Here is a 115,343-nt window from a genome sequence, read left to right as displayed (position 1 = left end):
TTTCCGGAGCTGAGGGAACTGGCACCACAACCAGCTCCTTAACCGTTAAAGCACATGATCGATCTGGATTTGCATTTGCAAACTCTCGCGTTCCCGGAGCTTATAATGCAGACGGAACTCCTAAAAGCAATGCTGTAATTCTATACATTACACAACAAACCAAAAACACCGTTTCTTTAAACGTAACTGGTGCATCTGCAAATCCTTGCGTGGGTTTGCAAACTATTTTGGATGGTTATAAAAAAGGTAAAGACACGCGACCTTTGATTATTCGTTTGATTGGTCAAATCACTGATTTAACCTATATGCTGGGTGGTGATCTAGTTATTGAAAACAACAATAACGCATTAAGCTACATTACTTTAGAAGGAATTGGAAACGATGCCACAGCTTACGGATGGGGAATTAGAGCAAAAAATGCATCTAATATTGAAATCCGAAATATCGGAGTTATGAATGTAGACAGCTCTGAAGGTGATAATATCGGATTACAGCAGGACAATGATTATGTTTGGGTTCATAATTGCGATTTCTTTTATGGAAAACCCGGAGGTGATGCAGATCAAATAAAAGGTGACGGAGCTTTGGACTGTAAAAAATCTACTTACGTAACTTTTTCATACAACCACTTTTGGGATAACGGAAAAAGTAATCTTTTGGGTTTAAGCGAAGGAACTACTGAAGGCTTGTATATAACCTATCACCACAACTGGTACGATCATTCAGATTCTCGTCACCCAAGAATTCGTTATTATTCTGCTCATGTTTATAACAATTATTACGATGGAAATTCTAAATATGGTGTAGGATCAACTTTGGGTTCCTCTGTGTTTGTAGAAGGGAACTTCTTCAGAAATTGCAAATATCCAATGCTGACTTCAATGCAGGGAACTGATGTTTATAATGGTGCACAAGGAACTTTCTCAAGCGAAGACGGCGGTACAATTAAAGCATTTAACAATACGATGAGCGGACAAACCCGTTTTGTTGGATACAATGCTTCAACTAATCCGGTAGAATTTGATGCTTATATTGCATCGACAAGAAATGAAACAATAAGCAGCACTATTACATCAAAAAAAGGAGCTAAAACATATAATAATTTCGATACGAATTCGAGTGTAATGTATGCTTACACACCAGAAACTCCTGAAAATGCAAAAACAACAGTAATGCAATATGCAGGTCGTGTTTCCGGCGGCGATTTTCAATGGACATTCAACAATGCTGTTGATGATACTGCCGATGGTGTAAACATTGGTTTAAGAGATGCATTAAATGCTTACCAGACCAGTTTAGTTGCGGTACAAGGCGGCACAAATCCGCCGGCTGGAAATCAAACTTTGACATCAACTTCTAATAACAACCAAACCGTAACAAGCGGTACGGCTATAGGAACTATTGTTTTTACCTGGGGAGGAGACGCAACTGATGCGGCAGTAACAGGATTACCAGCTTCTGGATTATCTTTCGTAAAAAATACTACTGCAAAAACAATTACAATTACAGGAACTCCAACAGCAACGGTTACCTACTCTATCGCTACATCTGGGACAGCGGGATCTCCTGCAACAGGAAGCGGAACAATTACTGTTAACGCAGCAGGAACGCAAACTTTAACTTCAACCAATAATAACAGTCAGACTGTAGCCAGCGGAACGGCGATAAATTCAATTGTTTTTACTTGGGGAGGAACTGCCACAGATGCAACAGTAACAGGATTACCAGCTTCTGGAATTAGTTTTGTAAAAAATGCTTCGGCTAAAACAATTACAATCAGCGGAACACCAACGGCAACCGTTTCTTATTCTATTGCTACCATTGGAACCGGAACTACAGCGACAGGTTCAGGAACTATTACAGTAACAACAGGCAATCCGTCAGGAAATGAAATACATAATTTTACAACTTCAGGAAAAGACAGTGATTTCTATACTATAACTGGAAATCTTTCGACTACAAAAGGAACTGTTACTTATAATGGTTTAACGTTAACGCAATGCCTGAAAATCGAATCATCGACAACTATTACTTTTACCACTTCTCAGGCGAGCACTTTAACGCTGGTTTTTGTTGAAGCTGCTGCAACGATTAAAGTTGATAACGTAGATAGAGTTGCCTCTAACGGAATTGTAACGGTTACGCTGGCATCAGGAAGTCATACGATTACGAAAAAAGATACTGCCAATTTATTTTACATGAGCACAGTTTACAATACGGGAACGCTTAGAGTTGCTCAAGCTGAAACTTTAATTGGGACAGAAAATTCTAAACCGTTTTTATATCCAAACCCTGTATCTGACGCATTATATTTATCGGATCAAAACCAAAAAGTAGAAAAGATTCTGATTTATAATGTTTTGGGAATTTTGGTAAAAACATCTCAAAAAGGAAATGAAACTATCGATTTAAACAATTTAGCTTCAGGAACTTATTTAGCAAAGATTTTTACTTCGGATGGTTCAATAAACCAGACTATTGTAAAAAAATAAACATTTAGAATATTTTCTAAAAATAAAGGCTTCCAAAATCTGGAAGCCTTTTATTCTTATCTTAAAATATGCTTTTACAAATCAAACTTAATTCCTTGAGCCAAAGGAAGATTTGTGGTATAATTAATGGTATTAGTCTGGCGTCTCATATAGATTTTCCAGGCATCAGAACCAGATTCACGTCCGCCGCCTGTTTCTTTTTCACCACCAAAAGCACCGCCAATTTCAGCTCCTGAAGTTCCGATGTTTACGTTGGCAATTCCGCAGTCAGAACCTACTACAGATAAGAATCTTTCGGCCTCACGCAAATTATTTGTCATAATTGCCGAAGACAATCCTTGTGCTACTCCATTTTGAAGTTCGATCGCATTATCAACATCTCCAGAATATTTAATTAAATACAAAACCGGAGCAAAAGTTTCGTGTTGTACAATAGCAAAAGAATTTTCGGCCTCAGCAATTGCAGGTTTTACATAACAGCCGCTTTCATAACCTTCGCCAGAAAGGACACCGCCTTCAACCAAAATTTTTCCGCCTTCGGCAACCACTCTGTTTAAAGCAACAGCATATTGTTCAACAGCATGCGTATCGATAAGCGGTCCAACGTGATTGTTTTCGTCAAGCGGATTTCCAATTCGTAATTGTTTATAAGCTGCAACAATTGCCTCTTTTACTTTATCATAAATACTTTCGTGAATAATTAATCTTCTTGTTGAAGTACAACGTTGTCCTGCCGTTCCAACCGCTCCAAAAACAGCTCCAATAACGGTCATTTTAATATCGGCATCCGGCGTTACAATAATTGCGTTGTTTCCTCCAAGTTCTAATAACGATTTTCCTAATCTTCCGGCAACAGTTTGTGCCACAATTTTTCCCATTCTTGTAGAACCTGTTGCAGAAATTAACGGAATACGAGTGTCTTTTGTCATCAACTCTCCTATTTGATAATCACCGTTTATCAAACAAGAAATTCCTTCCGGAAGATTATTTTCTTTGATAACCTGAGCAATTATATTTTGACAGGCAATACCGCAAAGAGGTGTTTTTTCAGAAGGTTTCCAAACGCAGACATCTCCGGAAATCCAAGCCAAAGCCGTGTTCCATGACCAAACTGCAACCGGAAAATTAAAAGCCGAAATAATCCCGACAACTCCTAAGGAATGATACTGTTCGTACATTCTATGTCCCGGTCTTTCTGAATGCATGGTTAATCCGTGTAACTGACGGGATAATCCAACTGCAAAATCACAGATATCGATCATTTCCTGAACTTCGCCATAACCTTCCTGCAATGATTTTCCCATTTCATAAGAAACCAATTTACCCAAAGCTTCTTTGTTTTGACGTAACTTTTCTCCAAACTGACGCACAATTTCGCCGCGTTGCGGCGCTGGAATTAATCTAAAAGTTTTGAATGCTTCTGTTGCTGAACGCATTACTTTTTCGTAATCTTCAAGAGTTGAAGTTTTTACCGATGCAATTAATTTTCCGTCCACAGGAGAAAAACTATCTAAAATTTCACCCGATGAAAAATTTTCTGTTCCAGTTGAAGTTCCTTCATTAACCAGTTTAATTCCCAGTTTTTCCAAAGCTTCATTCATGCCAAATTGTGATGCTATTGTTGTCATTGTAACTTTTTTAGTTAAAATTGTTATATTTTTATGTAAAGATATTCTTTTAGAATTAATTTCAAATTGAATTGAATTATTAAAAACAAAGTAAATTTAGCGTTATTATATAAGTATTAACGCAAACCGACGGTGATTTATTCGTAAAATTTGATGAAATTTGCACTTCTAATAATGAATAATATGACCAATTTTAGTCGGCTTTTGCTTTGTTTTGTATTGATTTCCTTTAATGCGTTTTCTCAAAAAGAACAAAAATCTTCGTTTCAAATCGTTCCTCTTGGAGTAAAAGGCGGTATCGACGAAAAAAATCTTTCGGCTTATTTAATAGCGCCTTCTTATACAAAAGATTTTATTTGTTTAGATGCCGGAACTATTAATGCCGGAATTGAAAAAGCGATTGACAATAAAGTTTTTAAAGTTTCAACCAGCGAGGTTTTACGAAAATATATAAAAGGATATTTGATTTCGCATGCCCATTTAGATCACGTTTCGGGCTTAATCATTAACTCTCCCGCTGATTCTTCTAAAACGGTTTATGCTACTGAAAAATGCATGGAAATGATGGAAAATCATTATTTTAACGATCAAATCTGGGCGAATTTTGGAGATAAAGGAGTTGGTTTTCCACTGAAAAAATATCATTTTCAGACTTTAAATTTAGGTGAAGAAATACCGCTTTCAAACACCACAATGACAGTGAAGGCTTTTCCTTTAAGCCACGTAAATCCGTTTGAGAGTACTGCTTTTTTAATTAAAAATGACAACAATTATGCTTTATATTTAGGAGATACTGGACCAGATTCTGTTGAAAAGAGTGATAAATTAAAAGCTTTATGGACAGCAGTTGCGCCTTTAGTTCAGGGTAAACAACTGAAAGGGATTTTTATTGAAGTTTCGTTTCCAAACGAGCAGCCGGATAAATTTTTATTCGGGCATTTAACTCCGAACCACTTAATGGCTGAGCTTCACACTTTAGAAGAATTAGCTGGGAAAGGTTCTTTAAATAATTTCAAAATTATTATTACGCATTTAAAACCTCCCGCTAAGAGTATTGCAAAAATTAAAGAACAGCTAAAAAATCAAAATGATTTAGGATTGAAGATTATTTATCCTGAACAAGGGAAAAGACTTGAGTTGTAATTTATCTAGGCCACAGATTACGCGGATTAAACGGATTTTTATATTACAAAATTTATTCAAGTCTAAAATGTAAAACAAACTTATTTGTAAGTTAATTTTTATATTTTAGCAGATAAATTTTGTTTTATGAAAATTATTTGGTCAAAAAAAGCGCAATACACCTTTTATAATATTCGGAATTACTTAGATCAATTTTGGTCGAAGTCAATAGCCCAAAAATTCATCAAAGATGTTTTACAAATCATCGACTTATTAGGAAAAAACACCTTACTTGGAAAATACAATTCAAGCTTGGAATGTAGAGAAATAGTAATTTCAAGACACGTTACTTTATATTATCAAATAGGAAAAGATTTTATAGAACTAATCACTTTTCACAACAATCGCCAAAAACCATTAAATATAATAGATTTGTAATATTATATTAGTTTTTTACTTTCTAGTTCGGCTAACATTTCCTCATGTGTTATAAAATCACCGTTCTTTAGATCAAGTTTTCCCTGCTCAATATTAGCTTTCAATTCCAACATAAAATTTTCTTCTGGTGAAAGTATTTTTGCAATAGACAATACTTCATCTGGTGTAAATGATTGATTTTTCAATTTTCGATAAAACGTTGGACTTGGAATACCAACTTTTTCGATAATATAGTTTTTTTTATACGGCGATTTTTCCATTAATATCTCAATGTTATCTACTATATTCTTATATGCAATTATCTCTTGTATCATAAGTGATGTATTTTTATATCATTTATGATACAAAAATACATCAAAAACGATTATGAATATCCATTTTACTTACAAAATATTAAAAAATAACCCGACAGATTTTAAAAACCTGTCGGGTTTAATTTTGTACTCAATAAAGAAATCATTTCTTAGCCGTAAATCTAGGATCAGTTTCCATTACGGTGCCGCAATTATCGCAGGTTCTTAATTCTTCTGAATTGTAAAAATGTTCGAAATGAGGCAAAAAGTCTTTTTCTATATTATGCAATTCAAAAAACACTTCATATAATTTATGATTGCAATTGTCACAATGCCAAAGAAGTCCATCGGTATATCCTTTTCCGGCGCGTTTGCGCTCAATTACCAATCCAATTGAACCTTCGGAACGAACAGGAGAATGCGGAATTTTAGCAGGATGCAAATACATATCTCCGGCATTTAATTCCATTTCCTTTCGCTCGCCGTCTTCCTGAATTACTACTTTTATGCTTCCTTCTAATTGATAGAAAAGTTCTTCGGTTTCATTATAATGATAATCTTTTCGGGCATTGGGTCCGGCAACAATCATTACGATATAATCGCCTGAATCAACATATAGATTTTTATTTCCAACAGGTGGTTTTAATAATTGTCGGTTATCTTCAATCCATTTAGTTAGATTGAATGGTTTTGCTATAGCCATTTTTTTGGAATTTATGAAAAGCTAAGGTAGTGAAATTGTAGAGACGCACCGCAGTGCGTCTTACAGGTTTTGATAATAGAAACGTAGACGCACTGCGGTGCGTCTCTACAATTTTTCCTTAATTAAATAAACATAAACCGGAAAATGATCGCTGAAACCTGCTTCTGCCAAAGTATTTCGAAGCGGATATCCTTTGTATTTTCCAGAAGTCTGAATAAGATAAGGTTTATTGAAAATGCCTGCCTTCCAGAATTTAAAACTCGAAAAATCAGGTTCTATAAAAGATTTTGTCATAATAATTTGGTCAAAAATATCCCAGGAATCACGAAAAGCCAGTGTTCCCATTCCTTTTTCGGCCATTTCTTCAAACGGATTGTAAACTCCAAATTCTGGAACTTCTGTCTTTTTTGCCTTTGCTCCCAAAGCGATTTTTACACTTTTATTAAAAGGTCCATCGTTTAAATCACCCATTGTTATAACTTTTGCCATTGGATTTATCTGCTGTAACGAATCTATTATTTTTCGGTTTAATAGGCCTGCCGCTTCACGAAACGGACTGCTGGCTTTTTCTCCTCCGGATCTCGAAGGCCAGTGATTGACAATGATATGAATTTCTTCATCATCCAAAAAACCCGTTATTAAAAGCTGATCTCTGGTAAAAATTCGATTTTTTGTATCTATCTTGGTTTCAACATCACCTAAATCTTCATTATTATTTTCCTGAAGAACGGATTTCTTTTTGTAGATCAATAACGGAATATTAGAATACGAAGTAGGTCTGAAATATTTCTTTTGATATAAAAGCGCCACATCAATCCCACGCTGATCGGGTGAATCAAAATGAATAATTCCGTAATCGTAACCGGCTATTTTTTCTTGTTTTATTAAATCTTCGAGAACACCTCTGTTTTCTATTTCGGAACAACCTAATAAAGTTGGTGCATTTGAGTTTTCTGGTTTTCCTATTTCAGAAATTACTCTGGATAGATTCTTTAGTTTTTGTTCATATTTTTCTTTTGTCCAATGCTGCTTCCCTGTTGGCGTCCATTCGTTGTCATTGGTGCTTTCATCATCATAAATATCAAAGAGATTTTCGAAATTGTAAAATGCCGCAGTATGAATATTATATTGCTTAGATTGTCCGTTTGAAAGAGAAATTGTAAAAAAGGCGAGTAAACAAAACTGAAATTTAATAATTTGCATAACTTTAAAAATTTAAGCGCCTAATTTAAATAAATTGTAAGAATTTTCAATATTTTTGTTTAGGCGATTATTTATATTACAACTCTATTATTTTAAAATTAAGCACAAGAAACCATGAAAAGCTTCCTTATTACCAATTATTTTAATTACGCTAAACTGGCATTTCTTATTTTTGCTTTCCAATCATTCACCTGTCAATCACAACAAATCATGATAACACCACCTTATTTACAAAAAGGAGATACTGTAGCTCTTGTGGCAACAGCCAGAAAAAATATCGACGACAATTTAAAACCAACCATAGATTTACTAAAAAGCTGGGGCTTAGAAGCCGTTGTAGGAAGCTCAATTGGGTTGGACTATAACCAATTAGCCGGAACAGATGAACAACGTGCTGCCGATTTTCAGAAGCAATTAGACAATCCAAACATAAAAGCGATTTGGTGCGTTCGAGGTGGTTACGGAACGGTTAGAATGCTCGATTTACTTGATTTTACAAAGTTTAAACAGCACCCTAAATGGGTTGTTGGGTTTAGTGATGTAACGGTTTTGCACAATCATTTAAATACAATGGGTTATAAATCAATTCATGGTATTATGCCCGTTACGGTACCGCGCGCAACTCCTGCGGCCGTAAGTTCTATGAAATCAAGTTTGTTTGGCGAACCTCTTTACTACTCTATTGGTCCGGATAAAATGAATCGTTTTGGTCAGGCAACTGGCGAATTAGTGGGCGGAAATCTTTCTATTTTATATAGTTTATTAGGATCTCCATCTGCAATTGACTGTAAAGACAAGATTTTATTTATTGAAGATCTAGACGAATATCTGTATCATATCGATCGTATGATGATGAATTTAAGACGTAACGGCTGTATTGAAAACCTAAAAGGAATCATTATTGGCGGTATGACTAAAATGAAAGACAATGAAGTTCCTTGGGGGAAAAATGCATTAGAAATCATTGATGATGTTACCAAAAAATATAATATTCCGGTTATTTTTAATTTTCCTGCAGGGCATGTTCAGGATAATCGCGCTTTAATTATGGGAAGCACCATTTCTATAGACGTGAATGCATCCGGAAGTACTGTTACTTTCCAGAAATAATATAAATTATCCTATTTCTTAAGTTTAAGAAAAAATACCACATTATAAAATCTCGCAAAGTCGCTAAGACGCAAAGTAATTATTTAAAAACTTTGCGTCTTAGCGACTTTGCGTGAAATAAGCTCTCTATATCATAAAATAAAGCCTCACGCTCAGAATAAAAACTGAGACTGAAAACTAAAAAATGGCAGAACACAACGAACTCGGAAAAAAAGGAGAAGAACTCGCTGTAGAATATCTTCAGCAAAATGGCTATAAGATTCTCGATCGAAACTGGACTTTTCAAAAGGCCGAAATAGATATTATTGCCCAAAAAGAAAATATTCTGGCAGTCGTAGAAGTTAAAACAAGATCGAGTTTAGATTTTGGTTCTCCTGAAGAATTTGTAAAACAAAAAAAAATAAACCTGCTCATAAAAGCAGTAAATGCCTACATAAACTATAGGGAAAAGGATTTTGGAGAAGATTTAAATGTTCGATTTGACATCGTTGCGATCCATAAAAACGGGGAAACATTTGCAATTGAACATCTTACCGACGCTTTTTATCACTTTTAACATATTTTTTTATTGTTATAATTGTAACAAATTGTTTTTTTATTTATCTTTGCTAAGATTTATAACATCAAATTAACTAAACCAACCCAATTAAGTTACAAAAAAAAAGAAAAAAAACTATGAAAACCGTTTCTTCAATCGTCGAAAATTACATCAAAACGAAACCCTTTCTCTTAAACGCTTTATCTCTCGGGATTATCAACTTAACTTCTCTCTCTCGGAACATTATGACCGAACTGGAAAGTGAGTTTGGTAAAGAAGTTAAACAAGGTGCTGTAGTAATGTCTCTTAAACGTTTGACTGAGGAATTAGATTTTAAACTGAACCACAAAATCAACAAAGTAATTAAAAACATTGGTGAGATTACAGTAAGATCTGAATTGACAGATTACACGTTTGCTGCTTCGGAAACTGTTTTAAACAAACAAGCCGATTTAATCTCTGATATTAATGCTTTATCTGATATTTTCTACACTTCATCTCGTGGGGTAAATGAAACTAATATTGTGGTAAGCAGCAGTGTGAATCATTTAGTTGAAAAACACTTTATGAGAGAAAAACTAATTCAGAAATTAGATAATTTAGCGTCAATTACCGTAAAATTACCAAAAGAAAACATCGTTGTTCCAGGAATTTATTACTTCATTTTCCAACGTTTAGCTTGGGAAGGAATTATTATAAATGAGGTAATTTCTACTTCAAATGAATTTACAATTCTTGTTGGTGAAGATCAGGTTGATATTGCTTTTAAAGTAATCAAAGACTTGAAAAACTAATTAGAGAATTATCAATACTGAATCTTTAATGATTCAAAATATACAATCCTTTTGTCTTATTCAGGAAAAGACAAAAGGATTTTTTTTACCATTTTCTATTCCTAAGTTTTCAAACAATTAGTTTTAGAATAAGAATATTCTCAGAAAAGCAACTTCAAGGTAGTTAATTTTTAAAATTTTAGCCAAAAAGTTATCAACTTGATAAAAAGCATTTTAACACCGTATTTGCTGAGATTCCTGCCAAAATAGATTTTAAAAATCACAAATAAGTTCCTTTTACCATTTTTTGCTGCGAATAATATTTTTATATATTTGCTAACCACTCAATGCATTAGAGTATCGATTTTTGATAGTATCGTAATATAATTAGATTTAAGTACAAACTAATTAATTTAATGTTGGAAGCCAAAGATTATAGCGACAAATTATTGGTAAGCGAACTCATAAATGGCAGCGAAAAAGCATTTCGTTCCCTTTTTGATTTGTATTATCAGGATATTTATGGCTACAGCATTAGTTTATTAAAATCGAAAGAGGCTGCCGAAGAAAATGTTCAGGATGTTTTTATGAAAGTCTGGCAGCATCGCAAAAATTTAAATTTAGAGCAGTCGTTTAAAGCATACATTTTTACAATTGCACGAAATCAGGCTTTTAATTTATTGAATAAAGCTGCAAATGATCTGGCGTTGAGAGAAGCCGTTTTTTATGAAAGTCAGACATCGCATGAATACGGAGATTACTCCATTCGTGAAGAAGACTGCAAGAAACTCCGAAAACAGGCGATGAAGCAATTACCGCCAAAACGGAAACAAATTTTTAAAATGTCACGAAAGAAAGGCATGAGTTACGAAGAAATTAGTCAGGAACTCGGCATCTCTATAAATACTGTCAGGAACCAAATGAGCAAGGCATTAGAATCGATGCGAGTCTTTTTTCAAGTTCATGATGAGATTATCTAACCAAAACCAATTTAACCAATTAAATCACTCTTTCGGGGTGATTTTTTTTTGCTTTTTAATTAAGCTTAACCGCAAAGTCCGCAAAGGATGTACGCTAAGATCGCAAAGTTTGTCATTTCGAGCGAAGGGAGAAATCACACTCGTAACTCTACAAAGATTGGCGATTTTGTTTGCGGAGTTTCTTGTGTGATTTCTCCCTTCGCTCGAAATGACAGAAAAAATGCACTTGTCAAAAAATTTTTTTTTTCAAAACGTCAACAAAATCAATATTTTACAAAGTTTACCAATCTATTCAAATGTTAAAATTTAAAAAATTACAACGTTTGAGTAGTACTCAAATCCATTTCAACTGTATTATATAAAAACCCCACCAAAAACAATTCGTAATGAATTCAAATTCTGAAATAAAAAGCCTCTTACAAAAGTTTGTTTTAAACCAATGTACACCCGAAGAAACAAACGAGGTAATTGCTTATTATAAAAAAAATCAGCTTACAGACGATTTTCCAACGGTAGAAGACATTCAAAATCTTCTTGACGAAATGCCTAAAATGGATAAAAAAACCGCAGACGATATTTTCATGAATATCTTATCGGCTTCAAAAGAAGAAGAATCTGTAATTGAACTTCCGACAAGAAAATCGAATTTTAGAAAATACATTTCAATTGCGGCCTCAATAGTAGTCCTGCTCGGAATTGGTTTTTTCTACAAACAAAACATATCACATCAAACTGTTGAAAAAGAATTCGATTTTAAAAGTTCTGATATTGTCCTTCAGTTAGAAAATGGCGAAACTCAAATTTTGTCTGAACATACCTCAGCGCAGGTAAAAGATGCAAAAGGGAATATCGTAGGAAATCAAAATGGCGATAAAATCGTCTACGAAAACAGTTCTGATCCGGAGAAATTGGTTTACAACACGATTAAAATTCCGTACGGAAAAAAATTCCGTCTTCAATTGTCTGACGGAACCTTTGTTCACTTAAACTCAGGAACTACTTTAAAATATCCTGTAAAATTTATTGCTGGCGAAAACAGACAGGTTTTTCTGGATGGAGAAGCTTTTTTTGATGTAGCAAAAGACAAAAAACATCCTTTTATAGTAAATGCCGATGAATTGAACGTACGTGTTTTAGGAACTCATTTCAATGTTTCAAACTATCCTGAAGATGCTTCTACAGATGTTGTTTTGGTTGAAGGATCTGTTGGGATGTATGAATCGAAAACAGAATTTGATGCTGCCAAAAACACGATTTTAAAACCTGGGTTTAAAGGAAGTTTCAATAAAGAAAATGCTAAAATTTCGACCAAAGCAGTCATTACAGACATCTATACTTCATGGGTAAATGGCGGACTGACTTTTAGAAACATGACTTTCAAAAATATTATTACAAAGCTCGAAAGGCGCTATAATGTTACCATTGTAAACAAAAACGAAAAACTGGCAAACGAAAAATTCAATGCAAGTTTTGGCGATGAATCTATTGATAAAGTGATGAGTTACTTCAACGACATTCACGGTATTAATTACACGATAAAAAATGATCAAATACTAATTAAATAACCACTAAAACCAATTAAAAAATATGATGAACTAAAATTACGGGAATAAAAAAATCGGAAAGAGCTGCGAACAATTTCCGATTAACTAAGTGATTGAATATAACGAATTAACTACAATCAATTAACAAAATTATGAAAAAAAAATCTAAGAATATTGGGTTCCTATACTCATTATTCCAAAATGACCTAAAATTGAAACTAACTACACTACTTATTTTGGTCGCCATGTTTAATATTAGAGGGAATACTTATGCCCAAAAAACAAAAGTTACCCTTGAATTAAACAATTCAACAATCGAGAAGGTTATTGAGACCATTGAACAAAAAACTGATTTCAGGTTTATTTACAAACTGAATGATATCGACTTAGACCGCACCGTTTCGATCTCGGTAAAAGACCAGCCGATTTATGTTGTTTTAGACAAAATTTTTAAAGGAACGCTGACAGAATTCAAAATAAGAGACACACAAATTATCCTTAAAAAAACCGAGCTGAAAACGCAGGTTATCCAATTTCAAAAACAAACGGTTTCCGGTATTATTACAGACGAAAACGGCCTTCCTCTGCCCGGAGCTTCGGTTCTGGAAGAAGGAACTAAAAACGGAATAGTTACGGATTTTGACGGAAAATACAAACTTACCGTAGAAAGTGCTCAGGCTGTAATTATTGTTTCTTTTGTTGGATATAAAGAGAAAAAAGTAACGGCTAATCAAACGGTAATAAACGTTCAGCTTTTTCCAGACGCTACAGATTTGCAGGAAATTGTAGTAGTGGGTTATGGAACTGCTGCAAAAAAAGACGTCACAGGAGCTGTTTCTTCTATTGCTGCAAAAGACATGAATCAAGGAGCAATTGTAAATCCTCTACAATTAATTTCGGGTAAAGCTGCAGGTGTTAATATTACTCAAATTGGGAGCGAACCGGGTTCAGGACCTAGTGTTCGTATTCGCGGTGTTTCTTCTTTAATTGGAGGAAATGATCCGCTGGTTGTTGTAGATGGAATTCAGGGAAACATGGATTTATTAAATCAGGTTCCGCCCAGCGAAATTGAAAATATAGATGTTTTAAAAGATGCTTCGGCTACGGCTGTTTATGGTTCTAGAGGAGCACCCGGAGTAATCATTGTAACAACTAAGAAAAACAAAGCCGGAAAAAGCACCATAGAATACACAGGATCGACATCTGTTGATTTTATTCCAAAAAAATTAAACATGCTCGATGCAAACCAATGGTGGGAAACAGCTCAGAGTGTTGGCGTTCCGGCATCTTCCAATCATGGTTCAAATACAGATTGGTATGGTTTATTGACTCAAACCGGCATTACGCAGACTCATACTTTATCTTTCGGAGGAGGAACCGATAAATTTAATTACAGGGCTTCTATCACTGCTATTATGCAGGATGGAGTGGTAATTAATTCCAGCAATCAAAAATATATTGGCCGTATTCAGGCCACTCAATTAGCTCTTGACGACAAATTAAAACTAACTTTTAATTTAAATACAGGAGTAAATAATATAACAAGCAGTATTGGCAGTATAGGAACGGTGGCTTATACATCAAACCTTATTACCAATGCATTATTGGCAAGACCAACAGATCCTGTTTATAATACTGACGGAACTTACTTTACAGATCCAACTGTATTTCATTACTTAAATCCTTATGCAGCCGCACAAACGGTAACAAACGAAAGACAGGATGATAATTTATTCGGGAGTTTAAAGGCCGATTTAGATTTAGGCAAAGGTTTTACAGCAAACTGGTTTGGAAGCTGGAGAAAAACCAATAGCACAATAGGTTATTATATGCCGGCAGAATCTACAGAAGCTTATGCAATTGAACAGCATGGTTTTGCTAATATTAAAAATGACAGACAAAACGAAAAATTAACCAATCTTAGCCTTACTTATAAAAAAACGTTAGGAATCCACAGCTTTAATGCTTTGGCTTTATACGAATGGCAAAGCCAGACTTATCAGGGAAACTATACTCAGGCAAGAGGTTTTATAAGTGATGAAGCAACTTACAACGCACTTCAGTTTGGAGATCTGTCTAAGGTAAGAGCCGGCGATATCAGATCGTATAAAAACGACAGAACTTTAGTTTCCTATTTAGGAAGATTAAACTATTCTTTACTAGACCGTTATTTACTTACAGCCAGTATGAGACGAGACGGTTCATCTGTATTTGGGGCCAATAACAAATGGGGAAATTTCCCTTCAGCATCTGTGGCTTGGCAAATCAACAAAGAGCCGTTTATGGCTAATCAAAACTTATTTAGTGAGTTAAAATTACGTGTAGGTTATGGTGAAACCGGAAATCAGCAGGGACTTTATCCGCAGACTTCACTGCCATTAGTTGACAGCGCCGGAAATATTTATTTTGGAGGATCAATCATTACCAACTTTACCATTGCTCAAAACGCCAATGCCGATTTGAAATGGGAAACTAAAAAACAAACCAACATCGGTCTTGATTTTGCTCTTTTAGATAACCGATTAAGAGGTAGTGTAGATGTTTACGATTCGAGAACAGATAATCTTCTATTTGATTATACGGTACCTCAGCCTCCTTATCCATATAATAAAATCAAAGCCAATGTTGGAAGTATTTCAAACAAAGGTTTAGAAGCAGCACTTGCTTATGATGTTATTAAAACTAATAACAGCACGCTGACATTAGCAGGAAATGTTTCTTTTATGAAAAATGAAGTCCTTAATTTAAGCGGGAGCATTAACGGAATTCCTTTAAATACAAACTATGTAAACTGGGGAGCACCAAATTCATTATTAGTGCAGGGAAAACCAATTGGCTCTTTTTATATTCTGGAAAGTACCGGCACAAATGATAACGGCGTAGAAACGGTAAAAGATCGTGACGGAGATGGTAAAATTGATCAGGGTGCTACAAGTGCAGACCGACGTTATGCGGGTTCGGCACTGCCAACTTATACTTTTGCATTTAACCCATCGTACAGATATAAAAACTTCGATGCTTCTATGTTGTGGAGAGGTTCTGGAGGAAATAAAATCTACAACAATCTTAACCAAAGATTGAGTATGCTGGAAAATACAGGTAGTTCAAATGTATTAGTGAGTGCTGTTGACAAAGGAATCTTTTCTTCTCCATACGGATCTGATGCATGGCTTGAAGATGGCTCATTTATTCGTTTAGAAAACGTTACAGCAGGATATACTTTCCGCTTTACAGATAAATATGTAGACTCTATACGCCTTTCACTTACAGGAAATAATTTACTGCTGATTACAGACTATACTGGTGTTGACCCGGAATTGAATATAAGCGGAAGTGGTGATCCTAATGATAATTTTGGCGGCGATAAAGGAATTTATCCTCGTACCAGAAGCGTTGCATTTGGTTTGACTGTAAAATTTAAATAGTAAAAGAAATGAAAATTAAAAATATAGTAGCAGCAGGAAGCGTATGTTTCCTAACACTTTTCAGCTGTACAGACATCAGCGAAAATATATACGACAAATACCAGCCCGACAGTTTTTATGGAACTCCAGAAGGAGCCAATATTGCTTTGGCGAGTGTTTATGCCGAAATTCCTGGTGATTTTGAACGCAAAAATGTACCCGGTGTAGGTTATGCAGGAGCAGATAACGGCTGGTACGACATGAACTGTATGTCATCAGATGAGCAGGTAATTCCGCATAGAAATGACGGTAACTGGCAGCAGGATTTTGCCCGTTTGCATAAACACGAATGGCTTCCTTCTGAATTCATTATCAACAATACCTGGAACTGGTTATACAAATCTGTTTTCAATGCCAATTTAGCCGTTGAATTATTAGAAAAATCAAATGCCGATCCTTCAAAAATTGCCGAGGCAAAAGTACTGCGTGCTTTCTTTTATTATTTATTAATTGATGATTTTGGCAATGTTCCTTTTTTTACCAATAATAATATTACAGTTGACAAAATTCCGCAGTCAAGCCGTAAGGAAGTTTTTGACTTCATCGTTAAAGAATTAACAGAAAACGTAGAATTACTTTCTGTAACCAAAGGAGGAAACTTTTACGGAAGATTCAACAAATGGGCTGGTTATACTTTACTGGCAAAAGTGTATTTAAATGCTCAGGTTTATACCGGAGAAGCAAAATGGACAGAATGTTTGGCGGCTTGTAACAAAGTCAGCGAAGGCGGTTTTTCTCTGCATTCTGGTGAGGATAACGATGCAAGTCCATTAAAAAATAAATATTATGAATTGTTTGGAGATGTACTTCCGGATGATGAAACTATTTTACCAATTTACGCCACTCTTGATGTTGTTTCTCGTAATATTTATGCTATTCGAAGCGTATACGGTCCGCATGGTACTGCTTTATTTGGATTTTCAGGCTGGAACGGAACTATTGTTCCTAAAGATTTCTTCTTAAAATATGCAACAAATGATATTAGAAGAAGACAGTTTTTAGTTGGAGAACAAGCTGGCGGATTCAACTATACACTGGATGTTGCTTCTTTAGACAATCCAGGAGCTGCTCCTCAGGCAGGAGTTCGTAACGTTAAATTTTATCCTGCAGGAGCAAAAAGCGGCGGCGGTGCATCGAATGACTTTCCTATTTTTAGATATGCCGATGTTATTTTGATGATGGCAGAATGCCAGGCTCGTTTAGGAAATCCTGCTGCTGCAAAACCATTTGTAGATCAAATCAGAATGCGTGCCGGATTAAGTGCGCTGGATGCAAACCCAACCCTTGATGATATTTACAACGAAAGAGGATTCGAATTAAACTGGGAAGGCCACAGAAGACAAGACATGATTCGTTTTGATAAATTTTTATTAGCAAACGAATTCAGACCTGCATCTCCTGCTTACCGAAAATTGTTCCCAATTCCAACATCTGCTTTAGATGCTAATCGTGGACTTAAACAAAACCCAGGTTACTAAAAACAAAACGATCATGAAAAAATATATCAATAAATTATGCTTACTTGGAGGCTTGCTTTTTTTAGCCGCTTCCTGCGAAAGTGAAGCCGTACCAACGACGCTGAAATCAGTAAGTTTTCCTTCTGTAATTGAAGTTTCATCGACTGCAATAGTCCTTAAAGAAGATACGGCAGATCAAGCCGCTTTACTAGTATCATGGCCCAAAGTTACGTTTCCAATTTCGGCACCGGTTACTTATGCCATTCAATTGGATTTAACTACAGATATTAAAGGGAGTGAAGCCTGGCAAAAAGCCAAACGAATTGTAGTTGGAGAAGACGTTTTAAGCCAGTCATTTACTGGAGCAGAATTAAATAAAATAGCTACGGACTTAGGACTTAAAACAGATGTTTCGGGGCAATTGGTACTTCGTGTAGAAGCCACTATGGACCATAAAGTGTACTCTGCTCCTATTACCATAAATGTGACGCCTTACCTAAAAACGGTTGTTTTTGGCGAAATGTATATGCCGGGAAGCTATCAGGGAGCATGGGATGTAGGAACAGCTGCTGCATTAAAAGAGATTCAACTGGGAGTATTTCAAGGTTATATGACACTTCCTGCAGGAGCAGATCCAATTTTTAAATTTAATAAAGAAAGAAATTGGGTGCAATTCTACGGTGCAGGGGCAAGTAACAGTGACCTGAAAAATATGAGTGATACTAATTTTACACTTCCGGGAGCAGGATCGTATCAAATAAAAGTTAATATAAATACTTTAAAATGGACTTCTACTCCTTATGCATGGGGAATTGTTGGAACTTCTCAAGCAGGAGGCTGGGATAACAGCACTCCTATGAGCTACGATCATAAAACCAAAACATGGAAAGTTACGGCCAGCTTAGTTCCGGGAGCCTTAAAATTCAGGTTAAACAACAGCTGGACAATTAACTACGGTCCTGCAGATGCCTCAACAAATACAATCAATTTAGATAACGGAGGAGCTTATGATATTCCTGAAGCGGGTATTTATGAAGTAACTTTCCAAATTGATGAAACAGATCCGGTAAGTAATGGTTACCCAAAAACAGCAACTTGTACGATAATTAAAAAATAATCTAACATTGTAATAAAGCTAGATTAGTTTGAGTGATACCTGCCTTTTTTGAGCGAAAGGCAGGCTATCTTAAACTCTGGAATTATTTAAAAAATCAAAAAAACATGAAATCAAATATAAAAATCGTTTATACATTGCTGCTGGCCTTAGCCTTTATTTCCTGCAGTTCTTCTGACGACGATGCCAAAACACCAGACTCTCCGTATACACAATATGGTACCTCTTTCGACAAAATGCCAAAGAAAGAAGATGCCATCATTTATCAGGTAAACATTCGTGCTTTTAGCCAGGCCGGAACTTTAAAAGGAGTTCAGGAAAGACTGTCTCAAATTCAGGAATTGGGTGCAAATGTTATTTACCTGATGCCGGTTTACCCGGTTGGAAAACTAAAAGCTTCGGGAGAATTAGGATCGCCTTATGCGGTAAAAGATTATAAAGCCGTAAATCCGGATTTTGGAACTTTACAGGATCTTCAGACTTTAGTCGAAGAAGCGCACAAAAAAAATATGGCCGTGGTTTTAGACTGGGTTGCCAATCATACTTCGTGGGATAATGCCTGGATTACAGAACATCCAAATTGGTATCAAAAAGATGCCGATGGAAAAATTATAATTCCGCCGGGAACAAATTACAACGACGTAGCACAATTAGATTTTGGTAATACTGAAATGAGAAACGCCATGATCGATGCCATGTCATACTGGGTTTACAACGCAAATATTGATGGTTTTAGATGCGATTATGCCGATTTTGTACCGAAGACTTTTTGGTCAGATGCTATTACGAAATTGAGAAAAATCAAGAAAAACCAAAACATATTAATGCTTGCAGAAGGTACAAGAGTAAATCATTTTGAGGCTGGTTTTGATTATACTTTTGGATTCAATTTTTTCAGCACTTTAGAAAAACTTTTCAAAGAAAACCTATCTGCCACTACCATTCAGGATTCTAATGCAGCAGAATATGCAAACAATTATAATCCGGAAAACAAAATCGTAAGATATACCAGCAATCACGACGTAAACCTTACTGACGGAACTCCGCTGGAACTTTTTAAAGGTAAAAAAGGATCTTTGGCTGCTTTTGTTGTTGCGGCTTATTTAAAATCGGTTCCGATGATTTATAACGGACAGGAAATTGGCTATGCTCAAAGAATAAACTATTTCGCAAAAACACCAATTGACTGGTCGACTGCAGATACAGAAATGCTTGCTGAATACAAAAAAATCATTGCTTTTAGAAACACCAGCAGCGCCATCAAAAAAGGAAGTTTTACAGGTTACAGCAGCAATGCAGTAAGCGCATTTACTATGACAAATGATACCGAAAAAGTTTTTGTACTTTCTAATATAACCGATGCTGCCGTAAAATATCTTGTTCCGCCTTCTCTAAAAGGAAACTGGAAAGACGCTTTTACCGGAGCAGCCGTAACGGTTGGTGCCGATATTACTTTGCAGTCATTTCAATATTTAGTATTGAAAAATTAATTACACGCATTTTCTAATAAAACTAGATTTGCAAAAACCTAAATAACATGAATTTTCAATCCCAAAAATCATTGCTTCAAATTCGTTTGAGCAAAAAAACAGCGCTTTTATTTTTTGTATGCCTTAGTACATTCTGGCTTCGGGCACAAGAAATAACTTCGCCGGACAAAAATCTTTCTTTAAAATTTGAATTAAAAGAAGGCGGCATCCCTTCTTACCAATTATCATATAAACAAAAAGCAGTTCTAAAACCAAGTTCTTTGGGTTTAGAACTTCAAAATCTGCCTTCGTTTTTGGATGGTTTTACCATTACAAATACAGCACAATCTTCTGTTGATGAAAATTGGAATCCGGTTTTAGGCGAAGAAAAAACGATTCGTAATCATTATAACGAATTAGTTGTCACATTAGCTCAAGCAAAAAACAACAATAGATTTATTCGCATTCGTTTCCGTTTGTTCAACGACGGCTTGGGATTTAGATATGAATTTCCGAAACAAAATGAGCTGAATTATTTTGTAATAAAAGAAGAACGTTCTCAATTTAATTTGGCTGGAAATCATAAAATTTTCTGGATTCCGGGAGATTATGATACCAACGAATATGCGTATACAACATCAAAAATTTCAGAGATTCCTTCGCTGATGAAAAAAGCGACTATCGATATCAATTCGCAGTGGCCAATAAAAGAATTAGCAGTCCAAACGCCGTCAATGATGAAATCTGATGATGGTTTATACATCAACATTCATGAAGCAGGATTAATCAATTATCCCGCAATGTACCTTGAAGTTGATGCTGTAAACAACAAAATGATGAGTCATTTGGCGCCAGATGCTGTTGGAGCAAAAGGTTATATGCAGACTGATGCCCAATCGCCTTGGAGAACCATTGTAGTAAGTGATAAAGCAACCGATATTTTGGCTTCAAAATTAATCCTGAACCTAAATGATCCAACTAGTTACAAAGATGTTTCGTGGATTAAACCGGTAAAATACATCGGGATTTGGTGGGAATATTTTGTTGCCGGAAAAAGTACCTGGGCTTTTGGAAAAGAAACAAACGTAAAGCTAACGGATGATTTCACTAAACTTACTCCAAACGGAAAACACGGAGCCACAACAGAACGCGCGAAAGAATATATCGATTTTGCTTCTAAAAATGGTTTTGATGCAATCCTTATCGAAGGCTGGAACATTGGCTGGGAAGACTGGATTAACAACTGGAAAGAAGAAGTTTTTGATTATGTAACGGCCTATCCGGATTTTGATGTAAAAGCGGTTCATGAATATGCGGCTTCAAAAGGCGTAAAAATTATCATGCACCACGAAACTTCAGGATCTGCAACCAATTACGAACGCCGTTTAGATCGTGCTTTTCAGTTTATGAATGACAACGGTTACGATGCTGTAAAAACAGGTTATGTTGGGAAAATTATTCCGCGTGGCGAACATCACGATGGGCAATGGATGGTCAATCATTATATTAATGTTGCCAAACGTGCCGCCGATTATAAAATTATGATTGACAGCCACGAAGCGGTTCGTCCGACTGGTTTACACCGAACTTTTCCAAACTGGATTGCTCAGGAATCTGCTCGCGGAACGGAGTTTGAATCTATGGGAGGATTAGCACCGGATCACACCACAATTTTACCATTTACCCGTTTAATGGGAGGCCCAATGGATTATACTCCGGGAATTTTCCAGACCGATCTTTCGTATTACGGAACAGGAAGTACGCAACGCGTTAATACGACTTTGGTAAAACAATTGGCTTACTATGTTACAATGTACAGTCCGTTGCAAATGGCAGCTGATATTCCGGGAAATTATGAACGTTTTCCAGATGCCTTTCAGTTCATTAAAGACGTTGCTGTAGATTGGGATAACAGTTATATTCTGGAAGCTGAACCTGGAGATTACATTACCATTGCGCGTAAAGCAAAAGGCAAAAACGAGTGGTTTATTGGCGGTATTACAGATGAAAATGCAAGAACAGCAAACATTTCGTTTGAGTATTTACCAGCCGGAAAAAATTTCATCGCCACTATTTATGCAGATGCCAAAGATGCCAATTGGAACGTAAACCCGCAAAAATATACCGTTACCAAAGTGATCGTAAACTCTAAAAGCAAATTGAAGCAATATTTAGCTCCGGGCGGAGGTACTGCGATCAGCATTAAAGAAGCAAATGCTGAAGAATTAAAGGGATTGAAAAAGATTTAATTTAAGGTTCTAAGTTGCTGAGAGACTAAGTCTCTAAGTTTTTTTGCCACGAATTAGCACAAATTTTTAATCTCAAAGAGATTAAGAAAACAAGCTGAATTCGAGAAATTCGTGCAATTCGTGGCGAAAAAAACTATTGTCCTTTCATGGGCAAAAAATTAAAATTTTACTACTTGAAAACTATTAACCACAAAATGTTTGTCGAATTTAAAAACAATGCGAGTGAGAATGAATTTTAGTTAAAAATGCTGACAAGCATGCAAAAAACTATTATTATGAAAATCAATATTACCCCAAGATTATTTCATATTACCAAAGCAATAGTTTGCTTTCTATTATTATTTGCAAGCTCCGTTTATGCGCAAGATCCTCCGCAGTACGGAACTCCATTTGCAGGCGTACCCGATACGAGGGATATTAACATGTATCAAGTCCATATACGTCCGTTTAGTGCCAGCGGAAATTTAGCCGGAGTAACCGCCCGATTAGACAATATAAAAGCACTTGGCACCAATGTTATTTATTTAATGCCCATTTATCCGCACGGCACCGATTCCCGAAGTTCGGCTTCGCCTTATTGTATCAAAGATTTTAAAGCCGTTGGATCAGAATATGGTTCATTGGCTGATTTAAGAACTTTGGTCGATGGCGCTCACAGCCGCGGAATGGCCGTAATTTTAGATATTGCCATCAACGGAACTTCATGGGACAATGTCTGGACTGTTTCTCATCCTGAATATTACAAGAGAACCGGAACCACGATTCAGCAATTAGGAAACTTCTCTGATATTGCAGCGCTTGATCTTAACAGTACGGCTACACGAGCAGCTATCAAAGACGCTATGCGTTACTGGATTTTCGCTGCCAACATTGATGGATACCGCTGCGATTATGCCAACAATCCGCCTTTGGATTTTTGGTCAGAAGTGAATTCAAACCTTAGAGGAATCTCCTCTCATAATTTATTAATGTTAGCCGAAGGAGACCGCCAAGAGAACTTTCAGGTTGGTTTCGACATGAATTATGGCGACAGATGGTTTCATAGCGGTTTGTATGATATTGCCAATGGAGGACCGGTTTCTCAAAGACTTCAAGACCAGTCTACTTATGAATATGCCAAAGCAACCGGAAATCAGCAAATCGTTCGATACACAGGTAATCATGATACATACACAAATGATGATGGCGTAAGAAGACCGTTTGTCGCATTCAAAAACCACAACGGAATTGTGGCTAACTTTTTAGTTTCGGCTTATATGAAAGGGGTTCCTTTTTTAATGAGCGGACAGGAAATCGACTACGAACCAAAAACAGATTGGCCTTGGACGAACTTCAAATTTAACTGGTCGCAAAACCCAACCGCAGCGGCTGATTTTGCTAAAATTCTAAACTTTAGAACAACAAGCGCAGCCATCAGACGCGGTGATTTAACCACGTATGCAAATGATGATATCAGCATTTTCACTAAAACATTAGGTAACGAAAAAGTAATCGTAATGTCGAATTTGAGAAATGCTTCAAAATCGTATGTAATTCCGGCAGCTTTGGCAGGAACTTATGTAAATCCGTATAACAATAATGCTTCGGTAACTTTAACTACCGGCGCTACAAGAACATTTGCAGCTTATGAATATTTGGTTTTAACCAATACAAATGCACCGGTTGTAGCCGTTACAGGCGTTTCGGTTAGTCCAACAGCGGTAACGGTTGGTTTAGGATCTACGCAACAATTAAACCCAACTATCGCTCCTGCAAATGCAACAAATCAAAACGTAACCTGGACATCGAGCAATACGGCTGTAGCAACCGTAAATGCTTCTGGTTTGGTTACAGCGGTCACAGCAGGAACCGCAACGATTACGGTTAAAACAGTTGATGGAAATAAAACGGCAGCTTCGGCCATAACGGTTGCTGCGATTCCAGTTTCTTCTGTATCGGTATCTCCTACCTCAGCAAGTTTATATGCCGGAAATACGCAGCAGCTTTCGGCAACAATTTCTCCGGCAAATGCAACTAACAAAAATGTAACGTGGAGCTCAAGCAATACGGCAGTTGCAGCCGTAAATCCAAGCGGACTTGTAACAGCGGTTTCTGCAGGAACTGTAACGATTACAGCATCGACGCAAGACGGAAATAAAACGGCTTCGGCGGCAATTACCGTAAACCCAAATACTAATTTCACGGTTTATTTCTACAAGCCATCAAATTGGGGAACTGGAATTAAAATCTATTACTGGAGTGCTTTACCAACGGGAGTTTTAGCTGATGCATCCTGGCCAGGCGTAAACATGACCAATGCCGGAAATGGATGGTACAGTTATACATTCACTAATGTAACTTCAACCAACTTAATTTTTAACGACGGAACGAGCCAAACTGCTGATCTTAGCCGAAACAAAACAGGCTGGTACATGAACAATACTTGGTACGATTCTAATCCGGGAACTGGTGTTGCGGTTACGAGCGTGAGTTTGAGTCCAACCACGGCTTCACTAAATGTTGGTGCAACACAGCAATTAACTCCTACTGTTCTTCCAACTAATGCAACAAATAAATCAGTAACATACAGTTCAAATAATACAGCCGTTGCAACTGTAAATACTTCTGGTTTAATTACCGCTGTAGCGAATGGAAATGCCACAATTACAGTTACTACTGTTGACGGAAGTAAAACAAGCACTTGCGCCGTAACGGTTTCGACAACCTCAACCGGAGGTTCTTATTACACTATTAAAAACAGATGGACAGGCGCTTATTTATCTGATGCCGGAACAAATGTAGGTTATGGTGCAACGGTTGCGAACAACAATTACAAATGGCAGAAAATCGCTATTGATGCAACCTATTTTGTACTTAAAAATGTAGCCACTGGTGAATTGATTAATATTGAAGGCCAAACTGGAACGGTTCAATGCAACATTACCGATACTACTTTCTGGAGCGCACAATGGTCAAGCGATTACATCGACGGAACCTGGACTCGCTTAAGAAACAGATGGCAGACTGGAAATATTATTCATGTTGAAAACCAAACAGGTTCGGCACAATACGGAAATTCTCAAGATGGATGGTATAGTGCACAATGGCAATTAGAACCTACTACAGTAGGAACAGGAAAATCGGCTTTAAAAGTAGATGATGTTTCAGAAACCGAAAAAATAATTGGTATTTACCCAAACCCATCTATCAATAATGAATTTAATGTTTTACTGCCGGAATTAGAAAATGGAGATACTGCTTCTATTTCAGTTTCAGATATGAATGGAAAAACAGTTTTAACGGAAAAACTCTCAACTTCAGGAAAAATCGATCACCGTTTAGCTTCAGGAATTTATATTGTAAATATTATCTCTAAAGATTTTAAAGTGACTAAAAAACTGATTGTGAAATAATTTCAATTTTTTTTAAAATAGAAATGGCGTATGAGATTTTCATACGCCATTTTTTTTCGCCACGAATTCACGAATTATTTCAAAACAATGTACATAATGATTCGTGAATTTGTGGCTATTTTTTAAGTAGATAAGAAAAATTACTCCTCAAACAATTCCATTAACTCTAAAGCTCGTTTGATCGATTTTACATTTTCAAAAGTCAATAATAAACGTAATCCGTTTACGGTTTGTTTTTCTTTCATTTTGCAAAGATTACTATGCTTCTGAACAAAATTTAAAACATTTCTAAACTTAACCGATTGGTAATAATCAGACTGTTGATCTGATACGAAATAACCAATCATTTTGCCTTGCTTTAAGACTAATTTCTCGATTCCAACTTTGGTTGCGATCCATTTTATTCTAATGCTGTTTAGCAATGCTGTTGCCTGTTTTGGTAAAGGCCCGAAACGGTCAATTAGTTTTCTTTCGAATTCCTGTAAGCCGGCTTCGTCTTTTATAGCGCCCAATTCGTTGTATAAAACCAAACGTTCTGAAACATTATTAATATATTCATCTGGAAATAAAAGTTCAAAATCGGCATCGATTTGAATGTCTTTTACGTATTCTTTCGTATCGATATTATTTTCTTCCGGATATAAATCCTTGAATTCGTTTTCTTTCAATTCTTCAATGGCTTCATTCATGATTTTTTGATAAGTATCAAAACCAATTTCATTAATGAAACCGCTTTGTTCACCTCCTAATAAATCTCCTGCACCACGAATTTCAAGATCTTTCATCGCAATATTGAAACCGCTTCCTAATTCGCTGAATTGTTCCAATGCCTGAATACGCTTTCTCGCATCTTCAGTCATTGACGAATACGGCGGACAAATGAAATAACAGAATGCTTTTTTGTTGCTTCGCCCAACACGGCCTCGCATTTGATGCAAATCAGACAATCCAAAATTATTCGCATTATTAATAAAAATCGTGTTGGCATTTGGAACATCAAGACCACTTTCGATAATTGTTGTGGCTACCAAAACATCAAAATCACCGTTCATAAAACCTAACATCAATTCCTCGAGTTTTGCACCGTCCATTTGTCCGTGACCAATTCCAACTCTTGCATTTGGAACCAAACGCTGAATCATTCCTGCCACTTCCTTAATATTTTCGATTCTATTGTTGATGAAGAAAACCTGTCCGTTACGTTGAATTTCATACGAAATTGCATCACGAATTACTTCTTCATTAAAACCAACCACATTCGTTTCAATAGGATATCTGTTTGGCGGAGGCGTTGTAATTACCGATAAATCGCGTGCTGCCATTAACGAAAACTGAAGTGTTCTTGGAATCGGCGTTGCTGTTAAGGTCAACGTATCGACATTGGCAGCAATCGTTTTGAGTTTATCTTTTACGTTAACTCCAAACTTTTGTTCCTCATCCACAATCAATAAACCTAAGTCTTTAAAAACTACATTTTTGTTTACCAATTGGTGTGTTCCAATTACAATATCGAGTTTTCCTTCGGCTAAATCTTTTAAAGTCTGCGTTTTTTGTTTTGCAGTTCTAAATCGGTTCAAATAACCAATTGAAACCGGCATATCTTTTAAACGTTCCGAAAAAGTTCTATAATGCTGATACGCCAAAATAGTCGTAGGAACTAAAACAGCAACTTGTTTACTATTATCAACAGCTTTAAAAGCGGCACGAATGGCAACCTCCGTTTTTCCGAAACCTACGTCTCCACACACCAAACGATCCATTGGGCGATCGCTTTCCATATCGGCTTTTACTTCTTGTGTAGATTTGGTTTGATCCGGTGTATCTTCATAAATAAACGAACTTTCTAATTCGTTTTGCAAATAACTGTCTGGTGCAAACTGAAATCCTTTTTCTAATCTTCGCTTTGCGTACAATTGAATTAAATTGAATGCAATGTGTTTAACGCGCGCTTTGGTTTTCTGTTTTAAAACCTTCCAGGCATTCGATCCCAGTTTATATATTTTAGGCGGAGTTCCGTCTTTTCCGTTGTATTTCGAAATTTTATGAAGCGAATGAATGCTTACATACACGATATCATTATCGGCATAAACCAATTTTATGGCTTCCTGCGTTTTCCCTTCGACCTGAATTTTCTGCAAGCCGCCAAACTTTCCAATTCCGTGATCGATATGCGTTACATAATCGCCAACCGAAAGCGCGGTTAGTTCTTTAAGCGTAATATTCTGTTTTTTAGAATAGCCGTTTTTAATGTTGAATTTATGATAACGCTCAAAAATCTGATGATCTGTATAAGCCGTTATTTGATTTTCTTCGTCAATAAAACCTTGGTATAAAGGCAGTACAATGGTATGATATTGCTTGCGGATATTCTCTGAATTGGCTTCATCCAAAGATTCAAAAATATCATGAAAACGTTTGGCCTGTGTTTCATTCGAACAGAACAAATAATTCTTGTATCCGTTAAAATGATTATCGCTCAGATTATTCAATAACAAATCAAATTGTTTGTTGAAAGACGGCTGAGGCTGAATATGAAACTCGTATTTTTTAGTTGTTTTAAAAATTGGTTTAGAAGCCAATTCTACAATCGAAAAATCTAATGCTCGCTTGATAAACGAAGCCTGATTTAAAAATAATTGTTCCGGTTCGGCGTGTTTAATTTCTTTCGACAATTTCTCAAAAGCTTCTTCTGCCCTTGCAAATTGTTTGTCAAGCTGACTGAAAAGCCCATCTGTATTTTGAATAAAAAGCACCGTTTTCTCGGCAATATAATCTAAGAAACTTTCTCTATTTTCTTGAAATATCTTGTTTTCGACATTCGGGATAATGGTGATTTTTTTGTGTGTTTCGACAGACAATTGTGTCTCTACATCAAAACTTCTGATACTGTCTACTTCGTTTCCAAAAAACTCGATTCTATACGGATGATCGTTCGAAAAAGAAAAGACATCGACAATTCCGCCGCGAACCGAAAATTCTCCGGGTTCTGTAATAAAATCGACTCTTTTAAATTCGTATTCAAATAAAACTTCGTTGATAAAATCAATCGAAATTTTGTCGTTTAAAGAAACTTTTAAAGTGTTTTTATCTAATTGCTGACGTGTAACTACTTTCTCAAAAAGCGCTTCAGGATACGTAACAATTATGGCTGGCTTTTTTCTAGAATTAATTCGGTTTAAAACCTCAGCGCGAAGCAAAACATTGGCATTGTCTGTTTCATCAACCTGATAAGGACGACGAAATGAGGCCGGATAAAACAAAACATCCTGCTCGCCAATCATTTGTTCCAAATCGTTTAGGTAATAGGCAGCCTCTTCTTTATTGTCTAAAACAATCAAAAAAGGCAGTTCTGTTTTCTTAAAAACAGAGCGGATTACAAACGAAACTGCAGAGCCCAGCAAACCGCTGAGATGCATTTTTATCTGATTCCCTTCTAGTAAATTTGTGGCAATCTGCTGCGCTTTTGGCAGATTATCATACGTTGTATATAAGGCGTTTTTACTCAACTCTTGATAAATTTGGATCTATTGGTGCTGCGTTCTGAATGGCACGCGTTGTATCTAACATTTTAAGAAAATCTTCTTCTCCCTGCTCTTTTGGAACTTTACTTCTCTCTACAATTTTATCCATTTGTCTCTCCAGAGAAACTAATTCTTTGTTGATTTCTCCAATTAAAAAAGCAACTTTATCATCTGGAATCTGGCTTAAATGAATAAACAAATCCATCATTTTGATTTTGGTAATCAAAACTGAAATTCGGCTTCTAAAAGCCGGCGTGTTAAAATCGGCTGGAATGTTGTTATTCAATGCCCATGCTTTTTTTGAAATTGCAGTCGATTTTTTTTGAAATGCCCCAATTGTTTTTCTTGGTTTATCTCCAATTTCTTTCATGAAATCACGCCATTCCGTCCAGACCTTTATATTTTGTTCCGAAACCTCATTAATTGGTTCATCAATAAACGTCCACGCTTTATTTATATTGTTAAAGATTTTTTCGTTCTTTTTAACCTCTTTTGCATTTTCAGCTTTACGCTTTTCATCTTCATTTTGACAAGATTGGAGCACTAAAAGCAAAAGAAAAAACAGCGCTATTTTATATTTCATTTGATAAAATGTTAGACCGCAAAGTTACGAAGTAAATTTACAATTACGAATTCTGTTTTTTGCTAAAGATTCTATAAATCAGTTGCGTGTTTTTGACCGCAGATTTCACAGATTAAGCAGATATCTAGCGAATTTTACCGCAAAGCGCGCAAAGATTTTTATTTTGAACTAAGCTTAGAAAAGCACAAAGTTCGCAAAGCTTTGTATTCGCCTAGCTTTGCGAACTTTGTGTTTTTATAAAACGGCTTAATTATAAAAATCTTTGCGCGCTTTGCGGTAAAAAATTCACGAACTCAACAGAGAATAATCCAACAAACCAACTTTATCATTATTGAATTTATAATTTATGTTTCAAAAAATCACAAGTAATTGCGAAAACGTTATATTTGTATCTCTAAAATCATTAAAAAATGAATCCTAAAATATTGATCATTGGTGCCTGTGGACAGATTGGCACAGAACTTACTCAAAAGCTTCGTAAATTATACGGAACCGAAAATGTTATTGCTTCTGATATTCGAAAATTAAACACTGATGTGGTTAATTCGGGACCTTTTGAGGTTGTCAATGCTTTAGATTTTAACCAAATTGAACATCTTGTTGAAGTACATAAAATTACCGATGTTTATTTAATGGCGGCTCTTTTATCTGCAACTGCAGAGAAAAACCCGGCTTTTGCATGGGACTTAAATATGAATTCTCTTTTTCATGTTTTGAATCTGGCTAAGGCTAAAAAAATCCAGAAAGTTTTCTGGCCTTCAAGTATTGCGGTTTTTGGACCAACAACTCCAAAAGAAAATACGCCTCAATATACCGTGATGGAACCTTCTACCGTTTACGGAATTAGTAAACAAGCGGGTGAAAGATGGTGCGAATATTACCATAATATTTATGGAGTTGATGTTCGAAGCATTCGTTATCCGGGTTTAATAAGCTGGTCTACACCTCCGGGCGGCGGTACTACAGATTATGCAGTTGATATTTTTTATAAGGCTATTGCCGATAAAAAATACGAATGCTTTTTATCATCTGAAACCAAAATGCCTATGATGTACATGGATGATGCGATCGATGCGACAATCAATATTATGAAAGCTCCTGCTGAACAAATTAAAATACATTCGTCTTACAATTTAGCGGCGATGAGTTTTACTCCAACTGAAATTGCTGCCGAAATCAAAAAACATATTCCAGATTTTGAAATCACTTATAATCCTGATTTCCGTCAAAAAATTGCAGACAGCTGGCCGGCAAGTATCGACGATACAGAAGCTAGAAAAGATTGGGGTTGGAAACATACTTTTGATTTGGAATCAATGACAAAAGATATGCTGGAGCATTTGGGTTAAAAACCCTGCAATTACTGTTTTTGGTTTGAAATTTTATCTATTTTTGATATTGTCATTTTAATGAATATCAATCCCTTAAGATATTAACTTTCAAACCAAAAACTATATGAAAAACCTTTTTTTTCTCCCTTTTCTTCTGTTTTTTGTGCTTTTAAGCTGTAATAAAAAACAAGAAAACAGTGATTCTTCTTCTGGATCCGGTGATGAAGCTTTTCTAAAATTATCAGAAAAATATATTACCGAAACCCTAGAATTTAACCCTCAATTTGGCGTTTATTTAGGACTTCATGAATACGATGGCAAACTAGGGCATTTTAGCAAAACCGATCTTGACAAAAGACTTGCAGTTCTTAAAAAATACGATCAGGAATTTTCTGCAATCGATTCTACTTCTCTAAGCAAGAAAAATTACTACGATTGGAAAATCATCAAATCGAATGTAAAAAATGAATTGTTTTCGTTTGAAGATTTAAAAGTTTACAGCAAAAACCCTATGATTTATGCCGGAACGATTGATGTAAACATTTACATTCAGCGTAATTTTGCTCCTATCGAAAAACAAATACAATCTATTATTGCAATAGAAAAAATGGCACCGCAGTTTTTTAAAGATGCCAAAGCAAACTTGCAGGATTCTCTTGCTTTACCTCACATTCAGCTGGCTATAGATATTGCAAAAGGTTCGGCTTCGTTTTTAGGAAATGATCTTTTGGTAGCATTAAAAGACGTGAAAAATGATACTTTAATGAAGTCTTTTAACGATGCCAATAAAAAAGCAATTGCCGCCATTAACGATTTTGCTTCTTTTTTAGAAAAAGAAAAACTGCCTAAAGCAAACAATAAATACGCTATTGGACTTGAGAATTATAAAAAAATGCTGTTGTATCAGGAACAGATAAAACTATCTCCTGATGAGATTTTAGCCATTGGATTAAAAGAATTAAAAAAAGAACAGGCTTCGTTTAATGCGGCTGCAAAAATCATCAATCCAAACAAAAAACCAATCGATGTATACAATGACATGCAAAAGGAACATCCAACTGCTGCTGATTTGATTCCGCATGCACGAAAAAATATCGAAGCGATTCGTCAATATATAATCGATCACAAAATTGTAACTATACCATCTGAAGTACGCGTTAAAATTCAGGAAACTCCTGCGTATGCAAGATCTACAAGTACCGCTTCTATGGATTCTCCGGGTCCGTTTGAAACAAAAGCGACTCAGGCATTTTATTACATTACGCCTGTTGACCCAAAATGGACACCAAAACAGCAAGAAGACTGGCTGGCCCAATTTAATTATTACACCACAGATATTGTTTCTATACATGAAGCTTATCCTGGACATTATACTCAGTTTTTACATTCTAATGCTTCTAAAACTTCTAAAATACAGAAGGTATTTATGAGTTATGCTTATGTAGAAGGCTGGGCGCATTATACCGAAAAAATGATGATTGACGAAGGTTACGGAAATACCGGCGATCCAATTAAAGCTGCAAAATACCGTTTGGCACAATCTGGTGATGCTCTTTTAAGAATCTGTCGTTTGTGTGTTTCTATTAATACGCATTGCCACGGATTGAATGTTGATGATGCGACAAAATTTTTTATGAATAATTGGTATCAAGGCGATAAGCCTTCTCGTCAGGAAGCGATGCGCGGTACTTATGATCCGGGTTATTTATTTTATACGTTAGGAAAATTACAGATTTTAAAACTCCGTGAAGATTATAAAAAACAAGAGGGAAGCAATTATAGCCTGCAAAAATTTAATGATGCCATGCTTGATAACGGAATGCCTCCAATTCAAATCATGAGAGAAATTTTGCTGAAAGACGAGAAAATCTGGAAAAACATTTTGTAACCTATTTTCAGAATCAATTATCACTAAATAAAAAGTCCCGTTTAGAAATTCTAAACGGGACTTTTTATTTGTAGAAATGAAGCTTATTTTACTTCAAAAACATTATTTGCTTGTTTTACATCTGCCATTAATCCGCTTGGATCAATTGTGATTTTTTTAATCGCAGTTTTATTCTTGTCGATTGTAAAACTATAGTTTTGCTGTGCCCAAGCCCAGTCTTCCAAAACAGTTCTTTTTTCATTTGGATTTAGATTCGGTTTAATGAAATTCATCATTCTTAACGGAATGTAGAACGTTTCAGAAGTTCCGTCTGTATAATCTACTTTTAAGTCAATTGGCATTGGCATTCTTCCAATTCGCTCTAAAGTTACAGTTGTTTTTCCTGAGTTATCAGCAACGTCTTTAATTCCGTAATCAATTGTATTGGTTGTTTGCGCCCAGTCTGTTAAATACCAGTCCAGCTCAGCACCAGAAACTCTTTCGGCTGTTCTCTTGATATCATTTGGAGTTGGATGCTTGAACTTAAAGTCATTAAAATATCTTTTTAAAGTAGCATCAACATTCTCTTTTCCAATTACATATTCTAATTGTGACAAAAAGATACTTCCTTTTACATAAGAAGAAATACTGTAAGGTCTGTTTTCATCATAACGATCTCCATGAGTTGTTTGTGACTGCTCTTTTCCTGAATTAACCAATTGGTAATAAGCCGCGTAATTTCCTTTAAACGGATTTACTTCTTTTTTATCTCCTTTTAATTCGTTTAAAGCGCTGTCTTCAATATAAGTTGTAAAACCTTCGTCCATCCAAGGATGCTTCGATTCGTTTGAAGCTAAAATATGCTGGAACCAAGAGTGTCCTAATTCGTGAGTTGCTGTTCCTAAAATTCCTTCAAGAGTTCCGTTTCCTAGCATTAAAGTACACATTGCATATTCCATTCCGCCGTCGCCGCCTTGAATAAATGAATATTGTTTGTACGGATACTGTCCTACTCTATGATTGTAATAATCCATAACTTTTACCATTAATGGCTCTAACTGTTTCCAGTTTGCAGTTGTTTTTGGATTGTTTTTATAGAAGAAATGCAAATCGACATCGTTTGGTCCCTTTACAATATCATGCGTATATTCTTTATCCGCTGCCCAGGTAAAATCGTGAACATTTGGTGCAATAAAATGCCAGGTAAGTGTTTTTGCTTTTTTAGGATAAACTACTGTTACACCAGCATCTTCATAACCGTGGCCAATTGAATTTTTATCCTGTAAATATCCAGAACCTCCAATTGTGTAGTCTTTATCGATTGTAATTTTAACATCGAAATTTCCCCAAACACCATGAAATTCTCTTGCGATGTATGGATCTGCGTGCCATCCTTCAAAATCAAATTCGGCTAATTTTGGATACCATTGCGACATAGAAAGTTCAACTCCCTCAGAATTGTTTCTTCCTGAACGACGAACCTGTACCGGAACCTGACCATCAAAATCTAACGTAAAAGTTGTTTTTGAGTTTGGTAAAATTGGTTTTGCCAAAGTCACTTCAAGGATAGTTCCAGAAACTCTTGTCTGCGCTGCAATACCGTCTTGTTTGAAATCAGTTATTTTTAAATATCCAATTTCATTTGGTTTTAGGGTTTCAATTCGGCTTTGCTTTACATCTTTTCCGTCGGCACCTTTTATTTTATTGACCATTCTTCCGTCAGGATCTTTGATAAAATGCAAACGAGCATCCATTTCACTTCCCGGCTGAAATGCATTTGGAAATAAATGATAAAAAACTTTTCTCAAAGTATCAGGAGAGTTATTGGTATAAACCAACTCTTGTTTTCCTTTGTATTGATAATTTTTTACATCCATCGAAACCTCCATTTTATAATCGGCGTGCTGCTGCCAATATGGGGCACTTTGTGCAAATGTCGAGTTTATACCCAAACTCAAAAATGACAATAAGATAATTTTTCGCATGTTTATAATAATAAAAATGGAAGAGCTGCCACTCTTCCATTGGATTAGTAATATGTAATTATTTATTTTTTAGACATTTTTTCCGCTAAAATTAAAGCATTGTAAGCGTTTACCATCTTAGCTGTTTTTGATGATTCTGCAGAAGAAACCGCAACAGGTTTTTCATCTGGATTTGGATTTTCACCCAAAATTACTTTTGAAGGAAGTGCAACTCCAGAATCCATTAAAATATGTTTTACCTGAGATGCTTTTAATTTTGGATAGTAAGAACGAATCAATGCTGCTACACCTGCCGCATTTGGAGATGCCATTGAAGTTCCTTGTAAATATTTGTATTTATTATTTGGCACTGTTGCATAGATTTCTTCACCCGGAGCAAAAACGTCAACATTTATTTTTCCGAAATTTGAGAATGGTGCAACAACAGTTTCTCCATATTGTTTGTTAATGGCTCCAATAGTAATTACGTTATCTGCAAATTCTTTGATGTTGTCTTCAGAATCGTTTGGATAGTTGATATTTTTTGTTTCGTCGATATTGTAACCGTCGTTACCAGCTGCGTGAACAATTAATACATCTTTTTTAGCTGCGTATTTTATAGCTTCGTAAACCCATTTCTTTTGAGGAGAAAAACTTTTCCCAAAACTCCCGTTTATTACTTTTGCGCCATTGTCTACTGCGTAACGAATTGCCAAAGCAATATCTTTATCGTACTCATCTCCATCAGGAACTGCTCTTACAGTTAAGATTTCAACATTATTTGCAACTCCGTCTCCGCCTAAATTATTACCGCGAACCTGAGCAATAATTCCTGCAACGTGAGTTCCGTGTAGTGCTTTTTCTTTGTCCGGACCAAAAACGACATTATTTCCGTAATGGTTATCTTTAATATCGTCTGGATTATCCCCTACGATTTTTCTACCATCATAATCTTTGTTTAGGTTATAATCTATTTGATCGTAAACTTGCTCTTTATATTCTCCAAAATCAGCTTCTGGGTCAAAAGTTGGTCCAGCGTTGCCAAATATCTGTGTCATGATATTTTTACTTTGCAGCACTTTTGGATCTGTTGAAGTAATCTTGCTTAAATCTTCTAATTTATAAGTCGATTTATTCAGTTCTTTTTTAATAGTATTATGAATATCTAATAAAAAATCTACTTGTTGTTTGTCTTTTAGAGCTTTCTCGTATTTTTCAGTATACTGTGCTAAAGCTTCTTTATACTGAGCCGATCCGTCGTCTCCTTTTTTAACAATACGGGTCATTTCAAGATTTTCATGAACAGCATTTCCAAGGAAATTCCATCCGTGTACGTCATCAATAAATCCGTTTTTATCATCGTCGATTCCGTTACCCGGAATTTCTTTAGGGTTTGTCCAGATCATTCCCTGCAGATCTTCGTGCTCAATATCAACACCAGAATCAACAATTCCTACAATTACTTTCTGTCCTTTTTTACCTTGTAATAATTCAGCATAAGCCCTATCCACACTCATTCCCGGAATAGAATCTTTTATTAAATCTAAATGACTCCATCTTTTTAGTTCATTCTCGCTTACCGGCGCTTTTTTAACAACTGCTAATGGAGCAGTAATGAATTCTTTAGAAGTTGAAACTTGTGCTTGCAAAGTAGCACTGCAGCCTGCTAAAACAAGTAATGCAAAAGCAGATAATTTGAGAGGTTTTATATGACTCATGTATCTATGTATATAATGTAAAGTTAAAGATGGGTCTAAATTATGCTTTTTTGTTACAAAATACTAACTGTTAACACTGTGTTATGAAATTTTAATTAAAATTAATAAGCACAAAAACTCACACAAACACATAAAAACCAAACAATTATACTACATTCTAACAAAAGGTAAACTTATTAAAAACTAATAATTATTTTCTTAAATAAAAAAAGAACCGCTTTACGTTTTCCCGTAAGGAAATGCCATTTCTATTTTGTAAACTTACGCGACCTAACCATAAATTCATTCTATGAAAACAAAACTACTCTTCTTGCTATTATTGGCAAATTTTTCTATTCATTCACAAACTAATTTAGTCCCAAATGGAGGATTCGAAAAGTGGACAAGTAAAACAGTATTGTCTGATTGGACAACTCAAAACAATGTTAATCAAAATACTGCAGATTATTGGGAAGGATTTAACAGTGCAATGCTATCTATTACAAATAGTGCCTTGACTCCGAAAATTACAACACAAGTTCCTTTAACTGCAGGGGTTACCTATGTAGTTAAATTTAAATACAAATATTTAAGCAGTAATTATAACGGCTCTCACCCAATTGTATTAAACATTAGTAAAAACGGAAGTGCGACAACCCTTTCTAGCAGTTATTTTGCCACAAACAACAACTGGACAGCAGTTGAAACTACTTTCACACCAGATCAAAATCTATCTTATAATTTGAGTATTTCTTTAAATACTCTTGATAATATCGGGTTTAATGCCACTATAGATCATGTACAGATCTATGCTAAAGGAACCGAACAATATACCCTTATTCCAGATTTGAGTTTTGAAAAAAACTTAATTGCTCTTGGTTACGACTCTGGCTCAACAGACGGAAAAGTGCTAACACCTAATATTTCTACATTAACTTCTTTAAACATTATTGCTAATAATAATGGGGTTGGTTTAGTTAAAGATTTGACGGGAATCCAAGATTTCACAGCATTAACATTACTAAATTGTCAAGGCCAACAATTGACAACTTTAGATCTGACTAAAAATACTGCTTTAGTTACTTTAAATTGCCAAAACAACTTGCTGACAAACTTAAATATTTCTAAAAACTCCTCTTTAACTACCATTATTTGCAATAATAATAAACTAACAAATCTTGATGTTTCTGAAAAATTAGCCTTGACCAATTTACAATGTACATCTAATAAATTAATAAGTCTGGATGTTTTAAAAAATACTGCCTTAATCACGCTGCTTTGCGACAAGAACTCACTAACAAGTCTGGATATTTCAAAACTTATTGCTTTAGTCACTTTAGATTGTTCAGCGAATTTACTAACAAATCTGGATGCTTCAAAAAACATAGCTTTGACATCTTTATATTGTAAAGACAACTCCCTAACAAGTGTAAATGTAAAAAATGGAAATAATAACGCTTTTTACTGGAATTCTATTTATCATTTAAATTTTTCTGGAAATAAAGATTTGAAATGTATCACTGTAGATGACATAGTCTATTCAAATAAAAATTGGAAGGAAAACAAAGAATCTGGGGCTACTTATGCCTTAGCTTGTGATGGGCGGTACACCGCTATTCCTGATCCAAGATTTCATCTAGAACTAATAAATCTCGGACTAGATTCAGGTAATTTTTCTGGAAAAGTATTAACAGCAAACATTTCTTCCCTGAAAACTCTTGATGTATCTTCTAAAAACATCACAGATCTTACAGGAATTGAGGATTTTACTGAATTAACTTCTTTAGATTGTAGTAAAAATAAGTTGTCTTCAATAAATATTTCAAAAAATATTGCTTTAACGACATTCAATTGTTCATATAATTATACAATAGATTTTCTTGATGTTTCTAACAATATTAATTTAAAAATCCTAAGTTGCCATAGCCTAAAAATAAGAGATTTAAACCTAAAAAACAATTTAAAGCTGACTCAACTAACCTGTAGCTATAATGATTTGACTAGTTTAGAAATCCCTCATAATCCTGATTTTAATTATCTTGATTGTTCTAATAATCGATTGGTACAGATAGATGTTTCGAAGAATACTAAATTGACTTACTTTGATTGCTCCAATAATAAGTTATTGAATCTTGATGTTTCAAGTAATGGTTCTCTAACTACTTTTTATTGCAACTCTAACAATCTGTTTAACCTGAATGTAAAAAATGGTAATAACCTTAGATTGAGTAAACGTAACTTTATCGACAATCCAAATTTGACATGCATTAATGTTGACTCTTTCAGCACTTCGAGTTGGGGTCCTAGTAAAGATCCAAAAGCTTTTTACAACTCCAACTGCAGTGGTGAAAATACTCCTTATACTCTTATCCCTGATCCCGCTTTTGAGCAAAAATTGATAGATATAGGACTTGATACTGATGGTAAAAATGGAAAAGTAATTACAACCAATATAGCTTCACTAAAATCATTAGATGTGTCTTCCAGCAATATTACAAATTTAACAGGAATTGAAGACTTTACATCTTTAACGTACTTAGATTGCGGTTCAAATAAAATTTCCAATCTCAATTTATCGCAAAATACTGTTTTAACTACTTTGTTTTGTCCCAAAAATGATCTGGAAGGTTTGAGTGTTTACAAAAATACATTCTTGACTTATTTAGATTGTAACACAAATCGATTAAAAGGAATCAATGTATCTTACAATACAGCCCTAACTTATTTAAATGTAAGTAATAATTCTATTTTCAGCGATTTTCAAGAACTATATGTGGCTCTTAATACTGCCTTAACAAATTTAAATTGTTCTTATAATAAATTGACCACTTTAGACATAACTAATAATCCAGATTTAACCACTTTAAACTGTAATAACAATCTACTGAAAACTTTAAGTCTGGGCAGAAACTCGGAGTTAGTGACTTTTATTTGCAATAATAATAAACTAGAAAGTTTAAACGTGACTAATAACATGGCCTTAGAGACTTTTATTTGTAACGGTAATAAAATAGGAAATTTAGATGTAACTAAAAATGTTAAGTTAAATAAATTTGATTGTTCATCTAATAATTTATGGTATTTGAATTTGAAAAATGGGAATAACAAAAATTTTGATCTAACTTATTCTAATTTTACAAACAATCCCCTGCTTACTTGTATAAACGTAGATGACGAAAATTATTCAAATAAAAATTGGTTGGATAAAAAAGATGCCAAAACCGTTTATTCTTCAAATTGTTCTTCATTAGGTCTTGAAACTTCGGTTTTTGATAAAGCTGCTGTTTATCCAAACCCAACAAAAGATGTTTTAAACATTCAAAATGTTAGTTTAGAAAAAGCAGATATCTATAATGTATTAGGACAACTTGTAAAATCAGTTAAATTAAATTCTAGCAATACCAATAATACAATTAATTTATCTGGTTTACCAAAAGGAATTTATTATGTATACTTAATCAATCAAGACGCGGCTTCGGCTAAAAAAGTGATTGTAGAATAAATCATATTTAGTTAAACTAAAAATCCCGTTTTCATAAATATTTGAAAACGGGATTTTTTTATGTTTTAAATTATCTTTAAAGAATTTCTTCGCAGGTAAAAACCTCTTTTAATCGAACACCTTTTTCTGTATGTTCAACTGTTATAATTTGATTGTGAGCGTCGTGTTCTAAAAACAAATAGTAATTCTTGTCCGCTGCTTCGTTTAAAAATTTTGATTTCTCCGGCATTGTCAATAAAGGTCTTGTATCGTAACCCATAACATACGGCAGCGGAATATGTCCGGCTGTAGCTAATAAATCGGCACAAAAAACAATAGTTTTATCCTGGTATTGAATATGCGGAATCATTTGCTTTTCGGTGTGGCCGTCAACATAATAAATTCCAAAATTCATTTCTTCAGAAAAGCCAAAATCATTTTCAGGACGGTTTATAAAATTCAATTGTCCGCTTTCTTGCATTGGTAAAATATTCTCAGATAAAAAAGAAGCTTTTTCGCGGGCATTCGGTTTTGTAGCCCATTCCCAATGGTTTTCGTTTGTCCAAAACTTTGCATTTTTGAAAGCCGGCTCATAAAAAGTTTTATCAGAATTCCATTGAATACTTCCGCCGCAATGATCAAAATGCAAATGCGTCATGAAAACATCGGTAATATCATCTCTGTTAAAACCATATTTAGCCAGCGATTTATCGATAGAATGAGATCCCCAAAGCGAATAGTACCCAAAGAACTTTTCAGATTGCTTATCACCCATTCCGGTATCAATTAAAATCAGGCGGTTTCCATCTTCAATAAGTAAACATCTTGCAGCAATATCAATTAAATTATTGGCATCGGCAGGGTTGGTTTTATTCCAAATTGTTTTTGGCACAACACCAAACATTGCACCGCCGTCTAATTTAAAATTTCCAGATTCTATTGGGTAAAGTTTCATGAGTATAAGTTTCTAATAAGAAAACAAAGCTAGGAAATCCAATTTCGTTTTGCTACGCATTCTCAAAATATGTTTCTTATACAGATGTTAAATTACCCTCGGATTTTACGAGTTTAGCAGATTTACACAGATTTTTTTTAGTTTTAACCAAATAAAACAGAGCTAAAACCCGTTAAACCAGTAATCCCGATATCTATCGGGAGTGGGCCAAAAAATGTTTTTATTCTAAAGTAATAGAAGAACTTCCCATTATTTCTTGTTTATCGAAGAAGTTTACAAAATAAGTTCCTTTTTTAAATTCGTTTCCATCGGCATTCAAGACTCCATAAACATTCAATGGTTTTCCCTGAAAATCCACGGCAACCATAAAACTATAAACTAAAGCTTTGTCATCGTCGAATTCAATTAATCGATCTTCTCCTAAAACCGTATTTTTTTGATCTAAAACCTGAACATAAAAAACTCTTTTTCCGGTTTTGGCAATCGCATTTCCGTTAACCGAAAAACTGATTTTTAGTTTCTTTGTACTTTTGGCTTTCTCCGTTTCGAATTCTTTTCCAGATTTTTTTTCGCGGAGCGCAATCACTTTAAAATTATTCAGAGACAGTTTTGAAGCATCTTTTATAGCCGACTCTAATTTTTTTTGATTTGAAATTAAAGTGTCGTTCTCTTTTTTCTGCTGGTACATAACCACATTTTGAGTTTCAATTTCTGTGAGCAGGCTTTTGTTTTGAGATTTTAAATTTTTAATCTCTGTAATTTTGGCTGCCAATGCCGTTTTTAAATCTAAAAGCTGTTTTCTAAAAATTTGTATTTGAGTAATGGAAGGATTTTTAGAAGCCTGAATAATTTCCATTAAATTTTGAACGTTCTTCTTTTCAAATTCTAATTGTTGTGATAATGATGTTTTTTCCAGCAGCGCAACATCGTACTCTAATTTTAAAACATTTAGAGAATCGAGTATACTTTTTTGAGCATCATTTTCTTTGCTAAATCTAACGATTTCAGGTTTATTCCTAACTGTTTGAGCTTTTTCGGCACTTTCTTTTAACTCATTGCTAAACAAAAAAAATGTTGCGCCTATTCCTAAAATAAAAAATATAGCAAAAAATGCTCTTATCCTTTCATTTGTGTAGTTTTTCTTCATGATTTCTCACAATTTATCACAAAAATAGCATTAATTTAATCTACAGAACAAGTACAAATACGGTTTTTTCATCATTTAATCACAACTTAAACACCACAAAATCAATTATTTATAAATAATAGAATTTTTCTTTCAAAACATATTGTTATTGTAAAATTAAAGAGACTTCATTTTAACTTTTTTTAGTAAAATAAGTTCTATCTATTTTAACATTTGTTATAATAATGTGAACCGTTATGGAAAAAGGTTTTTAAGTCGTATCTTTGCAGACAATTTCATTTGAACGTAGAAATTGGTGTTTAAATTTTATGTAATAATTTGATTACTATTTAAATGCAGATTAAAATGATCTATTAAAAACAAATACCATAAACAATGATAAAGGTTTCTGATACAGCCAAAAAGAAAATCATCGATTTGATGACTGATGATGGTTTTGACGCCGCAATCGACTACGTAAGAGTAGGCGTAAAAAGTGGTGGATGCTCTGGTTTGTCTTATGATTTAAAGTTTGATAAAACCAAAGGCGATGATGATAAAATATTCGTGGATAATGATATACAAATAGCAGTTGAGAAAAAATCATTCCTATATTTAGCCGGAACAATTTTAGAGTTTTCTGGCGGATTAAATGGAAAAGGATTCGTTTTCAATAATCCAAACGCAAGCAGAACTTGCGGATGCGGTGAATCATTTTCACTATAATAAAAGAGAATACCAAGACTAATAAAGGTTAATTCTTTGAAATTTCTGAATTAAATCTTTGAATCTTTAAAATCAAAATGAGCAAATACACAGAAGACGATTTAAAAATCGAACTCGAAACCAAAGAATATGAATACGGATTTTATACCAATATAGAATCTGAGACTTTCCCTATTGGCTTAAACGAAGAAATTGTAAGAGCTATTTCGCTGAAAAAAGAAGAACCGGAATGGATGACCGAATGGCGCATCGAGGCTTTTCGCGCATGGAAAGAAATGATTGAACCGGAATGGGCAAACGTACATTACGAAAAACCAGATTTTCAGGCAATATCATATTATTCAGCTCCAAAACAAGTAGATCCTAACAAAACGCTGGACGATGTAGATCCAGAACTTTTAGAGATGTACAAAAAGTTAGGAATTTCTGTTGACGAACAAAAAATGATGAACAATGTCGCTATGGATATTGTTGTCGATTCTGTTTCTGTAGCAACAACTTTCAAGAAAACATTGGCCGAAAAAGGAATTATTTTCTGTCCAATTTCTGAAGCTATCAAAGAACATCCAGAATTAGTAAAAAAATATTTAGGAACTGTTGTACCTCAGAAAGATAATTTTTACGCTGCATTAAATTCAGCTGTTTTCTCTGACGGAAGTTTCTGTTATATTCCAAAAGGCGTTCGCTGCCCAATGGAACTTTCAACTTATTTCAGAATCAATCAGGCAGGAACAGGACAATTCGAGAGAACTCTTGTTATTGCTGACGCTGGAAGTTACGTTTCATACCTTGAAGGATGTACAGCTCCAAGCCGTGACGAAAATCAATTGCACGCTGCTGTGGTTGAATTAATCGCTCTTGATGATGCTGAAATTAAATATTCGACAGTTCAAAACTGGTTCCCAGGAAACAAAGAAGGAAAAGGCGGGGTTTATAACTTCGTAACCAAAAGAGGTTTATGCGAAACAAACGCTAAAATTTCTTGGACACAAGTAGAAACGGGTTCTGCTGTAACCTGGAAGTATCCTTCTTGCGTACTTAAAGGAGATAACTCGGTAGGAGAATTTTATTCTATCGCCGTTACCAATAATTACCAACAAGCTGATACTGGAACTAAAATGATCCATTTAGGAAAAAACACTAAATCGACTATTATTTCTAAAGGTATTTCGGCTGGTAAATCTCAAAACAGTTACCGTGGTTTAGTACAGATTTCGCCAAGAGCAGAGAATGCACGTAACTTTTCTCAATGTGACTCATTGTTAATGGGGAACAATTGCGGAGCGCATACCTTCCCTTATATCGAAAGTAAAAATCCATCAGCAAAAATAGAGCACGAAGCAACTACAAGTAAAATTGGAGAAGATCAGGTTTTTTATTGCAACCAAAGAGGTATTCCAACTGAAAAAGCGATCGCCTTAATTGTAAACGGTTTCAGCAAAGATGTATTAAACAAACTGCCAATGGAATTTGCCGTTGAAGCTCAAAAATTATTAGAGATTTCTTTAGAAGGTTCTGTAGGTTAAAATTTATTTCAAGTTTAAAGTTTCAAGTTGTTTGCTTGAACAAAAAAGAAAATCTTTAGCTTAAAAAATAGACAATATGGATTTAATGCTGAAAAATGTCAAGAAGAAAGATTTGCCACTTCTAAAAGCTTTGGCAAAACGTCTTGGATTCGAGATTGAGGTGCAAGAAAAACCATATAATCCCGAATTTGTAAAAGAGATTTTACAAGGACAAAAAGATATAGAGGAAGGCAGAGGTATTAAAATGAATATTGAAGATATAGACAAATTGTGGAAATAATTATTTTCACTGAAAGGGCATTACGAATAAGTAATTAATGGAAAATAAAAAAGTCATCATTTTAGGTTCTTCCAGAAAAAACGGAAATACAACAAGAATTGTAGATGAAATTTCGAAAGAATACAATATTGATGTAGTTAATTTAAGTGATTATAATATTTCGTATTATGATTACGAAAGCAAAAATATTGAAGATGATTTTTTGCCTTTGATTAAAAGAATTATCGAAAATCATGACACTTTCATTTTTGCAACGCCCATTTATTGGTATAATATGAGCGGAATTATGAAGGTCTTTTTTGATCGGTTTTCAGATTTAATCCGAATTGAAAAAGAAACCGGAAGAAAACTTAGAGGAAAAAAAATTGGCGTGATATCAAATTCACACGATAACGAAATAGAGGAAAGTTTTTACATTCCGTTTAAAAAAACTGCCGATTATTTAGGCATGGAATATTTAGGACACGCGCATTTTAATGCCAACATCCTAAACCAACAAACAAAAATAGAATTGACATTTATATAAAATAAAAAAACAATGTTATCAATAAAAAACCTTCACGCCTCAATTGGTGATAAAGAAATCCTGAAAGGAATTAATATAGAAGTTAAAGCTGGCGAAGTACATGCTATCATGGGACCAAATGGTTCTGGAAAAAGTACACTTTCTGCAGTGATTGCAGGAAACGAAAACTATGAAGTTACAGACGGAGAAGTTATTCTTGACGGAGAAGATCTTGCTGATTTAGCTCCTGAAGAAAGAGCACATAAAGGTGTTTTTCTTTCGTTTCAATATCCTGTAGAAATTCCTGGAGTTAGTGTAACTAACTTTATGAAAACTGCAATCAACGAAACTCGTAAAGCAAACGGACAAGAAGAAATGCCGGCTAACGAAATGTTGAAAGTAATTCGTGAAAAATCTGAATTATTAGAAATTGATCGTAAATTTTTATCTCGTTCTTTAAACGAAGGTTTTTCTGGAGGAGAGAAAAAAAGAAACGAGATTTTCCAAATGGCAATGTTAGAGCCAAAATTAGCTATTCTTGACGAAACCGATTCTGGTCTTGATATCGACGCATTAAGAATCGTGGCTAATGGTGTAAACAAATTAAAAAGCGACAAAAACGCTATTATTGTGATCACACACTACCAACGTTTGTTAGATTATATCGTTCCTGATTTCGTTCACGTTCTTTACAACGGAAGAATCGTAAAATCAGGCGGAAAAGAATTGGCTTACGAATTGGAAGAAAAAGGATACGACTGGATTAAAGCAGAAAACTAGTTTACAGTTACAGTTTGCAGTTTGCAAAAACTCATGACTTATAACTCATAACTTACAACTACGAAAATGGATTTAAAAGAAAAATTAGTATCGTCTTTTATGGCTTTTGAGGAGCGTGTCGATGTACATTCAGATTTACATGACATACGCACAAATGCTTTAAAAAACTTCGAAAATAAAGGTTTCCCAACCAAAAAAGAAGAAGCTTGGAAATATACATCGCTAAATGCCATCTTAAAAAATGACTTTACGGTTTTTCCTAAGCAGGAAAATGCAATCGAATTCAATCAGGTAAAAAAATACTTTTTACACGAAATTGATACTTACAAATTGGTATTTATCGATGGCGTTTTTAGTTCGCATTTGTCTTCTACAACGCATGACGGAATCGATGTTTGTTTAATGTCATCGGCATTGACCAAACCAAAATATAAAATGGTTATTGATACGTACTTTAATCAAATTGCAAGTAAAGATGACAGCTTGACTTCATTGAATACGGCTTTTGCAATTGAAGGTGCTTTTATCAATATTCCGAAGAAAAAAGTAGCCGATAAACCAATTGAGATTATGTATTTCTCAACTGGAAATGAAGCGGCTTTAATGGTTCAGCCAAGAAATTTGGTAATAGTGGGTGAAAATTCACATGTTCAAATTATTGAGCGTCACCAAAGTTTAAACGAAAATCCAGTTTTAACAAACTCTGTTACTGAGATTTTTGCTCAAAAACGTGCAATTGTTGATTATTACAAAATTCAAAACGATAATAGTGAAGCCAATTTAATTGACAACACTTACGTTTCGCAACAACAAGAAAGTCATGCTTATGTTCATACTTTCTCTTTTGGTGGAAATTTAACTCGTAACAACTTAAACTTTTATCATTTTGGTGAAAGATTGACAAGTACGCTTAACGGGATTTCGATCTTAAATGATAAACAACACGTTGATCATTATACTTTGGTAAACCACGCAACTCCAAACTGCGAAAGTTTTCAAGATTATAAAGGAATTTTCTCTGATCGTTCGACAGGAGTTTTCAACGGAAAAGTTTTGGTAGAAAAAGAAGCTCAAAAAACAAATGCTTTCCAAAAAAGCAACAACATTTTATTGAGCGACAAAGCAACAATCAACGCAAAACCACAATTAGAGATTTTTGCTGATGACGTAAAATGTTCTCATGGTTGTACAGTTGGACAATTGGATGAAACTGCAATGTTCTACATGCAGTCTCGTGGTATTCCTCAAAAAGAAGCAAAAGCTTTATTGATGTACGCATTCTCAAATGCCGTTATCGAAAGCATCAAAATACCAGAATTAAAACAAAGAATTACTAAAATCATTGCTACAAAATTAGGCGTGAATTTAGGATTTGATTTGTAGTATTGTTTAACCGCAATCCCGATAGCTATCGGGAGCAAAGATTAATGCAAAGTTCGCAAAGGTTTATTACAAAACTTTGCGAACTTTGCGCTTTTTACTTGGCGTCTTTGCGGTTAATCATCTGTAATACTTATAAAATTTCTGCATTTCCAATCAAATTTGGTCCTTCATAAATTGACCAAATTTGTCCTTTATTAAGATATTTTTCAATTGGCTGATTGAGTAAAAATCTGACTGTAACTACCTTTTCTTCTCCTGGTTCAATAGTTGTTTGATTTTCAAAAATAATATCTCCCATAAAAGCTTGATTTATTTTTCCATCTTTTCCATACTCAAAAACATGATCAGGTCTATAACCACTCATAATTCCTGTACGCCTTCCGCCTTCTGTCGCATCTTTTAATCTAATTCTAGCTTTAACAGATAATAATTCATTTGAATTTTCAAACTGTAAATCTTTATAACTCATTAGCGTATACTTATCATAAGACATTATGTCAAATATTTTTGATTTTCCAGTACTCAACCAACGTTTATAAATAAGAACTCCATTCATATATAAATAAAGCTCATCATTTTCTATTCTTTTTAAAATTGCCATTTACTATTTCTTCACACTCTCAATTATCCCTTTTAAAAACCCATTAAAATCAAATCCAGGTTCTTCTTCCTTCACTCCCATTCTCACAATAACCATATCCAAAGACGGAATAATCGCTACCATTTGTCCTTGATATCCACTGCAATAAAACATATCTCTAGGAACATCCGGGAATTTTCCTCCGGCGTTTAACCAAAATTGTGCTCCGTATTTTCCATCAGAAGTATTTGTTGGTGTTGCGGTATATTTTATCCAGCTTTCATCCAGAATCTGTTCGCCGTTCCAATTTCCTTTTCTTAGGTATAATAATCCAAATTTTGACCAGTCTCTTGGCGTTGCCCATCCGTAAGATGAACCAACAAAGGTTCCCGACATATCTTGCTCGACAATCATCGAGTTCATTCCGATTTTGTCGATTACGGCGCTATACCAAAAATTAAGATATTCTTGCTGCGTTTTAAATTGTCTTCTTAAAATGAGAGACAATAAATTGGTTGTTCCTGATGAATAATTCCAATGTGTATTAGGTTTAAATTGCGCTGGTTTATCCAATTGTACTTTTCCCATATCTTCGGCCTGAAAAAGCATTTGGGTCGCATCGCAGATAGTACTGTAATTCTCTTCCCATTCCAAACCTGAATTCATGTGGAGCAAATCATTAATCGTAATAATTTTTCGATCGTCGTTTTTCCACTCTGCAATTGGGGCTGGTTTATAGATATCGATTTTTCCTTGTTTAGCCAAAACTCCAAAAGCGGAACTTGTGATACTTTTTGTCATTGACCAGCCTAAAATTTTGCTATCTTTATTAAAACCTGTATCGTATTTTTCTCCGATTAATTTGTCTTTATATAAAACTACAACGGCACGTGTACGTTTTGCTTTTCCGCCATCTTTATCGAAAGAATCATCAATTGCTTTTTTCAATTTTGCATAATCCACATTCGCGAAAGCAGAATCTTTTGGCTCATTATTTCCGTAAGGAAAAGGAAGATTATTTTCTAGTTTCGTTCTCTTTGGAAGCAGATATGGTTTTGAAACATCAAAGTCATCATTAATCAAAATCGCACCTAGACCTTCTCTGTAAATCGCTTTTCTTTCTTTTAAACCATAAACGTTTGAAGTGGCAAACTTTCCGGCCTCATTAATTGAATTTTTAGCCAAATCGATCATATCGATGTCATTGTCTGTTTTTTCAATTAAATCAAGCGGACGGTTGTCTATAAAATGCCCTGACGCTACACTCTTGGCCGAAAAACCAGAGATTAAATCCAGTTTCGGATAAGTTGTAAATCCGAAATACAAAAAAGCAAGAACCAAAACAAGCAAAAGTACTTTGAGAAATTTTTTCATGATGATTTAGATATTTTTAATGCAATATAAATAATTTATGTTCACGATTTTAGAACTCAAATTATAAATCTGATTCGGATAATTCAGAAAACTGAATCGTTTTTTACGGAATCAGCATTTGCACCTTGTAACAATCGCACCATAAAAGGAAATTATAGAATTGCTGTATAAACAAATTTAGTTTTAGTACTTTTGTAAATAGATTTTTTCTAAATAAGACATGCTAGATATTCAAAAAATAAGAGCTGATTTTCCGATACTTTCACAAACTGTAAACGGAAAACCTTTAGTATATTTCGATAACGGTGCTACTTCGCAAAAACCACAAATCGTGATTGATGCCGAGGTAAAATACTATCAGGAAATTAATGCCAATATTCACCGCGGCGTTCACACTTTAAGCCAGTTAGCTACTGATGCTTACGAGATTTCTCGCGGCAAAGTAAAAGAACATATAAATGCAAAACATGCTCATGAAGTACTTTTTACTTCGGGAACAACATTCGGAATCAACTTGGTTACAAATGGTTTTGCTTCTATCTTAAAATCGGGTGACGAAGTAATCGTTTCTTCGTTAGAACATCATAGTAATATTGTGCCTTGGCAGATGTTATGCGAAAAAACGGGAGCAACTTTAAACGTTATTCCGATGAATGAAAACGGTGAATTAATCATCGAAGAATTTGACGCACTACTTTCAGAAAAAACAAAAGTGGTTACGGTAAATCATATTTCAAATGCACTTGGAATTATTAATCCAATAAAATATATCATCGATAAAGCTCACGCTGTTGGCGCTGCTGTTTTAATTGACGGAGCGCAGGCTGTACCGCATTTAAAACCTAATGTTCAGGAATTAGACTGCGATTTTTATGCTTTTTCAGGTCATAAAATGTGCGGTCCAACCGGAACTGGGATTTTATATGGTAAAGAAGAATGGCTGAACAAACTTCCTCCTTATCAGGGCGGAGGTGAAATGATCAAAGAAGTTACTTTCGAAAAAACAACTTACGCAGATCTTCCTCATAAATTTGAAGCCGGAACACCCAATATTGCTGGCGGCATTGTTTTAGGAACTGCTATTGATTATTTAAACAATATTGGTTTCGAAAATATACAGGAATACGAACACGAACTTTTAGAATACGCTACAAAACGTTTATCTGAAATTGAAGGTTTAAGAATCTACGGAACAGGAAAGAATAAAGCTTCGGTAATATCGTTTAATATTGATGGAATTCATCCGTATGACGTTGGTTCTATTATTGATAAGTTAGGAATTGCAGTTAGAACCGGACATCATTGCGCACAGCCAATTATGAATTTCTTCTGTATTCCGGGAACGATTCGCGCTTCTTTCTCATTTTATAATACCAAAGAAGAAATTGATCAAATGGTCGATGCCGTTAAAAAAGCACAAACAATGTTAAGCTAAAAAAACATCTATATGAGAATATTGTCTTTATTACTTTTAACTATCGTATTTGCAACGAGCTGTTCAAGCCAGAAAAAAGCAGATTTAACTTCAACGCAAATTGAATATTCTGCTATGTCAAGAGGATATTTCAAGAAAATTGTGGTTCAAAACAAAACAGTTTCTGTTACAAACGGGAGAGATCAACAACCGGTTGAAAGCAAAATTGATAATGCTAAATGGAATAAAATTACTGCCGAATTTTCTAAAATAAATTTAAACACTCTTTCGGCCTTAAAAGCGCCAACAGAAAAACGTTTTCATGATGGTGCAGCGATTGGAAATTTAAAAATAACTCAAAATCAAAAAACATACGAAACGGCAGGTTTCGATAATGGTTTCCCTCCAAAGGAAATAGAAAAACTGGTAAATTTACTGGTTGATTTTGCTAAAGAATAATTATGACAATAAAAGAAATTCAAAACGAAATAATAGACGAATTTTCGATGTTCGACGACTGGATGCAGCGTTATGAATATATTATCGAACTAGGAAAAAGTCTTCCGTTAATTAAAGAAGAATACAAAACCGACGAAAATTTAATTAAAGGATGCCAGTCAAAAGTTTGGCTGCAAGGTGAGCAAAACGATGATAAAATTGTTTTCACCGCAGACAGTGACGCTATTTTGACTAAAGGAATTATTGCTATTTTAATTCGTGCTTTCTCTAATCAAAAAGCATCGGACATTATCAATGCTGATACTGAATTTATAGACGAAATTGGATTAAAAGAACATTTATCAGCAACACGCGCAAACGGCTTGGTTTCGATGATAAAAAACATCAAAATGTACGCATTGGCATTTGATGCTAAAAACAAAAATTAAATTCTTCTGCCACGAATTTCACAAATTTCCCAAATTAAAAATTAGCGTTAATTCGTGAAATTCGTGGCAAAAAAAATAACAAAAACAAAAATGGAACAAGAAATAGACACCAACGAGTTAGGAGAATCAATCGTAAAAGTTTTAAAAGGAATTTACGATCCTGAGATTCCTGTTGATATTTATGAGTTAGGATTAATTTACGATGTAATGGTAAATACTGATTACGAAGTAAAAATCTTAATGACACTTACTTCGCCAAACTGCCCGGTTGCAGAAAGCTTACCAAGAGAAGTAGAGGAAAAAGTAAAAACTATTGAAAACATTAAAGATGTTGAAGTAGAAATTACTTTCGATCCGCCTTGGAGCAAAGATTTAATGAGCGAAGAAGCAAAATTAGAATTAGGAATGCTTTAAAAAAGTTTTCAGTTTACAGTCGCAGTTTACAGTATTTAACTATGACTAAAAACTCTTTAAAACATATACAGTTTACAGTCTCAATCACAGTTCTAACTGCGACTGCGACTGCGACTGAAAACTAAAAAGAAATGGAAGAAATTATCAATAAAGTTGCCAATAGTGCTTTAGAAGTTTTCGATTTAGAGGATTATTATCCAAAAGGGATGCGTGTGCAGATTGACATTTCGCAATGGCTTTTGGAAGGATTTTTATTGAAAGAAAAAGACTTTAGAGAGCATCTGAAAGATCACGATTGGTCACAATACCAAGATCAATATGTGGCAGTACATTGCAGTACAGATGCCATAATTCCTGCTTGGGCATTAATTTTAGTAAGTGTTCAGCTGGCACCTTTTGCAAAAAAAGTAGTAAACGGAACTATCGAAGATCTGGACTCCAGTTTATACGAAGAAATCCTGAGCAAAATAGATTATTCTGTTTACCAAAGTAAACCCGTTATTGTAAAAGGCTGTTCAAAAAAACCAGTCCCAATGCGTGCTTATATTTTAGCCGCAAACTATTTGCAGCCATTTGCCCGCAGCATTATGTATGGCGAAGCATGCTCTGCAGTACCTCTGTATAAAGAACCTAAGAAATAACTTTCAATTTTAACAGTTATCATTTAGTTTTCAATTGGATTTTAGTATATTTGATAATATACTAAATTAAACAACGATGAAAAAGCTGGCGTTATTACTATGCATTTTAGCGAACTTTGCTAATGTTGAGGCACAAAATTCAGAAAAAGAACTAGTTCAAAACACAGAAAAAGCTGTAAAAAAAATCAATGATACTATTGAGAAAGAGGGTTGGAAAGCAAAAGGTACTGTCTCTCTTTTATTAAACCAATCAAGTTTCAATAACTGGATTGCAGGAGGGGAAGATAGTTTTTCCGGAACTTTAGGAATAAACTACGACTTTAATTATAAAAAAGACGATTTAACCTGGGATAATAAAATCCTTGCTTCATACGGGCTTTTACAAACTAAAAATACAGATTTCGGCAAAAAGACCGATGACCGTTTAGAGTTTAACTCAATTGTTGGGAAAAGAGCTTTTGGCGAATGGTACTACTCTTTCTTTCTAAACTTTAGAACTCAGTTTACAACGGGTTATATTTATGGTCAGGATGCTAATGGTAAAGAAATTAGAACTGAGCAGACTAAATTTATGTCTCCTGGATATCTTACTACTGGACCTGGTATTTACTGGTCTAAAGATGAGAACTTAAAAATAAACTTTGCTCCTCTAACTTCAAAATTCACTTTTGTAGACAACGCTTATACAAGTGGAATTGATAGATTTACTGGTCTGCCTTATGTAGATGGTGCTTATTTTGGAGTTGATGAAGGCAAAACTATGCGATATGAGCTGGGTTTTTATGCTTCTGTTTATTATAAATTGCCCATCATGACCAACGTAACGGCAGAAAATACATTAAATTTATATTCTAATTATTTAGAAGATCCTCAAAATGTAGACATCAATTACTCTTTGAACATTGTCATGAAAGTCAACAAGTTCTTGTCAGCAAATTTAGCCTTCCAGGCGATTTATGATGATAACGCTTTTAGAGGTCTTCAAACTAGAGAAGTATTTGGTTTAGGGGTTAATTTTGGATTTTAATTTAAAAATAGAAACCGCTTAATTTTACCGCACAGAATGCTAAGGTTATATTGAATATCTCAAAAACACAAAGTTCGCAAAGCTATATAGATTTAGCTATGCGAACTTTGTGTTTTAATAAAACCCTAGAATATAAAAATCTTAGAGCTCTTTGCGGTAAATTAACTTAGTCCTGATCCTCTTCTTTTTCAATCGCATCTTTATAATCCGGATACAAAAATTTATTATATGGAAATCTGGTGATGTGAATCTGACGAACTGCTTCGTAAACCATTTCTCTAAACTCTTCGAAATTTTCTTTTTTTGTTGCCGAAATAAATAAAGCTTTATCTTCTCCAACATTACTCATCCAGGTTTGTTTCCATTCCTCCAGCGTATAATGTTTTCTAGTTTTTTCGGTGATCAAATCATCTTCGTCAATTGTTAGATGTCTGTAAGCATCGATTTTATTAAAAACCATAATCGTTGGTTTATCGTTACTTTTAATTTCTAATAAAGTCTGATTTACAGATTCAATATGATCTTCAAAATCAGGATGCGAAATATCAACAACATGCAAAAGCAAGTCGGCTTCGCGAACCTCATCAAGCGTACTTTTAAAAGAATCAACCAGTTGTGTTGGCAGTTTTCGAATAAATCCAACCGTGTCTGAAAGTAAAAACGGCAGATTTTTAATCACTACTTTTCGAACTGTTGTGTCTAATGTTGCGAACAATTTATTCTCAACAAAAACATCACTTTTACCAATCGCATTCATTAAAGTCGATTTTCCAACGTTTGTATAACCAACCAAAGCAACACGAACCATTGCTCCGCGATTGCTGCGCTGAATACTCATTTGTCTATCGATCGTTTTAATTTTTTCTTTCAACAACGAAATTCGGTCACGCACGATACGTCTGTCCGTTTCAATCTCTGTTTCACCAGGACCACGCATACCAATACCCCCTTTTTGACGCTCAAGGTGTGTCCATAAACCAGAAAGTCTTGGTAATAAATATTGGCATTGCGCCAATTCTACCTGTGTTCTTGCATACGAAGTTTCGGCTCTTTGCGCAAAGATATCCAGAATTAAATTTGTTCTGTCAAGGATTTTGCAGTCTATAATTCTTGAAATATTTTTTTGCTGCGATGGAGATAATTCATCGTCAAAAATTAAAGTAGATATATTATTCTCCTTTACAAAAAGATTGATTTCATCTATTTTTCCTGTACCTACAAAAGTCTTCGGATTTGGGCGTTCCATTTTTTGCGAAAAGCGTTTAATAACTTCGCCGCCAGCGGTAAAAGTTAAAAACTCTAATTCGTCTAAATATTCGTTAAGTTTTTCCTCACTTTGATTTTGAGTTACAATACCCACAATGGCCGTTTTCTCAAAATTTATAACTTCTTTCTCTAACATATCTTAAAATAAGCTACAAATTTAATCATTTGTAATCTACTACAATTACAGAATTGCGATTTTAAATTCTATTTAAAAAATAAGCCATTTACAATCTTATTCAAAAGATTTGTAAATGGCTTACAATTTTATCTCAAAAACGACTATTCGTAAATAAACGTTTTCTCTGTTTTAACGATTCCGTTTTCCTCAATCTGCGAGCAAGAAATCGGGAAGTTTAATTTGTTGTATTTGTATTTTCTGCTTACAGCAACTAAAACTGTTGATGACGGACTAAAATTCATTTCGTTGTTATACGAAATAGATTCAAAAGCAAATTCGTCTTCATGATACGAAATCATGGGTACAATTACTTTATAATTATCTCCAAAAAGACTTTGAACAATTAACTGGTCTACCGATTTTTTATCATCATAAGTAAATGATTTTGAGATTTTATCTCCAACTAATCCTTTATGTCTAGAAACGTTATCGTTTACATAAACATATTCCAGTTTGCCTATAATTGCTTTGTTTCTATCGCGAGAAGTACGTCTTACAATAATTCCGTTTTCTACAAGGTATTCAATATCATCAACTAAGTTCTGGTGATTGGTACTCTTTTTTGTCGTTACTTTTATCCTTGCGCCTTCGTAAACAAACGAAACCACTTTGGTAATGTAATTTGGGCCTTCCTGATATTTTTTTACAAATTTGGTAATATTGTTATCAGCATCATAAGTATAATTTACCACTTCTTTCCAGTCGCTTCCTACTTTGTCTTTTACGGTCATATCTAATAATCCGTTTTTATTGTAGAAAAAGTGCTGTACAACATCTGAAGTTGTAATGGTTTGAAGTTTACCATCTTTAAAGACCATCGTTTTATTGACAATTTCTCCGTCTTTAGAATTTTGGTAATTTGTTTTTACAATATTGATCTGCTTTAATCTAACATTGTCCTGACTATGCATCAAGAATGGAAACACCATCATTACGATGGCAATAAAGTAGGTTTTCATGGTATTTTTGTATTGATTTGGGATGACCAAAATACAAAATTCTGTCAGAAATTAACAATTTAAACCTTAAAAAAGAAACTTTATTAAAATATACATTTACAAATCAGTCGTTTATCTTAATTCAATTTTTTTTATTCTTTTACTTCTCGCCAAAAATCTTAATATCATCGACCATAAAGGCACCGTTAAGTGTTTTATCTTTTCCGGAACCAACATATCTAAACGCAATATTTATGTTTCCAGAATAGGCCGATAAATCGATCCCGCCGGAACTCATAAATTCACGTGAAGGATTTAAAAGCGTAGGAACTTTTGCTTCTAATCTTGTCCATTTTGCTTTGTTCACGCTTGAACCGTCAAAATTGGTTGAGACATATACTTCGAGTGTATTTAAAGGCGAATCGACTTTTAAATCGTGTTGAGCACTTCTAAAAGAAAGTACTGCATTTTTATATCCAGCCAAATTAATTTTAGGCGAAACCAGCCAGGCAATATTTTCTGCTGCTGTTGTGCTCGTAGTGTTAAATTCGGCGTAACCATTACCTGCGTAAACCATGCTTTTCCATAATTTTGATGCTTTTTCGACAATATTACTCCAGCCCGGAAGTGCAAAATTGACATTGTTTTTAACCGACTGAAAATCTTCTGCAAAAAAAGGTACATTTCTTTTTCCGTTCATTGCGATATCATTTTCAGAACGAACCATTAATTGATAATCTGTACCAAACTTTGTTAGAATTCCTCTCACTTTTCCGCTTCCTTCCGGCACAAAATGATCTGCAAATTTTGCATAACTGCTTGTTCTAAAAATAATTTGATTTCCGGTTTTATCACGCAGATTCCAGTTTGTTGATCCTCCTACGTTGTTAGTTTCTTCAAAATAATGACGCCCAATTGCAGCTTCTGTAAATTCTACATCATTGAGTTCAATTAGAGTATTTAATTTGCGATCATCTAATGCTTCTTCAATAGAAAGTGATTCTACTAATTGATTTTCATCAATGATAGTGCAGGACGCATTAAGCACATTTTTAAACTCATTTTGAGAAATTCTACCTACTGTTGGATCTCCAGCATTGCTTACATATAAACTTCCAATTCTTAACGCGCCATAATATAAATCTGTAAATTGATTTTTCATTTTTACATACACTTTATTACCCACTCGATAATCTATATAAGTATTGGAAACATCAACCGGAACGCTAAAACCAATTGCCGGAATTATAGGTGAAGCTTTTGTCTGCAATGAAATACTTTTAAAAAAATTCCCGCCTTCATCACTTGAAACTACATAAGCTTCGATTATATCGTCGTACAAATATTGTTTCGCTGTATTGCCCGAAAGTTCATGTACTTTTTCTACCGTTTTATTCACTTTAAAATCTGGCTGTGTACAGGCTAATTGTGGTGTTTCGATTTCATTATTACAACTGCAGATAAGTAATAATGATGTTCCTAAAAATAAATTTAAAACTATGTTTTTCATGACAAATACGTTTTTTCGATTATAAACCGATTGTAAGATTTAAAAAATAAGTTCTTCCGTAACCGTAATAATATTTTGGTCCAAATGAAGGCGTTCCACTCCATACGTCCTGATTTAAAGCTCTAAAATTTGCATTTCGAGCCTGCTCAAAACCGCCTGTTTTGTAAACTGAATTCAAAACATTGTTGACGCTGGCAAAAAGTCCGATGTACTTTTTATGTACTCTCCAGGATTTTCCTCCGTTGATATTTAATAAAGTAACCGGATCAAATTTTTCTTGTTTTAATAATTCATTTCCTCTTTGGGATGTTGCTTCGGGGAAAGGAAATCCGTTTGCCGGATTAATGTAGAATTGTGCTGTTCTTGAAATTGGCGAAACATCCATATAATTATCAGATAAATAATTAATATTGGTTCCAAGCCACCAAAATTTCGGATCGCGATATTCTAAACCTAATGAAACTGCATTTTGAGGCGTCCCAGCTTGTTTGTAGTTTTTAAGATAGGATTTTCCGAAATCAAAAGTAGTCTGCGCTCCATCTTTTGCTGCATTTGCATCGTTGGTAATCGATACATTTGGATCGCTGTTGTAAATATAATTACCATAGGCAGCGCTTAAAGTTGTTTTAAGTGTAGCAGAAATTTGATACTCAAAACTCAATTCTGCGCCTGTATTTTTCTTATCTAATTTCGTTAAAGTCTGACTGACAAAAGCATCTGTAGCATCGTAACCGGCTCCGTTATCAAAAATTCCCTCAGCATAGAAAAAAGAAGTTTTGGATGTATTTTTAATTAAAGTATAATAAGCTGTTAAACGCAATTTCATTTTTGGAGAACGATAGACATAATTGGCTTCGGCACTGCTTATATTTTCACTTTCGATTCCGTTGACGATATTATTATTTAAGCGTGAATTAGAAAATGTATTTCGAAGTGTAGGTGCTCTCGTTAAATGTGCACCATTAAAAAACAACCATTGTTTTCCTGAAATTCTATAGGTAAATCCGCCTTTGAATCCGAAATTTTCGAAATTTACTTTCTCGCTTTTTCCTAAAGAAGTGGTTGAATAAAGTCCGTTTTGATACAATCCTTCCCTTTGATAATTTGACATTGAATACGATTGTGCCAAATAAAATTCGGTTCTGTTATACGAAAATTTAAACTGCGTAAAAGCATCAATCGTGTTGGCTAAAAAATTGTAATTATAACCGTAAATATCGCCTTCTTTTACCTTTCTGTTTGGATTTTGAAGATCAGATTGCGAAAGATCTCCTTTGTAAAACGGATCGATATCTTCAAAATATTTTCCTCCCAAAAGATCTAATAAGTATTGAAAATTATGCGATTTTAAATTGCGATACGTAACTCCTCCATCAAAAGAAATATTTGGAGTAAGCTGTGTATTTAAATTAGAATTTGCGGCAAAAGTTTGATCGTCTGTTCTGTCTTCATATAAAGCATAATGACTTTGAGCTGGTTCATAACCGTTTGGTCCCAGCGTTTGATTTGCCAGATACATGGCATTCCAATCAATTTGGGAATTGGCCAAAAATGTAACACGGCTTTTCTCTGCATTTTCATAATCCGGAGTAAATGCGCCTGAAAATTCACCTTGGTCTTTTGCGTAAAGCGAGCTGAAATAACTCGGCATTTTTCTATAATAAACCGGATCCGGGCTGTCGGCATTTTGATAATCGATAGAACTGTTACCCACTTTCCCAAATTGATACATAACGCTCGAATTGAGATTTGTTTTATCATCAATTTTAAAATAATGATTCAGCATAAAGAGCGGTTCTTCGACGGTTTTTACTCTTGCGTTTCGCTTTTCACCATTTTGGAATCCCCAGTACGAATTGTATTTTTCTCCCATCAAGTCTTTTACTTCCTGCGTATTCGGAGAATTTTTTCCTCGGGAATTTGGCGTGTAAAATCCGGTAAAATTAAGTGCGTGTTTGCTGCTTAGTTTCTTTTCAATGCTAATAAAAAAAGAATCGGCATTGAAATTTGTTCCTTCAAAATAGGCTTCGTCAGCCCATCTTTTTCCAGCAGAAATAACATAAGCCCAGCCCGAAGCGTTCATTCCGGAAGCATAAGTTCCAATCGCACGCCAGCTATAATTTGTATTACTTCCAGAAAAAGTAAGCGATCCTCCTTTTCTATACAAAGAAGCACGGGTAAAGATTTACTGGGTTCCTAAAATACCTCCAAAAGTATAATTTGAGGACGCAGTTCCTACTGAAAAATCCTGATTACGAAGTACATTATTTAAACCGCCCCAATTACTCCATTGCGGTCTGCCATCGTAAATTTTATTCATGGTCATTCCGTTTAGCATCATGGTTCCGTTTTCGCTGTCAAGACCTCGAATCCTAAATCGGGCTTGACCCCAATTAAATGCCGAAGCCTGCATAAAAGCATCTTTTGATGATTGTAAAAGACCGGAAGTCATTTCAGATGAACTATTATCATCAGATAAATCACTGTCTAATAATGTAATTAATGCAGCAGGAACTTCATCTGAATAGGTATCTTCTAATTGTAAAATCCCAAGATTAATGTTCTGTTCTAAATTAGACTGAAGTTTTAAAAGAAAATCTTTGTAACCTTGGTTTCTAAGTAAAAGGAGCTGTTCTTTTTTTGGAAATATATGAAGTTCAAATTTCCCTTCTTTTGATGTAAGCTGCATGACAGCCGTATTCTGTATTGTTACCACTACATTTTCTAACGGATTCTGTGTTCGAGCATCAATAACAATTCCTGTTACTGTAATTTCCTTTTGTGAAAAAGCAAAACTAAAAGACCATAAAATAAAAAAAACTGCGTATTTCTTAACCATTAAAAATCCAATTACTTTGAAATTTGTTTTTAGGATATTAATCCTTATTCAAAAGATAAAATTGGTTTATTGGAAAAGCATTTGTCTTAATGGTAATACAAACAAGACAGAATTCAAATGTATAAAAATATTTTAAAAGAAAATAAATTCTTACAAAAAAAATTAATTATCAACTTAAGTATAAAAAAGCAGTGAAAAATCTGTTTAATCCGTAATCCCGATAGCTATCGGGAGTGGCTAATAAACTATGATGTAGTTCTAATTTTTGAAACCATAAAAGCGATTAGAACACCAAAGATTCCGATAAAAGCAAAAGAAAACTGCAATCCAAAGTTTTGAGCGATATGACCAATTACCGGTGGTCCCATCAAAAATCCTAAGAAACTAACGCTAGAAACTATCGTTAAAGCTTCTCCCGGCGGCACTGTCGGGTTTTTTCCGGCCATGCTGTAAACGGTTGGTACAATAGTCGCAACTCCTAAACCTACTGCCATAAATGCAATAGTACACGGAATAATATATGGAAGAAAAACGGCTGTAAAAAGTCCGGCAGAAATCATAATACCACTAATTTGCATTACTCGTTCACGCCCGAATTTATTGATCATTCCGTCGCCTAAAAATCTTCCGCCAGCCATCATAATCATAAATGAAGTATAGCCTAAAATTACTAAAGGCCCTGGTGCCTGCACGATATCTTTAAAGTAAACACCACTCCAGTCAAACATTACTCCTTCGCTGGCCATGCTGCAAAAACCAATTACGCCCAGCCAGATTAAAGCGCTGTCAGGTTTTGTAAATATTTTTTTCTTTTTGGTTGTATGTTTGATTTTTTCTTTGGCTCTGATCAAAAATTTAAAATTGAAACCTACCATTAGCAATACCACAACTCCAACAATTAGAAAATGATGCAAAGGCGATAAATGTAAAGCCAGCATTCCTAATCCTACTAAGGCTCCTGTGAATCCTGCAAAGCTCCACATTCCGTGAAAAGAGGACATAATTGTTTTTTTGAAAAGTTCTTCGGTATAAACGCCTTGCGTGTTTACGGCAATATTGGCTAAGTTTCCAAATAAGCCAAACAAAAATAAACCCAATGATAATTGCAATGCTGTTGTGGCCAAACCTAAGTTGGCAAGGCATAAAACATACATAATTAAAGAGAAAACTAAAATTCGGTGGCTTCCAAATTTAGTTACCATTTTTCCTGAGAAAGGCATAATGATTAACTGCCCCATTGGCAGGGCAAAAAGTATCGAACCTAAATCTCCTTCGGTTAAATGCAAAGCTGTTTTAATATCCGGAATCCTGCTTGCCCAGGTTGCAAAACTCAATCCCATTCCAAAATAAAACATTCCAACGGCAAAACGAATTCGGTTTAAATAGGAAGCTTTGGCTTCTCTAAAAACTTTCTTGATTTTTCCTTTTGTCTGAAAAAGTTGTAATGGATTAAAATTTATCAAAATTAATGCGTTTTGGGATTATAATATAAAAGTACAAAAAACCTGCGTATTTACTTAAAGATACAAATTGTTCGGATATTTACAACGTTATATGTTTATAAATCGTATTGTTTTGGATGGAGTTTTTTATGGGTTTAGCCCACGGGTTTTACAGATTAAACGGGTTTGCGCAGATGATATTTTTGGTTTGCGTAGATTCATTTTTTATTTCACGCATAAAAAAAGACGCACTGCAGTGCGCCTCTACGTTATTTAAATTTTATCCCGTCCAGATTAAAATTAAACCAGCGTAAACCCGTTTAATCTGTAAAACCCGTGGGCAATTACTATAAATTAATCACAGTACGTTGCGCGTTACTAGCAATTGCAGCTTCAATTATCTGCATTACTTTTACGCCGTCTTGTGCGGTAACTGGTTCTGTAACGTTGTTTGTAATTGAATTGTAAACGCCGTCAAAAAACGAAAAATAATTTCCTTGAAGTGTTGGTATTTTTTCACGGATTACTTTTCCATCAATTTCTGTGTGAAGTAGTCCCTGCAAATCTTCTGATTCTGTTCCCCAAGATTCTAAATTTGGTTTCTTGCCAATTTTCAATTCATCTTCCTGAACGTCTCCGCGAGGTTTTAAGAAAGAGCCTTTTTTTCCGTGAATGGTATAAGCCGGATTTGCTTCTCTAACAAAAAAACCTGCTTTTAAACGTACTCTAAAATCTTCGTAAATCAACAATAAATCGATCCAGTCATCGACTAATGAATTTTCTCTTGTGATTCTGATATCACCAAAAACCGACTTTGGAGAACCAAATAAGCAAACGGCCTGATCGATAATATGAGGTCCTAAATCTTTTAAAACTCCGGCTCCGTCATTTGCCGTTTCTTTATGTGCTTTAGGGCTCAATAATGGGTTGTATCTGTCGAAATGAAATTCGGCTTCTACTAAATCCCCCAAAACGCCGTCATTAATTACTTTTTGAATGGTTTTAAAATCGCTGTCCCATCTTCTGTTTTGAAAAACGGCCAATTTTACTCCTTTTTCTTTGGCTATCTTTGCCAGTTCCTGCGCTTCGGCAGCTGTGGTGGTGAAAGCTTTTTCGACAACGGCATGTTTTCCGGCAAGCAGTACTTTTTTAGCATATTCGTAATGCGTTCCTACTGGCGTATTTACAATTACTAAGTCGACATCATCGGCTAATAAATCGTCTATTGAAGGATAACTTTTTACGTATGGATAATCTGCCTGAATGAGTTTTTTACTTCTTTCCCAAGATCCTAATAATTCAAAACCGGGATGAATATCCAGAAAAGGCGCATGAAAAACCTTTCCCGACATTCCGTATGATAATAGTGCTGTTTTTATTTTTTGCATGTTGTATGTTTTTTTTGCCACAGATTAATGTGATTAAAAAAGATTTTTCTTTTTGCCACTAATTTCACGAATTTACACGAATTATTTTAAGCTTTTGAACGTACTGATTTGTGTAAATTAGTGAAATTAGCGGCAACCAAAAACTAAAAAAATCACTTTAATCTGTGCAATCTGTGGCTAATAAAATTTAAATTTTAGCTCTTTCGTATTGTTTTGGCCATTGAATATCATCGTTCAATTCTTTGGCAAAATCTAAAGGCAAGTTAGGGTTTCTAAGTGATTCTCTCGCAAACAAAATTAAATCGGCTTGGTTTTTATTTAAAATTTCCTCTGCTTGTTTAGCATCGGTAATTAAACCTACAGCACCTGTAAGGATCTCTGCTTCTTTTTTAATTTTTTCTGCGAAAGGAACCTGATAACCCGGACCAATTACAATTTTTTGATGTGAAACTAATCCGCCAGACGAAACATCGATTAAGTCTACTCCTTTTTCTTTTAAGATTTTAGAAAGCTGTACAGATTCTTCCGGATTCCATCCTCCTTCTGCCCAATCTGTTGCCGAAATCCTAACGATCAATGGTAAATTTGAAGGCCATTGGGTTTGAACCGCTTCCAGAATTTCTAATGTAAATCTGATTCTGTTTTCAAAACTGCCGCCATATTCATCGGTTCTTACATTCGTTAACGGTGATAAAAACTGATGCTGTAAATAACCGTGTGCAGCGTGAATTTCCAGAACTTTATATCCCGCTTCAACGGCTCTTTTTGTTGCAGCTTTAAAATCGGCAATGACTTTTTCGATTCCGTTTTTGTCTAAAGCTTCTGGAAGAAAAGGTTCATCGTCATGATATGCGATTGCACTTGGCGCAACAGTCTGCCATCCGCCTTGAGCGAAATCTAATTTTTTATTTCCGAGCCACGGAGCCGAAACACTTGCTTTTCGTCCGGCATGTGCCAGCTGAATTCCGGGAACCGAATTTTGAGAAACAATAAATTCGTTGATTGTTTTTAGCTTTTCGATATGTTCGTCTTTCCAGATACCAAGATCTGCAGGAGAAATTCTTGCTTCTGGAGAAACGGCTGTTGCTTCCTGAATAATTAAGGCGGCGCCTCCGCTGGCACGGCTTCCTAAATGAACCAGATGCCAGTCGTTTGCAAATCCGTCAACGGCCGAATATTGGCACATTGGCGAAATAACAATTCTATTTTTTAAGGTAATGCTTTTTAAAGTTATAGGAGAAAATAATTGTGAAGCCATGTTTGTAACTTTTAATGGTTTTGAGCTACCTATTGAATAGGACAGCCTATATAAAAAGTAAAGTTACGCCATCTTGCTAAAACAAGAAATTGAAATGTTTATTAATTAACAAACATTTAAAACCTTATATATTATATTGCACTGTCAAATTAAAATAGAAACGCTACTTTTGTGCGTTAAATACGAACTAAAAATACAAAATGGATATAGTTATCAAACTCTCTCAATTTCTATTGAGTTTATCTTTACTTATTATTCTTCATGAATTAGGACATTTTATTCCTGCAAAATTGTTTAAAACAAGAGTTGAAAAATTTTACTTATTTTTTGATGTTAAATATTCGCTGTTAAAAAAGAAAATTGGCGAAACAGAATACGGTATCGGATGGTTACCGCTTGGAGGTTATGTAAAAATCTCTGGAATGATCGACGAAAGTATGGACAAAGAACAAATGGCTCTGCCTCCGCAGCCGTGGGAATTTCGTTCTAAGCCAGCTTGGCAGCGTTTAATTATTATGCTGGGCGGTGTTACAGTAAATTTTATCCTTGCGTTTATTATATATATAGGAATGGCATTTGCTTACGGTGATACGTATGTGGCTAATGCTGATTTGAAAGACGGAGTTTATATCGAGAATCCTGCAATGATTAAAGCTGGTTTTAGAACTGGTGATAAAATTGTTTCGATTGACGGTAAAAAAGTTGAAAATTTCGACAACGACATGAACATTAATGTTATCATGGCAAAGAATGTTGTAATTGAAAGAGAAGGAAAACAACAAACTATTACTATTCCTGGTGATTTTGTTGACCAATTGTCTAAATATGAAAAAGGATTGCTAATTGGTATCAGAATGCCTTTTGTTGTGGGTAAAGTTGCCGAAGATTCTGAAAATACTTCTTTAAAACCAAAAGATTTGATTGTAAACCTTAATGGTCAAAAAATTAAATATTTTGATGAAGCAAAAGTTATTTTAGAGGCTAACAAAGGAAAAACAATTTCTGCTGTTGTTTTACGCGATTTAAAAGAAACGCCTATTACGGTTAAGGTTTCTAAAGCCGGAAAACTAGGAATTGGTGTTGGTGCTTTAGGAATGGAATCTTTAGAAAAATTAGGCTACTATAAAGTAAGCACTAAAGAATATGGTTTCTTCGAATCTATTCCAGTTGGACTTGAAAAAGGAAAAGATCAATTAGTAGGTTACGGAAAACAATTGAAGATGATTTTTAATCCTGAAACAAAAGCATACAAACAAGTGGGTGGTTTTGCAGCGATTTACAACATTTTTCCAAGTTTTTGGAGCTGGGAAACTTTCTGGTCCATCACGGCTTTATTGTCGATTATGCTTGGAGTTATGAATTTATTGCCAATTCCGGCTCTTGATGGCGGTCATGTGATGTTTTTATTATATGAAATGATCAGCGGTAAAAAACCGAGCGATAAATTCCTAGAGAATGCGCAAATGGTTGGTTTTGTATTACTTATTTCACTACTACTATTTGCTAACGGAAACGACATTTACAAGGCGATTGTAGGCAAGTAAAAAAATTTGATAAAAAGAGTGAAAATGTTTTTGAGAAACTAAAAATAGTTTTATATTTGCACTCGCTAAAAAGAGCAACAACTTCCTCCTTAGCTCAGTTGGTTAGAGCATCTGACTGTTAATCAGAGGGTCCTTGGTTCGAGCCCAAGAGGGGGAGCAACTTTTTTTAGCAAACATATTTACCTTTAAGGTGATTCCTCCTTAGCTCAGTTGGTTAGAGCATCTGACTGTTAATCAGAGGGTCCTTGGTTCGAGCCCAAGAGGGGGAGCTTATTAAATACCACTTACAAATCGTAAGTGGTATTTTTTTGCTCTAATGTGAAATAAAACTGTTAAGCAGAACCCCGATAGCTATCGGGGTTGGTTCGAAGCCCAGAGGAGAAAATCAAAAATAAAACATAGAGGTTATATCATGAACGTTGTTTACATCATTTTTTCTGTCAAATTAAACCGATTTTATATTGGATTTACTTCTGATTTTGATACAAGAATGGAATTTCATAAAAATGCAGAATCACATAAATTTACCGCTAATGCCGACGATTGGAAATTGTTTCTTAAAATAGAATGCACAAGCAAAACACAAGGACTTGCAATCGAAAAGCATATTAAGAAAATGAAAAGTAAAACTTATATAGAAAATCTAATTAAGTATCCGGACATTACTTCTAAGCTCAAAGAGAAATACAAATAAAACTGTTAAACAGAGCCCCGAAAGCTTTCGGGGTTGGTTCTCCCGATAGCTATCGGGACAAGAGTGGGAGCTTAAAAAAAGACGATCATTTGATCGTCTTTTTTTGTTTATATCAGTTCCCACTTGTCATTTCTAATCAATTCCTCGCTACTTTATTGTGCTTCGCTATAGTGTTGCCTATATTTTTGCTTTCAAACAAAAGCATAGCTTCGTTTGCTTTGTCGATTTGGTTTATTCCTTTTAATGATTCAACGTATCTAAAATAATAGACTGGATCTAAATCTGGATCGAGGCTTATTAGGTCTCCGTAGTATTTTGCCGAGGCTTCGTAATCGCTTTCAAAATAATGTTTATCTGCAACTTTTTTCAGCATGTCTATAGATTTATAGCCTTTGTCTAAAACATTGGCATAGGTCTCAATAATATCTACTTTTACGAATTTTTCTGTGTATGCCGGAGCCGTTACCTCAACTTCGATGGGCTGAATGGGCTGAGCATTTGCATCGGTCAGTTCAGTTGGTAAAACTTTGCCCGCTGACCTTACTTTTTTCTTTTTATATATTGGAGTGACGGTTCTGGTATTATTAGGCCCCAGATCGTTTGTATATACCATATCGAGCTTAGAAACTTCGTACTTGGTTGTACGTTTGCCAAAAGGCATATTGATTATCTCTACAACGAGATAAGAATCGATAACAAGATCTTCTGCAGATTTGTCATCAAACTTTGAAGCTGTTTTTTTAGTGTCTGCATCAACAATGGTATAATTTGTCTGAGCAAAACTACTTATAGAAAAAACACTTGCGATAATAGTAAAATATGCTGCATACATTTTCATGATGATTTAATAAGTTTATACTACATTAAAACCCAACATAAAGTTACTGATTTTCCGACTCTTAACTTTTATTTTAACTGTAAAGTACTTGTAAAAACGATGAAGTGTGCATTTTGCTTTTTGAACTACAGCCAGCTGATTTATAATTTTAGTTTTTAATGGCAGGCTGTGCGAAAAATTGTATTTTTGCGTTATCGCGAAATAGCCGAAAATGTATCGCACAAATTCGCATTTGTAATTTACAGTACCGAAATAATTTTTCACGAATTTTTAAATATCTTTGAATTATGAGCACACTTACCAAACCCAACCATATAGGACGCAAAATAAGCCGTATTCGTGAACTTCGTGACATGAAACAAGAAGCATTGGCGTATGCTTTAGGCATGAGCCAGCAATCTATTTCGATTATTGAAAACAGCGAAACTGTTGATGAAGAAAAACTTAAAGCAATTGCCGAAGTTTTAGGCGTTTCTGCTGAAGGAATTAAAAATTTCTCCGAAGAAGCGGTTTTAAATATTATTGGAAATACTTATCAAGATAACGGCATTGTGAATGCTGGTCTTAATTATAATTGCAATTTTAACCCGCTTGACAAAGTTGTGGAGCTTTATGAGCGTTTGGTTCAGGCTGAGAAAGAGAAAGTGGAATATTTGGAGAAGTTGTTGAAGGGGAAGTAGGATTTCTTTGTGGAAATATTTCTTAATAAGAAAACTATCTTTTACAATTTAGCTTAGGTTTAAAATAATTATAAATCGTAAAATTTAAAACAATTAAATAAACCAATCTATTTCATTAAAATCCTTTAACATTTTTTTACTTGCTATTTCATTAATTGATTTGATAAAACACAAGTGTCCATATAGCCAATCATAAAATTTTATATTATTATATTTTGGAAATTCTGCTTTACGTCTTTCTAAATGGCTATTAACACCAAATTTTCTACAATAATAAATATGTTCACTGATATTTTTTCTGTATTCTTTTGAGACATTAATTCCATTTGTTGTTGTAAGACCTGTCACATATTGTCTACAACCCTTTTTCATATAATTAGTTTTTTTCTCATTTAAAAAAAAACCTTCATTTGAAATAATTTTGGTTATTAATTTTAACGAAGGTAATCTACCTTCTTTGTTAATAGAAAATGTCAAATCATCTGCATATCTTGAATAATTAAATTTCAATTTTCTAGACAAAGCTTCAAATCTATAATCCATTCTAGTTGCTAAAATATTTGAAATCATAGGACTTGTAGGTGAACCTTGAGGAAGAATTGGAGGTTTATTTTCTACCAATTCTTTTAATATCACCTTCGATTCTTCGTCGAAATCATTCCAATAACCATCCCTATGTTTTGCTGTCGTAATTTTTGCAAGGGAAAAGGCTAAATTACTTTTATACCCCATTGCATTAAACATTCCATAAACCCTTCTTTCTGTAATTGTATCATAAAACTTCAATAAATCCACCTTTAATATCACATCACTAAATTCGTGCACTTTTGCATTATCGAAAATCGAGATTTTTTCTCTGAAACCTTTGCAATTATCAGAAAGGGGATATTTTGATAATATATTTATTAAAATCCACTTTTGAATATATTTTAAATCTTTTGTAGGGGACATTATCTCTCTAAAAGAGTTATCTCTTTTTTTAAGTTTAAAATAGCTATAACGCTTATATTTATGCTGATAATCTGATCCAGAATTTTTTTTAATATCACCTATTAGAAATCTCAAATAATCTGATTGGACACCCATAATTATTGCAAGATGTTCTAAAGAAAAAACAACTGGCAAATTTTTGTTGGATAATTCTGTAGCATACAAAACACAAGAATCAATAAATTCAACCGACTTATCCTGTTCTTTTGCTATACGAATAAATTCTTCAAAGGGGAATGACATAACTAATGTTACTCTATACTTGGGTGATTAAATCTTCTTGGATAAGCTATATTAAATATTTTAGTACACTATAAATATATTCAAAATACGAAATATTTAATATAGCTTATCTAAAAATATTATCAAGTAGCTTTATAACTTCTCAATGAACTACTCTGAGAAAACCTAAAAAAGGTTAATTACTAACATTTAATTATGTCACCCTTTGAGTTTCTAAAATGTAGTAGGCAAATATACTGTTTTTTTTATTTCAAAATTTTCAGATACTTCTTTACGGATAATCTCTTTTCTTAATCTTTTTTTAATTTCAATTAATAAATTTATGCCCTCAATTTTTAAATCTTTTGATTTACTAATTAAATTTAATTTTATTGCATTTTGATAAATAAGATCTAATTCTTTCATCGTAAGACCCAACAAATGGCATATAAAAACATCATCAAATTTATCTTGCTTTAATTTTATTAATCCTATAATGGAGTGATGATCTTTCGAGTTATATTTAATATTTCTTTTTTTACCATTTGCACCCACAATCATTATATCTTTATCTTGGTCAAATAGATCTATTCCTAATCTATTATATAGCCCAATTATAAATGCAATTTCCTTCTTTTCCTCCTTTGCAATACGCATTTTAATTTCTGATTTCCGTGGATATAATGGAAACCAATTATTTTTAGCTGACCAAATAATTGGCAATGTATTGTTTGGTGTTCCAAAAAAAAATGACAAAAGAGATTCCGAACCATTATACCCATAAGGGTTTTCTTTTATTAATTTTCCGTACTTATACGACATCAATTGAATCGTACTTGTATTATTGAATGCCTTTAAAGGAGATTTTTTTTTATCAAATGTTTTATTTCTTTCTTCTGAATAAATTTTTATATCAGGAAATCTTTCAGAAATCATATCGAAAGATTCTTTCATTATCACCGCGCTTAATAAATAAACATTTGTAATTTGATTATCCTTTATCCATTTTTCAACATCCTTATCATCTTTATATTCATCACAAAATGTTTTTCCCGAACCTATAAAGTCATCAATAAAAATTATATGTTTATAATCACTAACATTATCTATAAACTTGTAATCATGTGTCAATAAAACATTCTCAAAATTCTTTTTCTTTCTTGTTTTAAATGATGCTGTATTTTTAACAATATATGTCATTATTGAACCACTTTTTCCAACTTTTCCAAAAGGAACTATTATTATGTTTTGATCGTTTTTTATGGTTTTGAAAATTTGCTTTAGCAAATCATCAAATCGGAATTGTAATTCATTAAAACTAATATATTCCAATATCTGAAGCATATCAATTGCATTATTAACATCCTTTTCTTCAAAGTTCTCTAGCCATCTAATAATTTTAGAGGATGTGACAGAATATTTTAATCTCGGTAAAAGTTGATCCACTCTTTGTAATGACTGTTTGTTTAAATTAAAAGTATGCATCATTTTTAAATTTACGTTAATAATGTAAATTTAGAAATTCTTGTTCAAAATTTTTAATTTACAAGGATAAGTTTAAAACCAAAAAAGCGCTGCAATCCAAAGATCACAGCGCTTTTTTATTTTCTTAAAAACTTTAAACTTAAACCCCTAATTTCTTAGCGATATCAGTTGGGATTCCGCCTTTGTTTACCATTAAGGCAGTCGTTTTATATTTCACGAAATTTTTGGTTACGAACAAGAAACCTTTGTAGTCGTTTGTTTCTCCCCAAGAATTTTTTACGATATAATATTCTTTTCCGGTTTGATCTTTTGCAAGACCAATAATGTGCATTCCGTGGTCGTCTGTAGTAGTGTAGTTATCAAACGCAGCCTGACGCATTTCTGGAGTAATTTCCGGTTCTGCTTTTGGTCCGTTAAACATGTCTGCTTTTTCTTCGGCAGTCATATCGTCAAATTTCTTTGTAGGAACATACGCTACACCATTTTTCCAGCTAAAGCTTTTCTCGCTCACGTCTGTTGCCCAAGCTACAGTATATCCTTTTTTCAATGCGTTGTCGATAACATCTGTCATGTCGTTTACTTTTACGTTGTAAACCTGATCAAATGACCAGTTATCCGGTACCATCATTGTCGTTTTTTGGTAGTAAGGAGATGTTGTAAACGAAGACATTTCTACATACTCGTCTGGGTTAATACCTACTACTTCTTTAGCGAAAGATTGAGGCGTGTAATTTTTTCCTTTGTAAGCGAAGTTTTCAGGCACTTTTCCTAAATAAGAATCGATAACTGCAGCATACGCTTTTTGCCAGTTTGGAGTTAATTCTCCGTTTGGATTTTTAACAACAGCAGTTAAAACGCCTTCGATAATAGCTGCCATTTCTCCAAATTTATTTTTATCAGTTCCGTAGTTTAATCCTGTATAAACCTCTCTTGGTACTGTTCCGTATTTTTTATACATATTAATTACATCGTGCAATGCACCACCGTCGCCTAAAGTAACAGCTCCGTGCATACGTACATAATTGATACCTTTTTCAACATACACGTTTCTTGCTGAGTAAATTTGAGACAACTCAACCGGCTGTTTTCCTAAACGAATCATTTCTGACTCTAAGAAAGAGTTTGTTGAATAACTCCAGCAAGTTCCTGATGAACCCTGAGATTTTACAGATGTTGTTCCTAAGTTTACTACTTCTGTAAATTTAAAGTTCTCTTTACTTTTATCACTAGCGTTTAACTTTAACGAATTTACCAAAACGTCTTGTGCAAAACAGCCGCCCATTCCAACTAAAAAAGCTGAAGCAGCGAAAACTGATTTCATGGTATTTTTATACATAATCAATGATTTAAATAGTTGACTAGTTAGTAGTCCTTAATTTATTTTTGTTACAAAAAAATTAAATATTACAGTATTTGTGCGAAGTATAACTGTTAATTTTTTCTTAATATTATTTATTATCAAAGCATTTAGTACAAAAAGCCCCAATAGAGACATCTTTAGGGGCTTTTTGTAATATAATTTAAAAGCGAACTTCTTACATAAATTTGCTATCTGAGCCAGTTGCTGCCAAAAACAACATAGTAGGCCCAATCTTCGGGGCCTTTTGCTACATCGACACCCATTCTGAGTTTAAATTTGCGTGCTATTAAGTATCTAAATCCTGTTCCGTAACTGTAAACGACTGGTTTGCTAAAGGCTTTATCCCAATCGTTAAAAGCGCTGGCCAGACCTCCATATCCCATAAGACTCCATCTTCGGTACAAATCCCATCGCAGTTCTCCTTCGGTAACAACGCTGGCTTTACCCTGATATCTGGCGGCTGGAATTCCTCTTAAATTAATGCCGGGTCTAAGGTAAAAAGGAGGAGAGCCAAGTGCTTGTTCTCCTTCGATCCTAAGACCGCCTATTAACTTTTTAGTTAAAGGATAATATCCTATGGCTGATAAATTTAATCTCCAGGCATCATAATCACTGCCCAAAGCATTATCCGACCAAAAGAAGTCAAACTGAAGCCGTGTTCCTTTATCTGGCGTAAAGATATTATCGCGCCCGTCAAACTGAATCGCCGCTCCTAATTGACTCACGGTACTATTTATATCTTTTAGTTTAGCGAAGTTGGGAAGATTGTTTAAATCCGGAAAATTAATTTTAGAATCTAATAAAAAGTATTGCGGTCCTGCGCTCCATTTTCCGTTTCGAAACTGTTTCATGACCCGGGTATAAAACACAAACGATTTAAAATTAAGGTCTATTTCTTTATCGTTTCCATTGGGCAGATTTTCATAAAAAGACATGTTTACATCGCCATAACCTGCTCCTACACGATACATTATCCTTGATTTGATAAAGCTTCCTGCTCGAAATGCACCCGCAACCCAGCTTTTATTTCCGGTATACATTCCCATCGCTCCTGTAATATCCGGATCTACGAATCTTTTCTTTCCGTTTTCATCCATAACAGGAGCGTGCTTTTTTAGAAAAATAGGTACAATTGCGCCTCCAATTCCGCCTAAAGCCGGTTCTGTAATAAGCGTTGGAACCACGATAAAACCATGTGCATAAATAATATAGTCGCTCAAATCGAAAGCTCCGTCAAGAGAATCTTTTACACTTATATGAGGTTTCTGCGCATTTATATTTTGAAAAGAAAAGAGGCTGAACACAAAAATGAAAACTATTTTTTGAAAAAGCTTTCTGTTTTTTATTGAAAAATCTGAATCTATATATCTCATTTAAATCAATTTAAATTTATGTATTCCTTTAAAAAACTTCAACTTAAACTAACCTATTTCTTTTTTTCAAAACTGAAAACATGGGCGAGTGTGAGAAAAAAAGTGTTTCCTTGAAAGCGGTTTACTGCGCCAATTTCGCCAAGCCATCGTAATCCTGCAACAGTTTTACTGCCTATATGAAAATAGTTGACCTCGGCACCTAAAGCGCCAATTCTGTCTTTATCTGGTTCAAATATGAAAATGCCATTTGGTATCTCATCGTTAGACACTTTATATTGCAGGTAATAAATCAATCCGGCATTAAGAATTGATTTTGGAGCTGTTTTCTCGGCATTCATCATATAAAATGTTTTGCCTAAACCTCCTTCAATACTTAAAATATCTCCGGTTTTTATATCAGTATCTTTCTTTTTTCCGTTTAGTTCGTAAGATGCTAAAGCTGAAAAATGAACTGTTTTTTTATCATTAAAAAATAATGTCGTTCCTGCCGAGAACTCATTCATAAACATTCCTAAACCGGCATTGTCTGATGCTCCGGCCGTAAATCTTCCGGTTGGCAGATATAAGGAATAACTAAAAACAAAATCGGCTCTTTTGTTGTGCCAGCCTAATTGTACGGGCTGTATGTACATATCTGTAAAAGCTAGTGAGTTTTTAGAATCGATTGTGTTTCCCTGGATGGTATTTGAGGCAAAAGCCACTAAAATTGTAGCGCCGTAATTGGCTCCTAATATTTTAAAATCGCTTACATAACTAGCCCCGACTCCGGTAAGAAACATGGTAAGGTCAGGATTGGCAATGGCTTTATCTCCGTCGGCATTGCGTAATGAGGAGGCGTCATATAAATAAGCCGGTACGTAAAGACTTAAAGTATTGGCTGGCGCCTGAGTTCCGGATTGTAAGCCCATTGCTCCTAAAATATGCCCGCCTTTGAGTTGTGAATGCCCTACATAAAAAATGAGCAGGAATGATATTGTAAATACTGATTTTATGGTTTGTTTTGATTTTGTATTCATGATTTCTTCTTTTAATTACAAACTATTGTATTTCAGCTTGTAGATTGTTTTAAAAAATAAGAATTGTTTTTTTCAGGACTAATCCTGATTACTCTAAAGTATTCTGAAGGAGATTTTCCGGTATGTTTAATAAACGCCCTGAAACAGGTGGTTCTGGATTTAAAACCAGAGGCCCAGGCCATTCCTTCGAGTGATAAATCTTTCCAGTCTAAATCGTTTATCTTTTCTTTAAAATATTCAATTCGTTTTAGATTGATATAATCCTGAAAGTGCAGGTTAAATTCTGAATTAATTAAACTGGAAAGGTTGTTTACCGTAATTCCGGTTTCTTCGGCAATATCACGAATCACTAAATCTTTCTTTAAAAAGAGTTTTTTTGATGCAAAAATATTTTCTAATTTAGATATATATAATTCTTTTTTTTCTGGTGTTAATTCTTTAACCATCGGCAGTGCATTTTTGGTTTCTTTCGATGTAAAAATTTCTAAGTCTTCTTCGACAAAATCCAATTCATCAATTTCATCTTCATCTAAAAAAATCTGCGGTTTAAAATACAGCCATCCTCCCGTAAAAATAAGTACAGAGGAAATCAGGACATAACAGGAATAATCTATGTTATTGACTGCATTAATTAAAAAGAAGTGCACGAAAAGTGTCGAAAATAAAAATAGAATCATGAGATTATAAACCCTAATCCAGTTTAAAATTTTTATTTTTTGAAAATGATTGTCCTTGAATTTTTTTAAGTCATAATTTAAGATCATCAGGGTCTGGCAAAAAGCATAAAACATCCAAATGCTCAGGCTCAATATAGAAAACGGACTTTTTACTTTTAGCGACAAGTAGTCTATAAAATTAAGGTCTGTATAATTTCCAATCCATACTAAAATGGTCAGCGAAAAATAAATTAAGAAAGGTAAAAAGTGAAACCAATCGTATTTTTTGAAAGCCGAACCGGAAAACAGCATGCTCCGCACATATAAAAAGGCACATGGAGCAACCAGAAAAATAAAGGATTTTGTGATCATAAAAAGATCCGGGAAATTTTTAAAAATATTTGCCGATAAATAAAAATTATAGACACTTACAACTGTAAGACTGAACAAAAACAGTCCTAAGAAAAAGGATTTTGAATAGTTTTTCTTTGAAAAAAGAACCATAAATGAAGTTGCAAAACCAACAATTGCAGCTATAAAAAAGAAAAGAGAAAGTACTATATCAACCATAATTTTAATCTTAATTATAAATAGGTGCTCGTTTTCTTTTGAATGAATATCCGAAAGAAAATATAAAAGACAGTGATGTAGAAGCTGTACTTTTCTTAACCGAAAAGCACAGCCTTACTTATAAAAAATAAGTTCTGAGTTATTTTTTTTGTACTGCTCCGGGAGGAAATCCGGCTAAGATTTTTTTAATAGAACTATTAACAAATTCTTCAGGATTATCTGGCTTACTGTCGATTTGTGCATTACCTATGCCCTGCCAAACTAATTTTTGTGTTTTTGTAGAAACTATATCAATTACCAGTGAACCATCGACATAATCATATGTATTGAAGGTTGTGTTGGCACCGCCCATCATGGCACCGCCGCCCCAATATCCGTAAGGTCTGTACATACCGCCATAACCATAAAAATCTGTATTGGCTGATACTGACGTTTTATTTTTTAGGATTGAAACTGCATTTACTTTTAAATCAGGATTTGCGCTTTCGGTAAATCCTTTGGCAATCATTTCTGCGCGAATGGCATTTGTAACACGGTCAACATTTAACTGATTTACCTGACCTTGCTGGGCTTTTAAATCGTAAACTGCAAAAGTTTTGTACTCAGCAAAATTTGCAGCATGATCGTAATCAGTAGAAACATTTACAGTTGGAGAGCAGCTGTAAATTAAACCCAATAACAGCATTGGGATGATGCGAAGATTTGTTCTTTTAATATTCATCTTGTAGAATTTAAATTAATGATTATTTGGCTTAACTTGAAATTATTAATTCTGAAAATCTTGAATGAATGATAAAGGCTTATAGGATGCGTCAACTAAACACAATAGACTATATAACAGTCTCTTAGCAAACACTCAAAGATAAATCTTTTTATTTTAATTAACTATATATAATTCGTAAATTTCTTACTTATTTTGTTTTAAGATATTTTATAACAAATTGTTATGCTTTTATTCTGTATAACTGAAGGGCTAGATTTCCGGTGCTATTGGCAGTCTTCCTTCTTTTACCGCTTCGACCATTTTGTTATAATCTGATTCGTTTTGGTCTGCATATAAAATGGAAAATTTTGAAATTGAATTGGCAAATTCATTACTGTTTCCTATATACCCTGACAATACCGAAGGATCTCCTGAGCGTGCGTGAGCTCTTGCAAGTGCCCATCCGCAGGCTTTGGCATAATCTGCCATGTTTTCCTCTTTCATGATTTCCAGTACCGGTTTTACTTTTGCATCGCGAAGCTGGCGTATATAAAAGAACCGGCCTCTGTCGTCATTTGTCCATCCTAGCAGCATATCCGACGCTGACTGCATTAGTTTTTGTCCCATTACAATTCGTTCGCCCTGATGTGTGTATTTTGCCTTGGTTTTTACATGCTGCTCCAATACACTTTGTCTTGCTTCTTTAAATTGTAAAAAAATAGGTTCGCCTGTAGCCGACATTAACAGCGTAATACCGCACAGTGTTCCCACACTTCCTACGCCTACAACTTTTACAGCAAAATCATGCATTGAATATCTGCTTAACAAAACCTGTTTGTCTTCTGGCAGCGATTCTATATATCGTTTATGAACTATTTCGGCTTCTTTTAAAATTTGATCTGCCTGATCCTCTAATGGATGATAGATTAAGGGAGGTTCGTCTTTTATTCTGGCCCGAACTCCATCGTGATAACTCATTTTTGCAAATTCTTTTTCGTGTGCTGTATATTCGGCTGCTTTTTTTATTCGTTTATGATGAAATTCTTTTATCTCTTCATCGTTTCCTAATTCAATAAGTTCTGCCAGATCAATGTCGGCATACCAAATTTGCAGTGCCGATAATTTGCTGTAATCCAGCATGTGTCTTTTGTAACTGTCTGCTGCATGCCAGGCAAATTCTTTACAGCTTTTTCTCGAAAATTTTCTCCATCTTCCTGCAATCGCAAAACTTGCCGCCAGTCGTTTTAGATCCCATTCCCATGGGCCTGGAAAAGTTTCATCAAAATCGTTTATATCAAAAACCAGTTTGCGTTCCGGAGTTGCAAATCCACCAAAGTTCATTAAATGACAATCGCCACAAAGCTGCAAATCGATTCCGGTATTAGGTGTTTGCGCCAAATCGGCCGCCATAATTGCTGCTGCGCCCCGAAAAAATGCAAAAGGCGATTCAATCATTCTTCGATATCGAATGGGCAGTAAACTTTCTATTCTTCCAATACTGGTTTTAATTAAAATTTCTATCGGATCTTCGCGATCTTCGCTAGGATTCCATTCCTGATGAGCTGAACGAGGCGTAATTTTTCTAATAGCTGTACCTTTCTGGTAACGCTCTGCTTTTGATGCTGCAGGATCAAAAGTTTTTTCGCTCGTTTCTTTTAAATCATCAGTCATAACTCCTTAATTTTGTTTCTTTTTAAAGGGCAAATCTGTCGTTAGGGTAACTCGAATCGTATGGTTCATTCTACTGAGGCCACTTTCTGTATCGGGTGATTTCCAGAAAATCTGATTCATATAACCCAATTCCATCCTAATTTCTCTGTGTTTATCTAAACTATAAGCCGTTCCTACATACAGCCTGTTCTGATCCAGATAATTTTCGTTACCGCTTGCTGCATTGGTTCTTATATGAACTTCATCATAAACAACCGCCGCCCACCGCTTCTGAAACCATAATTGATATCGTACTTGATATCGAAATGTATTTTCGAATTTGTAATAATCAAAATGATCGCTGGTACTGTTGGGATCGTCTTTTCGTCCTAACCAGCGCTGCTCCATTCTAAAACGCTGCGACCAAACTTCGTTTCCTTCTTTCCTGGCTATACGCCAAATAAATTGTTCGTATATTCTGTAATCCGGATTGTTGTAAGGCAATGAAACTTCATCATAAGGCACATCCCATTGATACGCCACACCTGCACCTAAGCGGTTTCCATTTTTAAGATAGTAACTGGCACCTACTCTGTAAAAAGACCCTTGCAGTTCTGAGACAAAATCATTTCCTTTTGAATATCCTTCCAGCAGCAAACCCCATCTTCCTTCTTCTTTAAAAGGCAGATACATTTCGTAACCTATCCAGGCTGCAAAATTCTGTGCCATTTTTTGGGCACTTAGTTTTGTACTGCAAGAAAAAGTCAATACAATTAAAGTAAATAGTGTTTTGTAAATATTGGTTTCCTTCATTTTACAATCCTGATTAGCTTTTAATTATTTAAACAACTGTACCCCTTTTCTCTCTTTATTATTTGGTTAAAAGGGGTGTTATTTTACTTCTTTAATATCATCCATTTTCCAGCTTTTATCGAAATAAGCAGTTGTTGGACCGTAAAAACGCATATAGGTAAACCAGTGTTTTCCCGGTAAAGTCTGCACCCAGTTTTTCTCTTTTCCGGTTGGAGCCTTTGGTCCAAAATAAAGATCAACTGATCCATCGGTATTTTTTATTAAATCCTTACGGGATGATAAATCTGCATTTTTTTGAGGATTGTCAATCAAACAGCGTGTTGCAGAATCATAAATTGTAATCGACCAGAAATTTACTGCCGGAGGATTTGCCGGTACATTTAATGTATAATTTTTTCCTCCGTCTAACCAGTTTCCTTCATTATCATAATATGATCCCAGATAAGCCTGACCCAAATTTGGTATTTTGGTAATCATAGCTTTTGAATAAGTTACGGCTTCGTAGAAATAAGAAGTTCTCTCGAAGAATTCGTCATAATTAGCAGCATGCTGCGACGGGTCTTTAATGATCATAACATAATCCCATTTTTTATCCGGCCAGTGTTTTACATCTTTAAATCGTTTGCTGAACGAATTGGCCATTGCCATTTGCTGCCCTTTCTCTGCAGCTGCAATTAAAATTTTCTTCTGACGTTCATCCGGAGCAAATGCTTTTCCTCTTTCTATACCTAAATTTCTAAGCCATGCCATAAAAAAACGATCTCGATCTTCTACGGGTTCATTTTGTAAAATAGCATGAAGTCTTTCCCAATATGCAATACCGCTTGGCTGAATTCCCAGCCATTTTTTTCCAGCCGGAGGACTAACAACTTTTGTAGGTCCTGGATTTGCTCTTTGTGCATACGGATAAATTTTTACTTGTTTTAAAAGTATCTCTGTAGTTTTAGGATCTGGATCTAATGCTCTAAAACCGAAAAACATATTTACGGTATTACAAGGCACTATAAAATAACCCTCTGCCTTAAAATCTTTTAATGTTGGCGGTACCAAAATATATTTTCCGCCTTTTCCTTTATCTGGTCCCATTTCTCCAATTACGGCCTGTTCGCGCTGCCAAAAATCTGCCAGTCCTCCTGCGGTATGTCCAGCCGGCATTTCTATTACCGTTGGCCCGTTTGCGGCAAGATCAATAAATGTCATGATATAAGGAGTTGTTGCGTTGGCTGTTAAAATTCCTAAGCGATCGTCGTATGAATTGTAAAGAACAAGATCGTTGCTTGTTGCTTTAAAGGTTTTATAATGTTGTTGTTGCCATTCGGCGAAAGCTACAATTGGAAGTCCCCACAAATAACATTGTGTTGCCTGCTGAAAATCCATTTCGTCAAATAAAACAGGAATAGATTCTTTTGAAGGCAGTTCGCCATTCATTTTAACTTCTGTTCCGGATGATGAAACTGAAGTTGATGCAGTATTAGTAACTTCCGTTTTTTTGCATCCAATAAGGAATATCAAAGTAGAAACTGTTAGAATAATAATTGATTTATTTTTCATAGTGATGTAATTATTATGAGTTCTTAAAACTTAAAAATCTAATTCGCTTTTTTACTAAAAGCCTTTTATTTTACTTCAATCACATCTCCCATTTTCCAGGTTTTATCAAAAAATCCTTTTTCAGGTCCATAAAAACGAGCCAATAATTCAAACTTCCTTTTTGGATCTGTAGGAACCCAATTTGATTCTTTACCTGCCGGAGCTTTGGCACCAAAATAAATATCAACCGAACCATCACTGTTTTTTTGAAGTCCCGGCGAAGTTGAAGCCCGGCTAAAATATTTCATGTCTTTAATCAAAGCATGAGTTTCTCTATCATAGGCTGTTACGGACCAGTATAATTTTACAGGAACATTTGCAACTAAATGCAATTGATATAATTTTGAGCCGTCAAATTCCTGACCTTTATCATCTTTAATTGTCATTAAATAAAATTGCCCTGTTCCTAAGTGTTTTGCACTAAAATAGGCCATCGAATAACTAATTGCTCTCTCGCTTACAGGATAAATATTAGGAACGGAATAATTTGCCATAATAGCTTTTACTACATCCTGAGAGGCTGGCAATGCCCAATTTGTTCCATCGTAAAAAGGCGGCTTAAAAATGGCCTCATATTTATCATCTAAAAATTGGTGAGCATCTTTTATAGCTGCATTAAGTATTTCTTTTTTTCTGGCATCTGCCTCAAATGGTTTTCCTTTTTCGATGCCAATTGTTTTAAGAAAATCAACCATAACCAAATCTCGCGCTAACCAAGGTTCGCGTTGTACAAACTGGTTTAGAATTTCATAAAAATGAAAATTATATGGAATTGTATTACTGAAAGGGACTTCCAGCAAATCAATAAATTTTGTTGCAGGTGGATTTGATGCTTGAGAATAGGAATAAATTTTAATTCGTTTTCCATAATCAACAGCTCTTTTCAAATCATTTGGGCTTCCATCCGTAAGATTTGAACGAAGTATTGCAAAACCCGTATAAGTAGACGAAGGCATTGGAATATAACCTGACGGCACTTTATCTTTAAAATCTGGAGGCAGAATTAAATATTTCCCTCCTTTTCCTTTGTCTACACCAGCTGGTCCAATATCTTCTATTGCGGTCTGCCAGCCATCATCTAAACTTCCTGTTAAAGAAGAATTTCCTTCGGCAGGAGGAATTTCTAATACAACTGGTCCTTTTCTAGTATCATATAAAGGATTTATATAAATAACATCTGGATTGGGTGTGAGGGTTTGGTTTTTTGAATTTATTAATCCAGACCAATAAATAATCTCATTAAAATTACCTTTTGCATTAACCAGACTTTCATTGAGTAATTCAAAATTAACTGCTGGTATCCCCCAGATTACTGCTTCAACTGCACGATTATAGATTATTTGTTCTTCGATATTTGCAGGTTCAAATTTAGATACTTGTGTACTATCTGTACTGTCTGCTGTTTCATTTTTTGTTGTCGATTTTGTGCACGACATCAAAAAAAGAATCACTGCGACTGCTAAAATTTTTGATTTCATAATCTTAATTTTTTATTGAGAAGTTAATTTAGAATCTGCTTTACGATCCCGGAAACACAAAAGCCAATACCGCTCTCAAGCCCCAATCTGGTCGTTGATCGCGCGGTCCTACAATTGGAATTAAAGGCATAATGGCAAACTGAACCGCCTGATTTCCTAGTTTTGAAATTGCTCCTATATTGGGACTAAGGGTTATTAAGGTTGTATTACCTTCCCAGTTTTGTGTAATTTCTGAAGTTACGCCTAAAGTAGCACCGCTTTTATAACTATGTGTCAGGAATATTTGGGTGTAAAACTGATTAAAATCGGCGCGATCTTCATTTCCTGCAACAGACCAAATTTGATTGGCTATAAAACCTACCGAAAGTCCTTTTCCCTGATGCATTACTAATGCACTTGGTCCTACTCCAAACTTTTCTGTTCCTAATAATTTATCTGTAGCAGTTGGTACTAAAAAAGCAGGTCCAAATCCTAAAATAAGTCCTTTTGTTTTAGGCGCAAAAAAGGCCGTTACTGTTGCATCACTTAATCCGAATTGATGGGTATTTTCTCCTGTTATATCTCTTTGATCTACAACAGGAAGAATATAACGCGTAATTAAATTTAGATTATCTGTTAATTTAAACGGAATAACAGGCTGTACATTAATGGTGTATTTTGACCCGTTAAATGGCCCTATTCCGTAATTAAGGTTGTTTTGCAAAGGAACGCTGATAAGACTGGCAACCGGATTGGCCAATTTATCTGCCAGTTCCTGCGCGCTAGATCCTGGTTTTGGAGCCGCTTCCTGAGCGAAAACTGCAAAATTCAAAATAAAAAAGACTACAGTAAACCGTAATTTTATGTCGATAGAAAAGACTTTGCGTTTCATAATAATCCAATTTTAAGATTTTAATTGTTTCCAAAATCAAAACGAAACAACTTATGGCCTGCAAAAGTCATCTCATTTTGATTCTTAACTAATTCAAAATTATTTATCTGCAAAAACTTTTTTCCAATCGTCTTTTATGCTGATTACATGATATTTATATTTTGCTGCCATATTAAGCGACAGGTTATCTTTTTCCTGATAGCTGTATTCGCGAATCGAATCGTTATGATTAACAATCATTTGAAAAGAAGGATATTTACTTCCGGAAGAATATCTTAACATAGCCAGATCACCTGCTCCGCCTTCGTTACCGCACGCAAAAACAGGACGCTGCCCTATATGCAATTGTATGCCAACAGGTTTTCCTGCTTTATCATCTAAAAGATCTAAAGCCGGAAGTCTTTTTACACTGTTTGTTGCATCATCAAAAACATATTTAAAAGAAGTTCCAACTACCTGTTCTTTTGGGATTCCGTAGAAATCTGAAGATATGGCGCGAACCAACTCAATTGTCCCGCCCGTTACAATAAAGGTTTTAAAACCATTTGCGCGCAGGTAATTTAATAATTCCAGTTGCGGCTGGTATCTAATTTGTTTTAAGGAAACATTTTTGCCCGGATATTGTGCTCCTGCAAAAAATTCTTTAGTCGATGCCTCGAACTCATCTTCGGTCATACCGGTATGAGTTGCGGCAACTAACTCTATCAGTGCTTTATCTCCACCTTTTTCGAAAAAGGTTTTGTCTTTTTCTACAACCGCTTTAAAAGGTTGTTTTTGTGCCAAAGCCGGATTGGCCTCTACCATTTTTTTAACGCGGTAAAAAGCAAATAATTCCTGAACATATGGCTTTTCGGCCCATAGTGTTCCATCGTTATCAAAAGTGGCGATTCTATTTTCAACCGGAATAAAATCTGGAGTTCCTTTTGTGGTTACTTTTTTTACATAAGCGATAATATCGCTTTTTAATGTCCCGTCGTTCCAACTCGGGAGCGGATCTCCGCTTGTTGCAACCGTTGTGGTACTATCATTAGGGCTGACAGTAGTCGTGTCTTCTGATTTATTTTTACAGGAAACCAGCAAAAATAAAAACAGGCACGATAGATATATTTTTCTATACATGGTCTTGATTTTTTAAAATAGAGCTTGAATTATGGGGAACTCAAGCTCTACTTGATGTTTCTTATTTTTTCTTTGAAGCTCCTTGATTCATTGCTTTTTGAAGTTTAATTCCATTAAGCGTTTCTTCTAATATTGTATATGGAGAGAAACTTGGTGGTATTGAACGAGGAGGATATTCTTTGAAAGTTTCCGCAAAAACTACTACATCCTGAATCATACCATAAGCTGATCCAACATGATTAAGCTGCCAGTCCCAAAAAGTGTTTGAAGTAATATCGGCTCTTTCAAAAGGATCCTGCATTAGATTAAATATCTTATTCAGTCTTAATTTTGTAAAAGGTTCAGCCCATACTCCTAAAGTACCTTGCAAACGTTGTTCTGCAAATACGTACTTGTAATCTCCTTCACGTAAACCCACTAAAAGTCCATCATCATCAGAATAGAAGAATTTATCTCGAGCACTTTTTGGAGTAGTTCCACGAAGAAATGCCGATTGATCAAATCCATCTAAATGTACTTTATAGTTAATACCATTTGCTTTATAACCTGTTAGTAGTTTTTTTACTAAATCTGGTTCTCCTGCTATTGAAGCCAAAGTTGGCATCCAGTCGTTATGAGACATAATTTCATTTGTAATTGTTCCCGGTTTAATTACACCAGGCCAGCGTACTAAACAAGGAACACGGAAAGCGCCTTCCCAATTGGTATTTTTTTCAGAACGAAATGGTGTCATTGCTCCATCAGGCCATGTATTCATGTGTGGCCCATTATCTGTAGAATAAACCACAATAGTATTATCAGCAATTCCTAGATCGTCTAACGCTTTTAGTAATGTTCCAACTGTCATATCATGCTCGATCATACCATCGATATATTCACTGTCACCGTGTGTATATTTTCCTCTATGTTCTGCTCTTACATGCGTACGTAAGTGCATACGTGTAGCATTGAACCAGCAAAAAAATGGTTTCCCGGCTGCATTTTGTCTTTTAATAAAATCAATGGCCGCTGCAGATGTTTCGTCATCAACCGTTTCCATTCTTTTTTTAGTAAGCGCTCCTGTATCTTCAATTTTTTGTTTTCCAACTTTCCCAAAACGGGCATCTGGAATACTAGGGTCATCTACATTGGTTGCAACACATTTTAAAACACCTCTTGGTCCAAACTTAGCTAAGTATGCAGGATCTTTAGGATAATCTGGCAATTCCGGTTCCTCTTCAGCATTTAAGTGATACAGGTTTCCAAAAAACTCGTCAAAACCATTTACAGTAGGTAGAGTTTCGTTACGGTCTCCCACGTGGTTTTTACCAAATTGACCTGTAGCATACCCTAAATTTTTCATAATTCCGCCAATGGATGGATCTAACTGGCTCATTCCCATAGGTGCTCCCGGAAAACCTACTTTAGTTAAACCAGTACGAATTCCGTGTTGACCTGTTAAAAAAGCGGCGCGGCCTGCAGTACAGCTTTGTTCTCCATAATAATGTAGAAAACGCTCACCTTCATTTGCAATTCTATCTATATTTGGGGTTGTATATCCCATAAGACCATCGCTGTAAGCACTAATATTAGTTGTACCGATGTCATCTCCCCATATAATAAGGATGTTAGGTTTTTTATTATTCTGAGCTTTCACCTGAACAATTGTGAAGCATACTAATGCAAAGAGCATTATGGCATTTCTAATTTTACTTTGTTTCATGGTAATAAGATTTATTAATAATTCATTTATTGTGGTTTATGTAAAATCGAATTATAATTTTCTGCTTAAAATCAGGCAGAAAAGCAACCGGTATTAAAACAATATGTTAGAACTTTTAGCTGCTTAAGGCGGGGGATTTTGCAGCAACGATTTTTTAACGTTTTGTTAAGTATCTCAAAATTATGCAATAAAAAACCGAAAAATCTTATTTTGAAGGCCTTACGTTGTTGCAAATTATAACTTGCAACATCAAAAAGGCATTATAAAACAAAAAAGCCACCCGATTACCGGATGGCTTTTAAAAATATATGATCTTTTTACAGAAACTATTCTATTTCAGAAACTCTCATGGTATTAACCATTCCTTTATCTTTAATTGGCATTGCAGCAAGATTAATTAAGTAATCTCCTTTTGCTGCGTACCCTTTTTCAACTGCAATTTGGTTTACATCTGTAACAGTATCATCTGTACTTTCTTCGTTATCATAAAAGAATGATTTTACTCCCCATAATAAATTTAATTGAGTTAAGATTCTTCTGTTTGAAGTAAATACTAAAATATGAGCTGTTGATGGTCTCCAAGCCGAAATTTGGAAAGCCGTGTAACCACTATTTGTTAAAGTACAAATTGCTTTAGCTTCGATTTCGTTAGCCAATAATGCAGCTTGGTGACAAACCGTTTTAGTGACAAAACGTTTTGTTTTAATTTGCGGCGTATTTTGCGGCACCTGAATTAGTTCAGAATCCTCAACAGCCTCGCAAATTTGTGTCATTCTCTGGATAACTTGTACAGGATAGTTTCCTGTTGCAGTTTCTCCAGACAACATTACAGCATCTGCACCGTCCATTACTGAGTTAGCAACGTCATTTACTTCTGCTCTTGTTGGTGTTAAACTTGTAATCATTGTTTCCATCATTTGTGTGGCAACGATAACAGGAATTCTAGCTGTTTTTGCTCTGCGAATTAAATCTTTTTGCACTAATGGCACTTCGTGAGCAGGAAGTTCAACTCCAAGATCTCCACGAGCTACCATTAAACCATCGCAATAGGCTACAATTTTGTCCATGTTCTCAAGAGCTTCCGGCATTTCAATTTTAGCAACAATTGGAATTTTAACGTCTGAATGTTTAGCGATTAATTCTTGTAGATCTTGTAAATCGCGAGGAGTTTTTACAAATGAAAGTGCGATCCAGTCTACTTTTTGCTCGATAGCAAAGATGGCATCGGCAATATCTTTTTCAGTTAAAGCTGGTAAAGAAATTTTAGTGTTTGGAAGATTAACTCCTTTTTTAGATTTTAATTCTCCACCCTGAATAACTTTAGCAACAACTTCTGTTTTTTTGTCTGTTGAAAGAATTTCAAAAATAAGTTTACCATCGTCAAGCAAAATGCGCTCTCCCGGGTTAACATCATTTGGGAAATTTTGATATTTCATGAACACTTTTTGAGCTGTTCCAATAATATCTTCTGCTGTTGTAAAAGTAATAGTATCACCATCGTGTACAACTGTACCCTCTTCCATTACACCAACTCTAAGTTTTGGTCCTTGCAAATCTCCAAGAATTGCTGTCGTGTAACCAAACTCTTCGTTTAATCCTCTAATGATATTGATTTTTTCTTTTACTCCTTCGTAATCAGCATGTGAAAAATTGACTCTAAACACATTAACCCCTGCATCGATCATATCTTTAATGATCTCTCTCGTACCACATGCAGGACCTAACGTAGCTACAATTTTGGTTTTCTTGTTTGTTAACATTTTTTTTAAAAAATTAGATTGTTTTTTGATTTTATTTTATTGGTATCGACAGCATAAATTGCTGCAATACTTTCTATTGAATTTAATTTTTGCTGAATTTCTGAAAAATCAACTGCCTCTTCGCTGTTATCAATTTTCAGGAAAAAATCTACCTTTTTGAATTCAGGAAGTAAATGAATTGTTGTAGAAACCTCACTTGTTTCATTAGAAAACAAATTCTGGAAATCATTTGTACTCACAGAAATGATCTCATTTTTATTCTGAATCAAATTCCATGATACAGCTTTCTCAGAATCATAATAATAAAATCTCGAAAAATTTGCCTCGCCTTCTTTAGTTTGAGCATGGATCTCGTTTTTGCTCTTACTTAAGTTAATCGGAAGGTTTTTATTGATAAAATAGGCCAGTCTATAATCTTCTAATGAAGTATGAATTGCCATTAAATAATAATCAATTTCGTCAAATTCGTCTAAATCCAATCTATGAATTGCCATGTCATGAAAAATCAAGTTGTAAATATACTATTTCTTGCGGAGCATAAATAGTTATAAGCAGCTTGTTTTTATTAATTTATAAACGAAAACGATTTAGCGTTAAGAAAATTACCAGTATTTTGTAATTATTTCTTGTCAATTTTTTCCTGAAACGCAAAATAAGCTCTTTGCGAAGCTTTTTCTTCTGCTTTCTTTTTGGATGTTGCTCGCGCTCTTGCGACAACTTTATCGTCTATACTTAATTTGACACCAAACAAGCGTTGTCCGTCAATACCGTTATCTTCAAAAATGTCGTAATGAAAGACTCTCTTTTCTTTCTGGCACCATTCGATAACTAAACTTTTGTAACTGATTACTTTTCCTTCTAGTCGTGCAATATCGACATAAGGAGTCACTACTCTTTTTTGAATAAATCGTTCACAATACGAATATCCTTTATCCAGATAAATAGCACCAATAAGCGATTCGAAAATATTACCATGAATGTTTTCTCCAAAATGCTGTACCGGTACTTTACTTTCTACAAAACGCACTAAGTTCAAATCCTTGCCCAACTCATTTAAGTGTTCGCGGCTTACGATTTTTGAACGCATTTTTGTTAGATAACCTTCATCACCATTAGGTGCCTTATTAAACAAATGTGCCGCAATTACAGCACTTAGCATTGCATCTCCTAAAAATTCTAAACGTTCATAATTTATAGGATGACCTGCTTCATCTAATTTATTTGACGACCTGTGAGTAAATGCTTTCTTGTAAAATTCAATATTTACGGGCTGAAAACCAAGAATTTTCTGAATAGTGTCAAAAAAAATCCCGTCTTCTAGAGAACGGGATTTAGAAAATATTTTTTTGATAATATTCATATTCGAAAATTACTCAGCAATTTTTTTAAACAATACACAAGCATTGTGTCCACCAAATCCAAATGTGTTACTCATAGCAACGTTCACCTCTCTTTTTTGAGGCTTGTTTAAGGTAAGATTCAATGAAGGATCTATATTCTCATCAACTACTGTATGGTTAATCGTAGGAGGAACAATACCATGTTTCATTGCCAAAATAGAAGCAATTGCTTCAATAGCTCCGGCAGCACCAAGTAAATGTCCTGTCATAGATTTTGTAGAGTTGATGTTGATGTTTTTTGCATGATCTCCAAAAACTGCACTGATCGCTTTTAACTCAGCAACGTCTCCTAATGGAGTAGATGTTCCGTGAGTATTGATATGATCAATATCTTCTGGGTTCATACCAGCATCTTTCAATGTATTTTTCATTACCGCAATAACTCCAATTCCTTCCGGATGTGGTGCTGTTAAGTGGTAAGCATCAGATGACATTCCGCCTCCGCCAATTTCGCAGTAAATTTTTGCGCCTCTGGCTTTTGCGTGTTCATAATCTTCAAGAACTAAAGCTCCTGCTCCTTCTCCTAAAACAAAACCATCTCTGGTTGCATCAAAAGGTCTTGAAGCTGTTTCCGGACTGTCATTTCTTGTAGATAAAGCGTGCATAGAGTTAAAACCTCCCATACCAGCAATGGTAATAGCAGCTTCAGAACCACCTGAAACAATAACATCACACATTCCTAAACGAATGTAGTTGAAAGCATCGATTAAAGCATTTGCAGAAGATGCGCATGCAGAAACCGTAGTATAATTTGGTCCCATATAACCGTTACGCATAGAAATATGCGCTGGGGCAATATCGGCAATCATTTTTGGAATAAAAAACGGATTGAACTTTGGAGTTCCATCACCTTTAGCATAGTAAATTACTTCTTCCTGGAAAGTTTCTAAACCTCCAATTCCTGCGCCCCAGATAACACCAACTCTTGTTTTATCGATATTATCGTTTGTAAGTCCAGCATCTTTAATAGCTTCGTCACTGGCAGCAATCGCATATTGAGCAAATTTATCTAATCTACGAGATTCCTTGCGATCCATGTAATCTTCAATATTGAAGTTTTTCACTTCGCAGGCAAATTTCGTTTTATGCTTCTCTGTATCATAATATGTGATAGGAGCGGCTCCGCTTACCCCATTCACAAGTGCATCCCAATACTCCTGGATATTATTCCCGATAGGAGTAAGTGCACCTAATCCTGTTACAACAACTCGCCTTAATGCCATAAATATGTATTTTGTGTCTTTAAACAAATAAAACCCATTGCTTTCTTAATTGTATTGCTACTTAAGAGCCATGGGTATTACAATATAAATATATCTTTTTGATTGAAAATCAATCGAAATTTAAAATTTAAAAAAATAATAACACCCGACTTTTAATAAAGCTCAAATTTCAAAAAACAAATTCCAAGATTGGAGTTTGGAATTTCAAAAATTGACTTTTTTAAATTTCGGGTGTGGTATTATTATTTTTTAGCTTCCTCGATATAAGAAATAGCTTGACCTACAGTAGCAATGTTTTCTGCTTGATCGTCTGGAATTTGAATATCAAATTCTTTTTCGAATTCCATAATAAGCTCAACAGTGTCTAATGAGTCAGCTCCCAAATCATTAGTGAAGCTTGCTTCTGTTACAACTTCGTTTTCGTCAACACCTAATTTGTCTACGATAATCGCTTTTACTCTTGATGCAATGTCTGACATAATCTTTAATTTTAGAATTTAATTTGTTGGCAAAAATAAAAAACTTTATTTTAAAACAACTATTTAGTTTATAAATGTGATACTAATTTATAAAATTAATTTCAAGAAAGGTCTTTCAAAGCTATTTATTTTCGTTTTTTATTCCGTTTTTTGCATTCTCAAAATAAATTCTATTATGAAAAAAATTATCGTTTTTGCCTCAGGATCAGGAACTAACGCAGAAAACATTATAAAATATTTTTCGGAGATTGAAATTGCAAAGGTTGTTTCGATTTTTACAAATAATGCTTCGGCAAAAGTTATTGAAAGAGCAAAAAATCATCAAATTCCAGTCGAAATCTTCTCAAAAAACGAACTTTTGGAACGAAACGTACTACAAAAAATACAAAAAATCGACCCGGATTTGATCGTTCTTGCAGGTTTCTTATTGAAATTTCCAGAAAACATAATCGAGCAGTATCCAAACAAAATAATCAACATACATCCGGCACTTTTACCTAAATATGGAGGTAAAGGAATGTACGGCATGCACATACACAGGGCAATTGTTAATAATAAAGAGAAAGAAACCGGAATCTCAATTCATTACGTAAACGAAAATTACGATGAAGGCGGCATCATCTTTCAGCAAAATGTAGTTTTAACTGATGAAGATACCCCAGAAACAGTAGCAGAAAAGATTCATGAGCTGGAACAAAAACATTTTCCTGAAATTATTCATAGAATATTAGATATAAAATCCTAATAATTAAAAATCCAAATTCCAATTTGAATAATCTAAGATCTGCAATCTAAAATAAATAAATGAATCACGAAGTACATATATATACAGACGGCGCGGCAAAAGGAAATCCCGGAAACGGCGGCTATGGCGTGGTTATGGAATTAGTTGGAACTCCGCATAAAAAAGAATTTTACGAAGGTTTTCGTCTCACAACAAATAACCGAATGGAGCTTTTGGCTGTAATTGTGGGTTTAGAGAAACTGAAAAATCCAAACATGAAAGTCCTTGTAATTTCTGATTCTAAATACGTCGTAGATTCTGTTGAAAAAAAATGGGTTCTAGGCTGGGAGAAAAAGAAATTTGCTGGCAGAAAAAACCCAGATTTATGGAAACGCTTTTTAGTTGTTTACCGCAAACATCAGGTCGATTTTAAATGGATAAAAGGCCACAACAATCATCCGCAAAACGAACGCTGCGACCAACTTGCCGTTATGGCATCAATGCAGCCCAAACTTTCTGTAGACGTTTATTATGAAACCATAGGTTCTAAAGAATAACAAAAAACGCGTTTAAAACAATTGCTTTAAACGCGTTTTTTAATTACTAAAACTATTACTTATTCTTTATCTAAATCTTTTGCTGTCTTAAATCCAGTCAAAAGCCCTATACCTGCCATGATGAATATAAGTGAAGGATAGACTGCTCCGTCATTAAGAGAAGTGTAAGTGGTAACCACTAATGCAAGAAAAATTCCCAAACCGCTTCCTATTAATAAGAATGCCAGATTTACAACAAAGATTTTCCAAGCTGGAGCGCCGTTTCCTTTTCCCTGCATAAATATACTCGCATCAACACCTTTTTCTATAAGCGCTAAACGTTCTCTGTTTCTAGTAGAATAAATTAAATAAACGATCCCGAAGATCATTAAGAAAAAACTAATTGGAATTAAAATTTTGTCGTCCATAATATTTACGTTTTTAAATTGATTGATACTCCATATGACGAGGCTTTTTAAATTCAGGTTACAAGTTTTGGTGAAATTTTTTAAATTTTAAATTAAAAGCTCCAAAAGTCACTGATTATCAACTAATTTTGGATATATTTTTTACTAAACAACTTTGTCAAAGTTTAAAACTTTGACAAAGTTCAACAGCACATTTGGAATTTGGAATTTATTTTTTTTGGAATTTCTTCTAAAGTTGAAATTTTATTTCATTTCGCTGTAACCTAAAATAATAAACTGTCGTCCTATATAATATGAGTACTATAAATGACCAACATTATATCGACAAAATTCTGCAGGGCGAGACCAATGCGTTTGCCGTTCTTGTGAATCGTTATAAGGATATGATCTTTACGCTGGCACTCAAAATGGTTAAAAACCGAGAAGAAGCAGAAGAAGTAGCTCAGGATACTTTTATCAAAATTTATAGTTCACTCAGTAAGTTTAAAGGCGATTCTAAATTTTCTACCTGGATTTATAAAATCGCTTATAATACCTGTCTGGACCGATTAAAGAAAAGCAAAAAAGAAGATTCGAATATTTCTATAGATGAATTTTCGGCACATTTAATTAAAACAATGGACAATGCTTTGAGTGCTTTAGAAGAAAAAGAACGAAAGCAAACCATTCAAAAATGTTTAAATTTATTACCCAATGATGAAAATTTCCTTTTGACCTTGTTTTATTTTGATGATCAAAATTTAGAAGAAATTGGAAAAATAATGAATATATCAGCAAACAATGCTAAAGTAAAATTATTTAGAAGCCGACAAAAATTAGCTGTAATTTTGAGACAGCAGTTAGAACCCGAAATAATAGAATGTTATGAAATCGGCAAGATTCCAAAACAAAAACAAAATGAAGAATGCCGATAACAAATTCCATTAAAAAAATAAATATTATCTTCATATGAAAGAGAGCGATAAAAATATAGAACATCTTATTGATAAAATGATGAGTGAAGACAAACTGGAGTCACCATCAATAGATTTTACTTCAAAAATAATGTCCGAAGTTTTAGTATTGGAAGATAAAAAACTGAAAGCATACAAACCTTTAATTTCTAAACCCGTTTGGTTTTTTATAGGCGCCGCTTCTGCAGCTTTAGTTCTTTATGTATCTTTCTTTTCAGGAACAGAAACCAATCTGGAAGCTGGAAAATTATATACTGATAAAGTCGCAGACGTTTTTTCGGGAATTCATTTTTCTAAAAATATAATGTATGCTCTTTTAATTGTTCCTTTTATGATCCTGATTCAGATTGGGGTTTTAAAAAATTATTTTGATAAGAAGTATCAGTTGTAGATTTAAGATTAAAAAATGAAAACAGAAAAAATGAAAAACAAATTACCTAAAGAAGATTTAAGAAAATGGGTGAAAATTGCTGAAAAATCTCCAACAATGTCTTTAGAAAAATTTAATGAAAAATGGGAAGAAAAAAAGCTAGAAATAAAAAACCACCAATTGTAGATTTATTTAAACGAATCTTGTCTTTTTCTAATGAAGTCTATCCCTAAATAGCAATCAGAGCTTATATCGTAACCGTTTTTAAACAAAATATACTCTATCGTTAGCTGTTCTCCTTCTTTAATAATTGCACGATTAAGAGCTAATCTTTTTGAAGCGGTTTCTTTTGAATATTTTTTCAAAAATTCATCAAATCCTAAATTTGAATATTCTTTTTCGGTCATTGGATTTAATTTAAAGCTATCAATATAAACAGGCTTTTTAAATCTTTTTTTATCTAAAACAAATTCATGATTTAAAACAGCATCTAAAAAAACTTTCAAAGAAGAAAATTCATCAGAATAATATTGTTCATATAAGAAGGACAATTCATTATTGTTGGTTAGGCAGACTTCTCTATTATTTGTTAAAAAATAGAGATTAAAAGAAGTATACATTGAGGGTATTCTCTGTCCATCTATTTTTTCTTGAAGAGCTAACCTCTCAATCATTTCTTCAGAAAAATTAGGCTTTTTGCTTTCACATGAAATCAAAAGACAAAACAACATTAATAAGGTTACTATTTTCTTCATAAATGAGATTGGATGTTTTTAACAAATCTAGTAAAAAACCTGAACGTTTTTTTCCAAAATAAAACTTGCGATTTAAATACAAAAAACATATTATAAGCTCTCTGTAGTTCCAAATATAATTCATTCATTTACAACATAATTACACCCGAAATCGATATTATTTTTTTATGAAAATTTTGAGAACCTAAACCGTTGCAAGATTGTAACTTATGAAGTATCTTTGCACCCTAATTCGAAATTCATAAAATGAATAAATTATTGATTGTTGGAACAGTTGCTTTCGACGCGATCGAAACTCCTTTCGGAAAAACAGATAAAATATTAGGTGGTGCTGCAACGTATATTGGTTTATCAGCTTCATTTTTTAACTTACAATCGGCCATTGTTTCTGTAGTTGGCGACGATTTTCCTCAAGAGCATTTAGATTTATTAACTTCAAAAAATATTGATATCTCTGGTATCGAAATTGTAAAAGGCGGCAAAACCTTTTTTTGGAGCGGTTTATACCACAATGATTTAAATTCAAGAGACACATTAGTAACCGAGTTAAACGTTTTAGCTGATTTTCAGCCAAAAGTTCCTCAAAACTATAAAGATGCCGATGTTGTGATGTTAGGAAACTTACATCCGTTAGTACAAAGCAGTGTTTTAGATCAATTAGAGAAGAAACCAAAATTAGTAGTTTTAGATACTATGAACTTTTGGATGGACTGCGCTCTTCCAGAATTACTAGACGTTATTAAACGTGTAGACGTTATTACAATCAATGACGAAGAAGCCAGACAACTTTCTGGTGAATATTCATTAGTAAAAGCAGCTGCTAAAATCCAGGACATGGGACCAAAATATGTGGTGATCAAAAAAGGAGAGCACGGCGCACTTTTATTCCACAACAGAGAAGTTTTCTTTGCACCAGCTTTACCATTAGAAGATGTTTTTGATCCAACAGGAGCAGGAGACACTTTTGCAGGTGGTTTCTCAGGATTCATTGCACAAAGCGAAAACATCTCGTTTAACAATATGAAAAACGCAATTATTTACGGCTCAAATTTAGCTTCGTTCTGCGTAGAGAAATTTGGAACCGAAAGGATGGAAACATTAAGCAAAGCCGAAGTAGCGATTCGATTACAGCAATTTAAGTCGTTAACTCAGTTTGACATAGAAATATAATGCCCAAGAGCCTCGATAAAACGGGGCTTTTTTATTACGTTAATACACACAACTTACAACACAACACAAAAAAAATAAAAAAACAATGAGCGACGCTTTAAAACACGAATGTGGTATAGCCTTAGTAAGACTTCTTAAACCGCTTGAATATTATAAAGAAAAATACGGAACTGCTTTCTACGGAATCCAGAAAATGTATTTGATGATGGAAAAACAGCATAACCGTGGACAAGACGGCGCTGGTTTTGCAAGCATTAAACTGGATGTTGAACCTGGACAACGCTACATAAGCCGAGTTCGTTCGAATCACTCACAGCCAATACAAGATGTTTTTAAACAAATCAATGAGCGAATCAGTGAAGAATTAAAAGCACAGCCAGAAATTGGTGATGACGTTGCTAAAATAAAATCGGAAATTCCGTATGTTGGCGAATTATTTTTAGGACACGTTCGTTACGGAACTTTTGGAAAAAACAGCATCGAAAGTGTTCACCCATTTTTACGTCAAAGTAACTGGATGCACCGTAATTTGATTTTAGCCGGAAACTTTAACATGACAAACGTTAAAGAACTTTTTGAAAATCTGGTTGAATTAGGACAGCATCCAAAAGAAATGGCCGATACTGTTACGGTAATGGAAAAAATTGGTCACTTCTTAGACAAAGAGGTAATGCAATTGTACCAAGACTGTAAAGCCGAAGGTTATTCAAAAAGAGAAGCTTCGCCAGTAATTGCAGAACGTTTGGATATTGCAAAAATACTAGCCCGCTCTGCTAAAAACTTAGACGGTGGTTATGCAATGGCCGGATTATTAGGTCATGGTGACGCTTTTGTATTTAGAGATCCAGCCGGAATTCGTCCTGCTTATTTTTATCAAGATGACGAAGTAGTTGTTGTGGCTTCTGAAAGACCTGTTATTCAAACTGTATTTAATGTTCCGTTTGAAAGCGTACAGGAAATCGAACCAGGAAATGCTTTAATCATCAAAAAAAGCGGTAAAGTTTCTATGAATCAAATCTTGGAACCAACCGTTAAAAAAGCTTGTTCGTTTGAAAGAATTTATTTCTCTAGAGGAAGTGATGCTGAAATTTACCAAGAACGTAAAAACTTAGGTAAATTGATTTTACCAGCTGTTCTTAACGCAATCGACAGTGATACAGACAATACTGTTTTCTCATACATTCCTAATACAGCCGAAACTTCATTTTATGGTTTAGTCGAAGCTGCTCAGGATTTCTTAAATCAGAGAAAAAACAATTATATTTTAGAAAACAGAAACACACTTACCACAGAAACGCTTCAGGAACTTTTAGCTGTAAAAATACGTACAGAAAAAGTCGCTATTAAAGATGCTAAACTTAGAACCTTTATTACTGAAGACAGCAGCCGTGATGATTTAGTAGCTCACGTTTACGACGTAACGTATGGTGTAATTAAACCAGAAGACAATCTGGTTATTATTGATGATAGTATTGTTCGTGGTACTACATTAAAAATGAGCATCATAAAAATGATGGATCGCTTAAAGCCAAAGCGTATCGTAATTGTTTCATCGGCACCGCAAATTCGTTATCCGGATTGTTACGGAATCGATATGGCAAAACTAGAAGGCCTTGTAGCTTTTAGAGCAGCCTTGACATTATTAAAAGAAAGAAACTTATATCATATCGTTGACGAAGTTTATGCTAAATGTAAAGCACAAGAAAACTTTGAAGATAAGGATGTTGTAAATTATGTAACTGCAATTTACGATCAATTTACTCCTGAAGAGATTTCAGATAAAATTGCAGAAATGTTGAGTTCTCCGGAAATCAATGCCGAAGTAAAAATCATTTTCCAAAAAGTTGAAGATTTACATATTGCCTGTCCGAAAAATCTTGGTGACTGGTACTTTACCGGAGATTATCCTACCCCAGGTGGAAACCGAGTTGTAAACCGTGCTTTTATGAATTTCTACGAAGGAAAAGACGCGAGAGCTTATTAAAAAAGTATTAACAAAAGGTTAAATAGTGCATTTCATCGGTTTTTTTTGCCGTTCATCCTGTTTGTTTGGTGAAATTGAAAAGCTACAATACTTTTGAGAAACCATAACATTAGTAGGTTAAGTTTATGGTAGATTTGGGGCAAAAAGGGTGGAAGTAATTCCACCTTTTTTATTGGTATAAACTCAAGTATTTCGATTTTAAGTCTTTACTTCTCACTTCGTCGGATATTTTTACTTTTTATCTAAAAAGTTTTTTTCATAAAATTAGCTGCCATACATTTACTAGACCATAACATTAGTAGGTTAAGTTTATGGTAGATTTGGGGCAAAAAAGGCGGAAGAGATTCCGCCTTTTTTATTTATAATCCTTCCAATATTGCGCTACAGCCTTTATATCAACTTCGTCGGATATATTTGCTTTTTGTCTAAAAAGTTTTTTTCATAAAAATAGTCGTCATACATTTACTACACCATAACATTAGTAGGTTAAGTTTATGGTAGATTTGGGGCAAAAAAGGCGAAAGAGATTTCGCCTTTTTTATTTTTCTTTCTTTTAAGAGAGAAGAGTAAAGATTATAGAAGAAAGATTATAGAAGAACGAATATAGAACAGAGAAAATAGATGAAAGAGGATAAAATAAAGACTCTAAAAAATATAGAAACAAACAAAAAAAAAAAGACGAATAACCGCAAGGCCATTCGTCTTTTCTCTTTATTCTTTGCTCTATTTTCTCGACTACTTGTCTAAAGCAAATCTTCTTGCAACTTCTGTCCAGTTAATTACACTAAAGAAAGCTTCAATATAATCTGGTCTTCTGTTTTGGTAGTTTAAATAGTAAGCATGTTCCCAAACATCCATTCCTAAGATTGGAGTTCCACCGTTACCAGCAACTTCCGGCATTAATGGATTATCTTGATTTGGAGTACCTACAACTTCTAATTTCCCTTCTTTTTGTACTGTTAACCAAGCCCATCCTGAACCAAATTGAGTTGCTCCGGCTTTAGCAAATTTTGCTTTAAATTCTTCGAAAGTTCCAAAAGAAGCTTCGATAGCAGCTAATAAATCTCCTGTTGGCAACCCTCCTCCGTTTGGAGACATTACAGTCCAGAATAAATTGTGGTTGTAAAAACCTCCACCATTGTTACGAACTGCTGCGTTTGACTTATCTAAGTTGATTAAGATATTTTCGATTGTTTTTCCCTCTAAATCTGTTCCTGCGATAGCTGCATTAAGATTTGTTGTGTATGCATTGTGGTGCTTTGTATGATGGATTTCCATTGTACGTGCATCAATATGTGGTTCTAATGCATCATATGCATAAGGTAATTGTGGTAATTCAAAAGCCATGATATAAGGATTTTTATGGTTTATAATAATTTATCCCAAATTTAGACATTTAACTTTGGAATTGAAAATACTATTTCGTTATAATTGAATTTAATTAATTGATAAATCGATTTTTTAAAAGATAATTACCTGCAAATCTTTATTTTCCGTTAAAAGTCGTCATAGTATTTTCCAATCCCGCAGTTCCAAAAGATTTTATAATTTCTGCCGAAGTTTCTAATCGTTCCGGTAATTTTGAATTTTCGTCGTCGTTCCATTCACCCAAAACATAATCTATCTGCTGGCCTTTTTTGAATTGATCGCTGATTCCGAATCTAAAGCGGGTATAGTTTTGTGTATTTAAAACCAAATTAATGTTTTTAAGTCCGTTATGGCCGCCGTCGCTTCCTTTAGGTTTGATTCTGATGGTTCCAAATGACAGGTTTAAATCGTCTGTAATGATCAAAATATTCTCTAGTGGAATATTTTCTTTATCCATCCAGTATTTTACGGCTTTCCCGCTTAAATTCATGTAAGTGTTTGGTTTAAGCAAAAGAAATGTTCTTCCTTTAAACTTATATTCGGCCAATGCTCCCAATTTTACGGTTTCGAATGAAAGACCTTCTTTTCTGGCTAAAAAATCCAATACTTTAAATCCAATATTGTGTCTTGTATTTACATATTCGGCACCAATATTTCCTAAACCAACGATTAAATATTTCTTCATATTATCTATGTTCTCTTCTTTTTGTGTTGATGAAAACAGTTTTGTTATCCATTTTATCATGTTTGCAAAAGTAAGGTTAATTAGAGAATGTGGCAATTTGTTAATTAGATAATTATTCTTTAAGCGCTGAGAATGGCACGCAGATGACACTGATTAAACGGATTTACTCTGGCTTTTTTATACTACACGAAGGCTTCGACTTCGCTCAGCCTGGCAGGCGTACTATTTGTCAGGCTGAACGAAGTCGAAGCCTTTTCACTGCAAAAAACTTAGTACCTCAGCATCTTAAAAACTTAGAAGCTAAAAAAAAGCCCCAATCGTAAGATTGAGGCTTTTTGTATTGAGTTGAAAAAAATTATTTTTTCTTTCCTTTTGCAGGAGCTTTTGCAGCTTTTGCAGCTTCTTGAGCAGCTTTCATAGCAGCACGAGAAATTCTTACTTGAGCAACAACTGTGTTGTCTGGGTGCATAATTTTGTATTCTGGAGCACCAACTTTAGTAACGTATAATTTGTTACCCATTTCAAGTGGAGTAATGTCAGCTTCAACAAAATCAGGAAGATTTTTAGGTAAAGCTTTAACTTTTAATTTACGAGTGTTTAAACGTAAAACACCACCTGCAAGAACACCTTTAGATGTACCAACGATTTTCACAGGAACTTCCATTGTGATTTCTTTATCATCAAATAATTGGAAGAAGTCAATGTGTAAAATTTTGTCAGATACTGGGTGAACCTGAATGTCTTGCAAAATTGCATTGAATGATTTTCCTTTTCCAAGTTCGATCACAACTGTGTGAGCGTTTGGAGTGTAAACCAAGTTTTTGAATGCCGCAGCGTCCGCTGAGAAATGTACTGCCTGATTTCCTCCGTATAACACGCAAGGAACCGCTCCAGCATTACGTAAGGCTTTAGTTGACACTTTGCCCACGCTTTCTCTTTCTGATCCTTTAATTGTAATCGATTTCATTGTAAAAAAAATATAGTTATTAATAAATATTCTTAATTTGCTATAGGCTTTAGGCAATACGCTTTAAGCTTTAGGCTTTTTTAAAATGAGTAACATGCTTATAGCTTAAAGCCTAAAGCTTACTGCTTCTACATTATAAATTTTCCACTAATGGAATTGTTGTGGTGCACCATGTGCATAACTTCTGCAAATAGAGGCGCACAACTCACTACTCTAATTTTATCTGAGTGTTTCTTTAACGGAATAGAATCTGTTACGATTAATTCACTCAACTTCGAATTTTCAATTTTTTCATACGCACCGCCAGATAATATAGCGTGTGTACAAATTGCTCTAACACTTAGTGCTCCTTTTTCGATCATTAAGTCGGCTGCTTTTGCTAAAGTACCTCCTGTATCGATCATGTCGTCTACTAAGATTACGTTACGACCTTTTACCTCACCAATCAATTCCATAGTGTCGATAACGTTGGCTGCTTTTCTTTGTTTGTAACAGATTACAACATCTGATTCTAAAAACTTAGAGTAAGCATAAGCTCTTTTTGAACCTCCCATATCTGGAGATGCAATGGTTAAATTTTCTAAATTTAAACTTTGCACGTAAGGCAAAAAGATAGTAGATGCAAATAAATGATCTACTGGTTTTTCAAAGAATCCCTGAATTTGATCTGCGTGCAAATCCATTGTCATGATTCTTGTTGCTCCTGCAGCAGTTAATAGGTTTGCTACTAACTTTGCTCCAATTGGAACTCTTGGTTTGTCTTTTCTATCCTGTCTTGCCCAACCAAAATAAGGCATAACAGCTGTAATATGTCTTGCCGATGCGCGTTTTGCAGCATCAATCATTAATAACAATTCCATCAAATTATCTGCAGATGGGAAAGTTGAACATACAATAAAAACACGTAATCCTCTAATTGATTCTTCGTATGATGGCTGAAATTCTCCATCGCTATACGTTGACATCGTTACTTTTCCTAACGGGATTCCGTATTGTTCTGCAATTTTTTCTGCAAGATAAACACTTTGTGAACAAGCAAAAATTTTAGCTTCTGGTTCTAGGTGCGACATTATAATTTGTTGTTTTTGCTCCGCTGCGCTTAGTACAATTAGGCTTCACCAATTTTGGTAAAACAAAATACATATAAATGCCTCGGGTGTAGTTAGTTGTGTGTGCGTCGTTTTAACGAGCTGCAAATTTATAAAATTTATTGAACACTGAAAGGAAAAATTTAAGTATTTTTAGTAGAACATTTAATTTAATTTTTTACATTTGCACCGTGTTAAAGGAATGAGCACATTTTTGAACTCATTCTATTGCGTTAAAATAATTGATTTATCGATTATTTTTTCGTCTGCTAAGCCCGGATGGCGGAATTGGTAGACGCGCTGGTCTCAAACACCTGTGGGAAACCGTGCCGGTTCGACTCCGGCTCCGGGTACAAAAACCTCTTCTTAACCGAAGAGGTTTTTTTGATTTTATTGCATTTCAATAATGACCCAATATTGAAATTTTAGGCTTTTATTTTCGACAATAAACAGCTGTGTTAAAGCTATCTAAAACTTGTTAACTTTGTATTTGTACAATATAGCTGGTCTTCTAAATGGAAAAAATCGAACACATCAACTACATCAAAGCACCAATTGCAAATGTTTATGAAGCTTTAACAACACAAGCCGGACTTGGCGCTGTTTGGACCGAGGAACTACTTGTGAAACCTGAAGTGGGTTTTATCAATGAGTTTAGTTTTGGAGACAATGATCTTACCAAAATGAAAATAATCGAATTATCTCCAAACAAAAGAATACTTTGGGAATGCGTTGACTCTGACCCGGAATGGATTGGAACCAAAATTTCATTTGACCTGACAGAAAAAAACGGAAAAACTGCAATCGTCCTTAAACATTTTGATTGGCGCGAACTAACCGAGTTTTACCAATGGTGCAATTATAACTGGGCTATGTTCCTTTTAAGCCTTAAAAGTCATTGTGAAGACAACGAAGGAACACCTTATCAAAAAAGGAAGTTTTAGAATTTTCAAGCCTCACAACTAGCTTCATGCAAAACAGGAAAATTGCATGAATTAGCAATAAAACACAATTGATTTGCTTTTGTATGCAATTCTAATGCTAACTCTGTTTTATCAGGATTTGAAATTTTTATCTTTGGTTTTAATCGTACTTCTGTAAAACGTCCGCTGCCATCTGGAGAAACTTCGAGGATTGCTTCGGCGTTGTCTGAATATTCAAGGACTTCTATTCCGTTTTGAGAGCAGACATATAAATACGACATCATGTGGCAGGAAACCAAACTGCTCAACAATAAATCCTCCGGATTATATAAGGAAGGATCGCCCTTGAATGCTTTTGCTGCCGAAACATCTAAAACTGGTTTTCCTTCAATAAAGATTTTATGGCTTTTGCTGTAGATTTTCAAAATTGTTTCTTCTTGACTTTTGTTTGAAGTCCAATTTAGTACTACTTTAAATATATGCTTGAAGGCCATATTCTATTTTTTTTTCGTTAATAAATTGATTTCTATTTCAAAAAACTATTATTATGGTCTTTGCTCTGAGTCTATTTTTTCAATAACCCATCTAGCGTTTATTTTTTTTAAAGTATACTTATAATTTACTCCAGTCATAGGCAGATAAAACCTAACTTCTGAAATAGAATCATTCTTTTGATTAACAAGGTATTTGCTTTTTTCAATATTTGGCAAAACATCTTCAAGAGATTCCTGAGTGAAAAAGAAACGATCATAATCAAATCCAAATGGAGGACTGTCATTCTCGGGATTTTTCTTAAAATATTTATCTCCTTCTATAAATATTTGTTTTTCATTTTTAAGAAAGATATCGGTAAAAAAACCACTCTTTTTCAATTCTTCAATATATTTTTCTACTTCGCTAAAATCTACATAATAATTCTTTGCCTCTTCATTTTCCTTCACGTCCATTGGTCCGCCGCCAATAGTATCAAAGTTATCCAATATGTTACTATTGTTAATATACCATTTCATGAAGTTTTTAACTAATTCTATTTGCTCATTATTATTGATATTAGAATCAACTTCTTTTACTCTTGAAGAATCTGCTTTAACAATAGCATTATTTTTTAATTGACTTTTATCTTTATTCTGACAACTTTGAATAAATAAAACTAAAATTGAAATGTAAATAACTATTCTTTTCACAATCACGCTTTTTAAATCTTCTATATATTCTTCAAATGTAAGACAGAATAAATAAAAAAACCTCGAAAGCATATCACTTTCGAGGTTTTTCAGAGAATTGAACTAGTAAACAAATTCTAAAAACTATTTTTTAACTGAGAATTTAAAAGTAGTTTTAGTTTTATAATTTTCTCCCGGGTTTAAAACCGTTGTCGGGAAGTTTTTCTGATTTGGAGAATCCGGATAGTGTTCTGTTTCTAGACAAAGTCCGGTTCTGTGTCCGTATGTTTTTCCATCGCGTGTTGGTAACGTTCCGTCAAGGAAATTTCCTGAATAGAACTGAATTCCAGGTTCGTCAGTTGTTACTTCCAAAACTCTTCCGCTTGGCGCGTGGTATACTTTTGCGATGATTGTTTTTCCTTTTTCAGGATTATTCAACACCCAGCAATGGTCGTATCCTTTTCCTCTTTCTATTTGTTCGTTTTTAGCTTCGATGTCTTTTCCAATTAACTTTGGTTTTCTAAAATCAAAAGGTGTTCCAGCCACATCTTCTAATTTTCCTGTTGGAATTAAAGTCGCATCAACCGGAACAATTTTATCTGCATTTAAAGTCAATTCATGATCTAAGATCGTTTTTGTGAAATCTCCGGATAAATTGAAATAAGAATGCTGTGTTAAGTTTACAACCGTTGTTTTATCTGTTGTTGCTTCATACAAAACTTCTAACTGATTATCATTTGTCAAGGTATAGGTTACAAAAACCTTTAAATTTCCCGGATATCCTTCTTCTAAATCTTTACTTAAATAAGATAATTTTAAAGAAGCTGTTTCGCCAGATTTAACCTCATCTGCTTTCCAAACCACATTAAAATATCCCTGCGGTCCGCCGTGCAAAGCATTTGGTGCATTATTTATGGCCAATTGATATTCTTTTCCGTCTAAAGTAAATTTTCCTTTCGCAATTCGGTTTCCGTATCTTCCAATTAAAGCTCCAAAAAATGGGTTTTCTTTTTCATATTGTGCCAAAGAAGTAAATCCGATTACTACATTTTCAGAAACACCCTCTTTATTTGGCACTTTCAAATCTGTAATTCTTCCGCCAAAAGTGATGATATCGACTTCCATCCCATTTTGGTTTTTTAATTTGTAACTATCGACTTTTTCTCCTTTTGAAGTTGTTCCGTATGACGATTTTTCGATCGTTACTGCTGCTTTTTGATCTGAAACTGTAGTATCCATTTTTTTATCGCTTTTGCATTGAACTGAAACCAAAGCCAGACTTAACAAGCCGATTCCAAAAATACAACGTTTTAATACATTCATAAATGCTATTTTTTTTGATTATTGTGAAAGGTAAATGTGAAAAGATTAAAAGTAACAAAAAATCTTAGAATCTTAGCGCCTTAGTATCTTAGTCCCTCAAATTACAATCCATGCTGAAACAAATGAAAATAAGCTTCATTCGCATTAATCTTATCTTTAAACTCTCTTACTGTAGTTTTTTCATCAATAACCAACAATTCGATTCCGGCAATATCTGCGAAATCTTCCATGTATTCAGTTGTCAATGATTGGCTGTAAACCGTGTGATGCGCTCCACCAGCTAAAATCCAAGCCGTTGCTGCAACTTCTAAATTTGGTTTACAATCCCATAAAACTCTGGCAACCGGTAATTTTGGCAATTCAGTCATTGGTTTAACCGCTTCAACTTCGTTAACAATTAAACGGAAACGAGTTCCCATATCAACCAAAGAAACATTGATCGCATCTCCTGCAGGCGAATTGAATACCAAACGAGCCGGATCTTCTTTTCCTCCAATTCCTAACGGATGCACTTCACAAGACGGTTTTCCATCGGCAATAGACGGACAAATCTCTAACATGTGAGATCCTAAAACATACGATTTTTGAGGTGTGAAATGATACGTATAATCTTCCATGAAAGAAGTTCCGCCTTCCAAACCAATATTCATTACTTTTAAAGCCCTTACCATTGCAGCTGTTTTCCAGTCTCCTTCACCGCCAAAACCATAACCATCTGCCATTAATCTTTGCGTTGCGATTCCCGGCAATTGTCTCCAAACACCGAGGTTTTCAAATGTATCTGTAAAAGCGCCGAAACCTCCTTCTTCAAGGAAAGCTCTTAATCCTAATTCGATTTTTGCAGCTTCAACCAAAGAACTTCTTTGCGCACCGCCTTCTTTTAAAGAATCCGTTAAAGTGTATGATTGTTCGTAAACCGCTAATAAATCGTTGAGTTCTTTGTCTGTTACTTTTTCAATATGTTTGGTAACATCCGAAGAATCATATCCGTTTACCGAAACTCCAAAACGAATCTGCGCTTCCACTTTGTCCCCTTCTGTTACGGCAACTTCACGCATATTGTCTCCAATACGAGCCACTTTTAGGTTTTGAAGTTCATCCCATCCAAGAACAACTCTTGACCAGATTCCTAATTGTTTTTGAACTCTTTCATCTTCCCAATGTCCAACAACCACTTTACGTTTTTTACGTAATCTTGACATAATGAAACCAAATTCACGATCTCCGTGAGCGGATTGATTCAGGTTCATGAAATCCATGTCAATAGATCCCCACGGAATTTCGGCATTATATTGTGTATGTAAATGACATAATGGTTTTTTAAGGATATTTAAACCGCCAATCCACATTTTTGCCGGTGAAAAAGTGTGCATCCAAGCGATAATTCCGATACAGTTTTTAGCCGAATTCGCCGCCAGACAAACATCTAAAATCTGCGAAGGCGATTTCACCACATCTTTATAAACCACTTTTACCGGAATATTAGATGATGCGTCTAATCCTTTTGCAATTATCTGCGAATGTTCTGCTACTTTTCTAAGTGTTTCTTCACCGTATAATTCCTGGCTTCCTACTACAAACCATACTTCTTTTTGAGATATATCTATCATTATGTTCAATCGTTTATTTGTTTAATCGTCAAATCGTTTTTCTTTATCTAAAAATTCACGATTAACGAAAATCTTTTCTCTTTGTTCTTTATTCTATTTTCTTTAATCTAAAATCTGCACTCTAAAATCTAAAATCACTACTGCCCGTAATACGAATCTTTTCCGTGTTTACGATTGTAATGTTTCTTTATTAATGAGTCTTTTAATTTGGGTGCGTTTGGGTTTATTTGTAAAGTCAAATACGCCATTTCGGCCACTACTTCCAGAACTTTACTGTTGTAAACTGCTTTAGCTGCGTTTTTCCCCCAGGCAAATGGGCCGTGATTTCCTATCAGAATCATTTCTACTTCTTCATAAGAAAGATTTTTTTCTTCGAAACAATCCAGAATCTGAATTCCGGTATTGTGTTCGTAGTTTCCTTCGATAAGAGAATCTGCCATTGGCGGTGCGCACGGAATGTCTGCCGTCAAATGATCGGCGTGTGTGGTTCCAAAAATTGGAATATCTCTTTGCGACTGCGCCCAAGCCACTGAATAAGTCGCGTGTGTATGCGCAACGCCGCCAATATTTGGCCAGTGTTTATATAAATAAGCATGCGTTTTAGTGTCAGATGACGGACGCATTGTTCCTTCGATTACATTATTATCAAAATCAACAATTACGATATCTTCGGGTTTTAAATCTTCGTAAGGAACACCGCTTGGTTTAATGGCAAAAACACCATTTTTTCTATCCACGGCACTTACATTTCCAAAAGTATATACCACCAAATTCAATGCATTTAACTGCATATTGGCTTCGTAACATTCTTGTTTTAAATCTTTATAAAGAGAACTCATGCTGCGAAATTTTAAGGTTTGGATCTGCAAAAGCACTTAGTTTTTCATATCCTAAAAGCAGTTTATGATAGGCTTCCACTTTATCTGTCTGAGGGAAATATTCTCCGTCGAAATCGCTTCCTATTTTCTGGCTTGCTTCGATTACATTTGGATAAATTCCGGCTGCAACGGCTGCATAAATTGCGGCGCCCAAAGCCGGAGTTTGGTCCGAAGCTGCAATTTTAATTGGCTTGTTTAAAACATTCGCCAAAGTCTGCATGATAAAAGGAGATTTGCGGGCAACACCGCCAATTCCGATTACGCTGTCAATTTTTACACCTTCTTCTTCAAAACGATCTACAATTTTCTTCGCTCCAAAACAAATTGCGTTTACCAAAGCTTTAAAAATATGAGGCGCTTTTGTTCCCAAAGAAAGATTTGAAATTGCGCTTTTTAATTCCTGATTGGCATCTGGAGTTCTGCGCCCGTTAATCCAGTCCAACGCAATTGGAAGACTTTCTGAAACCGGAATTTTCTCGGCTTCTTTTGTTAATTCCACAATTAGTTTATCGCTGAATTCTTCTCTTAATTGTTCCTTTTGTGCGTCATTTAAAACACTTGAAGAATCCAATAAATGATCTGTCGGCCAAAGCAATAGTTCTTTGTACCAAGCCAATAAATCGCCAAAAGCAGATTGTCCTGCTTCTAGACCAATAAAGCCCGGGATAACCGAACCATCTACTTGTCCGCAGATGCCGCGAACGGTTTTGGTTCCTACTTCATCATAAGAACCAACCAGAATATCACAAGTTGAAGTTCCCATAACGCGAACCAAAGTGTTTTCTTCGATTTTAGCTCCAACAGCTCCAGAATGTGCATCAAAAGTTCCAACGGCTACAATTGTTTCTGTAGAAAGTCCTAAACGATCTGCCCATTCTTTGCTTAAATTTCCTGCTGATAGATCTGATGTATACGTTTCATCGTATAAATTGCCGCGAAGCTGTGCTAAATACGGATGTAATTTTTCTAAGAATTCAACTGGCGGTAATCCGTTCCAGTCTGTGTGCCACATGGCTTTGTGGCCCGCTGCGCAACGGCTTCTTTTAAAAGTTTTTAAATCTTTTTCTTCAATTAACAAATAGGTCATTAAATCGCAATGCTCCATCCAGGTGTGTGCCGCTTTTCTAACAGCTTCATCTTGTCTTGCAACATGCAGGATTTTTGCCCAAAACCATTCTGATGAATAAATACCGCCAACATATTTCGTTACATCTTCTCCACCCCAGCTTACCGCCAGTTCGTTGATTTCGTTTGCTTCATTTATTGCCGTATGATCTTTCCACAACACCATCATCGCATTTGGATTTTCTTCAAAACCTTTAGTCAAAGCCAGCGGAATCCCTTCTTTAGTAACCGGAACCGGAGAAGATCCTGTTGTATCAATACAAATTCCTCGTACCAATTTTGGATCGACTTTGCTTTCTTTGATAACCGTTTGTATCGTAATTTCTAATCCTTCAATATGATCTAAAGGATGCTGACGAAATTGATTGATGGAAGCGTCGCAATACTGCTTATTTTTCCATCTTTTATAATGAGAAACATTGGATGCCAATTCCTGCCCATTTTCGGTATCTATAAGAACCGCACGAACAGAATCTGTTCCGTAGTCTAATCCTATGACATAATTTTTCATTCGAAATTTATTTTTAATGGTGACAAATATACTTATAAATACTTATAAGTGTACAAAAAACACTTAATAAAAAAGCGTCAGTATTTTTTTGCAGATGTTGCACTAAAACAGCTTTTTAAGACGAAAAGAAAAAATAAATGTATTCAAAACATTTATTCTGTTGCGATTATTTCAACTTCTGATTTAAAACTGTAAAATATAACCTGCTTTTTTAATTCTATTTTATCTGATTTTTTTCTTTTTAAACTTATTTTCCTTCTAAAACCAAAACTGAAAATGGCGGTAAATTGATTTCTAATTTTCCTTTTTTAGAGTCAAAATCCTTAAAAGTTACCGGACTAATTTTATCTGGATTCTCGAAAGAATTATAATCCTGTAATTTCGAAGAAGTAATAATTTGGGCTGTGAAATTTTTTACACCTAAATCCTTTGTATCAATTTCGATTTTATGTTTATTTTTTGCATCAATATTTACTAATGAAATATGTACGGCACCGTTTTTATCTTTTGAAGCCGAAGCCGAAACTGCCGGAAGCGTTTGATCTTTAAAAGTATACAATGGCGAATTAAAACTTAAAGGAAGAAGTTTCGCATCCTGATGCACATTGTACAGTTGCATAACGTGATAAGTTGGCGTTAAAATCATTTTGGTTTTATCGGTCAGGATTACGGCTTGCAGTACGTTTACACATTGCGCTAAATTTGCCATTCGAACCCTGTCTGCATGATTATTAAAAATATTAAGCGTTGCTCCGGCTAAAACAGCATCTCTAATCGTATTTTGCTGATATAAAAATCCCGGATTTGTGTCTTTTTCTACATCGTACCAGCCACCCCATTCATCCACAACCATTGCGACTTTTTTCTCAGGATCGTATTTGTCCATTACAGCAGCGTGCTTGGTTACTAATTCTTCCATTTTTAAAGCCTCTTTCATGGTTTTAAAATATTGCTCTTCCGAAAAATTAACGGCATCACCTTTTTTATTCCAATCTATTACAGAATAATGGTGTACTCCAACACCGCCCAGCATATTAAGCGGAATGTTTTTCATTAAAACTTCGGTCCAGTTATAATCGCTGCTATTAGCTCCCGAAGCAATGCGATTTACCCCGCCTGTATTATTCCAGTCAGCCATAAAAGTGGCAAACTTGAGGTACTCATTTGCATAATATTCTGCCGTCATATTACCGCCGCAACCCCAGGCTTCATTTCCAATTCCCCAGAATTTAACTTTCCACGGTTCACTTCTTCCATTCTTTTTACGCAAATCACTCATTGGGCTCTTGCCCTCAAAATTGGCATACTGAACCCAATCGGCAAATTCCTGAACTGTTCCGCTTCCCACATTTCCGGACAAATACGGTTCTGCTCCTAAGACTTCGCAAAGATTTAAAAAGTCGTGAGTTCCAAAACTATTGTCTTCTGTTACACCTCCCCACCATTGGTTTACAATTGTGGGTCTTTGTTCTTTTGGACCAATTCCGTCTTTCCAGTGATATGTATCAGCAAAACAACCGCCAGGCCACCTTAAATTTGGAATCTTTAAATCTTTCAACGCTTTAATGACATCGTTTCTAACTCCGTTGGTATTTGGAATTTTTGAAGTATCGCCAACAAAAAAACCGCCATAAATACAACGTCCTAAATGTTCGGCAAAATGCCCGTAGATATTTTTATTGATAATGGGCGCAGCAGGATCGCTTTTTATGGTAAGAATTATAGCTTCTTTCTGTGCCGAAATGGTTTGAATACTAAGTGTAATAAATAGTAATAGCAGCGTTTTTTTCATAGCCTGTGTGGTTTTTGACATGCAGGAAAACAAGTTGGTTAGATAATTTGGATAGTTTTAGTTTCTGTTTTAATAGATACTCACAAAAAATAAGTGTCACATTAACATTTGTAAATTTAAACAAAAAAAAGTCTTAAAAACAAATAAAAAAAACAAAACAACTGGTTGCAAAAAACAGATTTCGTAATACATCTTCAAAATTCATGAATAATAACGCACTTTTACCCGCAAATAAAAGTTTTAACAAAAAGTTGAAAACCTAAAAATGTTACAAAAAACATTAAAAAATCAACTTTTTATAACAATACTTCCTGCTTCAAAATTTTGAAAAAAAAATAATATTGTCTATAGCAATTCTCTTGTGAAAATGTTTTTACCTTTGATCTTAATTTCGGTATCAAAATAGAAAGGAAATGGACAAAATATATTCTATTTTTATGTATCGGAATCGTTTGTTAAAACATCCTATTTTTATCAGTATTTTTATATAAGTGTAAAAGTTACATTAATAAATTATGAAACAATTTAGGAAGTTTATATCTTTACCAATAAATTATTGAATATGCTAAACAGTTATAGCTCTGCCGATAAGGTTTTACTAGCGGTAGATTGTATTATTTTTGGATTTGACAGTGAAGGTCTAAAAATACTTTTAATCAAAAGAGATTTTGAACCTGAAAAAGGAAAATGGTCTTTGATTGGAGGATTTCTAAAACGCGATGAAGTTTTAGATGATGCTGCTATTAGAATTTTAAATACTTATACGGGTCTTAACGATATTTATATGGAGCAGTTGTATGCTTACAGTGAAATTGATCGTGACCCGGTTGAAAGAACCATTTCGGTTTCGTATTTTGCTTTAATTAATATCGAAAATCATAATGCGGAACTAATTAGAAATTACCACGCCGAATGGTTCCCTATTAACGAGGCGCCAAGTTTAATTTTTGACCATAACGATATGGTTCAAAATGCAATTAAAAGACTTCGTTACAAAACTTCGATAAAACCAATTGGTTTCGAATTGCTTCCGGAAAAATTTACTATGCGTCAGCTTTTAGAATTATACGAAGCTATTTTGAGCAAAGAATTAGATAAGAGAAACTTTATAAGTAAAATAAATTCTCTCGAAATCTTGAATAAATTAGAAGAAAAAGACATGCAGTCGTCTAGAAAAGGATCGTATTTGTATACTTTTAATAAAGAAAAATACGAAGAAAAACTGCTTAACGATTTTGTACTGAATCTCTAAAAAAACAAAACCCTGAAATCCACAACTTTCAGGGTTTTTTCTTCAATAAAAACTACTATTAAAAAAATAAACAAAATTAATTTATTCTATTTTTAACCTCTGTTTTCTGCCATCATTATGAACACTGACTGCTGAAACAAATAATAAGTGTAAAATTTACATTTGCAAATGTAAGCAAAATTAATCTTGAAAAACAAGTAATTGCATTTTTATTTTTTTTATTAATAAATCGCAGGTTTTTTAAACAAAAGATCTTTTTGTTGTAATGTAAACAAACGGCATCACAAAATTCTACAATCTGGATATTACAAAGAATTCCGAATAATCAAAGACGATTTGTTTTCTATTTGCTCTTTTTTACCTTTCAGAACCATTTCGGCCAGAATTTTTCCCATCACTTCAAAGTGCGTCGAGATTGTCGTAATTCCGTTTGCTGCGATTTTTTTCAATGGGGTTTCATTATACGATATAATGCCAAAATCAGTTCCGAGTTTTAGGTTTTGATCTCTCGCATTTTCAATTACCCGCACCAAATCGCGATCGTTAGGTATGATGTACAAATCGCCTGTAGTAATTTCTCGGTTGGTAAATTCGGTTATAATTTCAGAATCAAAATTATATTCGGTACAAAAATCTTCAAAACCCATTTTCATTCCAAGCGGTTCTCTAAATCCCGGGAAAATCAAAATCAGTTTTTTGTATTTACTCAGTCTTTCTTTTCCTTTTTGCAATCCTTCAAAAATATCTTTCTGGTGGTTTTGATAAATTGCAGGATACGATTTCAAATCCGGATTGGTCTGATCCAGTATAATAACATCACCTACTGGTAGGGTTTTTATAGATGCTACAATATCTTTTAAATTTGTGGGCATCAAAATGTATTTGGTATAATTGCCAAAACTGTCGGTAATTAATTTCTGAAAAACGGCGCTGTTAAAATGATGAAAGAAAATATCAACCTGAACGTTTTTGCCAATGTTGTTTAAAAAGGAATTATAAATGTCTTCCTTAAAAATATTCAGCTCATCAAAAAGTAAAAAAATCTTCTGTTTTATAGTAGTTTCAACGCTTTTAACGTAATATCCTTTTCCGGGAATGGCATAAATTATTCCTCTTTTTTTCAATTCATCATACGCCAGCAAAACGGTATCTCGAGATAATGAAAACGCCAGACAGACTTTATTTACAGATGGAAGCCGGTCGCCTTTTATCAATTTTTCGTCTTCGATTGCTTTTTCTACTGAAAGAATAATCTGTTTATATTTTGGCAGACCAATGTTATTTTGAATCGAAATGATATTCATAAAAAAGTATGTTTTTGCGCAATATACAAAAACTGGTAGGTACTGGTATGTAAAAATAGAGAATGTTTTTATTTTTGAAATTCATATTTGGTGAATTTTATATGGAAATAAAACATAAATCACATTTTAAGATAGCTTCCAATTCTAAATCTTTCGGTTTTATGCCGGACAACATCGAGATTTTCTCTTTCGAATTGTCCAATAAAAAAGGGATGAAAGTTCAGATTATGAATTATGGAGCAACTGTAACTTCTTTAGAAATTCCACTTTCTAACGGAAATCTTGTTGATGTTGTTTTAGGTTTCGATTCTCTTTCGTCTTATTTAGAATCTTATTATCTGCCAAGTGCGCCTTATTTTGGTGCAACCGTTGGGCGTTATGCGGGAAGAATCAGCAAAGGGACTTTTACTTTAAATGGAAAGACACATCAGCTTGCCAAAAATAATAATGGAAATGCTCTACACGGCGGAAATGCTGGTTTTGGAAAGAAAATCTGGAATGTTACTCGTCAAACTTCCGAAGAAAATCCTTCGATTACTTTTAGTCTTTTAAGCCAAAATCTTGACGAAAATTATCCGGGAGAATTACAAGTCGATTTGACTTATACTTTAACCGAAGACAACGAACTACAATTAGATTACAAAGCTGTTTCTACAGAAGATACGATTATAAATTTAACGCATCACAGTTATTTTAATCTTGACGGTCATTATAACGACGTTTTAAATCAAAAGGTTTTTGTTGATGCTGATAATATACTGGAAACGAATCACGAGAATATCCCAACCGGAAAATTTACTGACCTCAACAATCATAAATTCGATTTTAGATTACCACAAAATTGTCCTTCTGTAATCGATCATTCTTTTGTTATTAATCAAAACGAAAATGCTGTTGCTGCTTTATTCAGCTCAAAAAACAATTTAAAAATGAGCGTTTATACCAATCAGCCCAGCGTACATATTTATGTTGGCGGTAATTGTTTTGATGTTTTAAAAGGAAAAAACAATGCAGTTTACCATAAAACGAGCGGTATTTGTTTTGAGACCCAAAATTTTCCTGATGCACCAAATCAGCCTCATTTTCCAAATTCTGTTTTAAAAAAGGGCGAAGAATATATTCAGAAAACCGTTTATAAATTCGAAAATATAAACTAAAAACGACCAACCAATTTCACGATAATGAATGACATCTTAATACTAAATACTACTGCTTTTTTTGAAAAAACATTTGGTTCTAAACCCGAAAAAGTGGTGCTTTCTCCAGGACGAATTAATATAATTGGAGAACATATTGATTATAATGATGGTTATGTGCTGCCGGCTGCAATTGACAAAGTAATTTGTTTTGCATTTGAAAAAAGCAATT

The 115,343-nt window shown here is 34.5% G+C and carries 97 protein-coding genes and 3 tRNA genes (2 of these 100 running past the window's edge); 46 read left to right on the top strand and 54 right to left on the bottom strand.

Translation table 11 applies throughout. The features are described from left to right. A protein-coding gene (locus AC1RRQ_RS15840) for a pectate lyase family protein (RefSeq protein ID WP_493024008.1) crosses the window boundary here: on the top strand, window positions 1-2,492 show its 3' portion. 271 nt of this gene lie to the left of the window's left edge; the window shows 2,492 of its 2,763 coding nt (coding positions 272-2,763); its start codon lies beyond the left edge, outside the window; it ends in the stop codon at window positions 2,490-2,492. A 74-nt stretch (window positions 2,493-2,566) separates the two neighbouring features. Here AC1RRQ_RS15840 and amaB read toward each other — a convergent pair whose 3' ends face one another. Then, window positions 2,567-4,120, bottom strand: a complete 1,554-nt coding sequence (gene amaB, locus AC1RRQ_RS15835; protein WP_493024007.1) for an L-piperidine-6-carboxylate dehydrogenase — start codon at window positions 4,118-4,120, stop codon at window positions 2,567-2,569. Between the two features lie 183 nt (window positions 4,121-4,303). On the opposite strand from amaB, the gene AC1RRQ_RS15830 reads away from it, so the two are divergent. Beyond that, window positions 4,304-5,263 carry an MBL fold metallo-hydrolase gene (locus AC1RRQ_RS15830; protein WP_493024006.1) on the top strand — a complete coding sequence of 320 codons (960 nt, stop codon included), beginning with the start codon at window positions 4,304-4,306 and terminating at the stop codon, window positions 5,261-5,263. A 126-nt stretch (window positions 5,264-5,389) separates the two neighbouring features. Continuing rightward, window positions 5,390-5,680: a type II toxin-antitoxin system RelE/ParE family toxin gene (locus AC1RRQ_RS15825; RefSeq protein WP_493024005.1), complete on the top strand. Its 291-nt coding sequence runs from the start codon at window positions 5,390-5,392 to the stop codon at window positions 5,678-5,680. Between the two features lie 2 nt (window positions 5,681-5,682). Here AC1RRQ_RS15825 and AC1RRQ_RS15820 read toward each other — a convergent pair whose 3' ends face one another. The 3 genes from AC1RRQ_RS15820 to AC1RRQ_RS15810 all read right to left on the bottom strand — a co-directional run bounded on the left by AC1RRQ_RS15820 (window position 5,683) and on the right by AC1RRQ_RS15810 (window position 7,879). Then, a complete protein-coding gene (locus AC1RRQ_RS15820; protein ID WP_493024004.1) occupies window positions 5,683-5,994 on the bottom strand; it encodes a hypothetical protein in 312 nt (103 codons plus the stop codon). 142 nt (window positions 5,995-6,136) lie between these two features. Next, window positions 6,137-6,676: a 3-hydroxyanthranilate 3,4-dioxygenase gene (locus AC1RRQ_RS15815; RefSeq protein WP_493024003.1), complete on the bottom strand. Its 540-nt coding sequence runs from the start codon at window positions 6,674-6,676 to the stop codon at window positions 6,137-6,139. A 105-nt stretch (window positions 6,677-6,781) separates the two neighbouring features. Then, window positions 6,782-7,879: an endonuclease/exonuclease/phosphatase family protein gene (locus AC1RRQ_RS15810; protein ID WP_493024002.1), complete on the bottom strand. Its 1,098-nt coding sequence runs from the start codon at window positions 7,877-7,879 to the stop codon at window positions 6,782-6,784. 210 nt (window positions 7,880-8,089) lie between these two features. Here AC1RRQ_RS15810 and AC1RRQ_RS15805 point away from each other — a divergent pair, with 210 nt between their 5' ends. The 11 genes from AC1RRQ_RS15805 to AC1RRQ_RS15755 all read left to right on the top strand — a co-directional run bounded on the left by AC1RRQ_RS15805 (window position 8,090) and on the right by AC1RRQ_RS15755 (window position 25,969). After that, complete coding sequence (locus AC1RRQ_RS15805; protein WP_493024001.1) at window positions 8,090-8,989, top strand: S66 peptidase family protein; 900 nt, start codon at window positions 8,090-8,092, stop codon at window positions 8,987-8,989. A 184-nt stretch (window positions 8,990-9,173) separates the two neighbouring features. Continuing rightward, the gene (locus AC1RRQ_RS15800; protein WP_493024000.1) at window positions 9,174-9,545 is read left to right on the top strand and encodes a YraN family protein; all 372 of its coding nucleotides are present in this window, start codon (window positions 9,174-9,176) and stop codon (window positions 9,543-9,545) included. A 119-nt stretch (window positions 9,546-9,664) separates the two neighbouring features. Next, window positions 9,665-10,321 carry an aspartate kinase gene (locus AC1RRQ_RS15795; protein WP_493023999.1) on the top strand — a complete coding sequence of 219 codons (657 nt, stop codon included), beginning with the start codon at window positions 9,665-9,667 and terminating at the stop codon, window positions 10,319-10,321. A 395-nt stretch (window positions 10,322-10,716) separates the two neighbouring features. Next, window positions 10,717-11,280: an RNA polymerase sigma factor gene (locus AC1RRQ_RS15790; RefSeq protein ID WP_493023998.1), complete on the top strand. Its 564-nt coding sequence runs from the start codon at window positions 10,717-10,719 to the stop codon at window positions 11,278-11,280. 386 nt (window positions 11,281-11,666) lie between these two features. Next, window positions 11,667-12,845, top strand: coding sequence for a FecR family protein (locus tag AC1RRQ_RS15785; protein WP_493023997.1), 1,179 nt, complete (start codon window positions 11,667-11,669; stop codon window positions 12,843-12,845). Between the two features lie 131 nt (window positions 12,846-12,976). Further along, a complete protein-coding gene (locus AC1RRQ_RS15780) occupies window positions 12,977-16,249 on the top strand; it encodes a TonB-dependent receptor (RefSeq protein ID WP_493023996.1) in 3,273 nt (1,090 codons plus the stop codon). A gap of 8 nt (window positions 16,250-16,257) precedes the next feature. Further along, window positions 16,258-17,766 (top strand): RagB/SusD family nutrient uptake outer membrane protein, encoded by a 1,509-nt coding sequence (locus tag AC1RRQ_RS15775; protein ID WP_493023995.1) that lies wholly within the window; start codon window positions 16,258-16,260, stop codon window positions 17,764-17,766. Between the two features lie 13 nt (window positions 17,767-17,779). Beyond that, complete coding sequence (locus tag AC1RRQ_RS15770) at window positions 17,780-18,862, top strand: SusE domain-containing protein (RefSeq protein ID WP_493023994.1); 1,083 nt, start codon at window positions 17,780-17,782, stop codon at window positions 18,860-18,862. Window positions 18,863-18,966: 104 nt separating this feature from the next. Further along, entirely contained in the window at window positions 18,967-20,349 is a 1,383-nt protein-coding gene (locus tag AC1RRQ_RS15765) for an alpha-amylase family glycosyl hydrolase (RefSeq protein WP_493023993.1), read from the top strand. Window positions 20,350-20,396: 47 nt separating this feature from the next. Beyond that, window positions 20,397-22,577 carry a glycoside hydrolase family 97 protein gene (locus tag AC1RRQ_RS15760; RefSeq protein WP_493023992.1) on the top strand — a complete coding sequence of 727 codons (2,181 nt, stop codon included), beginning with the start codon at window positions 20,397-20,399 and terminating at the stop codon, window positions 22,575-22,577. A 275-nt stretch (window positions 22,578-22,852) separates the two neighbouring features. Continuing rightward, window positions 22,853-25,969, top strand: a complete 3,117-nt coding sequence (locus tag AC1RRQ_RS15755; RefSeq protein WP_493023991.1) for an Ig-like domain-containing protein — start codon at window positions 22,853-22,855, stop codon at window positions 25,967-25,969. Between the two features lie 140 nt (window positions 25,970-26,109). Here AC1RRQ_RS15755 and mfd read toward each other — a convergent pair whose 3' ends face one another. Both mfd and AC1RRQ_RS15745 read right to left on the bottom strand, forming a co-directional pair. Beyond that, entirely contained in the window at window positions 26,110-29,475 is a 3,366-nt protein-coding gene (gene mfd, locus AC1RRQ_RS15750; RefSeq protein WP_493023990.1) for a transcription-repair coupling factor, read from the bottom strand. Beyond that, complete coding sequence (locus tag AC1RRQ_RS15745) at window positions 29,468-30,073, bottom strand: hypothetical protein (RefSeq protein WP_493023989.1); 606 nt, start codon at window positions 30,071-30,073, stop codon at window positions 29,468-29,470. Before AC1RRQ_RS15745 ends, mfd begins: the two co-directional genes overlap by 8 nt. Window positions 30,074-30,483: 410 nt before the next feature. On the opposite strand from AC1RRQ_RS15745, the gene AC1RRQ_RS15740 reads away from it, so the two are divergent. Both AC1RRQ_RS15740 and AC1RRQ_RS15735 read left to right on the top strand, forming a co-directional pair. Further along, window positions 30,484-31,422, top strand: a complete 939-nt coding sequence (locus AC1RRQ_RS15740; protein ID WP_493023988.1) for an L-threonine 3-dehydrogenase — start codon at window positions 30,484-30,486, stop codon at window positions 31,420-31,422. A gap of 106 nt (window positions 31,423-31,528) precedes the next feature. Next, window positions 31,529-33,292, top strand: coding sequence for a DUF885 domain-containing protein (locus tag AC1RRQ_RS15735; RefSeq protein ID WP_493023987.1), 1,764 nt, complete (start codon window positions 31,529-31,531; stop codon window positions 33,290-33,292). A gap of 83 nt (window positions 33,293-33,375) precedes the next feature. Here the strand turns inward: AC1RRQ_RS15735 and AC1RRQ_RS15730 are convergent, their stop codons facing one another. Together AC1RRQ_RS15730 and AC1RRQ_RS15725 are read right to left on the bottom strand one after the other, a co-directional pair. Next, on the bottom strand, window positions 33,376-35,256 hold the full coding sequence (locus AC1RRQ_RS15730; RefSeq protein WP_493023986.1) for a M1 family metallopeptidase: 1,881 nt from the start codon (window positions 35,254-35,256) through the stop codon (window positions 33,376-33,378). 62 nt (window positions 35,257-35,318) lie between these two features. Then, window positions 35,319-36,953 (bottom strand): S8 family peptidase, encoded by a 1,635-nt coding sequence (locus tag AC1RRQ_RS15725; RefSeq protein WP_493023985.1) that lies wholly within the window; start codon window positions 36,951-36,953, stop codon window positions 35,319-35,321. Window positions 36,954-37,242: 289 nt separating this feature from the next. Between AC1RRQ_RS15725 and AC1RRQ_RS15720 the strand changes: the two genes are divergently transcribed. Further along, the gene (locus tag AC1RRQ_RS15720; RefSeq protein ID WP_493023984.1) at window positions 37,243-40,434 is read left to right on the top strand and encodes a T9SS type A sorting domain-containing protein; all 3,192 of its coding nucleotides are present in this window, start codon (window positions 37,243-37,245) and stop codon (window positions 40,432-40,434) included. 76 nt (window positions 40,435-40,510) lie between these two features. Here AC1RRQ_RS15720 and AC1RRQ_RS15715 read toward each other — a convergent pair whose 3' ends face one another. Both AC1RRQ_RS15715 and AC1RRQ_RS15710 read right to left on the bottom strand, forming a co-directional pair. Beyond that, on the bottom strand, window positions 40,511-41,368 hold the full coding sequence (locus tag AC1RRQ_RS15715) for an MBL fold metallo-hydrolase (protein ID WP_493023983.1): 858 nt from the start codon (window positions 41,366-41,368) through the stop codon (window positions 40,511-40,513). 220 nt (window positions 41,369-41,588) lie between these two features. Next, window positions 41,589-42,515: a DUF8428 domain-containing protein gene (locus tag AC1RRQ_RS15710; RefSeq protein WP_493023982.1), complete on the bottom strand. Its 927-nt coding sequence runs from the start codon at window positions 42,513-42,515 to the stop codon at window positions 41,589-41,591. Between the two features lie 375 nt (window positions 42,516-42,890). Between AC1RRQ_RS15710 and AC1RRQ_RS15705 the strand changes: the two genes are divergently transcribed. From AC1RRQ_RS15705 to sufD, 6 genes are all read left to right on the top strand, one after another. Then, a complete protein-coding gene (locus AC1RRQ_RS15705; protein WP_493023981.1) occupies window positions 42,891-43,220 on the top strand; it encodes a HesB/IscA family protein in 330 nt (109 codons plus the stop codon). Window positions 43,221-43,297: 77 nt separating this feature from the next. Beyond that, window positions 43,298-44,746: a Fe-S cluster assembly protein SufB gene (sufB, locus tag AC1RRQ_RS15700; RefSeq protein ID WP_493023980.1), complete on the top strand. Its 1,449-nt coding sequence runs from the start codon at window positions 43,298-43,300 to the stop codon at window positions 44,744-44,746. Window positions 44,747-44,822: 76 nt separating this feature from the next. Beyond that, window positions 44,823-45,026: a DUF2683 family protein gene (locus AC1RRQ_RS15695; protein WP_493023979.1), complete on the top strand. Its 204-nt coding sequence runs from the start codon at window positions 44,823-44,825 to the stop codon at window positions 45,024-45,026. 37 nt (window positions 45,027-45,063) lie between these two features. Then, a complete protein-coding gene (locus AC1RRQ_RS15690; RefSeq protein ID WP_493023978.1) occupies window positions 45,064-45,552 on the top strand; it encodes a flavodoxin family protein in 489 nt (162 codons plus the stop codon). Between the two features lie 12 nt (window positions 45,553-45,564). Beyond that, window positions 45,565-46,311, top strand: a complete 747-nt coding sequence (sufC, locus tag AC1RRQ_RS15685; protein WP_029271512.1) for a Fe-S cluster assembly ATPase SufC — start codon at window positions 45,565-45,567, stop codon at window positions 46,309-46,311. A gap of 66 nt (window positions 46,312-46,377) precedes the next feature. Next, window positions 46,378-47,694: a Fe-S cluster assembly protein SufD gene (gene sufD / locus AC1RRQ_RS15680; protein WP_493023977.1), complete on the top strand. Its 1,317-nt coding sequence runs from the start codon at window positions 46,378-46,380 to the stop codon at window positions 47,692-47,694. Between the two features lie 130 nt (window positions 47,695-47,824). Here the strand turns inward: sufD and AC1RRQ_RS15675 are convergent, their stop codons facing one another. Both AC1RRQ_RS15675 and AC1RRQ_RS15670 read right to left on the bottom strand, forming a co-directional pair. Continuing rightward, window positions 47,825-48,295, bottom strand: a complete 471-nt coding sequence (locus AC1RRQ_RS15675; protein WP_493023976.1) for a hypothetical protein — start codon at window positions 48,293-48,295, stop codon at window positions 47,825-47,827. Window positions 48,296-48,298: 3 nt separating this feature from the next. Further along, the gene (locus tag AC1RRQ_RS15670; protein WP_493023974.1) at window positions 48,299-49,648 is read right to left on the bottom strand and encodes a serine hydrolase domain-containing protein; all 1,350 of its coding nucleotides are present in this window, start codon (window positions 49,646-49,648) and stop codon (window positions 48,299-48,301) included. Between the two features lie 220 nt (window positions 49,649-49,868). Here AC1RRQ_RS15670 and AC1RRQ_RS15665 point away from each other — a divergent pair, with 220 nt between their 5' ends. The 6 genes from AC1RRQ_RS15665 (at window position 49,869) to AC1RRQ_RS15640 (ending at window position 54,031) form a co-directional block, all read left to right on the top strand. After that, window positions 49,869-51,083 (top strand): aminotransferase class V-fold PLP-dependent enzyme, encoded by a 1,215-nt coding sequence (locus AC1RRQ_RS15665; RefSeq protein ID WP_493023972.1) that lies wholly within the window; start codon window positions 49,869-49,871, stop codon window positions 51,081-51,083. A gap of 12 nt (window positions 51,084-51,095) precedes the next feature. Beyond that, entirely contained in the window at window positions 51,096-51,521 is a 426-nt protein-coding gene (locus tag AC1RRQ_RS15660) for a hypothetical protein (RefSeq protein ID WP_493023971.1), read from the top strand. Between the two features lie 2 nt (window positions 51,522-51,523). Next, complete coding sequence (locus tag AC1RRQ_RS15655) at window positions 51,524-51,949, top strand: SufE family protein (protein WP_134148336.1); 426 nt, start codon at window positions 51,524-51,526, stop codon at window positions 51,947-51,949. Window positions 51,950-52,039: 90 nt separating this feature from the next. Continuing rightward, on the top strand, window positions 52,040-52,363 hold the full coding sequence (locus AC1RRQ_RS15650; protein WP_071636312.1) for an SUF system Fe-S cluster assembly protein: 324 nt from the start codon (window positions 52,040-52,042) through the stop codon (window positions 52,361-52,363). 131 nt (window positions 52,364-52,494) lie between these two features. Continuing rightward, a complete protein-coding gene (locus AC1RRQ_RS15645) occupies window positions 52,495-53,004 on the top strand; it encodes a DUF2480 family protein (protein ID WP_493023969.1) in 510 nt (169 codons plus the stop codon). 76 nt (window positions 53,005-53,080) lie between these two features. Beyond that, window positions 53,081-54,031, top strand: coding sequence for a DUF3078 domain-containing protein (locus AC1RRQ_RS15640; RefSeq protein WP_493023968.1), 951 nt, complete (start codon window positions 53,081-53,083; stop codon window positions 54,029-54,031). A 166-nt stretch (window positions 54,032-54,197) separates the two neighbouring features. On the opposite strand, the gene hflX is transcribed toward AC1RRQ_RS15640, so the two are convergent. From hflX to AC1RRQ_RS15600, 8 genes are all read right to left on the bottom strand, one after another. After that, window positions 54,198-55,433: a GTPase HflX gene (hflX, locus tag AC1RRQ_RS15635; protein ID WP_493023967.1), complete on the bottom strand. Its 1,236-nt coding sequence runs from the start codon at window positions 55,431-55,433 to the stop codon at window positions 54,198-54,200. Window positions 55,434-55,576: 143 nt separating this feature from the next. Further along, a complete protein-coding gene (locus tag AC1RRQ_RS15630) occupies window positions 55,577-56,434 on the bottom strand; it encodes a hypothetical protein (RefSeq protein ID WP_493023965.1) in 858 nt (285 codons plus the stop codon). A gap of 139 nt (window positions 56,435-56,573) precedes the next feature. Further along, entirely contained in the window at window positions 56,574-57,923 is a 1,350-nt protein-coding gene (locus AC1RRQ_RS15625) for a DUF5689 domain-containing protein (protein ID WP_493023964.1), read from the bottom strand. 19 nt (window positions 57,924-57,942) lie between these two features. Beyond that, the gene (locus AC1RRQ_RS15620) at window positions 57,943-60,090 is read right to left on the bottom strand and encodes a TonB-dependent receptor (protein WP_493023962.1); all 2,148 of its coding nucleotides are present in this window, start codon (window positions 60,088-60,090) and stop codon (window positions 57,943-57,945) included. Window positions 60,091-60,108: 18 nt separating this feature from the next. Further along, window positions 60,109-60,762 (bottom strand): carboxypeptidase-like regulatory domain-containing protein, encoded by a 654-nt coding sequence (locus tag AC1RRQ_RS15615; RefSeq protein WP_493023960.1) that lies wholly within the window; start codon window positions 60,760-60,762, stop codon window positions 60,109-60,111. Between the two features lie 245 nt (window positions 60,763-61,007). Beyond that, the gene (locus AC1RRQ_RS15610) at window positions 61,008-62,225 is read right to left on the bottom strand and encodes an MFS transporter (protein WP_493023958.1); all 1,218 of its coding nucleotides are present in this window, start codon (window positions 62,223-62,225) and stop codon (window positions 61,008-61,010) included. A 326-nt stretch (window positions 62,226-62,551) separates the two neighbouring features. Beyond that, entirely contained in the window at window positions 62,552-63,592 is a 1,041-nt protein-coding gene (locus AC1RRQ_RS15605; RefSeq protein ID WP_493023957.1) for a Gfo/Idh/MocA family oxidoreductase, read from the bottom strand. Window positions 63,593-63,779: 187 nt separating this feature from the next. Next, a complete protein-coding gene (locus AC1RRQ_RS15600; RefSeq protein ID WP_493023956.1) occupies window positions 63,780-64,850 on the bottom strand; it encodes an NADH:flavin oxidoreductase/NADH oxidase in 1,071 nt (356 codons plus the stop codon). Window positions 64,851-65,050: 200 nt separating this feature from the next. On the opposite strand from AC1RRQ_RS15600, the gene rseP reads away from it, so the two are divergent. The 4 genes from rseP (at window position 65,051) to AC1RRQ_RS15580 (ending at window position 67,088) form a co-directional block, all read left to right on the top strand. Then, window positions 65,051-66,394: an RIP metalloprotease RseP gene (rseP, locus tag AC1RRQ_RS15595; RefSeq protein WP_493023955.1), complete on the top strand. Its 1,344-nt coding sequence runs from the start codon at window positions 65,051-65,053 to the stop codon at window positions 66,392-66,394. 83 nt (window positions 66,395-66,477) lie between these two features. Next, window positions 66,478-66,551 (top strand) — tRNA-Asn (locus AC1RRQ_RS15590). A gap of 38 nt (window positions 66,552-66,589) precedes the next feature. Next, window positions 66,590-66,663: transfer RNA gene (locus tag AC1RRQ_RS15585), tRNA-Asn, on the top strand. A gap of 143 nt (window positions 66,664-66,806) precedes the next feature. Beyond that, window positions 66,807-67,088 carry a GIY-YIG nuclease family protein gene (locus tag AC1RRQ_RS15580; RefSeq protein ID WP_493023953.1) on the top strand — a complete coding sequence of 94 codons (282 nt, stop codon included), beginning with the start codon at window positions 66,807-66,809 and terminating at the stop codon, window positions 67,086-67,088. A 136-nt stretch (window positions 67,089-67,224) separates the two neighbouring features. On the opposite strand, the gene AC1RRQ_RS15575 is transcribed toward AC1RRQ_RS15580, so the two are convergent. After that, window positions 67,225-67,920 (bottom strand): hypothetical protein, encoded by a 696-nt coding sequence (locus tag AC1RRQ_RS15575; RefSeq protein ID WP_493023952.1) that lies wholly within the window; start codon window positions 67,918-67,920, stop codon window positions 67,225-67,227. A gap of 293 nt (window positions 67,921-68,213) precedes the next feature. Between AC1RRQ_RS15575 and AC1RRQ_RS15570 the strand changes: the two genes are divergently transcribed. Continuing rightward, complete coding sequence (locus AC1RRQ_RS15570; protein WP_493023951.1) at window positions 68,214-68,606, top strand: helix-turn-helix domain-containing protein; 393 nt, start codon at window positions 68,214-68,216, stop codon at window positions 68,604-68,606. A gap of 93 nt (window positions 68,607-68,699) precedes the next feature. On the opposite strand, the gene AC1RRQ_RS15565 is transcribed toward AC1RRQ_RS15570, so the two are convergent. From AC1RRQ_RS15565 to AC1RRQ_RS15475, 19 genes are all read right to left on the bottom strand, one after another. Continuing rightward, entirely contained in the window at window positions 68,700-69,839 is a 1,140-nt protein-coding gene (locus tag AC1RRQ_RS15565) for a reverse transcriptase family protein (protein ID WP_493023950.1), read from the bottom strand. 213 nt (window positions 69,840-70,052) lie between these two features. Continuing rightward, window positions 70,053-71,306: a phosphoribosyltransferase gene (locus tag AC1RRQ_RS15560; RefSeq protein ID WP_493023949.1), complete on the bottom strand. Its 1,254-nt coding sequence runs from the start codon at window positions 71,304-71,306 to the stop codon at window positions 70,053-70,055. Between the two features lie 136 nt (window positions 71,307-71,442). Further along, the gene (locus AC1RRQ_RS15555) at window positions 71,443-72,639 is read right to left on the bottom strand and encodes a C1 family peptidase (protein WP_493023947.1); all 1,197 of its coding nucleotides are present in this window, start codon (window positions 72,637-72,639) and stop codon (window positions 71,443-71,445) included. A 212-nt stretch (window positions 72,640-72,851) separates the two neighbouring features. Continuing rightward, entirely contained in the window at window positions 72,852-74,036 is a 1,185-nt protein-coding gene (locus AC1RRQ_RS15550) for a BamA/TamA family outer membrane protein (protein ID WP_493023946.1), read from the bottom strand. 53 nt (window positions 74,037-74,089) lie between these two features. After that, the gene (locus AC1RRQ_RS15545) at window positions 74,090-75,052 is read right to left on the bottom strand and encodes a SphA family protein (RefSeq protein ID WP_493023944.1); all 963 of its coding nucleotides are present in this window, start codon (window positions 75,050-75,052) and stop codon (window positions 74,090-74,092) included. Window positions 75,053-75,084: 32 nt separating this feature from the next. After that, complete coding sequence (locus tag AC1RRQ_RS15540; RefSeq protein ID WP_493023943.1) at window positions 75,085-76,278, bottom strand: helix-turn-helix domain-containing protein; 1,194 nt, start codon at window positions 76,276-76,278, stop codon at window positions 75,085-75,087. 139 nt (window positions 76,279-76,417) lie between these two features. Then, complete coding sequence (locus AC1RRQ_RS15535) at window positions 76,418-76,999, bottom strand: DUF4136 domain-containing protein (protein ID WP_493023942.1); 582 nt, start codon at window positions 76,997-76,999, stop codon at window positions 76,418-76,420. Window positions 77,000-77,251: 252 nt separating this feature from the next. Then, window positions 77,252-78,652 carry a DUF2252 domain-containing protein gene (locus AC1RRQ_RS15530; protein ID WP_493023941.1) on the bottom strand — a complete coding sequence of 467 codons (1,401 nt, stop codon included), beginning with the start codon at window positions 78,650-78,652 and terminating at the stop codon, window positions 77,252-77,254. Between the two features lie 6 nt (window positions 78,653-78,658). After that, a complete protein-coding gene (locus AC1RRQ_RS15525; RefSeq protein ID WP_493023940.1) occupies window positions 78,659-79,444 on the bottom strand; it encodes a DUF2490 domain-containing protein in 786 nt (261 codons plus the stop codon). A 78-nt stretch (window positions 79,445-79,522) separates the two neighbouring features. Then, on the bottom strand, window positions 79,523-80,995 hold the full coding sequence (locus tag AC1RRQ_RS15520; RefSeq protein WP_493023939.1) for a DUF1254 domain-containing protein: 1,473 nt from the start codon (window positions 80,993-80,995) through the stop codon (window positions 79,523-79,525). A 65-nt stretch (window positions 80,996-81,060) separates the two neighbouring features. Further along, window positions 81,061-82,512 (bottom strand): DUF1254 domain-containing protein, encoded by a 1,452-nt coding sequence (locus AC1RRQ_RS15515; RefSeq protein ID WP_493023938.1) that lies wholly within the window; start codon window positions 82,510-82,512, stop codon window positions 81,061-81,063. Between the two features lie 40 nt (window positions 82,513-82,552). Then, window positions 82,553-83,383: a hypothetical protein gene (locus tag AC1RRQ_RS15510; protein WP_493023937.1), complete on the bottom strand. Its 831-nt coding sequence runs from the start codon at window positions 83,381-83,383 to the stop codon at window positions 82,553-82,555. Window positions 83,384-83,482: 99 nt separating this feature from the next. Continuing rightward, the gene (locus tag AC1RRQ_RS15505; RefSeq protein ID WP_493023936.1) at window positions 83,483-84,502 is read right to left on the bottom strand and encodes an HAD family hydrolase; all 1,020 of its coding nucleotides are present in this window, start codon (window positions 84,500-84,502) and stop codon (window positions 83,483-83,485) included. 61 nt (window positions 84,503-84,563) lie between these two features. After that, window positions 84,564-86,204: an arylsulfatase gene (locus AC1RRQ_RS15500; RefSeq protein WP_493023935.1), complete on the bottom strand. Its 1,641-nt coding sequence runs from the start codon at window positions 86,202-86,204 to the stop codon at window positions 84,564-84,566. 326 nt (window positions 86,205-86,530) lie between these two features. Further along, window positions 86,531-87,964 (bottom strand): pyruvate kinase, encoded by a 1,434-nt coding sequence (gene pyk / locus AC1RRQ_RS15495; RefSeq protein WP_493023933.1) that lies wholly within the window; start codon window positions 87,962-87,964, stop codon window positions 86,531-86,533. 5 nt (window positions 87,965-87,969) lie between these two features. Then, window positions 87,970-88,458, bottom strand: a complete 489-nt coding sequence (locus AC1RRQ_RS15490) for an IPExxxVDY family protein (RefSeq protein WP_012023224.1) — start codon at window positions 88,456-88,458, stop codon at window positions 87,970-87,972. A 125-nt stretch (window positions 88,459-88,583) separates the two neighbouring features. Beyond that, on the bottom strand, window positions 88,584-89,324 hold the full coding sequence (rnc, locus tag AC1RRQ_RS15485; RefSeq protein ID WP_493023931.1) for a ribonuclease III: 741 nt from the start codon (window positions 89,322-89,324) through the stop codon (window positions 88,584-88,586). A 9-nt stretch (window positions 89,325-89,333) separates the two neighbouring features. Next, window positions 89,334-90,587, bottom strand: coding sequence for a beta-ketoacyl-ACP synthase II (fabF, locus tag AC1RRQ_RS15480; protein WP_493023930.1), 1,254 nt, complete (start codon window positions 90,585-90,587; stop codon window positions 89,334-89,336). 242 nt (window positions 90,588-90,829) lie between these two features. Next, entirely contained in the window at window positions 90,830-91,066 is a 237-nt protein-coding gene (locus AC1RRQ_RS15475) for an acyl carrier protein (protein ID WP_007137004.1), read from the bottom strand. A 175-nt stretch (window positions 91,067-91,241) separates the two neighbouring features. Here AC1RRQ_RS15475 and purN point away from each other — a divergent pair, with 175 nt between their 5' ends. After that, window positions 91,242-91,811, top strand: a complete 570-nt coding sequence (gene purN, locus AC1RRQ_RS15470; RefSeq protein ID WP_493023929.1) for a phosphoribosylglycinamide formyltransferase — start codon at window positions 91,242-91,244, stop codon at window positions 91,809-91,811. 59 nt (window positions 91,812-91,870) lie between these two features. Then, the gene (rnhA, locus tag AC1RRQ_RS15465) at window positions 91,871-92,347 is read left to right on the top strand and encodes a ribonuclease HI (protein WP_154340423.1); all 477 of its coding nucleotides are present in this window, start codon (window positions 91,871-91,873) and stop codon (window positions 92,345-92,347) included. 59 nt (window positions 92,348-92,406) lie between these two features. Here rnhA and AC1RRQ_RS15460 read toward each other — a convergent pair whose 3' ends face one another. Beyond that, a complete protein-coding gene (locus tag AC1RRQ_RS15460; RefSeq protein WP_493023928.1) occupies window positions 92,407-92,754 on the bottom strand; it encodes a DUF6249 domain-containing protein in 348 nt (115 codons plus the stop codon). A 293-nt stretch (window positions 92,755-93,047) separates the two neighbouring features. Here AC1RRQ_RS15460 and AC1RRQ_RS15455 point away from each other — a divergent pair, with 293 nt between their 5' ends. The 3 genes from AC1RRQ_RS15455 to AC1RRQ_RS15445 are packed head-to-tail and all read left to right on the top strand — an operon-like array spanning window position 93,048 to window position 94,263. Beyond that, complete coding sequence (locus AC1RRQ_RS15455) at window positions 93,048-93,668, top strand: RNA polymerase sigma factor (protein ID WP_493023927.1); 621 nt, start codon at window positions 93,048-93,050, stop codon at window positions 93,666-93,668. Between the two features lie 34 nt (window positions 93,669-93,702). Beyond that, window positions 93,703-94,098, top strand: a complete 396-nt coding sequence (locus AC1RRQ_RS15450; protein WP_493023926.1) for a hypothetical protein — start codon at window positions 93,703-93,705, stop codon at window positions 94,096-94,098. 15 nt (window positions 94,099-94,113) lie between these two features. Further along, window positions 94,114-94,263, top strand: coding sequence for a hypothetical protein (locus tag AC1RRQ_RS15445; RefSeq protein ID WP_493023925.1), 150 nt, complete (start codon window positions 94,114-94,116; stop codon window positions 94,261-94,263). Between the two features lie 2 nt (window positions 94,264-94,265). On the opposite strand, the gene AC1RRQ_RS15440 is transcribed toward AC1RRQ_RS15445, so the two are convergent. After that, a complete protein-coding gene (locus AC1RRQ_RS15440) occupies window positions 94,266-94,832 on the bottom strand; it encodes a hypothetical protein (RefSeq protein WP_493023924.1) in 567 nt (188 codons plus the stop codon). 246 nt (window positions 94,833-95,078) lie between these two features. Here AC1RRQ_RS15440 and AC1RRQ_RS15435 point away from each other — a divergent pair, with 246 nt between their 5' ends. Beyond that, on the top strand, window positions 95,079-96,002 hold the full coding sequence (locus tag AC1RRQ_RS15435; protein WP_493023923.1) for a PfkB family carbohydrate kinase: 924 nt from the start codon (window positions 95,079-95,081) through the stop codon (window positions 96,000-96,002). Window positions 96,003-96,087: 85 nt separating this feature from the next. Continuing rightward, complete coding sequence (locus AC1RRQ_RS15430) at window positions 96,088-97,986, top strand: amidophosphoribosyltransferase (protein WP_493023922.1); 1,899 nt, start codon at window positions 96,088-96,090, stop codon at window positions 97,984-97,986. A gap of 735 nt (window positions 97,987-98,721) precedes the next feature. Here AC1RRQ_RS15430 and AC1RRQ_RS15425 read toward each other — a convergent pair. The 4 genes from AC1RRQ_RS15425 to AC1RRQ_RS15410 all read right to left on the bottom strand — a co-directional run bounded on the left by AC1RRQ_RS15425 (window position 98,722) and on the right by AC1RRQ_RS15410 (window position 102,076). After that, window positions 98,722-99,333, bottom strand: a complete 612-nt coding sequence (locus AC1RRQ_RS15425; protein ID WP_493023921.1) for a superoxide dismutase — start codon at window positions 99,331-99,333, stop codon at window positions 98,722-98,724. A 139-nt stretch (window positions 99,334-99,472) separates the two neighbouring features. Then, window positions 99,473-100,099 carry an aminoacyl-tRNA hydrolase gene (pth, locus tag AC1RRQ_RS15420; RefSeq protein ID WP_493023920.1) on the bottom strand — a complete coding sequence of 209 codons (627 nt, stop codon included), beginning with the start codon at window positions 100,097-100,099 and terminating at the stop codon, window positions 99,473-99,475. 295 nt (window positions 100,100-100,394) lie between these two features. Then, window positions 100,395-101,006 carry a 50S ribosomal protein L25/general stress protein Ctc gene (locus AC1RRQ_RS15415; protein ID WP_053472910.1) on the bottom strand — a complete coding sequence of 204 codons (612 nt, stop codon included), beginning with the start codon at window positions 101,004-101,006 and terminating at the stop codon, window positions 100,395-100,397. Between the two features lie 128 nt (window positions 101,007-101,134). Continuing rightward, on the bottom strand, window positions 101,135-102,076 hold the full coding sequence (locus tag AC1RRQ_RS15410) for a ribose-phosphate pyrophosphokinase (RefSeq protein WP_493023919.1): 942 nt from the start codon (window positions 102,074-102,076) through the stop codon (window positions 101,135-101,137). A 291-nt stretch (window positions 102,077-102,367) separates the two neighbouring features. Between AC1RRQ_RS15410 and AC1RRQ_RS15405 the strand changes: the two genes are divergently transcribed. Further along, window positions 102,368-102,447, top strand: a tRNA-Leu gene (locus AC1RRQ_RS15405). Window positions 102,448-102,609: 162 nt separating this feature from the next. After that, window positions 102,610-103,038: an SRPBCC family protein gene (locus AC1RRQ_RS15400; RefSeq protein WP_493023918.1), complete on the top strand. Its 429-nt coding sequence runs from the start codon at window positions 102,610-102,612 to the stop codon at window positions 103,036-103,038. Window positions 103,039-103,043: 5 nt separating this feature from the next. Here AC1RRQ_RS15400 and AC1RRQ_RS15395 read toward each other — a convergent pair whose 3' ends face one another. The 7 genes from AC1RRQ_RS15395 to AC1RRQ_RS15365 all read right to left on the bottom strand — a co-directional run bounded on the left by AC1RRQ_RS15395 (window position 103,044) and on the right by AC1RRQ_RS15365 (window position 111,419). Next, window positions 103,044-103,511, bottom strand: a complete 468-nt coding sequence (locus AC1RRQ_RS15395; protein WP_493023917.1) for an OsmC family protein — start codon at window positions 103,509-103,511, stop codon at window positions 103,044-103,046. A gap of 51 nt (window positions 103,512-103,562) precedes the next feature. Beyond that, a complete protein-coding gene (locus tag AC1RRQ_RS15390) occupies window positions 103,563-104,201 on the bottom strand; it encodes a hypothetical protein (protein ID WP_493023916.1) in 639 nt (212 codons plus the stop codon). 123 nt (window positions 104,202-104,324) lie between these two features. Beyond that, entirely contained in the window at window positions 104,325-105,503 is a 1,179-nt protein-coding gene (locus tag AC1RRQ_RS15385) for an aldose epimerase family protein (RefSeq protein ID WP_493023915.1), read from the bottom strand. A 101-nt stretch (window positions 105,504-105,604) separates the two neighbouring features. Then, complete coding sequence (gene araA / locus AC1RRQ_RS15380) at window positions 105,605-107,113, bottom strand: L-arabinose isomerase (RefSeq protein ID WP_493023914.1); 1,509 nt, start codon at window positions 107,111-107,113, stop codon at window positions 105,605-105,607. Window positions 107,114-107,250: 137 nt separating this feature from the next. After that, entirely contained in the window at window positions 107,251-107,952 is a 702-nt protein-coding gene (locus AC1RRQ_RS15375) for an L-ribulose-5-phosphate 4-epimerase (RefSeq protein WP_493023913.1), read from the bottom strand. Then, window positions 107,936-109,627 carry a ribulokinase gene (locus tag AC1RRQ_RS15370; RefSeq protein ID WP_493023912.1) on the bottom strand — a complete coding sequence of 564 codons (1,692 nt, stop codon included), beginning with the start codon at window positions 109,625-109,627 and terminating at the stop codon, window positions 107,936-107,938. Before AC1RRQ_RS15370 ends, AC1RRQ_RS15375 begins: the two co-directional genes overlap by 17 nt. Before the next feature lie 247 nt (window positions 109,628-109,874). Then, on the bottom strand, window positions 109,875-111,419 hold the full coding sequence (locus AC1RRQ_RS15365; protein ID WP_493023911.1) for an alpha-N-arabinofuranosidase: 1,545 nt from the start codon (window positions 111,417-111,419) through the stop codon (window positions 109,875-109,877). 562 nt (window positions 111,420-111,981) lie between these two features. Here AC1RRQ_RS15365 and AC1RRQ_RS15360 point away from each other — a divergent pair. Then, on the top strand, window positions 111,982-112,671 hold the full coding sequence (locus AC1RRQ_RS15360) for an NUDIX hydrolase (protein ID WP_493023910.1): 690 nt from the start codon (window positions 111,982-111,984) through the stop codon (window positions 112,669-112,671). A gap of 305 nt (window positions 112,672-112,976) precedes the next feature. On the opposite strand, the gene AC1RRQ_RS15355 is transcribed toward AC1RRQ_RS15360, so the two are convergent. Beyond that, window positions 112,977-113,975, bottom strand: coding sequence for a GntR family transcriptional regulator (locus AC1RRQ_RS15355; protein ID WP_493023909.1), 999 nt, complete (start codon window positions 113,973-113,975; stop codon window positions 112,977-112,979). Window positions 113,976-114,136: 161 nt separating this feature from the next. Between AC1RRQ_RS15355 and AC1RRQ_RS15350 the strand changes: the two genes are divergently transcribed. Both AC1RRQ_RS15350 and galK read left to right on the top strand, forming a co-directional pair. Then, window positions 114,137-115,132, top strand: coding sequence for an aldose epimerase family protein (locus AC1RRQ_RS15350; protein WP_493023908.1), 996 nt, complete (start codon window positions 114,137-114,139; stop codon window positions 115,130-115,132). A 24-nt stretch (window positions 115,133-115,156) separates the two neighbouring features. Further along, on the top strand, window positions 115,157-115,343 hold the 5' end (the start) of the coding sequence (gene galK / locus AC1RRQ_RS15345) for a galactokinase (RefSeq protein ID WP_493023907.1). Its footprint extends 974 nt past the window's final position; 187 of the gene's 1,161 nt are visible here — the first part of the coding sequence; the start codon lies at window positions 115,157-115,159; the stop codon falls past the right edge of the window.

This window comes from Flavobacterium sp. GW821-FHT12A05, from assembly GCF_058807735.1.
This window is presented reverse-complemented; position numbering and strand designations above follow the sequence as displayed.

What these genes read in the sequence shown, in the direction of transcription:
- amaB (WP_493024007.1), bottom strand. Translation starts at nt 4,120, where the DNA reads ATGACAACAATAGCATCACAATTTGGCATGAATGAAGCTTTGGAAAAA.
- AC1RRQ_RS15830 (WP_493024006.1), top strand. Translation starts at nt 4,304, where the DNA reads ATGACCAATTTTAGTCGGCTTTTGCTTTGTTTTGTATTGATTTCCTTT.
- AC1RRQ_RS15825 (WP_493024005.1), top strand. Translation starts at nt 5,390, where the DNA reads ATGAAAATTATTTGGTCAAAAAAAGCGCAATACACCTTTTATAATATT.
- AC1RRQ_RS15820 (WP_493024004.1), bottom strand. Translation starts at nt 5,994, where the DNA reads ATGATACAAGAGATAATTGCATATAAGAATATAGTAGATAACATTGAG.
- AC1RRQ_RS15815 (WP_493024003.1), bottom strand. Translation starts at nt 6,676, where the DNA reads ATGGCTATAGCAAAACCATTCAATCTAACTAAATGGATTGAAGATAAC.
- AC1RRQ_RS15810 (WP_493024002.1), bottom strand. Translation starts at nt 7,879, where the DNA reads ATGCAAATTATTAAATTTCAGTTTTGTTTACTCGCCTTTTTTACAATT.
- AC1RRQ_RS15805 (WP_493024001.1), top strand. Translation starts at nt 8,090, where the DNA reads ATGATAACACCACCTTATTTACAAAAAGGAGATACTGTAGCTCTTGTG.
- AC1RRQ_RS15800 (WP_493024000.1), top strand. Translation starts at nt 9,174, where the DNA reads ATGGCAGAACACAACGAACTCGGAAAAAAAGGAGAAGAACTCGCTGTA.
- AC1RRQ_RS15795 (WP_493023999.1), top strand. Translation starts at nt 9,665, where the DNA reads ATGAAAACCGTTTCTTCAATCGTCGAAAATTACATCAAAACGAAACCC.
- AC1RRQ_RS15790 (WP_493023998.1), top strand. Translation starts at nt 10,717, where the DNA reads ATGTTGGAAGCCAAAGATTATAGCGACAAATTATTGGTAAGCGAACTC.
- AC1RRQ_RS15785 (WP_493023997.1), top strand. Translation starts at nt 11,667, where the DNA reads ATGAATTCAAATTCTGAAATAAAAAGCCTCTTACAAAAGTTTGTTTTA.
- AC1RRQ_RS15780 (WP_493023996.1), top strand. Translation starts at nt 12,977, where the DNA reads ATGAAAAAAAAATCTAAGAATATTGGGTTCCTATACTCATTATTCCAA.
- AC1RRQ_RS15775 (WP_493023995.1), top strand. Translation starts at nt 16,258, where the DNA reads ATGAAAATTAAAAATATAGTAGCAGCAGGAAGCGTATGTTTCCTAACA.
- AC1RRQ_RS15770 (WP_493023994.1), top strand. Translation starts at nt 17,780, where the DNA reads ATGAAAAAATATATCAATAAATTATGCTTACTTGGAGGCTTGCTTTTT.
- AC1RRQ_RS15765 (WP_493023993.1), top strand. Translation starts at nt 18,967, where the DNA reads ATGAAATCAAATATAAAAATCGTTTATACATTGCTGCTGGCCTTAGCC.
- AC1RRQ_RS15760 (WP_493023992.1), top strand. Translation starts at nt 20,397, where the DNA reads ATGAATTTTCAATCCCAAAAATCATTGCTTCAAATTCGTTTGAGCAAA.
- AC1RRQ_RS15755 (WP_493023991.1), top strand. Translation starts at nt 22,853, where the DNA reads ATGAAAATCAATATTACCCCAAGATTATTTCATATTACCAAAGCAATA.
- AC1RRQ_RS15745 (WP_493023989.1), bottom strand. Translation starts at nt 30,073, where the DNA reads ATGAAATATAAAATAGCGCTGTTTTTTCTTTTGCTTTTAGTGCTCCAA.
- AC1RRQ_RS15740 (WP_493023988.1), top strand. Translation starts at nt 30,484, where the DNA reads ATGAATCCTAAAATATTGATCATTGGTGCCTGTGGACAGATTGGCACA.
- AC1RRQ_RS15735 (WP_493023987.1), top strand. Translation starts at nt 31,529, where the DNA reads ATGAAAAACCTTTTTTTTCTCCCTTTTCTTCTGTTTTTTGTGCTTTTA.
- AC1RRQ_RS15730 (WP_493023986.1), bottom strand. Translation starts at nt 35,256, where the DNA reads ATGCGAAAAATTATCTTATTGTCATTTTTGAGTTTGGGTATAAACTCG.
- AC1RRQ_RS15725 (WP_493023985.1), bottom strand. Translation starts at nt 36,953, where the DNA reads ATGAGTCATATAAAACCTCTCAAATTATCTGCTTTTGCATTACTTGTT.
- AC1RRQ_RS15720 (WP_493023984.1), top strand. Translation starts at nt 37,243, where the DNA reads ATGAAAACAAAACTACTCTTCTTGCTATTATTGGCAAATTTTTCTATT.
- AC1RRQ_RS15715 (WP_493023983.1), bottom strand. Translation starts at nt 41,368, where the DNA reads ATGAAACTTTACCCAATAGAATCTGGAAATTTTAAATTAGACGGCGGT.
- AC1RRQ_RS15710 (WP_493023982.1), bottom strand. Translation starts at nt 42,515, where the DNA reads ATGAAGAAAAACTACACAAATGAAAGGATAAGAGCATTTTTTGCTATA.
- AC1RRQ_RS15705 (WP_493023981.1), top strand. Translation starts at nt 42,891, where the DNA reads ATGATAAAGGTTTCTGATACAGCCAAAAAGAAAATCATCGATTTGATG.
- sufB (WP_493023980.1), top strand. Translation starts at nt 43,298, where the DNA reads ATGAGCAAATACACAGAAGACGATTTAAAAATCGAACTCGAAACCAAA.
- AC1RRQ_RS15695 (WP_493023979.1), top strand. Translation starts at nt 44,823, where the DNA reads ATGGATTTAATGCTGAAAAATGTCAAGAAGAAAGATTTGCCACTTCTA.
- AC1RRQ_RS15690 (WP_493023978.1), top strand. Translation starts at nt 45,064, where the DNA reads ATGGAAAATAAAAAAGTCATCATTTTAGGTTCTTCCAGAAAAAACGGA.
- sufC (WP_029271512.1), top strand. Translation starts at nt 45,565, where the DNA reads ATGTTATCAATAAAAAACCTTCACGCCTCAATTGGTGATAAAGAAATC.
- sufD (WP_493023977.1), top strand. Translation starts at nt 46,378, where the DNA reads ATGGATTTAAAAGAAAAATTAGTATCGTCTTTTATGGCTTTTGAGGAG.
- AC1RRQ_RS15675 (WP_493023976.1), bottom strand. Translation starts at nt 48,295, where the DNA reads ATGGCAATTTTAAAAAGAATAGAAAATGATGAGCTTTATTTATATATG.
- AC1RRQ_RS15670 (WP_493023974.1), bottom strand. Translation starts at nt 49,648, where the DNA reads ATGAAAAAATTTCTCAAAGTACTTTTGCTTGTTTTGGTTCTTGCTTTT.
- AC1RRQ_RS15665 (WP_493023972.1), top strand. Translation starts at nt 49,869, where the DNA reads ATGCTAGATATTCAAAAAATAAGAGCTGATTTTCCGATACTTTCACAA.
- AC1RRQ_RS15660 (WP_493023971.1), top strand. Translation starts at nt 51,096, where the DNA reads ATGAGAATATTGTCTTTATTACTTTTAACTATCGTATTTGCAACGAGC.
- AC1RRQ_RS15655 (WP_134148336.1), top strand. Translation starts at nt 51,524, where the DNA reads ATGACAATAAAAGAAATTCAAAACGAAATAATAGACGAATTTTCGATG.
- AC1RRQ_RS15650 (WP_071636312.1), top strand. Translation starts at nt 52,040, where the DNA reads ATGGAACAAGAAATAGACACCAACGAGTTAGGAGAATCAATCGTAAAA.
- AC1RRQ_RS15645 (WP_493023969.1), top strand. Translation starts at nt 52,495, where the DNA reads ATGGAAGAAATTATCAATAAAGTTGCCAATAGTGCTTTAGAAGTTTTC.
- AC1RRQ_RS15640 (WP_493023968.1), top strand. Translation starts at nt 53,081, where the DNA reads ATGAAAAAGCTGGCGTTATTACTATGCATTTTAGCGAACTTTGCTAAT.
- hflX (WP_493023967.1), bottom strand. Translation starts at nt 55,433, where the DNA reads ATGTTAGAGAAAGAAGTTATAAATTTTGAGAAAACGGCCATTGTGGGT.
- AC1RRQ_RS15630 (WP_493023965.1), bottom strand. Translation starts at nt 56,434, where the DNA reads ATGAAAACCTACTTTATTGCCATCGTAATGATGGTGTTTCCATTCTTG.
- AC1RRQ_RS15625 (WP_493023964.1), bottom strand. Translation starts at nt 57,923, where the DNA reads ATGAAAAACATAGTTTTAAATTTATTTTTAGGAACATCATTATTACTT.
- AC1RRQ_RS15615 (WP_493023960.1), bottom strand. Translation starts at nt 60,762, where the DNA reads ATGGTTAAGAAATACGCAGTTTTTTTTATTTTATGGTCTTTTAGTTTT.
- AC1RRQ_RS15605 (WP_493023957.1), bottom strand. Translation starts at nt 63,592, where the DNA reads ATGCAAAAAATAAAAACAGCACTATTATCATACGGAATGTCGGGAAAG.
- AC1RRQ_RS15600 (WP_493023956.1), bottom strand. Translation starts at nt 64,850, where the DNA reads ATGGCTTCACAATTATTTTCTCCTATAACTTTAAAAAGCATTACCTTA.
- rseP (WP_493023955.1), top strand. Translation starts at nt 65,051, where the DNA reads ATGGATATAGTTATCAAACTCTCTCAATTTCTATTGAGTTTATCTTTA.
- AC1RRQ_RS15580 (WP_493023953.1), top strand. Translation starts at nt 66,807, where the DNA reads ATGAACGTTGTTTACATCATTTTTTCTGTCAAATTAAACCGATTTTAT.
- AC1RRQ_RS15575 (WP_493023952.1), bottom strand. Translation starts at nt 67,920, where the DNA reads ATGTATGCAGCATATTTTACTATTATCGCAAGTGTTTTTTCTATAAGT.
- AC1RRQ_RS15570 (WP_493023951.1), top strand. Translation starts at nt 68,214, where the DNA reads ATGAGCACACTTACCAAACCCAACCATATAGGACGCAAAATAAGCCGT.
- AC1RRQ_RS15565 (WP_493023950.1), bottom strand. Translation starts at nt 69,839, where the DNA reads ATGTCATTCCCCTTTGAAGAATTTATTCGTATAGCAAAAGAACAGGAT.
- AC1RRQ_RS15560 (WP_493023949.1), bottom strand. Translation starts at nt 71,306, where the DNA reads ATGATGCATACTTTTAATTTAAACAAACAGTCATTACAAAGAGTGGAT.
- AC1RRQ_RS15555 (WP_493023947.1), bottom strand. Translation starts at nt 72,639, where the DNA reads ATGTATAAAAATACCATGAAATCAGTTTTCGCTGCTTCAGCTTTTTTA.
- AC1RRQ_RS15550 (WP_493023946.1), bottom strand. Translation starts at nt 74,036, where the DNA reads ATGAGATATATAGATTCAGATTTTTCAATAAAAAACAGAAAGCTTTTT.
- AC1RRQ_RS15545 (WP_493023944.1), bottom strand. Translation starts at nt 75,052, where the DNA reads ATGAATACAAAATCAAAACAAACCATAAAATCAGTATTTACAATATCA.
- AC1RRQ_RS15540 (WP_493023943.1), bottom strand. Translation starts at nt 76,278, where the DNA reads ATGGTTGATATAGTACTTTCTCTTTTCTTTTTTATAGCTGCAATTGTT.
- AC1RRQ_RS15535 (WP_493023942.1), bottom strand. Translation starts at nt 76,999, where the DNA reads ATGAATATTAAAAGAACAAATCTTCGCATCATCCCAATGCTGTTATTG.
- AC1RRQ_RS15530 (WP_493023941.1), bottom strand. Translation starts at nt 78,652, where the DNA reads ATGACTGATGATTTAAAAGAAACGAGCGAAAAAACTTTTGATCCTGCA.
- AC1RRQ_RS15525 (WP_493023940.1), bottom strand. Translation starts at nt 79,444, where the DNA reads ATGAAGGAAACCAATATTTACAAAACACTATTTACTTTAATTGTATTG.
- AC1RRQ_RS15520 (WP_493023939.1), bottom strand. Translation starts at nt 80,995, where the DNA reads ATGAAAAATAAATCAATTATTATTCTAACAGTTTCTACTTTGATATTC.
- AC1RRQ_RS15515 (WP_493023938.1), bottom strand. Translation starts at nt 82,512, where the DNA reads ATGAAATCAAAAATTTTAGCAGTCGCAGTGATTCTTTTTTTGATGTCG.
- AC1RRQ_RS15510 (WP_493023937.1), bottom strand. Translation starts at nt 83,383, where the DNA reads ATGAAACGCAAAGTCTTTTCTATCGACATAAAATTACGGTTTACTGTA.
- AC1RRQ_RS15505 (WP_493023936.1), bottom strand. Translation starts at nt 84,502, where the DNA reads ATGTATAGAAAAATATATCTATCGTGCCTGTTTTTATTTTTGCTGGTT.
- AC1RRQ_RS15500 (WP_493023935.1), bottom strand. Translation starts at nt 86,204, where the DNA reads ATGAAACAAAGTAAAATTAGAAATGCCATAATGCTCTTTGCATTAGTA.
- pyk (WP_493023933.1), bottom strand. Translation starts at nt 87,964, where the DNA reads ATGTTAACAAACAAGAAAACCAAAATTGTAGCTACGTTAGGTCCTGCA.
- AC1RRQ_RS15490 (WP_012023224.1), bottom strand. Translation starts at nt 88,458, where the DNA reads ATGGCAATTCATAGATTGGATTTAGACGAATTTGACGAAATTGATTAT.
- rnc (WP_493023931.1), bottom strand. Translation starts at nt 89,324, where the DNA reads ATGAATATTATCAAAAAAATATTTTCTAAATCCCGTTCTCTAGAAGAC.
- fabF (WP_493023930.1), bottom strand. Translation starts at nt 90,587, where the DNA reads ATGGCATTAAGGCGAGTTGTTGTAACAGGATTAGGTGCACTTACTCCT.
- AC1RRQ_RS15475 (WP_007137004.1), bottom strand. Translation starts at nt 91,066, where the DNA reads ATGTCAGACATTGCATCAAGAGTAAAAGCGATTATCGTAGACAAATTA.
- purN (WP_493023929.1), top strand. Translation starts at nt 91,242, where the DNA reads ATGAAAAAAATTATCGTTTTTGCCTCAGGATCAGGAACTAACGCAGAA.
- rnhA (WP_154340423.1), top strand. Translation starts at nt 91,871, where the DNA reads ATGAATCACGAAGTACATATATATACAGACGGCGCGGCAAAAGGAAAT.
- AC1RRQ_RS15460 (WP_493023928.1), bottom strand. Translation starts at nt 92,754, where the DNA reads ATGGACGACAAAATTTTAATTCCAATTAGTTTTTTCTTAATGATCTTC.
- AC1RRQ_RS15455 (WP_493023927.1), top strand. Translation starts at nt 93,048, where the DNA reads ATGAGTACTATAAATGACCAACATTATATCGACAAAATTCTGCAGGGC.
- AC1RRQ_RS15450 (WP_493023926.1), top strand. Translation starts at nt 93,703, where the DNA reads ATGAAAGAGAGCGATAAAAATATAGAACATCTTATTGATAAAATGATG.
- AC1RRQ_RS15445 (WP_493023925.1), top strand. Translation starts at nt 94,114, where the DNA reads ATGAAAACAGAAAAAATGAAAAACAAATTACCTAAAGAAGATTTAAGA.
- AC1RRQ_RS15440 (WP_493023924.1), bottom strand. Translation starts at nt 94,832, where the DNA reads ATGAAGAAAATAGTAACCTTATTAATGTTGTTTTGTCTTTTGATTTCA.
- AC1RRQ_RS15435 (WP_493023923.1), top strand. Translation starts at nt 95,079, where the DNA reads ATGAATAAATTATTGATTGTTGGAACAGTTGCTTTCGACGCGATCGAA.
- AC1RRQ_RS15430 (WP_493023922.1), top strand. Translation starts at nt 96,088, where the DNA reads ATGAGCGACGCTTTAAAACACGAATGTGGTATAGCCTTAGTAAGACTT.
- AC1RRQ_RS15425 (WP_493023921.1), bottom strand. Translation starts at nt 99,333, where the DNA reads ATGGCTTTTGAATTACCACAATTACCTTATGCATATGATGCATTAGAA.
- pth (WP_493023920.1), bottom strand. Translation starts at nt 100,099, where the DNA reads ATGATAAAATGGATAACAAAACTGTTTTCATCAACACAAAAAGAAGAG.
- AC1RRQ_RS15415 (WP_053472910.1), bottom strand. Translation starts at nt 101,006, where the DNA reads ATGAAATCGATTACAATTAAAGGATCAGAAAGAGAAAGCGTGGGCAAA.
- AC1RRQ_RS15410 (WP_493023919.1), bottom strand. Translation starts at nt 102,076, where the DNA reads ATGTCGCACCTAGAACCAGAAGCTAAAATTTTTGCTTGTTCACAAAGT.
- AC1RRQ_RS15400 (WP_493023918.1), top strand. Translation starts at nt 102,610, where the DNA reads ATGGAAAAAATCGAACACATCAACTACATCAAAGCACCAATTGCAAAT.
- AC1RRQ_RS15395 (WP_493023917.1), bottom strand. Translation starts at nt 103,511, where the DNA reads ATGGCCTTCAAGCATATATTTAAAGTAGTACTAAATTGGACTTCAAAC.
- AC1RRQ_RS15385 (WP_493023915.1), bottom strand. Translation starts at nt 105,503, where the DNA reads ATGAATGTATTAAAACGTTGTATTTTTGGAATCGGCTTGTTAAGTCTG.
- araA (WP_493023914.1), bottom strand. Translation starts at nt 107,113, where the DNA reads ATGATAGATATATCTCAAAAAGAAGTATGGTTTGTAGTAGGAAGCCAG.
- AC1RRQ_RS15375 (WP_493023913.1), bottom strand. Translation starts at nt 107,952, where the DNA reads ATGAGTTCTCTTTATAAAGATTTAAAACAAGAATGTTACGAAGCCAAT.
- AC1RRQ_RS15370 (WP_493023912.1), bottom strand. Translation starts at nt 109,627, where the DNA reads ATGAAAAATTATGTCATAGGATTAGACTACGGAACAGATTCTGTTCGT.
- AC1RRQ_RS15365 (WP_493023911.1), bottom strand. Translation starts at nt 111,419, where the DNA reads ATGAAAAAAACGCTGCTATTACTATTTATTACACTTAGTATTCAAACC.
- AC1RRQ_RS15360 (WP_493023910.1), top strand. Translation starts at nt 111,982, where the DNA reads ATGCTAAACAGTTATAGCTCTGCCGATAAGGTTTTACTAGCGGTAGAT.
- AC1RRQ_RS15355 (WP_493023909.1), bottom strand. Translation starts at nt 113,975, where the DNA reads ATGAATATCATTTCGATTCAAAATAACATTGGTCTGCCAAAATATAAA.
- AC1RRQ_RS15350 (WP_493023908.1), top strand. Translation starts at nt 114,137, where the DNA reads ATGCCGGACAACATCGAGATTTTCTCTTTCGAATTGTCCAATAAAAAA.